84 protein-coding genes, 8 tRNA genes and 1 pseudogene are annotated in these 110,152 nt (G+C 44.8%); 43 read left to right on the top strand and 50 right to left on the bottom strand.

Features of this window, described 5'->3' with window-relative positions:
- Window positions 1-70: 70 nt before the first annotated feature.
- A complete protein-coding gene (locus AABW11_RS20180) occupies window positions 71-181 on the top strand; it encodes an addiction module protein (protein ID WP_445263787.1) in 111 nt (36 codons plus the stop codon).
- 319 nt (window positions 182-500) lie between these two features.
- On the opposite strand, the gene paaZ is transcribed toward AABW11_RS20180, so the two are convergent.
- Window positions 501-2,543: a phenylacetic acid degradation bifunctional protein PaaZ gene (gene paaZ, locus AABW11_RS15935; protein WP_340106119.1), complete on the bottom strand. Its 2,043-nt coding sequence runs from the start codon at window positions 2,541-2,543 to the stop codon at window positions 501-503.
- 212 nt (window positions 2,544-2,755) lie between these two features.
- On the opposite strand from paaZ, the gene AABW11_RS15930 reads away from it, so the two are divergent.
- The 8 genes from AABW11_RS15930 to AABW11_RS15895 all read left to right on the top strand — a co-directional run bounded on the left by AABW11_RS15930 (window position 2,756) and on the right by AABW11_RS15895 (window position 10,117).
- Window positions 2,756-3,370 carry a hypothetical protein gene (locus tag AABW11_RS15930; protein ID WP_340106118.1) on the top strand — a complete coding sequence of 205 codons (615 nt, stop codon included), beginning with the start codon at window positions 2,756-2,758 and terminating at the stop codon, window positions 3,368-3,370.
- A 109-nt stretch (window positions 3,371-3,479) separates the two neighbouring features.
- Window positions 3,480-4,808 (top strand): Y-family DNA polymerase, encoded by a 1,329-nt coding sequence (locus AABW11_RS15925; RefSeq protein ID WP_340106117.1) that lies wholly within the window; start codon window positions 3,480-3,482, stop codon window positions 4,806-4,808.
- 191 nt (window positions 4,809-4,999) lie between these two features.
- Window positions 5,000-5,266, top strand: a complete 267-nt coding sequence (locus AABW11_RS15920; RefSeq protein ID WP_340106116.1) for an HPr family phosphocarrier protein — start codon at window positions 5,000-5,002, stop codon at window positions 5,264-5,266.
- Window positions 5,263-7,014, top strand: a complete 1,752-nt coding sequence (ptsP, locus tag AABW11_RS15915; RefSeq protein ID WP_340106115.1) for a phosphoenolpyruvate--protein phosphotransferase — start codon at window positions 5,263-5,265, stop codon at window positions 7,012-7,014. Before AABW11_RS15920 ends, ptsP begins: the two co-directional genes overlap by 4 nt.
- Before the next feature lie 76 nt (window positions 7,015-7,090).
- Window positions 7,091-7,882 carry a biotin--[acetyl-CoA-carboxylase] ligase gene (locus tag AABW11_RS15910; RefSeq protein ID WP_340106114.1) on the top strand — a complete coding sequence of 264 codons (792 nt, stop codon included), beginning with the start codon at window positions 7,091-7,093 and terminating at the stop codon, window positions 7,880-7,882.
- Window positions 7,851-9,212 carry a tRNA lysidine(34) synthetase TilS gene (tilS, locus tag AABW11_RS15905; protein WP_340106113.1) on the top strand — a complete coding sequence of 454 codons (1,362 nt, stop codon included), beginning with the start codon at window positions 7,851-7,853 and terminating at the stop codon, window positions 9,210-9,212. The genes AABW11_RS15910 and tilS overlap by 32 nt, the downstream gene beginning before the upstream one ends.
- A complete protein-coding gene (gene hpt, locus AABW11_RS15900) occupies window positions 9,213-9,767 on the top strand; it encodes a hypoxanthine phosphoribosyltransferase (protein ID WP_340106112.1) in 555 nt (184 codons plus the stop codon).
- 261 nt (window positions 9,768-10,028) lie between these two features.
- A tRNA-Ser gene (locus AABW11_RS15895) sits at window positions 10,029-10,117 on the top strand.
- Between the two features lie 648 nt (window positions 10,118-10,765).
- On the opposite strand, the gene AABW11_RS15890 is transcribed toward AABW11_RS15895, so the two are convergent.
- Together AABW11_RS15890 and AABW11_RS15885 are read right to left on the bottom strand one after the other, a co-directional pair.
- Window positions 10,766-11,047, bottom strand: coding sequence for a nucleotidyltransferase family protein (locus AABW11_RS15890; protein WP_340106111.1), 282 nt, complete (start codon window positions 11,045-11,047; stop codon window positions 10,766-10,768).
- A 174-nt stretch (window positions 11,048-11,221) separates the two neighbouring features.
- Complete coding sequence (locus AABW11_RS15885; RefSeq protein WP_340106109.1) at window positions 11,222-11,845, bottom strand: ABC transporter ATP-binding protein; 624 nt, start codon at window positions 11,843-11,845, stop codon at window positions 11,222-11,224.
- 136 nt (window positions 11,846-11,981) lie between these two features.
- On the opposite strand from AABW11_RS15885, the gene AABW11_RS15880 reads away from it, so the two are divergent.
- Entirely contained in the window at window positions 11,982-13,790 is a 1,809-nt protein-coding gene (locus AABW11_RS15880; RefSeq protein ID WP_340106108.1) for a hypothetical protein, read from the top strand.
- A 12-nt stretch (window positions 13,791-13,802) separates the two neighbouring features.
- On the top strand, window positions 13,803-15,353 hold the full coding sequence (locus tag AABW11_RS15875) for an acyl-CoA carboxylase subunit beta (protein ID WP_340106107.1): 1,551 nt from the start codon (window positions 13,803-13,805) through the stop codon (window positions 15,351-15,353).
- 63 nt (window positions 15,354-15,416) lie between these two features.
- On the opposite strand, the gene AABW11_RS15870 is transcribed toward AABW11_RS15875, so the two are convergent.
- The 3 genes from AABW11_RS15870 to AABW11_RS15860 all read right to left on the bottom strand — a co-directional run bounded on the left by AABW11_RS15870 (window position 15,417) and on the right by AABW11_RS15860 (window position 17,938).
- Window positions 15,417-15,794: a hypothetical protein gene (locus AABW11_RS15870; RefSeq protein WP_340106106.1), complete on the bottom strand. Its 378-nt coding sequence runs from the start codon at window positions 15,792-15,794 to the stop codon at window positions 15,417-15,419.
- 107 nt (window positions 15,795-15,901) lie between these two features.
- A complete protein-coding gene (locus tag AABW11_RS15865) occupies window positions 15,902-16,345 on the bottom strand; it encodes a CBS domain-containing protein (RefSeq protein WP_340106105.1) in 444 nt (147 codons plus the stop codon).
- A gap of 384 nt (window positions 16,346-16,729) precedes the next feature.
- Complete coding sequence (locus AABW11_RS15860; RefSeq protein WP_340106104.1) at window positions 16,730-17,938, bottom strand: putative sugar nucleotidyl transferase; 1,209 nt, start codon at window positions 17,936-17,938, stop codon at window positions 16,730-16,732.
- 108 nt (window positions 17,939-18,046) lie between these two features.
- Here AABW11_RS15860 and glmS point away from each other — a divergent pair, with 108 nt between their 5' ends.
- From glmS to AABW11_RS15845, 3 genes are all read left to right on the top strand, one after another.
- Window positions 18,047-19,885: a glutamine--fructose-6-phosphate transaminase (isomerizing) gene (glmS, locus tag AABW11_RS15855; RefSeq protein WP_340106103.1), complete on the top strand. Its 1,839-nt coding sequence runs from the start codon at window positions 18,047-18,049 to the stop codon at window positions 19,883-19,885.
- Window positions 19,886-20,000: 115 nt separating this feature from the next.
- Complete coding sequence (locus AABW11_RS15850; RefSeq protein ID WP_340106102.1) at window positions 20,001-20,564, top strand: AraC family transcriptional regulator; 564 nt, start codon at window positions 20,001-20,003, stop codon at window positions 20,562-20,564.
- A gap of 132 nt (window positions 20,565-20,696) precedes the next feature.
- Window positions 20,697-23,183, top strand: a complete 2,487-nt coding sequence (locus tag AABW11_RS15845) for a heavy metal translocating P-type ATPase (RefSeq protein WP_340106101.1) — start codon at window positions 20,697-20,699, stop codon at window positions 23,181-23,183.
- A gap of 299 nt (window positions 23,184-23,482) precedes the next feature.
- Here the strand turns inward: AABW11_RS15845 and AABW11_RS15840 are convergent, their stop codons facing one another.
- Window positions 23,483-23,929, bottom strand: a complete 447-nt coding sequence (locus tag AABW11_RS15840; RefSeq protein ID WP_340106100.1) for a GNAT family N-acetyltransferase — start codon at window positions 23,927-23,929, stop codon at window positions 23,483-23,485.
- Window positions 23,930-24,018: 89 nt separating this feature from the next.
- Between AABW11_RS15840 and AABW11_RS15835 the strand changes: the two genes are divergently transcribed.
- Window positions 24,019-24,345, top strand: coding sequence for a phage holin family protein (locus AABW11_RS15835; RefSeq protein WP_340106099.1), 327 nt, complete (start codon window positions 24,019-24,021; stop codon window positions 24,343-24,345).
- 220 nt (window positions 24,346-24,565) lie between these two features.
- Here AABW11_RS15835 and AABW11_RS15830 read toward each other — a convergent pair.
- The 7 genes from AABW11_RS15830 to AABW11_RS15800 all read right to left on the bottom strand — a co-directional run bounded on the left by AABW11_RS15830 (window position 24,566) and on the right by AABW11_RS15800 (window position 26,636).
- Window positions 24,566-24,638 (bottom strand) — tRNA-Glu (locus AABW11_RS15830).
- Between the two features lie 179 nt (window positions 24,639-24,817).
- Window positions 24,818-24,891, bottom strand: a tRNA-His gene (locus AABW11_RS15825).
- Window positions 24,892-24,899: 8 nt separating this feature from the next.
- A tRNA-Glu gene (locus tag AABW11_RS15820) sits at window positions 24,900-24,972 on the bottom strand.
- Window positions 24,973-24,994: 22 nt separating this feature from the next.
- Window positions 24,995-25,065, bottom strand: a tRNA-Cys gene (locus AABW11_RS15815).
- A gap of 119 nt (window positions 25,066-25,184) precedes the next feature.
- A tRNA-Arg gene (locus tag AABW11_RS15810) sits at window positions 25,185-25,258 on the bottom strand.
- Window positions 25,259-25,487: 229 nt separating this feature from the next.
- Window positions 25,488-25,561: transfer RNA gene (locus AABW11_RS15805), tRNA-Pro, on the bottom strand.
- A gap of 115 nt (window positions 25,562-25,676) precedes the next feature.
- Complete coding sequence (locus AABW11_RS15800; protein WP_340106098.1) at window positions 25,677-26,636, bottom strand: glycosyltransferase; 960 nt, start codon at window positions 26,634-26,636, stop codon at window positions 25,677-25,679.
- 68 nt (window positions 26,637-26,704) lie between these two features.
- Here AABW11_RS15800 and AABW11_RS15795 point away from each other — a divergent pair, with 68 nt between their 5' ends.
- Window positions 26,705-27,820 (top strand): hypothetical protein, encoded by a 1,116-nt coding sequence (locus tag AABW11_RS15795; RefSeq protein ID WP_340106097.1) that lies wholly within the window; start codon window positions 26,705-26,707, stop codon window positions 27,818-27,820.
- 123 nt (window positions 27,821-27,943) lie between these two features.
- Here the strand turns inward: AABW11_RS15795 and AABW11_RS15790 are convergent, their stop codons facing one another.
- The 3 genes from AABW11_RS15790 to rpsT all read right to left on the bottom strand — a co-directional run bounded on the left by AABW11_RS15790 (window position 27,944) and on the right by rpsT (window position 32,488).
- Complete coding sequence (locus AABW11_RS15790) at window positions 27,944-30,541, bottom strand: ATP-dependent Clp protease ATP-binding subunit (RefSeq protein WP_340106096.1); 2,598 nt, start codon at window positions 30,539-30,541, stop codon at window positions 27,944-27,946.
- A gap of 163 nt (window positions 30,542-30,704) precedes the next feature.
- Entirely contained in the window at window positions 30,705-32,225 is a 1,521-nt protein-coding gene (gene gpmI / locus AABW11_RS15785; RefSeq protein ID WP_340106095.1) for a 2,3-bisphosphoglycerate-independent phosphoglycerate mutase, read from the bottom strand.
- 11 nt (window positions 32,226-32,236) lie between these two features.
- The gene (rpsT, locus tag AABW11_RS15780) at window positions 32,237-32,488 is read right to left on the bottom strand and encodes a 30S ribosomal protein S20 (RefSeq protein WP_340106094.1); all 252 of its coding nucleotides are present in this window, start codon (window positions 32,486-32,488) and stop codon (window positions 32,237-32,239) included.
- Window positions 32,489-32,615: 127 nt separating this feature from the next.
- Between rpsT and cmk the strand changes: the two genes are divergently transcribed.
- Both cmk and rpsA read left to right on the top strand, forming a co-directional pair.
- The gene (cmk, locus tag AABW11_RS15775) at window positions 32,616-33,281 is read left to right on the top strand and encodes a (d)CMP kinase (protein WP_340106093.1); all 666 of its coding nucleotides are present in this window, start codon (window positions 32,616-32,618) and stop codon (window positions 33,279-33,281) included.
- Between the two features lie 51 nt (window positions 33,282-33,332).
- Window positions 33,333-35,297: a 30S ribosomal protein S1 gene (gene rpsA, locus AABW11_RS15770; RefSeq protein ID WP_340106092.1), complete on the top strand. Its 1,965-nt coding sequence runs from the start codon at window positions 33,333-33,335 to the stop codon at window positions 35,295-35,297.
- Window positions 35,298-35,446: 149 nt separating this feature from the next.
- On the opposite strand, the gene AABW11_RS15765 is transcribed toward rpsA, so the two are convergent.
- Complete coding sequence (locus tag AABW11_RS15765; protein ID WP_340106091.1) at window positions 35,447-35,695, bottom strand: hypothetical protein; 249 nt, start codon at window positions 35,693-35,695, stop codon at window positions 35,447-35,449.
- A 248-nt stretch (window positions 35,696-35,943) separates the two neighbouring features.
- Here AABW11_RS15765 and AABW11_RS15760 point away from each other — a divergent pair, with 248 nt between their 5' ends.
- Complete coding sequence (locus tag AABW11_RS15760; RefSeq protein WP_340106090.1) at window positions 35,944-37,290, top strand: replication-associated recombination protein A; 1,347 nt, start codon at window positions 35,944-35,946, stop codon at window positions 37,288-37,290.
- A 326-nt stretch (window positions 37,291-37,616) separates the two neighbouring features.
- Window positions 37,617-38,159 (top strand): NADPH-dependent FMN reductase, encoded by a 543-nt coding sequence (locus AABW11_RS15755; RefSeq protein WP_340106089.1) that lies wholly within the window; start codon window positions 37,617-37,619, stop codon window positions 38,157-38,159.
- Between the two features lie 131 nt (window positions 38,160-38,290).
- Here the strand turns inward: AABW11_RS15755 and AABW11_RS15750 are convergent, their stop codons facing one another.
- From AABW11_RS15750 to AABW11_RS15705, 10 genes are all read right to left on the bottom strand, one after another.
- A complete protein-coding gene (locus AABW11_RS15750) occupies window positions 38,291-38,989 on the bottom strand; it encodes a response regulator transcription factor (RefSeq protein ID WP_340106088.1) in 699 nt (232 codons plus the stop codon).
- Window positions 38,979-40,703: a sensor histidine kinase gene (locus AABW11_RS15745; RefSeq protein ID WP_340106087.1), complete on the bottom strand. Its 1,725-nt coding sequence runs from the start codon at window positions 40,701-40,703 to the stop codon at window positions 38,979-38,981. The genes AABW11_RS15750 and AABW11_RS15745 overlap by 11 nt, the downstream gene beginning before the upstream one ends.
- Before the next feature lie 245 nt (window positions 40,704-40,948).
- Window positions 40,949-42,967 carry a M1 family metallopeptidase gene (locus tag AABW11_RS15740; RefSeq protein ID WP_340106086.1) on the bottom strand — a complete coding sequence of 673 codons (2,019 nt, stop codon included), beginning with the start codon at window positions 42,965-42,967 and terminating at the stop codon, window positions 40,949-40,951.
- 321 nt (window positions 42,968-43,288) lie between these two features.
- Window positions 43,289-43,663, bottom strand: a complete 375-nt coding sequence (locus AABW11_RS15735; protein WP_340106085.1) for a response regulator — start codon at window positions 43,661-43,663, stop codon at window positions 43,289-43,291.
- Between the two features lie 80 nt (window positions 43,664-43,743).
- Entirely contained in the window at window positions 43,744-44,391 is a 648-nt protein-coding gene (locus tag AABW11_RS15730; RefSeq protein ID WP_340106084.1) for a hypothetical protein, read from the bottom strand.
- Window positions 44,372-44,995: a YceI family protein gene (locus AABW11_RS15725; RefSeq protein WP_340106083.1), complete on the bottom strand. Its 624-nt coding sequence runs from the start codon at window positions 44,993-44,995 to the stop codon at window positions 44,372-44,374. The genes AABW11_RS15730 and AABW11_RS15725 overlap by 20 nt, the downstream gene beginning before the upstream one ends.
- A gap of 123 nt (window positions 44,996-45,118) precedes the next feature.
- On the bottom strand, window positions 45,119-45,724 hold the full coding sequence (locus AABW11_RS15720) for a YceI family protein (RefSeq protein ID WP_340106082.1): 606 nt from the start codon (window positions 45,722-45,724) through the stop codon (window positions 45,119-45,121).
- A gap of 97 nt (window positions 45,725-45,821) precedes the next feature.
- The gene (locus AABW11_RS15715) at window positions 45,822-47,123 is read right to left on the bottom strand and encodes a hypothetical protein (RefSeq protein WP_340106081.1); all 1,302 of its coding nucleotides are present in this window, start codon (window positions 47,121-47,123) and stop codon (window positions 45,822-45,824) included.
- 217 nt (window positions 47,124-47,340) lie between these two features.
- Window positions 47,341-47,994 (bottom strand): response regulator transcription factor, encoded by a 654-nt coding sequence (locus AABW11_RS15710; protein ID WP_340106080.1) that lies wholly within the window; start codon window positions 47,992-47,994, stop codon window positions 47,341-47,343.
- Between the two features lie 3 nt (window positions 47,995-47,997).
- On the bottom strand, window positions 47,998-49,413 hold the full coding sequence (locus AABW11_RS15705) for a sensor histidine kinase (protein ID WP_340106079.1): 1,416 nt from the start codon (window positions 49,411-49,413) through the stop codon (window positions 47,998-48,000).
- A gap of 161 nt (window positions 49,414-49,574) precedes the next feature.
- Between AABW11_RS15705 and argB the strand changes: the two genes are divergently transcribed.
- The 4 genes from argB (at window position 49,575) to AABW11_RS15685 (ending at window position 53,379) form a co-directional block, all read left to right on the top strand.
- A complete protein-coding gene (gene argB, locus AABW11_RS15700; protein ID WP_340106078.1) occupies window positions 49,575-50,453 on the top strand; it encodes an acetylglutamate kinase in 879 nt (292 codons plus the stop codon).
- A gap of 4 nt (window positions 50,454-50,457) precedes the next feature.
- Window positions 50,458-51,537: an N-acetyl-gamma-glutamyl-phosphate reductase gene (argC, locus tag AABW11_RS15695; protein WP_340106077.1), complete on the top strand. Its 1,080-nt coding sequence runs from the start codon at window positions 50,458-50,460 to the stop codon at window positions 51,535-51,537.
- A gap of 46 nt (window positions 51,538-51,583) precedes the next feature.
- Window positions 51,584-52,789, top strand: a complete 1,206-nt coding sequence (gene argJ / locus AABW11_RS15690) for a bifunctional glutamate N-acetyltransferase/amino-acid acetyltransferase ArgJ (RefSeq protein ID WP_340106076.1) — start codon at window positions 51,584-51,586, stop codon at window positions 52,787-52,789.
- Between the two features lie 290 nt (window positions 52,790-53,079).
- Complete coding sequence (locus AABW11_RS15685) at window positions 53,080-53,379, top strand: hypothetical protein (protein ID WP_340106075.1); 300 nt, start codon at window positions 53,080-53,082, stop codon at window positions 53,377-53,379.
- A 63-nt stretch (window positions 53,380-53,442) separates the two neighbouring features.
- Here AABW11_RS15685 and AABW11_RS15680 read toward each other — a convergent pair whose 3' ends face one another.
- Window positions 53,443-54,666, bottom strand: coding sequence for an iron-containing alcohol dehydrogenase (locus AABW11_RS15680; protein WP_340106074.1), 1,224 nt, complete (start codon window positions 54,664-54,666; stop codon window positions 53,443-53,445).
- Between the two features lie 71 nt (window positions 54,667-54,737).
- On the opposite strand from AABW11_RS15680, the gene AABW11_RS15675 reads away from it, so the two are divergent.
- The 4 genes from AABW11_RS15675 to AABW11_RS15660 all read left to right on the top strand — a co-directional run bounded on the left by AABW11_RS15675 (window position 54,738) and on the right by AABW11_RS15660 (window position 58,288).
- Entirely contained in the window at window positions 54,738-55,928 is a 1,191-nt protein-coding gene (locus AABW11_RS15675) for a M20 metallopeptidase family protein (RefSeq protein WP_340106072.1), read from the top strand.
- Between the two features lie 137 nt (window positions 55,929-56,065).
- Window positions 56,066-56,251, top strand: a complete 186-nt coding sequence (locus tag AABW11_RS15670) for a hypothetical protein (protein ID WP_340106071.1) — start codon at window positions 56,066-56,068, stop codon at window positions 56,249-56,251.
- Window positions 56,252-56,804: 553 nt separating this feature from the next.
- Window positions 56,805-57,194 carry a WbuC family cupin fold metalloprotein gene (locus AABW11_RS15665; protein ID WP_340106070.1) on the top strand — a complete coding sequence of 130 codons (390 nt, stop codon included), beginning with the start codon at window positions 56,805-56,807 and terminating at the stop codon, window positions 57,192-57,194.
- A complete protein-coding gene (locus AABW11_RS15660) occupies window positions 57,191-58,288 on the top strand; it encodes an NAD(P)/FAD-dependent oxidoreductase (RefSeq protein WP_340106069.1) in 1,098 nt (365 codons plus the stop codon). The genes AABW11_RS15665 and AABW11_RS15660 overlap by 4 nt, the downstream gene beginning before the upstream one ends.
- A 337-nt stretch (window positions 58,289-58,625) precedes the next feature.
- Here AABW11_RS15660 and AABW11_RS15655 read toward each other — a convergent pair whose 3' ends face one another.
- The 4 genes from AABW11_RS15655 to AABW11_RS15640 all read right to left on the bottom strand — a co-directional run bounded on the left by AABW11_RS15655 (window position 58,626) and on the right by AABW11_RS15640 (window position 61,174).
- A complete protein-coding gene (locus tag AABW11_RS15655) occupies window positions 58,626-59,000 on the bottom strand; it encodes a type II toxin-antitoxin system death-on-curing family toxin (protein ID WP_340106068.1) in 375 nt (124 codons plus the stop codon).
- Between the two features lie 8 nt (window positions 59,001-59,008).
- A complete protein-coding gene (locus tag AABW11_RS15650) occupies window positions 59,009-59,230 on the bottom strand; it encodes an AbrB/MazE/SpoVT family DNA-binding domain-containing protein (protein WP_340106067.1) in 222 nt (73 codons plus the stop codon).
- 584 nt (window positions 59,231-59,814) lie between these two features.
- A complete protein-coding gene (locus tag AABW11_RS15645) occupies window positions 59,815-60,468 on the bottom strand; it encodes an NUDIX hydrolase (RefSeq protein ID WP_340106066.1) in 654 nt (217 codons plus the stop codon).
- Window positions 60,469-60,706: 238 nt separating this feature from the next.
- Window positions 60,707-61,174, bottom strand: coding sequence for a nucleoside deaminase (locus tag AABW11_RS15640; protein ID WP_340106065.1), 468 nt, complete (start codon window positions 61,172-61,174; stop codon window positions 60,707-60,709).
- Window positions 61,175-61,379: 205 nt separating this feature from the next.
- On the opposite strand from AABW11_RS15640, the gene AABW11_RS15635 reads away from it, so the two are divergent.
- Window positions 61,380-62,297, top strand: coding sequence for a PfkB family carbohydrate kinase (locus AABW11_RS15635; protein WP_340106064.1), 918 nt, complete (start codon window positions 61,380-61,382; stop codon window positions 62,295-62,297).
- 2 nt (window positions 62,298-62,299) lie between these two features.
- The gene (gene rdgB / locus AABW11_RS15630) at window positions 62,300-62,887 is read left to right on the top strand and encodes an RdgB/HAM1 family non-canonical purine NTP pyrophosphatase (RefSeq protein WP_340106062.1); all 588 of its coding nucleotides are present in this window, start codon (window positions 62,300-62,302) and stop codon (window positions 62,885-62,887) included.
- A 66-nt stretch (window positions 62,888-62,953) separates the two neighbouring features.
- Here the strand turns inward: rdgB and AABW11_RS15625 are convergent, their stop codons facing one another.
- Window positions 62,954-63,331: a GxxExxY protein gene (locus tag AABW11_RS15625; protein WP_340106061.1), complete on the bottom strand. Its 378-nt coding sequence runs from the start codon at window positions 63,329-63,331 to the stop codon at window positions 62,954-62,956.
- A gap of 211 nt (window positions 63,332-63,542) precedes the next feature.
- On the opposite strand from AABW11_RS15625, the gene AABW11_RS15620 reads away from it, so the two are divergent.
- A complete protein-coding gene (locus tag AABW11_RS15620) occupies window positions 63,543-65,084 on the top strand; it encodes a sodium:solute symporter (RefSeq protein ID WP_340106060.1) in 1,542 nt (513 codons plus the stop codon).
- Between the two features lie 890 nt (window positions 65,085-65,974).
- Here AABW11_RS15620 and AABW11_RS15615 read toward each other — a convergent pair.
- From AABW11_RS15615 to AABW11_RS15605, 3 genes and pseudogenes are all read right to left on the bottom strand, one after another.
- Complete coding sequence (locus AABW11_RS15615) at window positions 65,975-70,588, bottom strand: hypothetical protein (RefSeq protein ID WP_340106059.1); 4,614 nt, start codon at window positions 70,586-70,588, stop codon at window positions 65,975-65,977.
- A 40-nt stretch (window positions 70,589-70,628) separates the two neighbouring features.
- Entirely contained in the window at window positions 70,629-71,714 is a 1,086-nt protein-coding gene (locus AABW11_RS15610; protein WP_340106058.1) for a DUF2235 domain-containing protein, read from the bottom strand.
- Window positions 71,715-73,493: 1,779 nt separating this feature from the next.
- Window positions 73,494-73,805, bottom strand: a pseudogene (locus AABW11_RS15605) (DUF4112 domain-containing protein); the annotation flags it as partial.
- Window positions 73,806-74,404: 599 nt separating this feature from the next.
- On the opposite strand from AABW11_RS15605, the gene AABW11_RS15600 reads away from it, so the two are divergent.
- Window positions 74,405-75,631 (top strand): PAS domain-containing protein, encoded by a 1,227-nt coding sequence (locus AABW11_RS15600; RefSeq protein ID WP_340106057.1) that lies wholly within the window; start codon window positions 74,405-74,407, stop codon window positions 75,629-75,631.
- Complete coding sequence (locus AABW11_RS15595; protein ID WP_340106122.1) at window positions 75,628-76,701, top strand: sensor histidine kinase; 1,074 nt, start codon at window positions 75,628-75,630, stop codon at window positions 76,699-76,701. Before AABW11_RS15600 ends, AABW11_RS15595 begins: the two co-directional genes overlap by 4 nt.
- Here AABW11_RS15595 and yihA read toward each other — a convergent pair.
- Both yihA and purF read right to left on the bottom strand, forming a co-directional pair.
- Entirely contained in the window at window positions 76,690-77,301 is a 612-nt protein-coding gene (gene yihA / locus AABW11_RS15590; protein ID WP_340106056.1) for a ribosome biogenesis GTP-binding protein YihA/YsxC, read from the bottom strand. The genes AABW11_RS15595 and yihA overlap by 12 nt on opposite strands.
- A 423-nt stretch (window positions 77,302-77,724) precedes the next feature.
- Window positions 77,725-79,227 (bottom strand): amidophosphoribosyltransferase, encoded by a 1,503-nt coding sequence (gene purF, locus AABW11_RS15585; protein ID WP_340106055.1) that lies wholly within the window; start codon window positions 79,225-79,227, stop codon window positions 77,725-77,727.
- An 871-nt stretch (window positions 79,228-80,098) separates the two neighbouring features.
- Here purF and AABW11_RS15580 point away from each other — a divergent pair.
- The 3 genes from AABW11_RS15580 (at window position 80,099) to AABW11_RS15570 (ending at window position 81,207) form a co-directional block, all read left to right on the top strand.
- A complete protein-coding gene (locus AABW11_RS15580; protein WP_340106120.1) occupies window positions 80,099-80,560 on the top strand; it encodes a MauE/DoxX family redox-associated membrane protein in 462 nt (153 codons plus the stop codon).
- 54 nt (window positions 80,561-80,614) lie between these two features.
- Window positions 80,615-81,067 (top strand): cupin domain-containing protein, encoded by a 453-nt coding sequence (locus AABW11_RS15575; protein WP_340106054.1) that lies wholly within the window; start codon window positions 80,615-80,617, stop codon window positions 81,065-81,067.
- Between the two features lie 68 nt (window positions 81,068-81,135).
- Window positions 81,136-81,207 (top strand) — tRNA-Gly (locus AABW11_RS15570).
- Between the two features lie 1,369 nt (window positions 81,208-82,576).
- Here the strand turns inward: AABW11_RS15570 and AABW11_RS15565 are convergent.
- The 7 genes from AABW11_RS15565 to uvrA form a co-directional block, all read right to left on the bottom strand.
- On the bottom strand, window positions 82,577-83,689 hold the full coding sequence (locus AABW11_RS15565; protein WP_340106053.1) for a RuBisCO large subunit C-terminal-like domain-containing protein: 1,113 nt from the start codon (window positions 83,687-83,689) through the stop codon (window positions 82,577-82,579).
- Window positions 83,690-83,885: 196 nt separating this feature from the next.
- Window positions 83,886-85,160, bottom strand: a complete 1,275-nt coding sequence (locus tag AABW11_RS15560) for an adenylosuccinate synthase (RefSeq protein ID WP_340106052.1) — start codon at window positions 85,158-85,160, stop codon at window positions 83,886-83,888.
- A gap of 69 nt (window positions 85,161-85,229) precedes the next feature.
- A complete protein-coding gene (locus AABW11_RS15555; protein ID WP_340106051.1) occupies window positions 85,230-85,580 on the bottom strand; it encodes an STAS domain-containing protein in 351 nt (116 codons plus the stop codon).
- Between the two features lie 28 nt (window positions 85,581-85,608).
- Window positions 85,609-86,526 carry a protein translocase subunit SecF gene (gene secF / locus AABW11_RS15550; RefSeq protein ID WP_340106050.1) on the bottom strand — a complete coding sequence of 306 codons (918 nt, stop codon included), beginning with the start codon at window positions 86,524-86,526 and terminating at the stop codon, window positions 85,609-85,611.
- 50 nt (window positions 86,527-86,576) lie between these two features.
- The gene (secD, locus tag AABW11_RS15545; protein ID WP_340106049.1) at window positions 86,577-88,418 is read right to left on the bottom strand and encodes a protein translocase subunit SecD; all 1,842 of its coding nucleotides are present in this window, start codon (window positions 88,416-88,418) and stop codon (window positions 86,577-86,579) included.
- Window positions 88,419-88,507: 89 nt separating this feature from the next.
- Window positions 88,508-89,062, bottom strand: coding sequence for a hypothetical protein (locus AABW11_RS15540; RefSeq protein WP_340106048.1), 555 nt, complete (start codon window positions 89,060-89,062; stop codon window positions 88,508-88,510).
- Window positions 89,063-89,122: 60 nt separating this feature from the next.
- Complete coding sequence (uvrA, locus tag AABW11_RS15535; protein WP_340106047.1) at window positions 89,123-91,963, bottom strand: excinuclease ABC subunit UvrA; 2,841 nt, start codon at window positions 91,961-91,963, stop codon at window positions 89,123-89,125.
- 755 nt (window positions 91,964-92,718) lie between these two features.
- Here uvrA and AABW11_RS15530 point away from each other — a divergent pair.
- From AABW11_RS15530 to AABW11_RS15510, 5 genes are all read left to right on the top strand, one after another.
- Complete coding sequence (locus AABW11_RS15530; protein ID WP_445263786.1) at window positions 92,719-94,065, top strand: 3-deoxy-7-phosphoheptulonate synthase class II; 1,347 nt, start codon at window positions 92,719-92,721, stop codon at window positions 94,063-94,065.
- A gap of 367 nt (window positions 94,066-94,432) precedes the next feature.
- A complete protein-coding gene (locus tag AABW11_RS15525; RefSeq protein WP_340106045.1) occupies window positions 94,433-94,861 on the top strand; it encodes an Hsp20/alpha crystallin family protein in 429 nt (142 codons plus the stop codon).
- A gap of 224 nt (window positions 94,862-95,085) precedes the next feature.
- Entirely contained in the window at window positions 95,086-96,567 is a 1,482-nt protein-coding gene (locus tag AABW11_RS15520; protein WP_340106044.1) for a Do family serine endopeptidase, read from the top strand.
- 136 nt (window positions 96,568-96,703) lie between these two features.
- Window positions 96,704-97,687 carry a DnaJ C-terminal domain-containing protein gene (locus tag AABW11_RS15515; protein ID WP_445263785.1) on the top strand — a complete coding sequence of 328 codons (984 nt, stop codon included), beginning with the start codon at window positions 96,704-96,706 and terminating at the stop codon, window positions 97,685-97,687.
- 158 nt (window positions 97,688-97,845) lie between these two features.
- Window positions 97,846-98,649 (top strand): S1/P1 nuclease, encoded by an 804-nt coding sequence (locus AABW11_RS15510; protein WP_340106043.1) that lies wholly within the window; start codon window positions 97,846-97,848, stop codon window positions 98,647-98,649.
- 547 nt (window positions 98,650-99,196) lie between these two features.
- Here the strand turns inward: AABW11_RS15510 and AABW11_RS15505 are convergent.
- Window positions 99,197-99,724, bottom strand: a complete 528-nt coding sequence (locus AABW11_RS15505) for a macro domain-containing protein (protein ID WP_340106042.1) — start codon at window positions 99,722-99,724, stop codon at window positions 99,197-99,199.
- Between the two features lie 432 nt (window positions 99,725-100,156).
- Here AABW11_RS15505 and AABW11_RS15500 point away from each other — a divergent pair, with 432 nt between their 5' ends.
- Both AABW11_RS15500 and clpB read left to right on the top strand, forming a co-directional pair.
- A complete protein-coding gene (locus AABW11_RS15500) occupies window positions 100,157-100,627 on the top strand; it encodes a hypothetical protein (RefSeq protein WP_340106041.1) in 471 nt (156 codons plus the stop codon).
- Between the two features lie 1,020 nt (window positions 100,628-101,647).
- Window positions 101,648-104,284 carry an ATP-dependent chaperone ClpB gene (gene clpB, locus AABW11_RS15495; RefSeq protein WP_340106040.1) on the top strand — a complete coding sequence of 879 codons (2,637 nt, stop codon included), beginning with the start codon at window positions 101,648-101,650 and terminating at the stop codon, window positions 104,282-104,284.
- 571 nt (window positions 104,285-104,855) lie between these two features.
- Here the strand turns inward: clpB and AABW11_RS15490 are convergent.
- The 3 genes from AABW11_RS15490 to AABW11_RS15480 all read right to left on the bottom strand — a co-directional run bounded on the left by AABW11_RS15490 (window position 104,856) and on the right by AABW11_RS15480 (window position 109,779).
- Window positions 104,856-107,621 carry a TonB-dependent receptor gene (locus tag AABW11_RS15490; RefSeq protein WP_340106039.1) on the bottom strand — a complete coding sequence of 922 codons (2,766 nt, stop codon included), beginning with the start codon at window positions 107,619-107,621 and terminating at the stop codon, window positions 104,856-104,858.
- 409 nt (window positions 107,622-108,030) lie between these two features.
- Complete coding sequence (locus tag AABW11_RS15485) at window positions 108,031-108,522, bottom strand: hypothetical protein (RefSeq protein ID WP_340106038.1); 492 nt, start codon at window positions 108,520-108,522, stop codon at window positions 108,031-108,033.
- 150 nt (window positions 108,523-108,672) lie between these two features.
- Complete coding sequence (locus tag AABW11_RS15480) at window positions 108,673-109,779, bottom strand: aminopeptidase (RefSeq protein ID WP_340106037.1); 1,107 nt, start codon at window positions 109,777-109,779, stop codon at window positions 108,673-108,675.
- Window positions 109,780-110,152 lie beyond the last annotated feature (373 nt).

The raw sequence follows: 110,152 nt of genomic DNA, 5'->3' as shown, positions 1-110,152 counted from the left end.
ATCAGGATAAAATCCAACCCGCCTTGTAGCAACTACAATGGCTCTATGCGGAAGTTGAGCTAATGACCAAATAGAAGAGCTTGAAAAACGACTGGCCAAATATGAAAGTGGCCACATGGAGTTTTCTAGCTGGGACAGAGTGAAAAAAAATATTCGAAAGAAAACCAATAATGCGGTATGAATACAGTCTTTCAAGAGAGGCCGAAGCTGATATTCTGAAATCTTATGTCTGGTACGAAAGCCAACAGTAGGATTTAGGAGAGGATTTTGTGACCCAACTTTCAAGCTAAAGCTGCGATTTTGAAAAATCCTTTAGCCAATGAGGTTTGTTATGGGAATCAAGTAAGAGGCTATGTCACTAAGCGATTTCCATATTTAATATTGTACGTCGTAAAAGAGCACAGCATTGATGCGATTGCTGTTTTTAACACGTTACAGAACCCGGATCAGTTGCAAAAGAGAATATGAGGATTTTTTTGTTCTTACTTGGCTCTGGCGAGTTACTCCTCATCAATATCAAGTGACTCCCGTCTTTTTACAAGCGTAAGAATTCTGTACTCGGCAACCAGTAAATCCTCCTGGTTCGTTACCTCAACATCCCACCAAACCATTCCATACGGGAATTTGTCTGATGTTCTTTTCTGACGCGCTGTTTTACGAGCGGCGATGAGTTTTGCCTGGATAGTATCGCCTGGAGCGACCGGGGCGATAAACCGCAGATCTTCCAGGCCGTAATTGAGCAAAACGGGGCCGGGAGATGGATGCACGAATAGACCCGCCGCGGCAGAAAGCACAAAATAGCCGTGGGCAATTCGTTTTTCGAAGAGCGAATCCTTTGCTGCAATCTCATCAAAATGAGCATAAAAGTGATCACCACTGATGCCGCCGAAGTTTACGATATCTGCCTCGGTCACCGTTCGCCTGTGTGTGGTAAGCGCCTCGCCAATTTTCACATCTTCGAAATGCTTTTTGAAAGGATGGATATCAGCTTCAGTCGTCTCGGCACCTTTAATATGCTGATTTACAATATTCATGATGGTGGTGGGTGATCCCTGAAGTGCCACACGCTGCATATTGTGCAATACCGATCGCGCTCCGCCCAGTTCTTCCCCGCCACCAGCGTGCCCCGGGCCACCGTGTACCATGTGCGGCATGGGCGATCCGTGACCGGTCGATTCCTTTGCCGAATTACGGTTAATCACCATGAACCTGCCATGATACGGCGCACACCCCAGTGTAATCTCACGGGCCACATCATCATCATTCGTGAAAAGCGACCCTACCAGCGAGCCATCCGATTTATTGGCGATGTCAATCGCTTCGTCCATGTTGCTATAGGGCATGATGGTTGTCATCGGACCAAACGCCTCTACTTTATGGGGCGTATCTGATTCCAGCGGCTTATGGCAGAGCAAAACCCGGGCATTTGTAAATGCATCTCTTTTTCCATCACTATTGCCGTTAAATACTGTTTTACTATACTTTTCAAGCTCAGTGAGCTGTTCTGAAAACCGTTCGTTCTGCTGGGAGCTTGCAAGCGGCCCCATTCGAGTGTTTTCATCAGCCGGATCGCCAATCGTGGTTTTATCAAGCCGTTTTTTAAGGGCTTCAATCACGTCATCCACAAGATCATTGTGAACAATTGTCCGGCGGATGGCCGTGCATTTCTGGCCGGTTTTTACCGTCATTTCGCTGGCTACTTCCTTGATAAATAGGTGGAACTCATCCATATCGGGAGATACATCCGGACCTAAAATTGAACAGTTCAGAGAGTCAGCCTCGAGGTTAAATGGAATGCTTTTGTCAATGATATTGGGATGAGCCTTCAGCTTCTTGCCTGTTGTTGCCGACCCGGTGAAGGAGACGCTGTCCTGGCTCATCAGATGATCGAGCAGATCGCCTGGTTTGTCGGCCGCTATAAACTGAATGGATCCCTCCGGCAAAATGTCCGATTCAATCATCGCCTTGAAAACAGCGTGCGCAAGGTAAGAGCCAATAGGTGATGGTTTTACGATACACGGTACACCCGCAATAATACACGGCGCGAGTTTTTCGAGCATTCCCCACACCGGGAAATTAAAAGCGTTGATATGAATACCGACACCGCGTTTAGGCACGCAAATATGCTGCCCCACAAACGTGCCGCCGCGCGACAATCGCTGAACGCCGCCCTCTACATGAAACGGCAGATCAGAGAGCTCCTGGCGTGATTTACTCGAAAGAGTAAACATGGTTCCGATGCCGCCCTCGATATCGATCCAGGAATCCTGGCGGGTAGCTCCCGTTTGAGTGGAAAGTTTATAAAACTCTTCTTTACGCTCAATCAGGTACTTGGCAAGAAACTTAATCTTAAATGCCCGCTGATGGATCGTCATCTCGCGAAGTGCCGGTCCGCCCACGGTTCGGGCGTACTCACACAGCGCCTTGTAGTCGAGATCGGCTTCAATGAGTGTGGCGACCGTTGCACCATCGACGGCACTTTTTAGGTCTGTTTCGTTTCCCTTGGTGATCCAGTTGCCTTGTGCGTAGGAAGTTACGTTCATGATGCGATTGTGTATGGTAGATTGAATGAGTTTGGAGGAATATATAAATAAACCTCCAAGGTTTTTACCCCGAAGGAATCGTTCTGCGAAAAACCTTCGAGGTTTCGGTGCTTTTTTGAAGACGTGTAAGGAAAATGGAGTTTTTGGATCATATTCAAAACACTCCGAGAGTTGCGACCCCTTGGAGGGTATCTAAAAAATTAGGAATGCTAATGGCGCAAAATAGAATACCACTCGAAACCGGTCAGATGTACCATATCTGGACGCACGCAAACGGCTGCGAAAACCTGTTCCTTGAAAATCAGAACTACACATACTTCTTAGAAAAATACAGCTACCATATTGAACCGGTAGCCGAAACGTATGCGTACTGCCTGATGCCGAACCATCTGCATGTGATGGTAAGGGTTAAAAGGGAGAATGAAATACGCAAATCATTCAAAGGCAAAGACCTGACAGGTTTTGAAAACCTGTCAGGTCTCGTTTCGAAGCAATTTAGTAATCTTTTCAACGCCTATGCGAAAGCTTACAATAAGCTTTATGATCGCAGAGGATCACTTTTCGAAAGGCCGTTCAACCGCAAACTCATCAACTCTGACAATTACTTTGGCACCCTCATCGCATATATCCACAACAACCCGGTTCATCATGGATTTGCTTCTCAGCCCGGAGAGTGGCCGTACAGCTCCTGGCATGCGTACTTGCAGCAGAAGATTACGAAAGTTAGGAGAGAAGAGGGGCTGTGTTGGTTTGGTGGCCGGGATAAATTTTTGAGGGTTCATCGGGAGATCGTTATGGAAAAGGCTATTGCATTGTTTGAGCGATAAGCCTTATCAATCCTCCAAGGGTTTCGAACCCTTGGAATTTAAAAGGGATCAAAACCCACTCATAAAATATATGTATGATATATGTGTAATAATTTGATATCATACACGCATGGACCCGGAAAAATATTCAGATTACGATCTCGAGCAGGATGTGCACCGCATCACGCTCTACAGCACGGTAGCCAAGGAGCATCAGCATGTGAGCATGAAGAGGCGGCTATACCTGCACCTGGATATGAACTGTTTTTACGCACAGGTGGAGCAACGGGCCTACAATCTTTATGGACTTCCGCTGGCGATGGGCGGCTGGCGAAAACCCAATGGCATTGCACGGGGCATTGTGGCAACGGCTAGTTACGAAGCGCGCGCTCTCGGCATCAAAACGGCGATGAGCGCGTTTGAGGCCTCCCAGATTTGCCCCTACCTGGTGTTCATGCAGATCGACTACGATAAGTACAAGGGAATCAGCCGGCAGCTCCGGGAAATTATGGACCACTTCTCGCCGGATGTGGAGAAATATTCGATGGATGAGTATTTCATGGATATCACGTTTCTGAGGAAAAAGGGGAGAGGGGAGATCCTGTCGTTTGTAAAGCGGCTGAAGAAAGCAATTTATGAACACCTGGGATTGGTCTGCTCCGTGGGAGTAGCTACTAGCAAAACCTGGTCGAAGCTCGCATCAGACCTGAGAAAACCGGATGGCGAACTGCTGATTATGAGTTCCGATGACGCAGCCCAGTATCTTTACCCGCTTCCCGTGGACGAGGTGTGGGGAATCGGCCGCCGGCGCTATGAACATCTTAAGAAATATGGAATACTGACGATTGCTGATGCGGTGAAACAGGGAAAAGTGCCGTTTCAAAAGCTGTTTGGCGAAATGCAGGGGCAGCTGTTCTGGGAAACCGTGACCGGACGCGACCGCGCCAAAGTGCTGCAGAATGACGATCACGTGCCCGATGAAGTCAGCTACATGCACACGTTCTCCGACTGGACGGATGATCCCGATGCGGTAAAAGGCGAAATCGTAAAAGCGGTGCGTAAGGTGTGCTACCGCATGCGCGGCTACCGGCGCAAAGCCCGGCGCTGGGGATGTCACATCCGTTTCCAGGAGGCACACTGGGAGGGACGCTCATTTGCGTTCAACACGCCCGGCTTTACCAATCTCGATGATTATGTGCTGCAGAGCTGCCTTGATGAGGCGATGTATATTGTGAAAAGTGCGTTAAAAAAAGGGATCAAAATCCGGGGTGTTGGTATGCATACTATTGAGATGCAGCAGACGGAGCAGCTCGAAATCTTTTTCCAGGAAAAGGAACAGGTTCGACATCTCTACCGGGCTACCGACTGCCTCAACAACTGTTATGGTCCCGATACCGTCTGTAAAGCAGCGGTTCACGAAAGCGTGAAGGGAAACACTCATTTTGTAAACCGGAGCTGATTCAACTCATTAAGCGGCAATGAAATAGACTATTAAAGAAAAAACAGATCAATAAAAGTTAAAGATGTTCTATTCCATGATTAATTAGTTATTTTAGGCCAGTAAATGAATTGACGGACCGCGGCTGAGAGAGATAATGTTCATTTGGAAACAAATAAAAGATAATTGAAATTAAACAGTAGAAGCATCGGATGAGAAAGAAAAAAGTAACGGTACTGAATGAGTCGGGCCTGCATGCGCGGCCGTCATCAGTATTGGTGAAAACCGCTTCAGGGTTTAAATCTGACCTGCAGATCGAAATGTACGGATATCGTATCAATGGAAAGAGTATTCTTGGCTTAATGACGCTTGCTGCAGAACAAGGGTCGGAAATGGAGCTGATCGTGGAAGGCCCGGATGAAGATGAAGCGATTGAAGCACTGATAAAACTATTTGAAAATAAGTTCAAACAGGAATGAGCACCACCACAGAACAAGACCTGAAGGACAGAACGTTGTTGGGTACACCGGGAGCGGGAGGGCGCGGTGTGGGTCGTCCGGTTATCATCAATACGGAAAAAAAGATAGTAAAGCCTGAAAAGGTCAATGAAGATAGAATTGATGATGAAGTAGAGCTAATTGAAAAAGCGCTGGACGAGCTCGTTAAAGAATTTGAAGGGCTGAAAAAGATTAATAATGAGGAAGACGTTGCGGACGTAATGGAAAGCCAGGTTCAGCTTTTGCGTGATCCAGAACTTAAAAAATCGATACTTGGGAAAATTCAGGATCAGAAATTTAAGGCTGTTTACGCCATTTTTTCCTCATTCAATGAATACATTCAGCTCCTGGAAAATACGGAAGCAAACTGGCTGAAAGACCGAACAATTGATGTTGTATCCATCAGAGATCAATTGATTGATACGGTCCGCAATAAGCAGCCTGATTATATTCATGCAGATAACGGCGTTATTTTTGCTGAAGAACTTTCTCCCACTGAAATGATAAAGCTCAGCCGGTTTAATCTCGCCGGAATAGTGACAGAAAAAGGAGGGCTGACATCACATGTTGTTATTCTTGCCCATTCTCTTGGCATACCCTGCGTGATTGGCGTTGATTGGAAACGAATGCGTCCTGAAGATTTCGAATTTGTCATGATTGATGGCGATGTAGGATCGGTTCTTTTCGAGCCCACTGACCGGCTGAAGGAGGAGGTGGAATTATACAAACAGGAAAAGCTCAGAAAAGAAGGAATTGCTCTTCAATGGGCGTCTGAACCCGATGAAACCGAATGTGGCTGTTCGTTTACAATTCGTGGAAATGTTGAGTTTATAAGTGAATTACCCCGGATTAAAACACATGGAGCACGTGGTATTGGGTTGCTGCGGACCGAAACAATCTTGTTTGAGTCAGGCGGTTTCGACGTGCAAACGCAAATCGATTTCTACCGCCAGGTTGCAGAAGCATCAGGGGAAGATCCGGTCATCATTCGGCTTTTTGATGCCGGCGGTGATAAGCTGCCGGAAAATCATGAGGTAGAACATAACCCGTTCCTCGGGTGGAGAGGTATACGGATGCTTCTCGATAAACCAGATCTCCTTCGTCAGCAGTATGAGGCTATCCTTCGTGTGTCTGCAGAATACAGAGGGAAGATAAAAATTCTTGTGCCGATGATATCTCACATGCAGCAAATTGAGAAGGCAAAAGATATCCTGGAAGACGTGAAAGACGAGCTACGGGATTCTGGCGTTGAATTTGATTCGGATATTCCGTTTGGAATCATGATTGAGGTTCCCGGAATTGCAATGATGGCGAAAGAAGCGGCCGAAGAGGTCGACTTTTTTAGCATTGGCACAAACGACCTCACACAATACATGCTGGCTGTGGACAGGGGAAACGGTAAAATTTCGTCTCTATATCAGCCGTCACATCCGTCAATCTGGCGAATGATTCAGTTTGTGGTAAACGCCTCTAAGGAAGCCGGAATACCCATTTCGGTTTGTGGGGAAATGGCTTCTAACCCGTTGTACGCAGCTTGCTTTCTGGGGATGGGCATCAGCGATTTAAGTATGACCACGAACTCCATTCCGGCCGTAAAAGAGATGTTGTGCACCCATTCGCTTGCTGAATTTAAAGAGAAATCAACGCAGGTGTTGAATGCTCGAACGTTTTCGGATGTGAATTTGATTTTTAGTGAGTGGCAGAAAAAGCTTGAGCTGCATCATACGTAACGATACGTTTGCGACTCAAATAATCGATAACATTTTTTAAGACCAGATATCAAATCAAATATCCAAACCAGCTATAATGGAATCCTTCAATTGTAATCTCTACAGGTCGAACCTGAATACGAGCTGGCTTGGAGCCGATTTGATCTATAAGGAGTCAGTTGAATCAACAAACAGCCTGTTAAAATCTGCGGATGAAGATGAGTTCGAGCATGGGACCGTCTGTGTTGCAGATCATCAAACTCAGGGCAGAGGGCAGTATCAGCGTGCGTGGAAGTCTGAGAAAGGCAAAAACTTAACGTTTACAATTGCTTTCAAGCCCGGTTCGGGAGATCGCCTGCCGCTGCTGACACTCTGTTGCGCACTTGGAGTGGCTCGTGCTATAGACCGGGCAGGTATTGAACAGTGTAAAATAAAGTGGCCGAATGATCTGTTGATTGATGACAAAAAGGTCGCCGGGATATTAACAGAATCAGTGTTCTTAGGTCGCAGCCCGGAGCGTGTCCTTGTTGGGATTGGCCTGAACGTAAATCAAAAAAAATTCGGGGATGCTGTTGCGGTGGAGGCAACATCCATGGCACTTGAAAAAGGCACCCCTGTTTTACGAGAGAATACACTTTGTGCAATATTGAGTGAAATCGAACATCTCTACACCCGATGGCATCACCGGGATACAGAACTTTGTAAGGATGTGAATGAGCGACTCGACGGGTTTGGCCAGTGGGTAAACGTTACGATTAATGATGAGGCTCAGGACAAAAAGTACAAATTTCTGGGGATGAACGATAAAGGGGAGTGTGTGATGTTGAATGAAGGATTGAATGTGCATACCTTCTCCTATGAACAGATTCGAGTCTTTCCAGATCGTTAAGGCATTTCGCCAAGCGCTCTCAACAGTTGAGCAACACGACTCTTCCATGTTTATTTGTGGCGTAAGTGGCGGCGTAGACTCTATGGTGCTTCTCTACCTGCTCCACCGGTTTGATGTAAACTGTACAGTGGCTCACTGTAACTACCAGCTCCGGGGTGAAGAATCAGATAAAGATATGGAGCTTGTAGAAGAGATATCTGCCATGTGGGGGTTCGACTGCATCACGGCCCGGTTTGATCCGGTTAAAGTAGAGGAATCAAATACTCAGCTTTGGGCACGAGATCTTCGCTACACTATGTTTCGTGATCTGAAACATGAACTGGATGCCGGGTTTATTATAACAGCTCACCATAGGGATGACCAGGTTGAAACAATATTACAGAAAATTCTGCGCGGAGCCGCTCCCGGGGCATGGAGCGGAATGAGCATCGTGGATGATGAACTTTTCCGGCCGCTTCTCGACGTGACCAAAAAAGAGATTCTTGAGTTTGCTAAAGCTCAGCACGTCCCGTTTCGCAAAGACAGGACCAATCAAACATCTGCCTACGCCAGAAACCTTATTCGAAATGAAGTTTCTCCGCGACTGGATAAATTGATTCCGGGCTGGAAAACAAATCTTCTGCGAATTCCGGAAAAAGCGAATCAATTCAGTTTAATGGCAGAGGCTCTGCTCCGCCAGGTTGAACAGGAGCCGATGAAAATTGATCGTGACGCTTTGCTCGCTCTCCCTAAAGATCTATGGCCGCCTATAATTCACCGCTTTATCGAAAAAAATGCACAAAATGTAAAAATTTCAGTCGGTGAGCTCCATCAAACAAATGCGTTGGATAACTTGCAAACAGGCGGATTTCTACAATTTGGAGAAAAGCTCAGGCTCGTTCGAAATCGGGATGAGTTTTGCCTGGTTATAGATGAAGAAGAGCATATGCCACATACGATCACCATCAGGGCGGAAGATTTACCGTTAATATCCCGGGAGAATTCCATTCAAATAAAGCTACTTCCGTGGAAAGGCGAAATTAAACCGAATTGTTTGCAGCTTGATGCCGCCCTGTTAGACTGGCCACTCACACTCAGGCCATGGCGTGATGGTGACCGGATTCAGCCTCTCGGGATGGATGGCCATAAACAAGTGGCTGATCTGCTCACCGATAAAAAAATTTCAACGGTTCAAAAAAACCATACCTATTTGATAGAATCTTTTGATGGAATAATTTGTGCCGTTATATTTCCGCACCTCACATCACGGCGACAGATTGGGGTGATATCAGAGCAGTTTAAGTGCACAAAAGCTACAAATCAGATACTACTAATCGATACCGACGTTTAAATGGATCAATATCTTCCCGAAAAAGTAAATATAAACGGCGAACAATTTCGGATCTATCTAACCCAGGAAGAGATCCAGCAGCGGTTAAAAGCACTGGGAGACCAAATCAGCCTGGACTATAAAGATAAAAAGCCCATTTTTATAGGAGTGCTAAACGGAGCTTTTGTCTTTCTGTCTGATTTGATGCGATATGTAACCATACCCTGCGAGGTCGATTTTCTGAAACTAAGCAGCTACGGTGACGAAAAGGTATCGTCAGGAAACGTTACAGATCTCAAAAATATCGATGCCAACATTAAAGGTCGCCACGTCATTTTAGTGGAAGATATCGTGGATACCGGGCTATCAATGAACTACCTCTTTAAAAAGCTGAAGCAGTTTGGCCCCGCCTCACTCTCAGCTGCCACGCTGCTTCATAAGACAGAAGCCACACATCACGAGGTTGAGCTGAAATACGTAGGCTTTAAAATTGCCAACCTCTTTGTTCTTGGCTACGGACTCGATTATGCCCAGGAAGGCCGAAACCTGGGTCAGATCTATATTCTTGAAGAGTAATGGTGTATTGTCATCGGATGAGTTTTTCTAAAAGCCGGGACATATCAGATCAACATTTGAATTTTGACTGACTCATCCGATGACTCACTTCAGAGAGATTACTATTGATACCACATTAGTTTATGTATTATCTGCTATTGACAATCAAAAATGCCGAATCCATTCATTCTGAAACTTTATCAAAATCAGGGTTGCAAAGGCATCTAAAAGCTTCCTATATTTGATGCTCTTCAAATCAGGCACAACCTGTTTTGACCACACGGAGAGATGGCTGAGTGGTCGAAAGCGCTCCCCTGCTAAGGGAGTATACCCTCAACGGGGTATCGAGGGTTCGAATCCCTCTCTCTCCGCAACAAAATTGACTTGAAAAGCACCGTTCATAAATTGGATGGTGCTTTTTTTTTGTCTTAGGCATAGTAAATTTTAGTTCATTTGAGTATACCCTCTACGGGTATCGAAGGGTTCCCCCGAAGGGATTCTTTTGGAAGAATCCCTCTCTCTCTCTCTCCGCATTAAGATTGATTTAAAAGGCACTGTTCAGTAAGTGGGCATTGCCTTTTTTTTATTGGCATTACGGAGAGGGAATTTACATCCTGTGGATGTAAACCCCGAAAGGGTATTGATGGGTTCCATCGCAGGCCCCATAAGGGATTACTTGGGAAGATTCTTTCGGAAAAATACCCTCTCCCCGCATTACTATTTTTTTCCTGAGTTCGACATTAGGACACCCTAAAGATCTACTACATCGAATGGAAATGTCTTTCCATATAACAGGTTCCTTATGGGCTTCTGTACTTATTACAAGTATGTGATGATCTCATCACAAGCATTTGTAAGAGAACAGTATTTGGACATAGCACAACAGGCTGTAAGCCTGAAACAACTCAGACTAGGGCAGCGCCCGGGGTATCGAATGCGCGTAATCAAGGCAGGCTAAAGGCCTGCAACAGGCAGATTTTTTAAATGCTTGAATGATTATACATCAGGCTTTCTCTTGCTCATAACACGGGTTCTTCATCTCTCAGGATGTCATCCTTTAATGCAGATTTGATGGCTTTATATTCAACCAGATCAACCTTCATTCCCAATTCGTCTTGCAGTTCCTGTTGAATTCCGATGAACTCAAGCAAGCTTATCTTTCTATCGATTTTGACGAGGAGATCAAGATCATTTACCACAGATTCACCTCTTGCAGATGACCCGAAAATACCAGCTTTTTTGATGCTGTATTTTTTAAGGATTGGTCTGATTTTCTTTTTTATATCTTCGAGCTTCTTCATATGTATGATCTGTAGTTATAAAATCCAATATAATAAGAGTTAATTTAAATTAGATTAGATTTTGTACTGCGCTCTGGCGACTGCCCTTTTTTATGAAGTCTCCTACGAAGGATAAGGGAGTAAATCCAATCTGGCCTGTAAATTTAAATCGGTAAGGCAAATGCTTTTAAATAATTACTTTTTGGCTCCCGCTACCGGAAGAATATGATCGCACAGATCCAGCTCCCGGGGTTGGTTTGATGCCAAAAGAACAAGGCCGCTATTCTCTGCACAAGAGCGTATCATCTGTTCTACAATCCTATGTCCCGGCTCATCGAGGTTTGTACCGGGTTCGTCAAGGCAAAGAATAGCCGGACGATGAACGGCGGCTACGGCAAGTTTCACGCGTTGTTGCTGGCCTGATGAGAGATCACCGAAGGGCGAGTCGGCAAATTCGGTGAGATCAAACCGCTGAACTAATTCAGGTATCGCTTCGCATTCCTGCGATGACCTGAGGTCACGGATAAACGCCAGGTTTTCAGATGTGGTAAGTTCTTCGTAAAGATTCACGTACGGAGCCGAATAACCGAGCATGGAAGGTATTGTGCCGGTTGAGTACTCGTCTCCGTTAACACTCCATGTAACAGTGCCGGATGTCGGGCGCGTCAGTCCTGTTACGCACCGCATCAGCGTTGATTTTCCTGATCCGTTCGGACCCGCAATTCCGATAACACCTCCTCTAAATTGAAAAGAGAGGCCTTTAAAAACAGGTTCGGAAGCATACGATTTTGCAAGCTTGTCAACTTTAAGTGTAACCATGTGCGAAAGATAATGATCGGTTCACTAAACAATAATGATTAGATTAGTAAATTTTTTGGAGCTGAATGAAATATCGGACATTCGTTTCGTTGAAAGATATTGAACCCATATATTCCTCAAAAATCAGATTGCAGGTATGGAGCAACTTATAAGAAACGTCACAACGTCAATTACGGATCAGCTGTCCGGAAACAGATCATTTTACACCCCTGACGACCTTCGGGAATACGATATTCCCGAGTTTTTAATCCAGAGGGTAGAAGTTGAAATCTACAGAAATCTAAATGAATCAATTGTGCCGCCGCATTCTGAATGGGCGGACATGTCTGCCAAAGAAGTTGAGGATGCATGGGAGCAATTTATTGATGCAATTGTTGCTGAAGTCAGAATGCCGGCGGCTTTTGCCTCTACTGTTTTTGAAACTGCGATTGCTGATGTCATGGAAATGATTCTGCAGCCTCGGAAAGCAATACCGGAGATTCTGTTTGGGCCCAAAAAAAAGCTATCAATCGAGGAGCTGGAAAAACGTCTATCGTTTATTTCGGTAAATTCGCATCTCGCTCAGGCCATCCATAAATACATGAAACGAAAAGGCTTAGCTGAGATTGAAATTGGAACGGCTCGGCGTGTGGTAATGAAGGTTGATGAACGCATCACCGCAAATTATAACTCTCTGAACTGGGCACAGCTTCTTCAGCCTCTGTTCATTTTAGCAGGGCCAAAAATTGATACGGAACTGTTTCGCATCTTTTTCAGAGATCGCAATATGGACCGCATCTCCCGACGGTTCGACCTGCTCAGCGGATCACTCAATAAAATTGAATTTATAGAAATACTGAGTTCTCCGGATCTCCTGAACGAGGAGGGGTATGAAGAAGATCAGGTCTCACTGTTTGATGTGCAATCAACAGAATCCAGTGCCAAGGAGGAAGACACGTCTGACTCGGGTATGCCAGACGCTGAGAAAATTAAGAAAGACGCTTCAGTAAGTGGATTTCAGGGTTTTGATGAAGAATCTGATTCCGTCAAACCTAAGGACGTTCAATCATCGTCGCGAGAGAACAAAAGTGAAACGAGTGAAATTGGAAAACAACATATCGCATCAAGAACTTCAGCAAAAGAGTCAGAGGAGAGTAACGACGATGATGATTCTATTCTGGGTACGTTTCAAAATCAGCACCGATCTGCAGAATTATCTGAAGAAAGTGAGATTTACGCTGCAAGCGCTGGTGCAGAAAAATCTGCTTTTGACGAAGACAGGGATGACAGCGACGTAAAAGACAGTGATGAAGATACTCCACTTTACGTTCGGTTTGATGACGATGAGGAAAGTACAGTGGATCAGATTGATTCAGAAGAGTATGAAGAGCGTTTTGCCGATCAGTTTGTTTCCGGGGAGGATTCAAAAGACGATGCTGACGTTTCCACTGGTGTGTTGAAAAAAGAGGATTCACATCATGAATCAGCTAAAGATGACTCTTTTGATGAAGCAGGCGAGGAATCTAAGACCAATAATTTGTCTGCTGAAGAATCTTCTGAAGCGGACGAAGAGAGCCCAATCTGGCAATCATTTCTTGGAGATGACGACAACATAGAAGAGGAAGATATTCCTGAATATTCAGAGTTTGCGGATTTGCAGGATGAAGACGATGAAGACGCTCCGCTCATTGATCTCACGGTGCGGGAGAATGATATGGATTCGACAGACCAGTTGGTCGGTTGGTTGAAGGATGATGAAAAACGGTTTACATCCCACATTTTTAGTGGGTCAGAAAAGGCGTACGAGGAAGCTCTTATCGACCTGAATAAACTTGAAAACTGGAATCAGGCCAGCCGCTTTATCGAAAAAGAGATTTTTGCAAGGAATCTCGTAGATATGTATGATGAAGAGGCTGTTGATTTCACCGACAGGCTGCAGGCCTATTTTGACGAATATAAATCTTAAAAAAGACATCAAATGAGTAAACAGGACAAAATTGACCGGCTTCAAAAAATGCGTGAAAACGCTAAAGTTGGCGGTGGTAAAGCCCGGATTGAAAAACAACACGATAAAGGAAAACTAACGGCTCGCGAACGCATCGACATACTTCTTGACAGCGGCTCGTTCCAGGAAATCGACGCGTTTGTTCAGCACCGCAGCAATGCGTTTGGCCTTGATAAAAAGCACATTCTGGGCGATGGTGTTGTAACCGGTTCCGGAAAAATTGAAGGACGGCCTGTTTACGTGTTCAGCCAGGATTTTACAGTATTTGGCGGATCGTTGTCAGAAACCCATGCCGAAAAAATTTGCAAGGTGATGGATCTGTCTCTCAAAAATGGAGTGCCCATTATAGGCCTGAACGACTCCGGCGGCGCTCGTATCCAGGAGGGCGTGAGTTCACTCGGTGGATATGCAGAAGTCTTCTGGCGTAATTCAATGGCATCCGGCGTTGTACCGCAAATTTCAGCTGTTATGGGCCCTTGTGCCGGTGGTGCAGTGTATAGTCCCGCACTGACAGACTTCGTGTTTATGGTCCGAGATACAAGTTACATGTTTGTGACCGGTCCGAACGTGGTAAAAACGGTGACTCATGAAGAAGTAACATCAGAAGATTTAGGAGGTGCTTCTGCCCATGGAACTAAATCAGGCGTGGCACATTTTGCGTCCGATAACGACGCCGTTTGCCTGCACGATATTCGGAGCCTAATGAGCTACCTTCCTCAAAACTGCGAAGAAAAAGCCCCCCGTCAGACCGCCGCCAAACCAGACAAAGCGAAAGCGGAAAAGCTCGATGATATCGTTCCGGATAATCCCAATAAACCGTATGATATCAAAGATGTGATTGACGGTGTGATGGATAAAGAGTCTTTTTATGAGGTACACGAACATTACGCAGACAATATTGTGGTAGGGTTTGCCCGTCTTGATGGGCGGTCGGTTGGAATTGTGGCCAATCAGCCGCTTTCGCTCGCAGGTGTTCTCGATATTGACGCTTCTGTAAAGGGAGCCCGGTTTGTCCGTTTTTGTGATGCATTCAACATTCCACTTGTTGTGTTTGAAGATGTACCGGGCTTTCTGCCGGGTACCGATCAGGAGTGGGGCGGTATTATCAAACATGGTGCAAAACTTCTTTATGCGTTTTGTGAGGCAACCGTGCCTAAAATGACAGTCATCACCAGAAAAGCGTATGGTGGAGCGTATGATGTGATGAACAGCAAGCATATACGCGCGGATTATAACGTGGCTTGGCCGTCAGCTGAAATTGCGGTGATGGGTACAAAAGGAGCAGTGGAAATTATTTTCCGTAAAGAAATAGCCAAAGCAGATAACCCAGAAGAAAAACAGAAAGAACTTGAAGATCAGTATAGCGAAGAGTTTGCTCATCCTTATAAAGCAGCTGCCAGAGGATTTATTGATGATGTGATTTTACCTCATGAAACTCGTGATAAACTGATTCATGCGTTTGAACTCTGCCAGAATAAAGTAGATTCAGTGCCGAAAAAAAAGCACGACAATCTGCCTCTGTAATAAAAAAGCCGGCACAAAAATGTAAGTGCCGGCTATATTGAATGTATGTCGTTAATTCCTGTCTCAGGCGTTTTCTTCAGTTGTTGACCCTGCAATGTAAAATGCAGCTCCTGCAAGTGCAAGATCCTTAAGCAAGGATGTCATTGACATCTGCATAGCCTGCGGGTTATCTGCACCTATTGTTCCTGGAAGATGTATGGACAAGACAAAAATGATGAGCATGATTCCAAGCAGCGTACCAGCCAGTCTCACTTTTTTACCAATAACAAAGCTGACGGCAGCTGCAATTAATGCGACTCCTGTGAAATAGACCCAAAAAACGCCGCCTGGCAAAGGAACCATTCCCGCCATACTACCAGCATTCATAAAGTGAAAAAGCCCGAAAACGGCAAAAGGAAGGGCATAAAGATAATGACCAATATTACGTAGTGTGCTTTGCATAACTTTCTCCTGTAGAGTTAATTGTTGATGTATCCTCCGTGTAAATAAAGAAAATTTAACATCAAACTAAAGGCTAAACCTGTATCAAATCACTACAGCCCATAATTTTAAGCCGGATAACCGCCGCCGGTTGCGATGTAATTTCGAAGGGTATCAATCTCGCTCTTCTGACTTTCTATGACAGCTTTCACCACGTCACCAATAGAGATAACACCCACCACGGATTTATTATCCAAGACAGGTAGGTGGCGGATTTTTTTGTTTGTCATCAGCTGCATGCAGAGGTTTATATTATCTGTGGGTTCAACACAAATTACCTTATCAATCATAATTTGTGAAACGGGCGTATCTTTGGATGTACGTCCTTTCAAAATTATTTTGTTTCGGTAATCTCGCTCAGATATGATGCCTACCAGAGAGTCATTTTTCATCACAAGTAAAGCACCTATCTTAAGTTCGGCCATTTTTGAAATGGCTTCAAGTACGGATTCTTCAGGCTTAACTGAATAGATTTCAGTTCCTTTTTTATCTAAAATGTCTTTTACTTTCATAATCCCTCAGGTTTTAATGTGTTATTAAAATGACGGGAATACTTCATAAGTCTTGCGAAATACAAGTATAGAACTAAAACGACAAAGCTTAGAATAATCCCACTACACTGTAATAAACAAAAAATGTAGTGATATGCAATCAAAGTCCGGGAAAATTAATAAGTCGCTGTCTCACTTATTAATATCATAAAATGGCTGTAGTATCAGAAGGTAGGTCATTGTTCAATGTCAGTCTGTTAGTTGGCCGGGAAAACGGGCCATATTATCTACAAGAGTATCTCAGTGTGGCGATAACGATGAGATTTGACAAAAATACGGTTTAGTAAAGTTCTGCTGTAGTCAGTGAAATAGTTCTGCCAAAATTCATTCGAAATCGCTTACCATTTAGGTGGCAGAGTTGAAAATGGAGTACATTAGTTCTCTATAGGCAGAAGTAAGTTTAACATTGCGGCGCTGCATTATTTTTTCCATGGCGTCCACAGCTTTCTCAAAATGGTAAGGTACGATGTCCTTTCCGCTTACCCAGCTAAATGATGGAATATATTTAGGCGGATATCCATCAGAAAACAGGTTACAACACACTCCGCATAGAGTACCGGTGTTCAGCATGGCATTGATACCGGTTTTCGAGTGATCCCCCATAATTGTGCCGATAAACTGCTGACCTGTATCCACTTCCTCGCCGGATTCCCAGTCTCTGAACCGAACGGTGCTGTAATTATTTTTCAGGTTAGACGTGTTTGTGTCGGCACCCAGGTTGCACCACTGGCCAAATACAGAATTTCCCGCATAGCCATCATGGGCTTTGTTGCTGTAAGAGTGAAACACCACGTTCGACACTTCTCCGCCAACCTTACAGACCGGACCGATAGTTGTATCCTTATAAATTTTCGCCCCCATTTTTACAACGGACTTTTCGCAGATTGCAGCTGTTCCCCGCACGACTGCATTGGCCATAACGCGCGCTCCTTTTCCAATATAGATCGGTCCGTCTTCTGCGTAAAGAATTGCACCAGGCTCTATAATCGCCTCATCATCAATGTAAATCGGGAAGTTGTCAACTAAAACAGAGTGCTTGTAATCGCCGGTATCAACTGCTTTTTTATTTTTGATGCGATCCAGGTCACTTTTAATTTCTTCACCGTTAAATTGGAAAATCTGCCAGATATTATCCAGAATCTTAAATGAATCAGAGTAAATCGATTCATTCAAATCAGATGTATTTATTCCATCTGAAAGCCAGGTGTTATGTAGTTCTGACGACAAGTGGGCCGCGATTAGAATATTGTTGTCAGTTAACATTGAATTTGCCGATAATTGCTGTATACGATTAACCAGATTTTTATCCGGGAACACCCTCGGGTTAATCCAGTAACAGCTATCGTTTAACTCAAGGGCCGATGGTGAAGGGAAAAGATCTTTAAGATGATCTCGTTGTAATCCGGTGGCATGAGCATCGATGTTAAATGCCCGAAACCATTTTTCACTTAGTGTTAATATTCCCACCCGAAGATCGTATATTGGGCGGGTTAGAGTAAGAGGATGAAAATTCTTGAGAGACTTATCCTCGAAAAACGTGATGATTTTAGCCATATCTATAGAAAGAAATAATTTTATATCGATAGTCAGATCTCTAACTTATGTAAAAATCATCGAAGACGATAAGAATTACGATAAGTTAATCTAATAGACAGGTATTGTATGTGTGGAATTGTGGGTTACGTAGGGGAAAAGAATGCGGGAGATATTCTTGTTAAAGGACTAAAACGCCTGGAATACAGAGGGTATGATTCGGCAGGCGTCGCGCTCATGAACGGAGAGATGCAGGTTCACAAGGGCAAAGGGAAAGTGGTGAATCTCGAAAATATGCTCAAAAAGAATAATGCGCTTGGTAAAATCGGTATCGGCCACACCCGTTGGGCTACTCATGGTGAGCCAAATGACGTGAATTCTCATCCGCACCTGAGTGAATCAGGGAATATTGCCGTGGTACACAACGGAATTATCGAAAATTACACATCACTCAGAAAAAAACTAATAGAGCGCGGCCGTACTTTTAAAAGTGAAACAGATACAGAGATTATTGCACAGCTTCTGGAAGAAATTTATTCAACATCTGAAGTGGACTTTGAGCAGGCCATTCGGCTGGCATTGAAACAGATTGTGGGTACCTACGGCCTCGCTATTGCAAATATGAGCGAGCCGGATAAACTATACGTTGCCCGAAAAGGATCTCCTCTTCTTCTGGGCATTGGTGACGGTGAGATGTTTATTGCCTCGGATGCGTCCCCAATTGTTGAATATACGAATAAGGTCATATTCCTGGATGACGGTGAAATGGCCGTGGTTACCAAGGATAGTTATGAGGTAAAAACGATCGACGATGTCCATCTCACAAAAGAGATCCACGAGTTGGCGATGGGGCTGGAAGAGATTGAAAAAGCCGGCTACCCGCATTTTATGCTCAAAGAGATTTTCGAACAGCCACGATCGATTGCAGACTGCATGAGAGGGCGGATCAATCCCGGGGAAGGAACAATTCAGCTTGGCGGTCTCGTTGACGTAATGGACGACCTGGTAAACGCAAAGCGAATTGTGATTGCTGCTTGCGGTACCAGCTGGCACTCCGGCTTAGTGGGAGAATATCTTTTTGAATACCTGGCTAAAACACCGGTTGAGGTGGAATATGCATCAGAATTTCGCTACAGAGATCCATTAGTTGGCAAAGGAGATGTACTGTTAGTGATTTCCCAGAGCGGAGAGACGGCCGATACACTCGCGGCTCTCCGTGAAGCAAGAGATAAGGGGGCAAAGGTGCTCGGTATCTGTAACGTTGTGGGATCAACAATTTCACGCGAAACTGATGCCGGGGTGTTTACACACGCAGGTCCCGAGATAGGGGTCGCATCTACAAAAGCATTTACGGCACAGGTAGTTGTGCTTACCATGATGGCAATTCGGATCGGGCAGGATAAAGGCGTGATATCTGCAGAGCGGGCTAAAGAGCTGATCAGTGAGCTGGATAAAATACCTTCCAAAGTTGAGAAAATTTTGAACGATAGCAATGAGGTCATCAAAGAGATGGCCAAGCTCTTTACATACGCTCCTAACTTCCTCTACCTGGGCCGGACGTACAACTTCCCGGTTGCCCTTGAGGGAGCGCTGAAACTCAAAGAGATCTCCTATATTCATGCCGAAGGTTATCCGGCGGCAGAGATGAAGCATGGTCCAATAGCGCTCATTGATGAGATGATGCCCGTTGTTGTGATTGCGGCCACGGATCACACGAATGATAAAATGGTGTCCAACATTGAAGAGGTAAAAGCCAGAAAAGGCCGCATCATATCAATTATGAATGATGACAATGGCGATGTGAAAGATCTTTCGGAATTTTCGATACAGATTCCTTCAACGGAAGACTGTTTCTCGCCGCTGTTAACCGTTATTCCGCTGCAGTTGCTTTCTTACTACATTGCCGTAAATCGTAAATGTAACGTTGACCAGCCACGAAATCTGGCTAAAAGTGTGACGGTGGAATAATAAGCTTCTGTGCCGACGGCTAATGATGAGTTGTCTGGCAAAATTTGGAGATTGAGCCTTCCTTATCAGAAGAAACTGTAGAGAACTCTGTTATTTCCTATCTTGTTGCGAGAGTATGGAAAAAGTAATAAAAAATATGGTATGTCCGCGGTGTGTTGAATCAGTAACCGCCGTGGCAACCGGGCTAAAGCTCCCGGTTAGCAGTGTAGAAATCGGTACTATCGACTTTGAAAGAGATCTGACAACGGATGAATTACAGCAGCTCTCGGATAAGCTTGATGAAAAAGGCTTTGAGCTTGTTACGAATCGAGCCGGGGAAATTGTCTCACGGATTCAGACCACATTGATTGCGTATATTGAGCATATCGAGAAAAATCGTGATCCCGTTAAAGTTTCAGTATACCTTTCTAAAAAACTTCCCTTCAATTATTCTTATCTCAGCCAACTCTTTTCAAAAGAGAAAGGTGAAACAATTGAACATTATCTCATCAAACTAAAGATAGAGCGTGTAAAAGAGCTTTTAGGCTACGATAAATTCACCTTAAGTGAGATAGCCTGGAAACTGAACTATAGCAGCGTTCAGTATCTGTCAAATCAATTTAAATCTGTAACCGGCCTGACAGTTACTGATTATTTAAAACGTGCCGATCGAAAGCGTTTGTCATTGGATGATCTCTGATCCAAAAATTCTACACATCTGAAATATCCGTTTATAACGCTGGTCAGGCGATCAAGTCTTAATTTCCTTGGTACAAGTGGTGAGATTAAAGTAAACACGCACCTCTTATATCAAAAAAAAATAAACAAATTGATGAAGAAAAAAACCTACTACGTGAAGGGAATGATGTGCGCGGGTTGCTCCAATACTGTTGAAAAAGTGTTAAATGGAGTTGAAGGAGTGGAAGAAGCATCTGTGAATCTTGCTGCGGAAAATGCAACTGTGATTTTTGATGAAGACAAAACGGGACGGGACGAGTTAGCTGCAGCAGTAAAAGATGCTGGATATGAATTGATTCTTCCTGAGCCTGAAAATCAAACTGTACTCCAAATCTCCGGTATGCACTGCGCGGGATGTGTTAACAGTGTTGAAAAAGCGCTCTCCAATGTAGATGGCGTTCAGTCGGTCACTGTAAGCCTGCCTGTTGAAAAAGCTTACGTAACATGGCAGTCGAAAAGTGGGTCGCTTCAGGATCTATTTGATGCAGTGGAGTCAGCTGGATACAGCGCAAAAAAGCAAAATATTGAGCGAAAAAATAAACTTGAGGAGAAGCGGGAAAGAGAGGAGGAAAACTTTAAAGATGCTCGCCGCAAAATGATGATTAGTTGGGCGATTACGCTACCACTAATGCTCTGGATGTTTGTTGATATGGTGCTTGGATACACACTTGTAAACCATGCAATCATGGAGTTTGTAATGACATTAGGGGCGGGCGTTGTGATATTTTATCCCGGAATGCAGACCCTGAGTGGAGCGTGGAAATCTGCGAAGAATCTTACGCCTAATATGGATGTGCTCATAGCGCTTGGGACCCTTGCTTCACTCTTAACAGGTGTGATGTCACTTACATACCACCTTGGGTTAACAAATGTGATGATTTACAGTTTTTCAGGGATTGCTGCAATGATAATGGCTTTTCACCTGACCGGACGCTATATAGAAACGAAGGCCAGAGGGCGGGCCTCAGACGCTATCACAAAACTTCTGACTCTTGAGGCTGAGTTTGCCAATGTTGTTCGGAATGGGAAAGAGATAAAAGTTGAGGTATCTGAACTGTCAGAAGGGGATACCGTCATAGTACGACCCGGCGAAAAAATCCCCGCCGATGGTGATATCATTGATGGAACCTGTTCTGTAAATGAATCAATGGTTACCGGAGAGCCACTGCCGGCTGTAAAAGAGAAAGGAGATGAGGTGATCGGCGGAACAATAAATACAGAAGGATCGGTGCGCATAAAGGTGAAAAGAGTAGGCGAAGACTCATTTTTGAACCAGGTTGTTCGCCTGGTTGAAGAAGCCCAGGGATCAAAAATTCCAATTCAGAATGTGGCTGATCGTGTAACGGCCGTTTTTGTGCCCGTTATATTAGGGCTGGCTCTTTTGACATTTATTAGCTGGTGGGCATTTCCATCATTTTTTGAGCCGGTACTTCTGTTTGGCGATCAGTTTTTACCGTGGGTCATAACGGACCTGCCCGTGGTAAGCCAGGCATTTTTTGCGTCGCTTGCTGTGCTTGTAATCGCCTGCCCGTGTGCACTTGGCCTGGCAACTCCAACTGCTTTAATGGTGGGAACCGGCCTTGGTGCAGAGAACGGTATCCTGATTCGAAAAGGTGAAGCCATTCAGCGCCTTCAGGATGTGACAATGTTTGTTTTCGATAAAACCGGCACCTTAACAAAAGGAGAACCTGAAGTAACGGACGTGACACATTTTAGTGATTCATCAGAAGAATTATTGCCACTTGCAGCTGCTGTTGAATCCCGATCTGAGCATCCCCTCGGAAAGGCAATTGCTAAATATGCTGGAGACGATGCTGAATTACCGGCTCTCAGGGATTTCCAGTCCTATACAGGAATGGGTGTCAAAGGCAATGTAAATGGGAAAACTGTTGCCGCTGGAAATATAGCGTTGATGGACGAGTTGAATATTGAACGACATGCTAATGTAAAAAAAGCCGCTGATACGTTGATGAATCAAGGCAAGACAGTTATATACATTGTTGTGGATAACATGTTGATATCTATAATCGGGCTTCGAGACACTATCAAGGAAGATTCGCGCTCTACTGTTCAATCAATACATCAATTAGGTTATAAAAGTATGATGGTTACCGGAGACCAACAGAAAGCAGCTGAAGCGATCGCCAAAGAGATTGGAATCGATTCAGTAAGGGCAGAGATGAAGCCAGATGGTAAAGTATCGGTTATAAAAGAAATGCAGCGAAACGGGAATGTAGTAGCAATGGTAGGTGATGGGATCAACGATGCACCGGCTCTTTCTCAGGCTGATGTAGGTATCGCCCTTGGTTCAGGTACTGACATTGCGATAGAGGCGGGGTCTATCATATTGATAAAGGGTGATTTAGATGCTGTCCTAAAAGCTGTAAATTTAAGCCGTTTAACTATGAAGAAAATACGGCAAAATCTATTTTGGGCCTTTTTTTACAATGTTCTCATGATACCGGCAGCAATCATTGGTTGGATGCATCCGGTGCTTGCAGAAATTGCAATGGCAATGAGCTCTTTGAATGTTGTGGGAAATTCTAAACGGCTTGAAAAGGGTCAGCTGGATCAAGAATAACATTATAATATTTTAATGTTTAATGTAACAAATTGGGGTAAAGGCACTCTTGTTAATAGAAGGCGGTCAGCTGCCGGACATTAACACATAACATGGTAAATTTAATTTGTGGATAACTTGATCTTAACCTGATCTTTTTATACATATAAGCCATTAAATTTATCTAACCAAATAGCTGCTTTTAAATCAAATGAAAAACTGGAAATCTCTATTATTTAAAATTGCTCTTCTCGTCGTGATTGCCATCGTTGCAACAACAGGTTAATCAATACACGACAGGATATATAAAGAAATATGCTTTAGGAAGTAAGAATCATTTGCAGGTGGGGAATATCATCCACAATGTAAATATCTGATACTGTCCGAAACCTTATATCCTCATAGAATTTTTCAAGGTGGGCCTGTGCTTCAATTCTCACAGCTTGAACTCCGGCCTTCTCTACTATTTCAATTCCCTTTCTTACAAGTGTCTTGCCAAGACCTTGGCCGCGGTGGGTGTGTTTTATCGCTATTCTGCCCAAAGAACACTCTTCAAACTTACTGCCAGCGGGTACGATTCTAAGATACCCTATCAAAATCTCATCACTGTTAAAAAGCAATAGATGTTCGGATACATCATCAAGTCCGTCGATATCGTTGTAAATGCATTCTTGTTCGATGATAAATATCTCTTGGCGCAACTTTAATACATCGTGGAGATGGCGCGGGGTGAAATCGTCAAATGAGCTATAATATGTCCATTTCATTGTCAGATAACTTTTTTGTTAGGGATTCGCAGATAACTTTTTTGTTAGGGATTCGTAGGAATAACAAACTGCAATCTAATCACGGCTCGATGATAAAAACTTTATTGATAAACAGCATTGTAATATTTGCTGGTTCCTATTTGCTAAATGGTGTGACCCTCAAAAATTACTGGACAGCCTTAGGTGTTGCAATTGTGCTGGCTATTTTGAACCTATTTATCCGTCCCTTCATAGTTTTGCTTACGCTTCCACTCACAATTCTTACGCTTGGACTTTTTACGCTGGTAATAAATGCCTGGATTTTAATGCTTGCAGATAAGCTTGTTGATGGATTTACTATAAAAGGGTTTTGGTGGGCGGTGCTGTTCAGTCTGTTTATTTCTATTCTGAATAGTTTGCTCTTCGTAATTTTTTGAGAAGTATGTCAGATACAACATATATACCAAAACATTAGTCAATAAAATCGAATTGAATAATGCTTGTAGTCATAGCGTTGCTATAACGACCTTGATATAAATGCACATTGCCTGAACTGCGGGTGAAAGATAACGGGTGATAGATAAGAAGTAACAGCCTATTCCCCGTTATCAGAAAAAATAGGTATCAGCAAATAGGGTGATTTTTTTGGGAAAAGAGTACCGCGTACGGGATTTGAACCCGTGTTACCGCCGTGAAAGGGCGGCGTCCTAAACCCCTAGACGAACGCGGCATTGAATTGGTATAATCGTAAAATCTGTGATGAAATAAATTCGTCGTAAAACGATTTAATCTAATCAAAAAAGAGGGAGACCAATGGGGTTCTGCCAAAGGCATCCCGATTGGGGGGAACCCGACGGCCTCAGGAGGCCGCAGTTTAGAAATTTGGTCTTCAATAAGTCAAAAAAAGAGGGAGCCCAATGGGGTTCGAACCCACGGCCTCCAGGGCCACAACCTGGCGCTCTAACCGACTGAGCTATGGGCTCCATCTGAGTACCGCGTACGGGATTTGAACCCGTGTTACCGCCGTGAAAGGGCGGCGTCCTAAACCCCTAGACGAACGCGGCAGGGTAAAACAATAAATCTGTGAGGCGACAGGCGGATTTGAACCGCCGTACGAGGTTTTGCAGACCTCTGCCTAACCACTCGGCCATGTCGCCAGTTTTAATAAATCTTACGCCGGACAGGAATCGAACTTCAGAAGCAATACTTTCATAAGTTAAAAAAAACCTGTCAACAATAAGAAATCAAGAAACGTGTAACTTCAATTACGGCTTTGTACGCCCGACAGGAATCGAACCTGTAACCTACTGCTTAGAAGGCAGTTGCTCTATCCAGTTGAGCTACGGGCGCTCAATCAATTCTTGATTCTGTAACAGGAATCTTGAATTGCAATTCGAAACAGCACCCGTAAACATCCAAAATCAAGATCATTATTTTAAAGTACAATGCTTGAATGTCTTCAAATACCATCAAACAATAAAGCATCACAAGAGTGATGCCTTATAACGAATGATACTTTTCTAAGAATGTTTTAATAAACAAATATAAAACACTCAGGCACTAATTCAACAAAATTAAGTCGGGGAGACAGGATTTGAACCTGCGACCCTTCGCTCCCAAAGCGAATGCGCTACCGGCCTGCGCCACTCCCCGTGTTGGAAAAATATTTTTTTTCAACAGAATCCAAAGATAAAATATTTAAATTCTGAATGCAATCTATTCCGTAAAAAAATTTATATACGTAATTATATGCATCTTAAAAATGAGTCTACTTTTGGAACCTGATGAGCTCTCTCAAAAACCCAAGGCCATACGCTGTAAGTTGAATCATACCGGCAAGTGAGGAATAGAGACCAACCACCAAACTGTTTTCTTGCCTGAATGCATCCACTGCCAGTATCATTAAAAAAAATCCATATAGGTACAACACGCTTTCACCAAATGGAAGGCCTAAAACACTACCTGCTACTGAATAGATCAGGCCAAGAGCAAACATAAGCGGAAACAGGTGAACGGCCTTCAGCTCTTCCGGGTGAAATCGCCAGATATTGACCCTGGCACGACCAAAAAAGAATAGTTGTTTATAAAATTGAATAAAGTTTGTCCTTCGTTTGTGATAGACATACGCATCATCTATATAATAAGTCTTGAATCCTTTTTTCTGAATACGGATACTGAACTCCAGGTCTTCTCCCATTCTTGTAATTAAATAACCACCTGTAGCCAAATAAACGTCTCGTGAAATGCCCATATTAAAACTTCGGGGATGATATGTTCCAATATGACGCTTATTCCCCCGCGTGCCACCGGTAGTAAAGAGTGAGGTCATTGAATAGTTTATAGCTTTTTGAATGGGTGTAAAGCTCTCATGTGCACGATCAGGCCCACCCCAGCAATCTATTTTCTTGAATTTATTTATTTGTTCATTAACCGCTTCAAAGTAGTGGGCAGGAATCAGACAATCTGAATCAAATACCACTAAATAATCACCCTTCGCACGTTCAAACCCAAAGTTTCTCGAAAATCCCTGCCCTGTATTCTCTTTTTGGTAATAGTGAATATCTAATATGCCCTTAAATTGATCGACAATATGCCCGCATGTGTCGGTTGACCCATCCTCAATTATGAGTACTTCGAAACTTTTATAAGAAACATCTGTTAAACTTTTGAGGAGTTCATTGATTTCTTCCGGGCGGTTGTAAACCGGTACAATAACCGAATAGCGCATAAGGTGATTTTAATCACAAATTTTCGTTCTTTAAGGCGTCGCAATATAAAATAAATTTATTCTACTTAATGAAGCTTACTTTAACACTTATCCTGATAGTTTCTGTTTTTTCTCAGCTGAGCGCTCAATCTGTAACGGCTGAATATTATACTGGCTATGAGACCGTGAATACCTCTCAATTTCCACTGCAAGAGGGCTTTTTGACAGAATCGGGAAGCTCTTATCAGTTTGGGACTGATAAGCGGGTAACGATTTCATCACCTGTTGGTTTAGCTGTTTCCGATGATTTATCAATGATCGGTTGCCTTGAAAGCATTAACGGGCTTGAGGCAAATATATATAATTACAAGGGAAAAGAACTGCTTACTACAGAGTTAGAATTTGTGAGCCCAACAGATGAAACAATTGGCCTAACTTTGTTAGATAATGGTGATTTTATCGTGAGGGATAATGTAGCGAACTTCTCATTCTTTGATGCCAAAGGTGACCGGGCATACACCTACTCTAATAGTTCACAAGCAAGCAGGGGTGAGCAAACATCGGAAATTGCGGTGAGTGAAGACGGCGTTATCAAAGTGGCTTACAATCCGGTGATTAGATATCAAAACAGTCTCGGTTCACGGATATCAATTGTGACCGGAGATGGAGAGGCTGACCAAATATTTATTTCGCAGAACCGTGTCATTTTAAGTTTAGCCGTATCCCGTAAGGATCACACCGTTTCAGTTGTGACTGAGGGTGGAAACGGATCCCGAAAAATTCATTGGTTTGACAGGTTTGGAAATTTACTTTATGAGATGGAGTCCGAGTTAGATGTTGCCGGTTTTAATGTGACTAAGGATGGAAAATTCATTACTGTTTTTTCAGGTAACAGAGTGCAGGTTTATCAACGGGATTCAGCCGAGCGTTTGGGCAGTGCCTCATCAAGATCAACCATTTTACAGGCAGCTTATTTTCCGGAGAGTAATCTTATTGTAGCTTTAGGAGGGCAGGAAGTGAATCAACAGATTTCCAATCCTGAAATCACCGCAGTAGATCTTCAACGGAGGCAAATTGAACGTGTACAACTTAGCGAGTCGATTATGTTTCGTCAGAGATCTCATATAAGTATAGAAAACGTTCAATCTAATACTTATAGAATTATCGGAATAAATCGTCCGATAAAGGTTACAGCTCAATTTTAAGCACAAGATACTAAGTTTGGTATGCGAGAGGGTCTATTTCTGGAAATAAAAAAGCCTCAATCCATATTACGGAATTGAGGCTTTTCAAATTTTAAGGCAATCTTTAATGGAATATAAAAGCGTTTAAGCTTTTGTTTGCTCTTCTTTCGATTCAGATTCGGTTTCTTCTTCATCTTTTTGAGATGAATCAGATGATTTTTTTGAATCTTTTTCCGCGTCAGTCCAATCAAACTCCAATCCGTCTCTGGACTTATTCATTTTGATTTTTATGAGGGAGCCTTCACCGTGCTCCACACCCAGAATCTCTTCTGCAAGCGGATCTTCAACGTACTTTTGAAGTGCACGTTTCAGTGGACGAGCTCCGTACTTCTGATCAAATCCCTGATCGGTGATAAATTCCTTAGCACCTTTAGTAAGTTCAAGGTCGAACCCGAGTTCTTTGATTCTCTTAAAGAGATCTTCTGACAGGATATCGATGATCTTGTGGATGTCTTCTCGCTCGAGTGGTTTGAACGTAAGCACGTCATCAATTCTGTTAAGGAATTCAGGGTTAAACACTTTCTTCAGTGCATCCTGAATGGTCGATTTCATTTGAGCATAGTCAAAAGCATCATCAGATGATGAGAAACCAATTCCTTTACCCATATTTCGAATATCACGTGCACCAATGTTCGATGTCATGATAATGATTGTATTTCTGAAGTCAACTTTTCTGCCGAGGCTATCTGTTAAAATACCGTCGTCCAGAACCTGGAGCAGAATGTTGAATACATCCGGGTGAGCTTTCTCAATCTCATCCAGTAGTACCACACTGTATGGCTTACGCCGTACTTTCTCGGTAAGAATTCCGCCTTCTTCATAACCGACATATCCCGGAGGAGCTCCAACTAGCCGTGAGACGCTGAATTTTTCCATATACTCACTCATGTCGATCCGAATGAGGGCTTCTTCCTTATCAAACAGATATTTTGCAAGGACTTTAGCCATTTCGGTTTTACCGACACCAGTTGGTCCAAGGAAAATAAACGAACCAATGGGTCGTGCTGGATCTTTGAGGCCTGCACGCGTCCGTTTGATAGCTTTAGTAAGTTTGTTTATGGCTTCTTCCTGGCCAATAACCTGGGAGCCCAATTCCTCCTGCATTTTCAGGAGTTTCTGACCTTCTTTCTGGCTGATTTTATTTACAGGCACACCGCTCATCATAGCCACTACGGAGGCTACATCATCTTCTTCAACATTGTATACAATGTCTTCTGATTCCTTCTCCCATTTTTTCTGCTCCTCTTCGAGCTGTTCAATGAGCCGTTTTTCGGTATCCCTTAAACGAGCTGCTTCTTCAAAACGCTGCTTCTTCACCATAGCATTTTTTTCCTTGCTGGTGGTTTCAATCTCTTCTTCGAGATCCAGAATATGTTGCGGAACTGTTATGTTTGACAGGTGAACGCGTGCACCCACTTCATCGAGCGCATCGATAGCCTTGTCGGGCAAGAAGTGATCGGTTACGTAGCGATCTGTGAGCTTCACACATGCGTCCAGTGCTTCTGAAGTGTAATTTACACTGTGGTGCTTCTCGTATTTGCCTTTGATTTGGTTTAGAATCTCGAGTGTCTCTTCAACAGACGTCGGATCTACCATAATCTTCTGAAACCGTCGCTCGAGGGCGCCATCTTTCTCAATGTACTGGCGATACTCATTTAATGTAGTTGCGCCAATAGCCTGGACTTCTCCGCGTGCAAGAGCAGGTTTGAGCATGTTGGAGGCATCAAGAGAGCCACTGGCCCCACCTGCGCCTACAATCGTATGAAGCTCATCTATAAACAGGATTACGTTTTCTGTTTTTTCAAGCTCTGTCATAACCGCCTTCATTCTTTCCTCAAACTGGCCCCGGTATTTTGTACCGGCAACGAGTGAGGCGAGATCGAGAGCAATCACACGCTTATTGTAAAGAACGCGTGATACTTTCTTCTCTATAATCCGGGAAGCTAGTCCTTCAGCGATTGCTGTTTTACCCACACCGGGTTCCCCGATAAGCACGGGATTGTTTTTCTTCCGTCGGCTCAATACCTGGGCGACTCGTTCTATTTCTTTTTCCCGACCAATAATTGGATCGAGTTTTCCATCTTCGGCGAGCTGCGTGAGGTCGCGGCCGAAGTTATCAAGTACTGGTGTTTTTGATTTTTCCATTTTCTTCTCGCGTGAACTTCCTGATGATTGTGATCCTTTCGGCGAGGAGGGGACACTTGCGCTTGTTGATCTTGCGCCGCCCTGATCGATATCCCTGGCGTTTCCTGAGATAATCATATCAAGTTCCTCGCGAACAGCATCATATGAAACACTGAATTGCTGCAGTATCTGGGCAGCAATATTCTCTTCATCTCTGAGGAGCGACAACAATAGATGTTCGGTACCAATTGTATCGCTTTTATAAAGCTTAGCCTCGAGATAGGTAATCCGTAGAACTTTCTCCGCCTGTTTTGTAAGCGGTATGTTCCCCACGGTTACCGTGCCGCCGGTTCCTCTGACGGTATCTTCAACTGTCTTTTTGAGTTTGAATAGGTCGCAGTCGAGATTTTTTAGTATGCGAATAGCCACACCGTCTCCTAACCGAACAATGCCTAAAATGAGATGTTCTGTACCTATATAATCGTGACCGAGTCGCAGCGCTTCTTCGCGGCTGAATTGTATAACGTCTCGGACTTTACTTGAAAAATTACCCTCCATATCGGGACCTGCTGATTTTACGTATTTACGTATTTAATTTCTATGTAGCGTAACGAGCGAAGAATACTATTAGTTCATGCTCTTTTCGAAAGTAGTATAGCATGGTTGCAAATGCAAACAAATGACATGCTCATAACTATTCTTAATATACGGAGATTAAATGCTAAAAAAGAGGAGTGCCGGTCATCTCGTCCGGAGCATCTAACCCCATTAACTTTAATAGGGTAGGAGACACATCAGCGAGAATTCCGTTGTTTATCTTTTTGACTGATGAATTACTGATAACAATAACGGGTACATTTGCAGTTGTGTGTGCAGTGTGCGCGGAACCGTCCGGCTGTTTCATACAGTCAGCATTACCGTGATCTGCAATTATAACGATATTGTAGTCGTGATCTTTTGCGGCTTCAACAACTTTTTTTAATTGTTTGTCCACGAACTCTATTGCCTGGATGGTGGCGTCCATATCACCGGTGTGGCCAACCATGTCCGGATTGGCAAAATTCACAACTGCCAGCTGGTGTTTCTCTGTGTTGATGTTATCAATGAGTGTGTCTGCTACTTCCTCCGCACTCATTTCTGGCTGAAGATCGTATGTTGCCACTTTCGGGCTGGGGATCATGACTCGGTCTTCACCCTCATTTGCTGTTTCCTCGCCTCCATTAAAAAAATAAGTTACATGAGGGTATTTTTCAGTTTCAGCAATACGAAGCTGTTGTAATCCTGAAGCGGAAACAAATTCCCCAAGAGTATTCTTCAGGCGCAGGGGAGGATATGCTACATGCACATGCTCATCAAATGTTTCGTCGTACGACGTAAATGTGACATAATGCAAATGATTCAGGCCGGATTGAACGGGAACATCATCAAGATTTAATAAGGACTTCGTGATTTGCCGCGCCCGGTCACCCCGAATATTGAAAAATACGACAACATCATTCTCCTGAATCCGGCTGCTGTCGTCTGAGAGGATATGAGGTTCTATAAATTCATCAGTCACCCCGTCCTCATAACTTTTATCGAAGACGTCATCGCTGCTATCGGCCGCCTCACCTTTGCCATTAATCAAAAGCTGCAAAGCTTTCTCGGTGCGTTCCCACCGGTTATCACGATCCATGGCGAAGTAACGGCCTATGATGGAGGAAATTTCGCCGACACCGAGGGAATCTATTTTGTTTTGAAGCTCCCTGCAATACTCTTTTCCGCCGTGGGGAGATGTATCCCTGCCGTCAGTAAAAGCATGAATGTAGGCGTTGTCGACACCTTTTTTTTTCGCCATCTCCAGGAGTGCGTAGAGATGCGAATTATAGCTGTGAACACCACCATCGGACAAAAGTCCCATAAAGTGAATGCGTCCGTTTTCTCTTGCTTTCTCAAACGCGTCGGCCAAAACGCTGTTTTCAAAAAACTCTTTTTCTTCGATCGACTTATTTATGCGCGTCAATTCCTGCCAAACAATCCGCCCTGCTCCAATATTTAAATGGCCTACTTCTGAGTTACCGAACTGCCCGTCCGGCAGTCCTACATCTTTACCGCTTGCCGAAAGCTTTGCGTTTGGATAATTTTTGAGAAGTGAATCAAAGAAAGGTTTACTTGCTTTATCAACTGCACTGACATCGGGATTATCTGCAATACCGAGGCCATCAAGAATGATAAGCAGTGATCGTTCAGTGGAATGTGACAATAGATCGGATCTTAAAGGTTGTTAACGTACTGAGTCAATTTAGACTTTTGTCGGGCTGCAGTATTCTTATGAAGAATTCCCTTTGTTGTAAGTCTGTCAATAAAGCTTACAGCATTTTTGAGGTTCTCTTGTGCTTCCTCTTTGTTCTCAGATTCGTAAACTTTGTTAACAAGTTTCCTCATCTTGGTCTTTCGTCCCTTGTTATGCTGCTGTCGCTTTTTACTTTGGCGCAGTCTTTTAATTGCTGATTTATGTTGTGGCATAGTATTTTCTATAGATTACGTTGAATAACTCGTTATATTTAGAGCTTTGGAAATTAACGTTTCTAAAATTAAGGTACAAGAATGGATTGAATCTTTGAGTCAAAAAATTTAACTTAATGAGGCTATAATGATTATAGTAATCGACGGACCCGCCGGGTCTGGTAAAAGTTCCACCGCAAAAGCCCTATCTAATCAATTAAATATACATTTTTTAGATTCAGGTGCTCTTTACCGCGCTGTTACCTATTACTGGATTCTGAAAGGAAAACCCGATCAAGAAAAATTCTTTGATTTATTGCCCGCTTTGGATCTCAATGTTGATTTAACCAACAACAGTTTTACCGTATGGTTGAATGGCAATGATGTTTCCGATGATATCCGCTCATCAGCTGTCGCGAACCATGTAAGTGATATTGCATCGCTTCCGAGAGTGCGGAAAAAGGTGAATCAGTTCATGCGTGAACTTGTAGAACAAAACACCTTCATTGCAGATGGGCGAGACCTTGGCACTGCTGTTTTTCCGGATGCAGACCTTAAGTTTTATATGGATGCATCCATTGAAGAGCGCGCAGACAGGCGATATCAGGAAATGGAAGCCTCAGGGCATGCTGTTACACGCGAGCGTGTAATCCAAAACCTGAAAGAGAGAGATCACAAAGATAAAACTCGAGATGCGGATCCGCTGAAAAAAGCTGATGATGCAATCGTAATTGATACCACGGGTAAAACATTTGAAGAACAAGTTGCTGAAATGGCAGCCATTATTAATAATAAATTACACATAAACTCTTAACTCTAATCCTCCCGCTAATTATCGGGATGGCAATTTTAACTGGAAACCTGAATGTCAGAAGAACAAAAAGAAAACACGCAAAACGAAGAAATTGAAGAAACAACAACCGCTGAAGAGCAAGTTGATGTTGAAACAGAAGTAGCTGAAGCAGAGGCTCCTGAAGAAAAAGAAGCGTCAGAAGACGTAAAGGACGAAGAAAGTAAAGAAACACCTGAAGAAGCATTTGAACTGCCGAATTACTCAGGAGACGTTGAAGGAGAAACCTACACATTTGACCAGCTGCAGGCGGAGTCAGAAGACTATACCGATGAAGAGTTCCACGAACTCGCCGGCATGTACGAAGGAACTCTTAGTGAAATTGAAGAGAAAGAAATTGTTACGGGCATCGTCGTTTCAGTTGACGATAAGTATGTAATTGTTGACATCGGGTTTAAGTCTGAAGGAATTGTTCCTGTCAATGAATTTAGTAACAAGGTTTTAGATAATCTTCAGCCGGGTGACGAAGTTGAAGTATTTCTTGACAGAGTTGAAGACCGCGAAGGCCAGCTTATCCTTTCCCGCCGAAAAGCAGACATCCTGCAGGCATGGGAGAATCTTGAAGAGGCTTATGAGACCGGAGAGGTTATTGAAGGTCATATTAAGCGACGAATTAAAGGCGGTATGGTTGTAGATGTCTTTGGCATCGACGCATTCCTGCCCGGTTCGCAAATTGATGTTCGTCCTGTTCGTGATTTCGACGCTTATGTCGATCGAACGATGGAATTTCAGGTTGTGAAACTGAACATGCAGGCCGAGAACGTTGTGATCTCTCACAGAGCTCTTATTGAGTCTGACCTTGAAGAACAGCGTGAAGAAATTCTTGAAACAATTGAAGCCGGACAGGTTCTGGAAGGAATTGTCAAAAATATCACCGACTTCGGTGTCTTTATTGACCTTGGTGGTGTTGACGGCCTCCTCCATATCACGGACCTCTCATGGGGACGTGTGGATCATCCGGAAGAGATTGTTAAGCTCGACCAGAAGATGAACGTTGCAGTAATCGACTTTGATGAGGACTCTAAACGAGTATCACTGGGTCTGAAGCAATTGCAGCCACATCCATGGAACGACATCGATATCAAATATCCTGACAACATGAGGGTTCAGGGCCGAGTAGTCTCAATTGCAGATTACGGAGCTTTTATTGAGCTTGAGAAAGGTGTTGAAGGATTGATTCACATCAGTGAGATGTCGTGGACTCAGCATATTAAGCATCCGTCACAACTTGTTCAGAAGGATGATATCATTGAATGTGTAGTTCTAAACATCAACGAAGAAGAGAAGAAAATTTCTCTTGGTGTCAAGCAACTCGAGCAGGATCCATGGGAAGACCTCCTGGAGCGATACCCTGTTGGGTCGAAGCACAAAGGAGAAGTTCGAAATCTTACCAACTTCGGCGTGTTTGTTGAACTCGAACCCGGAATTGACGGCCTTGTTCACGTATCTGACCTGAGCTGGACGGAAAATATAGAGCATCCGAATGAGGCAGTTGATAAAGGCCAGGAACTTGAAGTCGTGATTCTTGCTGTTGACTTTGATAACCGGCGAATTACTCTCGGGCATAAACAAGTGGAAGATAATCCATGGGAAAAATATGCGGAAGAGTATGGGCTTGGAACAAAGGCAGAAGGAACCGTAAGCAAGATTACCGACAAAGGTCTCTTTGTTGAATTACCGCTCGGTGCCGAAGCATTCTTACCTGCTTCTAAACTGGAAGGCGACATAGAAGATCATAAAGAAGCCTTCAGCGAAGGCGATACAGTTAGCGGTTTTGTTGTTAAGTTTGATGAATCAAGCAAAACAATTGAACTGAATCAGCTCGAAAGTGAGTCTAAGAAAGAGGCTTCCAAAGCGAAGAAAAAGGCTCCTAAGAAGCCTGAAAATATTGAAACCGGAACCCCAACGCTGGGTGAAGTTTCAGGACTAGCTGAGAAACTGGCTGGAAAGAAAAAAGAAGAAGAGGAAAACGAAGACTAATAATTTAGTCCTTTTGTTTAGAGACAAAAAAATTAGGCTGCCGAATTAAATTCGGCAGCCTTTTTTATGTCTTTTAGTGTTGATGCAGTAACTGTAGAGGATTGGAAAAAGCGTAAAAAAAACTTACAACTGAATGAAAATATAACAGTCTATTTAACGTAGAAATAAATGAGATTCTTAGACATGTCAGCACTGCTGCGCACATTGCTTCCCGTTTCTCTGTTATATGTGTAGATTACATTGCGAAGTGATGTAAGTTCTTTTTCGTCGGAAAATTTAACCTGGATCGCATCGCCACCCGGCTCTAACTCCGAAATGGCTTCCTTCAACGGTCGGTACTTAGATTTACTTTTTCTTGATACTTTTATGTCTGACCTGTCGACAAATCTGATTTTCATTATTTATCCTAAAGCTTTTGTTTTGTAACGTAGTTTTATGTACTGATTAGAAGCATGAACTAACATGCGAAAACTTTCTGTAAACATCATTTATTTACATTCGATAATATGATGATTAAAGAATTTTAATAAAATCAATACATCTCCATAGAGAATATATCATAAAATTGGTAACACTTTAAATTATGTATTTCTCATACAGGGTTTGAAAAGCATTCTTATATATACACTATACCCAATTTTAATAAATGGATCTATTTAAAGACGACGATGGCGATACACTTAAGGGTTCCAATATAAATCAGCCGCTGGCAACGCGAATGCGGCCTGAAAACCTCGATGAGTTTGTGGGGCAGGAAGACTTGGTGGGGGAGGGTAAGATGATTCGGCGAATGATTGAAAGCGGAATGATAGGGTCTCTCATATTCTATGGCCCGCCAAGTTCCGGAAAAACGACACTTGCACATGTTATTTCTAAAGAAATTGATGCTCGGTTTGAGATCATAAATGCAGTGCTAGACGGTATTAAAGAGCTGCGCCGTGTTGTTTCAAAAGCAGATCATGAACGAAAAGCGACGGGCAAACGCACTATTCTGTTTGTGGACGAGATTCATCGCTGGAATAAAGCCCAGCAGGATGCACTGCTTCCACACCTTGAATCAGGTGTCATCATTCTAGTAGGGGCTACTACTGAAAACCCGTTCTATTCGCTGGTAAATCCATTGTTATCGAGGTGCCAGCTTTTTGAACTCAAACCGCTTACAAAACCGGACATTGTAACTATGATTGACCGTTCGTTGAGCGATGAGGAGAAAGGGCTGGGCTATTTAGATCTTGATCTGACTCAAGAGGCAAAGGAACATTTTGCAGAGTATGCCGGTGGTGACGTACGAAATGCACTGAATGCTATTGAAATGGCTGCGCTCACAACTCCTAAAAATCAAGACGGTTCAGTTGTAATTGACATTAATATTGCACGGGAGTCGATTCAGAAACGGAATGTAAGGTATGATAAGACCGGCGATGAGCACTACCATTACGCATCTGCTTTAATCAAGTCTATGCGGGGGTCAGACGTTGATGCATCTCTTTACTGGATGAATGCGATGCTTGAAGCAGGAGAAGATCCGAATTTCATATTCAGGCGATTTTTGATATTTGCTTCCGAAGATGTGGGCATGGCCGACCCTTATGCGATTACTGTTGTTAATTCGACTCATGAATCTTTTTTGAAAACCGGGATGCCCGAAGGGCTTTATTTCCTGTCTCATTGCGCAATCTTTTTGGCGCTTTCAGTGAAAAGTAATTCTGCTAAAGCAATTTTTGAGGTAAATAAAACCATTCGGAATAAAGGTGCCGGTCAGGTACCGCCACATCTGCGAGATAAAACAGCTAATAAAAAAAGCTCTGTTTACCTGGGGACAGAAAATGCATCAGAAAATTACAAATACCCCCACCAGTATGAAAATCACTGGGTAGAGCAACAGTATTTGCCGGACGAGTTAAAAGATCAAAAATGGTATGAGCCGGGCGAGTCAGGCAGGGAAGCAAAGCTTTGGCAGAGATTAAGGAATATCAGGGGAGAGAAGCTTTAAAAGTCTCACCCGAAACTATCCGTTTCGGGTGAGATTGTTGGAGCTATTTCTCGATGTCTACCATAACACGAGTATCGCTTTCGGTTAAAAATTTAATATGAATGGCGGTAAATACAAAATAAATTATGTCATTTTATTATAATTAAATTATTTATATCAATATAATGGAAAACCGCTTTTTTTATCAGTCCAGGATAATTGATTATATATTTGGCTGAACGGAACCTTGGCAATTGCAAAAACTTTGTGCGAGGTGTGAACGTTACAACCTCACAAAAGGTTTAACATTAAACTAAATTGAATAAAATCTAATCAGTTAACCAACAATGAATACAATCCACATATTGTCATCAACAGATAGACCCGGCTCTAATGCTTTAAAAGTGTCAGGCTACGTGAAAGAATTTATGGATGACAAAGCCAACGTTGAATTATTCTCACTTAAAGACTTCCCATATGCTGATGTTGTAGGGGGAAAATACGGAGAGGATATTGAAAGCGTAAAAACGTTTAATAAAGCCTTTTTGGACGCGGACGGATTTTTATTTGTTGTTCCTGAGTACAATGGAGGATTTCCCGGCGTTTTGAAATTGTTTATCGACTATCTTCCCTTTCCTGAAGCGATGGATAATATGCCCGTTTCCTTTATCGGCGAGGCTGCAGGATCATTCGGTGCACTGCGCCCAGTTGAACATTTGCAGCAAATATTATCCTACAGAAAAGCCCTTATTTTTTCCGAGCGTATGTTTATTAAAGGTGTCGACAAAAACTTTGATCGTGCGGAAGGATTGAAATCAGATATGCTTCAGGGGTTGCTGGAGGATCAGCTTAACGGATTTGTTGAGTTTGTTGAGAAGGTATCAGCCTGATATTGAGTCACGCTTCACGCTATTCGAGGTGAAATAGTAAGAGTCACTTACCGGCCGGCTTTGATGTCAATATTCCACAAATGATATTAAAGCCGGTGTATGGTAAGGTTAGTATTATCACTCTATGAATATCAGTTTATTTTGAGCATATAACCCACACCATGCAGTGTGACAAGGTAGTGAGGATCGTCTGGGTGCTCTTCAATTTTGGCACGGAGTTTTGAAATATGCACATCCACGGTGCGTGTATTTGTGCTGTATTCGTATCGCCATACCTGTTCAAGAAGTTCATCACGTGATACAGGCTGATTTGCTCGTTCCACCAGGTATTGAATCATTTCCACTTCGCGGGTAGACAGTGGATGTATGACACCATTCGGTTTAATAACTTCTGATTCTTTTAGATCAATTTTAACATTTCCAAGTTTTAGCACCTCAAGCGGGCCTGATTTGGAATAGGAGCTTGCTCGGCGGAGCCTCGCCTGTATCCTGGCGAGCAACTCCTTCACACCAAACGGTTTTGTTATATAATCGTCGGCTCCGATATTAAGCCCGGCTACTTTATCAACTTCCTGATCCCGGGCCGTCAGCATAATGATTGGAAAGGTATACTTCATTGCACGTATCTTTTTACAGATTTCGTAGCCGCTCATACCGGGCAGCATAAGGTCAAGAAGCATTAAATCGGGTTTTATTTGTTTTGTTTTTTCGATTGCGGCTTCGCCGTCGGATACCACACTCACGTTATATCCTTCACTTTCAAGTGTATCCTGAAGGGTGAATACCAAACTTGGCTCATCCTCTACAATCAAAATCTTTTTATTGGACATATGGGCCAACTTTCTCCTTAGTTATAGAATCATTTGCGGTAGCAGGTGCAGATTGGTCGATATCTGCAACTGACGTCATTAGTGTCGGAAATTTTACAATGAATGTAGAACCTTTTCCATATTCGCTTTTAACATCAATAGTTCCTCCATTCATTTCTATCATATTTTTAACAATAGACAGACCGAGGCCGTGTCCTTTTGTTTTTGCAGTCAAGCTGTCCTCGACCCTGTAAAATTTGTCGAAGATGTAGCGAAGTGAATTTTTTGGAATTCCGGTTCCCTTATCGGAAACCGAAATAGCTACAAAGCTACCTTTTTTCTCGACCTTTACTGAAATTTCCTTAGTGTCTCTGCTGTACTTCATAGCATTTTCAACAAGGTTGTTGAGTGTTGTCTCAACATGGTCGGCATCTACCATTATCATAGGAAGATCCTTATCATGTGTGAATGTAAAGGTGAAACCCTGGTCTTCGATATAGCCACGGTTAGCCTCAACAAATTCTGCCGTTAATTCCTGCAAAAAATGAGGCGCTTGTTCGGTTGAGAGCTGACCAGAGTCTACTTTTGCAGCATCGAGTAGTTTTTCAATCATCCGTTTTAACCGTACGGACTCATTATAAATATGGTCACCGTAACTTTTCAAACGCTTGCCTTCGGTGACACGCCCGTCCGACAGGTTTTCTCCCGCAGCCTGCATAACAGCCAGCGGCGTTTTAAGCTCATGAGTTATATTAGCAAGAAATCCAGCCTGCCTTTCGGCAAGTTCCCGTTCGCGCTTAGCAATAATAAAGATGAAAATAAGGGCGCCAAACAGTACAAAAACAGAGACACCCAGCACGATGAGGTTTCTTGCCAGGGATGCATCAGAAGCCGCTATGGTTGGGGATTCAAGAATAGTTGCATGCAAGTTCCAGTCGTCCAGTGAGTCAGAAAATCGCTGACGTATATCAATAGGATATTGATCACGGTCATATGTATAAGACGTATCGCTGCTTAACAGGATATCGTCCTGGATCCAGTCTCTGAGCCATACAACTATGCCTGACTCTTCGGCACTACCAAAACTCTTATTCATCTCGTTAGCAATAAAATCGTTTAGCAGATAATCTTTATCGATCAGTAGATTAAGATGGCCAATCACAGAATTATCAGTCAAATCCACCAGGGCAATAGTTAATGAGCGGTGGGAATCGAACGTGGTTCTGGTATTGAACCTGTAATCATCAACAATGGCGCGGGCGCGGGATTTTGAAATTCCAAATCCATCACATACAAGATTCGGAACGTCACTTACGGCTTCAAACCTGTTTTGAGGTGCATCAAACCTATAAACGGGAAGATTAGGATCAACACAGCCGTCGTTATTTTTATGGATAAAATGAATGCTGCTGTAAAGCGGATCTTTAGTCACTTTCTGAAGAATTTCAAGGAACGGCTCTGGCAAATTCTGATTGTTTTGCCAACCGGATTCAACTGTATTCATATCCATTTTTCTCAAGTCCCAAACAGATCCATAAAAGTGATACTGAATCGTATTTGCAAACTCTTCAATCTGGAGTTTTTTTACATCCGTAGCTGACTCAATTGATGAGTTTCTTAGCTCGTAAAGAGAGTAAACATTCAATAATGTGAGGGCAACCACCGCTATTATAGCGACACCGAAAAAAACAATTCGAAGTGTGTTCGCTTTTTTTAGCTTTTGTAAGAGCTTCATAGGGGCGATTAAATTTAGCAGTATAAACCTGTAAGCGTGTTTGAAATATGCGACATACTAAAGCGGACTCTCTTTGACAACCGGCTAAAATCCAGCAAGTTCGCTTTAGTAATTATTTTATAAATGATCTAAAAAATTCGCATGAGTTAAAAGCTTTCCAACAATCTTATATAGAATTTTACAACAGGCTTCTACCTGAGACTATTTTTCCTGAACCTAAATTTGATTAAAGTGATCCGACGATGTTATTCGTTTGATTCTGTGCTATTCCAGGTATTGTTTCGCCTGTTTACATCCGGAAAGAATACGTTTGGATCAACTTCCGCCTTGATGACCGGGGAATCGGTTTCAATGGAGAAATCAATAGTCCGTTGTCCATCAAGCCAATCCTGAACGTCGAGTTTAGTATCGAGAACTGAACCATTATCTAATGTTAGTTTCAAAAGAACCGGCATGGGTACATTTCCAAGATCTTCAATAATAACGGTTGTTACCCCATTTTCAGTATAAACGTCTGCAATGGACTGATCCAGAGTCCAGGTTTCGTAATACCAGCTTCTCCAGAACCAGGAAAGGTCCTGGCCGGATACGTCATCGATGGTGTTAAAGAAATCCCATGGATATGGATGTTTATATTCCCAGCGGTGTATAAATTCCTTGTGAGCCTCTTCAAACAACTCGTCCCCTAATACACCTCGCAGTGCGGTTAATACAGATGCAGGTTTCGGGTAAGATGCTACACCGTAAGCTGGCCCGGGGTAATGATAGTCGCTCCATCGCATCATTTCGCCTTCCCAGTCGGTACCGGCAATTTGTAAATACTGACTGAAAAGATTGTTGCGGCTGAACCGGGTTGCACTGAACCGGTCAACATTGGCTTGCTGAGTATGAAATGTCGTATGGCCTTCATCAATCCAGGCATACCGCCGCTCGTTTGTACTGACCATCATAGGAACCCACATGTGGGCAATTTCATGCACTGTAACACCATAAAGGCTCACGGCTCCTGCACCGTTATAATCGCCGATGACCGTCATCATGGGAAATTCCATTCCGCCGCCGATAATTCCTGCACCTTCCACCGAGGTCATATGAGGCCAGGGGTAAGGTATGCCAATGTAATCAGATAAATATGTAACGGAGTGCTGGCCGTAATCAGTCTGTTCATTCCAAAAAATGGCGGTATCCCGATAAAAAGAGTTGATGCGGGTGTAGTCTGTTTGGCCGTCACCATCCAGGTCGCCCACAGCTGCCCGTGCGCCATCCCACCTGGATTCAAGCGTGGCACTGAATGCCACATCCGTTACGCGATCCGCACTGAAACGCCAGGTTAAAGTACCTGAATCTGACCGGGCTGTGGCATTGTCAAGTTCATCAAAATTTGCTATAACAACTACGCTATCGCTCGCGCCGGCTTGATTATACCGTTCAAGAGTTTGTGGGCTCAGCGTTTCTTCAGGATTTAGAAATTCGCCTGTGCCCATTACAATCCATTCGCGCGGAGCGGTTACCGATAGCTCATAATCAGAGAATTTGTGGTAAAACTCTGCATTGCCAAGAAAAGAGTCGTCCATCCAGCCATAAACGTCATCATAAACGGCCACCTGTGGATACCAGTAAGAGATCATGTAGAGATTATCCCTGCTCCGCCCCATGCGCCCCGATGCCCCTTGTTGAGGGATTTCAAAACTCCACTCAAATTCAAGGTTTACAGAGCTGCCTGTGCCGATTGGGCTTTCAGGGAAAAGGTATAGCCTGGTACCATTTATCAAGTAGCCGCTCGCTCCGGTTGTCCAGCGGGCCTGCATCGTTGTTTCGGAAATTTCATTTCCATTTATGGCAATGCGTTGAATATCTTTTCCACCCGTAATTTCTGTAGACTCTTTTTTGGGAGTCCCCTCTTTATGGAGGTTCTGAGCGAGTTCTACCACAACCGCATTCAGATTGTCCGGAGAATTGTTTGTATAGGTGATGTCTGCCTCACCATGAATCATGTTATTGAGTGTATCTAGTTCGGCATGAAGCTGGTAGCTTCCTTCGTTTTGCCAATATTGTTCACCCGGGTGTCCCGTAGAGGTGCGCGTTCCGTTTTCCACCGCCTGGCTATAAGCATTGGGAATGTCGAGAGGATAGGGTAAAGGGCGATCAATATTGTCAACAGGTGTATCCTGAGGTTCAACAGGTTCCGCTGCTTGCTGGGGTGTTGAACAGGAAGAGATTAGAAATAGGAGCGAAATGACAGAAGCGAATCTAAAAAAATTCATAAAAAAGTAATAAAATATAGTGGTTGAATAAGATGGAGAATTTAAATCGTACCAGTTTTTATTGAAGTATGGCAGGGGCTTACTTCCGGGGAAATATAATGCAGTGTTTTGTTAAATGCCGACGTTAAGGTGACTTCGAAATCCTCGCGTATATCGAAACTAATTCGATTTCCCCGTTAGCTGGTGGACCAGCCCTGAACTATGAAAAAGTCCCTGGTTATGCAAAGGCCACTTTAAATAAAAATAGACTCAGGACTTTCTGCCTTGAAATGCAACAAAACAGCTTATGCAAATCCTTTTGGTTTCTATTGATTGCCAGAATCAGGCAAGGCCTATTTCAGCAAGTGTTTCTTTGAGATCTTCAAACTCAACAGGTTTAATCAGGTAGTAGGAATTGGAGGTAGCCATCGCCTTTTCGCGATGTTCTGCATCGGAATTACCGGTAATAAAGATGACCGGAACGTCAGAAAATTCGCGAATTTTTTTCATCGCTTCAATTCCGTTCATATCGCCTTCAAGTGCAATATCCATCAGAATGAGATCCGGGCTGATATTTTTGGTCATATCGACTGCGGTTTTACCATAGACCAGCTCTCCGTGCGTCTCAAATCCCATCTTTTCCATAAAGCTTTCGTAGAGCAAGTTTAGTATTAAATCATCTTCGACAATTAAAACAGTCTTTGTATCTGTACTCATAATTTTTTTTGAGTTTACCGTGCCTAAGCCGACAAGGTAAGATATCTTATGGAAATTGGTTTAAAACTAAAAAATTTTTTTCAAACATGATGCTCTTTGTCAGCAGGAGCCTTTATTTTTACTTGTCTGTAGCCGGCTTTTTTTCCTGATGCATCGTGTTCCGGTATGTATGACATGGGAACCTCGATTGAAATATCACTGCTGCCATCAGAATCATCGTTGTGTTCAGTTAAATCCTGGATAAACTGACCCACTTTAAGCCAGATGAAGGGCTGATTAGACTGACTCACGACATAATACGTCTTCATTTCCCCATCTTCTACAGTGTGCGTACTGTCTGATGAGAGAGATAAATCGTAATGCTCTGCATATTTACTGATACACTGAACTGTAAGAGGCGGCAGATGATCCTGAACCTGATCCTGATTATGTTTTTCCTGCGTCATGTTTTCCAAAAAAGCCGGCCAGTAAACAGTAGCGGCAAGCTGATTTTCCGCAAGATTAGGGAAGAGCTGAATTTGTGGCTTAGTTTCAGAGTATTTTGTCAGCATTTGAATTCGGGAAATGATACGGCCAATTTGAATGATACCGAGTCGGTATTTTTCAGGGGATTGATCGATGGAAGGGAGTACCCTGAGTTCCAATACTTTTCCTGATTTTTTTACATCCCAATAAGCTTTAGGAAGTATTCTATCAGAGATGTCTAATTTATTCCTGATCTTTTCCATTTTGAGGGAGTTCTATGTTGTTCAGCGTGGCAATGAGATCAAAATGGACAGTGAGTTCATCGTTCACCCTTACAAGCCCCAGAAGTGCACTCGGAGGTTCTACATTGTAATTTGTCATCTTCAGGTCGGTTTGACCCGTGGCTTTTATTTTACCATCCTCAATGACTTCAGCTATCAGGGGGAATGTAATTTTGTTCGTATGCCCGGCAACGGTAAGGGCGCCATTAACTGTTAATGTGTAAGTGTCAGTTGCTTTGTTATACGTCATTGATTCTGTACTCTTATATTCAAAACTGATGAATGGGTGCTGTTCTGAAAGCAATGTTTCATACAGATCCCGATTCATTCTTCGCTTACCACAGTCGAATCCTTCAACGGCTATATCAACCTCAACCTGGACGGTTGTATCCTGTGTGGGTGGATAAACATCAGTATTGTATCGGGCAGCCCTGCACTGAAATTTATTTACATTCGAACTTCCTTCAATCCATAACCGGCTTTTTTCATTGTTAACAGTTATATCCTGGGCAAAAGCAGTTCCATATATCAGTCCGATAAAAAATAGAAGGAGAGGGATATGAATGCGGAGATTGTGCAATGACAAATAAGGTTAAATTGAGCAGGACAATAAAGATATATATGGAAAAAGATTACCCGGAAACCCGCAGCCACATAAAATTGGTAACTGCTCTCGGGAGTCCGGGCGATCACGCCTCATTAAACGCGCTTACATTGAAAATGTTAGTGAATAAATAATATCTATTTCGTCACGAGCGCGAATGGTTCCAAAAAGTGCTGTTGGAGGATCTATATTAAAATCGGTCATCATCAGAGGCTGCGTACCGGAAAAGGTGACGCTGCCATTTTCGAATAGGGCGTCCACTGTCATTGTTGTTTGGTGATCCACGCCGGCGGCGTTTACCACACCTGTAGCATTTATCGTGGCGTTGTTCCCATCTACGCTTATAGAGTCAACAGTTAGAAGATTAAACGTAATATTTGGATGGTCTTTCTCTTTAAGATATTTATGCATATTGCTGGTTAACTTGCCGGAGCCGGACTCTATGTCTTCCACCGGAATAGTAAGTTCGAGAGTTTCAAAATGGTCCACCGACAGAGATGACAGGTCGCTCATGTCGAACTCATTCATTACAAAATTGGCATTAATAGTTTTAACCTCTGCATCCCAATCGCGAATATTGGAAGTGCCGTCAATCATCATATCGTGACCCTCTTGAAGGGTTAGTTGTACAGTTGAATTTTGAGCATCAGAGATTTGTACGAACGTTAAAAGCAGTGAAAGAAGTATGGAAATTGATATTATGCGTTTCATTTAGTCAGTGATTAAATGTGAATAAAGTTGAGTTGAAAGATGCGGCTCCGTATCAGGGAGCCGCACATATTTAAGTGTTCAATTCGGTCTTGTAAATTTAGAAACTTACAACGGCTTCAAGCATTACACCATCAAATGTTGCTCCGTCAAATGGACCGCCATCGAATCCTTCCCCGTCGTAAGACTGAGTTACATATTCCAACTTGGCAAGAACATTGTTTGTGAGGAACCAGCCGCCACCGATGTTGAATCGTGTGATTTCGATATCACCGTTGGACTGTTCACCGTCTACCAGGTTATACCGGGCTCCTAGATAAATGTCTTCACTTGCACCAAATCTGTAGAGAACTTCGCCTGCCAGTTGTGTAAAGTTTCGGGAATCTGGCTCAGTAAAACCGGTGTCAACTGATCCAGTTTGTTTTCCGGTTACACTTTCAATGAGGCCGAAAAATTCAAGCCCGTTAAATTTTACAAATGGGTTAATCATGATGGATGTCATTTCACCAACACCTGGATCTTGACCGCGTCCAGGCGTGAAACTTGGTGCGTAACGTCCTGCCCGGAAATTACCAGGAGTAATTACGTTGTAATATCGGGTGCCGGCTCTGTCTCCTGAGTAAAGATAAATCGAAGGTGACTGAGATACGTTAAGTATGGAACCGGTTAATCTGAAGCGAAAATCGTCGTTGATTTGCTTGTCATAACCAAGTTTTCCGTATACAGTTGCGTGTGTTTTGAATGCACCGGCTTCAGTACTCTGGTTCAATTTACCGTTACTGAGTCCAAACATTCCAAAGATTGGTCCGCTGTAGTAGTATATCTCACCTGCAACTTCAGTGGTGAAAGAGTCCATAATGTAGTTTCCTACAAACGGATTGTGGATCGCTGCACCGTTATCGGTCCGTCTGAAGTGGGCATCACCGTAGTTTAGTTCCATATGTCCCACTTTAAAGCGAAGATTATCCATAAGACCGGCTGCAAAATCTTCAGCTATGAAGTCGAGACGGTCAATTTGAATATACCCGCCTTTTACCCAGGCTTCCGGATGGTGCTGAGAAGAGAGGTATGTGCGCAAGTGCATTCTTAACCCTCTGTCCAGTTGCACGTCGAAGTCGAGGTTGGATGTTGCGAGGTTAAAGTTATTTTCGAGTTCAGGAAGGCTTCCTGCATCGTTATCGTGTGAAATGCCTTGAAACTGCAGTGTGTTGGATCCACCAATTCGGACCTTCAATCCATCAAACTCCATGTCTGTGGTAAAAGGTGCCTCAAATTGGTTAAGCCCTGTTTTGTCAGGAGCTACAAAATATTGCAGATCCCTGTCTTGCTGGGCATAGGCCCCTGCCGTAACAAAAAGAAAGGCAAAAATTGTTACTATGGTTTTCGTCAATAGTGTTTTCATGTCTGTATGTGTTAGGTTGAAAAAATTCGTGCACGCGTTGTTTGCTTTGTGCATGAATAAGATCAAATTAATTACATCGATGCTGTGAACGTGAAAACCTGAACATTGACTCGGGGGTAACCCTACGCCATTGTAGGGAAATGTACTACAACGGGATGAAAGGCAGGGTGAAAATGCAAAAAAAGGCGGTGGAAGTGAGCCTGTGAACCTATTTATTTTAGATAGTTTCGCCCTCAACCCACTGAACTGCCCGCCTCATAAGCTCATTGGCCGTTTTTAAATGCATCTTCTCTTTGATGCGGGCTCTATAGGTGTCAATCGTTTTTACGGAAACGTGAAGGCGCTGGGCAATCTCTTTGGTAGACTCTCCCTTTCCGGTCAGTTCGAAAACTTCCAGCTCCCTGTCACTCAAAATTTCAAGCGGATTATCCCCGGCCGACTGACCGGATGCGATTTTCATAATAAGCTGCGATCCTATTTTATCACTTAAATAAATCCCACCGTTCATCACCTGGCGAACTGCACTCACAAGCACATCTCCTGCTTCCAGCTTCATTACATAGCCTTTAGCACCTGCCCGTATAGCTCGCTCAGCATACAACTCCTCGTCGTGGCGAGATACCACAAGGATCTTTAAATCAGGCATTTGGGCCAGTAAATTTTTGACCAGCTCAATACCGTTCATCCCGGGAAGTGAAATATCTACAACACAGGCATCTGGCTTAATAGATGGGATTTCACTGAGTGCTTCTTCAGCTGACTCCGACTGGCCGCAAACGGTAAACTCTACACTGTTATCCAGTGTCATGGCCATTCCTTTCCTCATCAGCGGATGGTCGTCAACAATAAAGATTTTCTTTTTTGCAGGCATAGTTTATTTAGATTTGTGATTTATTACAGGAATTGTACAGGTGATAATAGCTCCTTTTTCGGGAACATCACTAATTTCAAGATTTCCTCCAATCAAACGGGCCCGGAATTGCATGATGCGAACGCCAAGTCCTCCTTCAGCATCCCAGTTTTTTGAAAATCCAGTTCCGTTATCAACAACACGAAGACGGATGTGTTTTTCTGTAGATGCCAGGTGCACTGACACCTTCGTCGCCGCACCATGTTTCACAGCATTGCTGACACCCTCCTGTGCTATTCTATAGAGGTGGATAGCCTGTGTGGCATCATCAAAATCGAGTTTGCCCAGCACTTCGAGCGAAAATTGGATATCGAAAAGCTTTTCGGCATTCTGTTTGAGGCGTTCCAGCGCTGCTTCAAGGCCCTTTTCCTCAAACTCAACAGGAACAAGTCCGCGAGCCAGTGTACGGGCGTGTTCATCTGCTTCTTTAATGAGAGAGTTAATCTCATCGGCTTCTTCTGCCAGGTGGTTATCCTGATTCCTGAGCTGTTGCGAGAGGTTCTTCGTGATGAGTCCTATGCCCGTCAGCATCTGTCCCAGACCATCATGCAGATCCTGCCCAATTCTCTGGCGTTCGTGCTCACTGATCCGAAGCACCTCCTGTTCGAGCCGACGCTGCTCCGAAATATCGCGAACAATGCCGGTGAATATATGCTGGTTTGGAAGTTTAACTTCGCTCACGGCAAGGTACATGGGGAATGTGGACCCGTCTTTCCGGCGACCTGTTACTTCTCGGCCGATGCCAATAATTTTTCGCTCACCGGTTTTAAGGTAGTGATCCATATAATCATCATGCTCAGCTTTATAGGGTTCGGGCATCAGCACTTTTACATTTTCTCCAATTACCTCTTTCGAGGAATATCCAAAAAGCTTTTCGGCTGTTTTGTTAAAGGTTTTAATCGTTCCGCGGGTATCAATTGTGATGATGGCGTCAACTGTAGTTTCAAGAATACTACGGGCACGGGCTTCACTTTCACGAAGTTGCTGCTCGGTTATTTGTTGCTGAACTTTTTCTTGGGCCATTTTTTCGGCAAACGCCAGCCTAACATGCAGCCGCTTTTCATCATAAATGGATTCAATGATGCATTGATCAGCCCCAGCATCAATGACGTTATCGAGTTGATGTGGTTTATCTGGGTCTACAACCGTTACCACTGCTATTTGTTTGCCGACTGGCTGCAGCCTCAATTCGCGGCAAAACGAAAGTGTTTCATCCGAAATTGAAGAGAGGAAGATGAGTGAGAACTCGGAAAAGTCTATGTCCCCGGGGATCTCCTCGGTGCTATCCATGACAGTTACCATGTGTTTACGCTTATTCAGCGTTTCAACAAGGATGTCGCGAATGGAATTCTGTTCACCAATCAAGAGGGTCTGTAACATAGAACAAATTAAAACTTTTGCGATGAGACGTTGTCGTCAGGTTTCGAAACGGAAAATACAGCCATCGACGAATGGAACCAAATCCTGCAAATCATCACTAACGAATGGTCTGGCAATCTCTTATTTTAAATTAACTTATAAATATTAATAACTCAGATTACGTGTCAGCATCAAAAACAAAACTTCTGCAGCTACTGCAGGCGGACAATCATCTAGATCAGTTTAAAGGAAAAGTTGTTGTCATTAAATATGGTGGCAACGCGATGACAGATAAACAGGCTCAGAGCCGGGTTTTGAGCCAGGTAGCTGCGTTAAAGGCAGCGGGTGTTTTTCCTGTAGTTGTACACGGCGGCGGCCCGTTCATCAAATCGCTGTTCGAAACCTCGGGTATTACTTCAGAATTTGTTGATGGACATCGCATCACGCTGAAAGATTCAATGGAGGTTGTGGAGCAGGCATTGTCGGGGAAAGTAAACGGTATGCTGGTAAGCGAATTAAATAAGCTGGAAGCAGATGCAGTAGGCCTTTCCGGAAAAGATGCAGGGATGGTTCGCGCCTTGAAACGGATGCATCAGGCCAGGACGGAAACAGGCACTGAAGAAGTTGACCTCGGTTTTGTGGGAGATGTAGACATGATTAACCCCGATTTGCCAAATCTGCTTATCGACAATGGATACCTGCCCGTGATTTCCCCCGTATCAACAGGCGCAGATGGTGAAGATTATAACATTAATGCTGATATGTTTGCCGGACACATGGCAGGTGCCCTTAATGCAGCTGCGTTTGTTGCAATTACAAATGTGGATGGTTTGATGGAAGATCCGTCGACACCGGAAAGCAAAATAGAATCGATTACGGCTGATGAAGCCAAAGCGCTTTTCGGTTCTGTGATACAAGGCGGGATGATTCCAAAAGTAGAAGCGTGCCTGATTGCGCTTGAAAAAGGCGTGCCGGCCGCGCATATTATCAGCGGATCGACCGAAAATTCCATACTCAGTCAGCTGCTGACAAACCAAAATGTAGGAACTCTCATAAACTGAACGCATGACACAAGGAAGTACAAAAAAAGACATCGAACGCAGGAAAAAGTCAAAATTTAAAGTTGGCGTCATAGGAGCGACCGGCTACACTGGTGTAGAACTCCTGCGGCTTTTGATTCTGCATCCGGATGTTCATCTCGAAGTGATTACATCGGAGTCTAAAGCGGGGAAAAAGATTTCCGAGCTTCATCCGTCACTGGATGGGATCGCTGACATAGAGCTTCAAAAGATTGATACCATCAAAAATCATGAGCTCGACCTTGTGTTTTTGGCGTTGCCGCATCGCGTCTCAATGGATTTTGTGAAGGAGCATGGCCTCGATGGGTTCAGAATCGTAGATTTGTCAGGTGATTTCAGGTTGAATTCTGCGTCGCTTTACGAAAAGTGGTACGAAAAAGAGCATGTCTGCCCCAGCTACCTTGACCAGTCGGTGTATGGATTGCCCGAACTGAATCGTGACGCCATTCGTAATGCGAATCTTGTTGCTAATCCCGGTTGCTATCCCACATCAACAATATTGGCACTCCTGCCACTGATTCAGCAACAAATGGTGGACGTTGACTCTATTATTGTAGATTCTAAGTCGGGTGTGACGGGAGCGGGAGCCTCGCCCAAAACGTTTACTCATTTTCCCAACCAATTTGGCAATTTCTTTGCATACGGATTGAAGAGTCACCGTCATACGCCAGAGATTGAAACAATTCTTGGAACCGTATCATACGACCAGCTGACAGTGCAGTTTACGCCGCACCTGTTGCCAATCGATCGCGGAATTTTAACTACAACTTATTCAACCCCGCGTAAAGCTCTCAATGAAGATCTTGTTAGGGATGCCTATCTCAACTATTATGAGAAGGAGCATTTCGTTCGGGTGGTGGACCAGCCGCCGAGCGTCAAAAATGTAAGGGGATCAAATTTTTGTGATCTGTATGCAACGTATGATGAGCGCACAAACCGGGTCATTACTATTTCAGCCATCGATAATTTGGTGAAAGGAGCGGCCGGTCAGGCAATTCAGAATATGAACCTGATGTTTGGGCTTCTTGAAAACACAGGCCTGAAATATCCGCCGCTCAATCCATAAAAACCATCTCCCAAATTCATAATAACCTCTACTATATTATAAGACTATGCTTCAAAATTTAACTGATGTTCGTGGTATCAAAGCGTGGGGAGCCCATATGGGGATCAAATCGAAACGGCGCGACCTGGCCCTGATCGTCTCAGACAGGCCCGCAACTGCGGCCGCTGTGTTCACTCAAAACCTGGTGTGTGCCGAGCCGATCAAGTTGAGCAGGAAGCACATTAAAGATGGCGTGATCCAGGCGATTGTAATCAACTCAGGCAACGCCAACGCCTGCACCGGTAAAAAAGGGTGGGAAGGAGCCGTGGCGATGGCCGAAACTACCGCAAAGGAGCTTGGCATTCCTGTTGAACATGTATTGGTTGCATCTACCGGGTTGATTGGTGAGCCGTTTCCCACCGAGAAAGTGTTGAAAGGAATTAAAGAAAGCGCGGCGAAACTATCGGACCGGCAGGTGGCTGGATCTCTGGCCGCCAACGCTATTCTCACCACCGATACGTTTGCAAAGGAGGGATTCGATTCGTTTGAGATTGATGGAATAAAGATAAATATGGCCGGCATTGCCAAAGGATCCGGAATGATCCACCCCAACATGGCGACGATGCTTGGGTTTATAGTGTCAGATATTGCCATCAGCCGTGAGCTGCTGGATGAGGCGCTTCGGGAAGCGGTGAACAAGACATTTAATATGATTACCGTCGATGGCGATACATCTACGAACGATATGGTGTCGATTATGTGTAATGGCATGGCGGAAAATGAGGAGATCACCACGAAAGATGAAGGGTATCACAAGTTCCTGGAACACCTGATTAAGCTGTGCAAGCACCTGGCGATGATGATTGTATCAGACGGTGAGGGATCTACCAAGCTGGTTGAATACCGGGTTGAGGGAGCCAAAACCGAGGAGGGAGCGCGGCAGATTGTGCGGACCATTTCAGACTCGAACCTGGTGAAAACAGCAATTTTTGGCACCGATCCAAACTGGGGACGGATTTTTGCGGCGGCTGGACGTGCAGGTGTGCAATTCGATCCTGATAAAGTAGATCTATACTTTGGTTCGGGCCGGGCCGTTCAAATTCTGGACAAAGGTCAGCCCACCGATCACAGCCGCGAAGAGGTTAAAAAAGAGATGAAGACTTCCACCATTACGGTCACACTTGTACTGAATGAAGGAGATGCAGAAGCAATTGGCTGGGGCTCAGATCTTTCGTATGAGTACGTGCGTATTAATGCAGAATATACAACGTAGAAGGCTCTCCGAAAAGGGTGTCATCCCGTACTTGATGAGGGATCTCCAATCGTTGACAAAGACTGGAGATACCGGATCGGGGGTCCGGTATGACTGTTTGATTTAAAGTTCTTTATTGAACACCCTTTTGGACAGCCTCAGCTGCGGAAATCAATGGATGCCAATTTATAAATCTTAGGTTATCGATTAATATCAAAGATTTATCTTACTGTTGATCAATTGCAAGTGTCATGATAATCGAAGCAGGAGCTTCGATTTACAATTTATATGGAATCCATTTAAGACGAGAAATGAGTGAAGTAACCCAATGTCCGCTATGCAAGCGGGAATGCCCGGATCGGTTGATGCAGCGGCATCATATAGAAACCCGGCGGGAGAGTGATGAAACGATAGAGATCTGCAGGGAATGCCACAGAACTATTCACGGACTTTTCAGCAATACGATGCTTCGTGACCCAAAACTTAATCTAAATTCCATTGAGGGATTACTCAGCAATGAGCGGTTCTACAAAGCTATTAAGTTTATCAGGAAGCTTCAACCAGGCGACAGAATGAGAATGCGCGATTCAAAAAAGAAACGGTATAATTGAACAGCGGTGCAGCAGATTTGATTGGGCCCACCGCTGCTTCGATAATTACAGATGATAGAGATGTTATGCCATTTCGGCTTCAGGCGTCTGCTGCTCAGTCATCTCAAAGATTTCGATAATATTATCGCGGGTCAAAGGGCCGGCTGCCGCAAGTTCGTCTTTTCCGCCGCCGTAAGTTTTAATGGCGTAATCGGCCACATCTCCAAATACATCTGAAGAGATTCCCTGATCAGATAATCTTTCATACAGATGATTCTGCTTTAGCCACCCTTCGAAGTGCGTGATGAACGACATCGCATTCTCCTTTTGATCCCCATCCGAAATACCAAACAGACGTTTCGCAAGCAGCGCCATCCGGTCGATTGCTCGCTCGTGCTTATGTAACCATCTGAAGTAAGCAGGATAGAGAATCGCAAGGCCTCGCCCATGGGCAAGTTCATGATTTTCTCCACTCAATGCATGTTCCAAATTATGCAGCGTAAACGGGGCTGAATTGCGCCCGGCAATCTGCATACCATTCAAAGCCATGGTGGATGCCCAAAGCATCTGGCCGCGCAGATGTTCATTTTCGGGATCAAGCTCCAGTTTTGGCAGCGTGTCTAAAACGGTTTCCATTACGCCCTCGCTGTAGCGGTCGGCCAGATCGGAATCGTTTCCGCCGAGGAGATAATTTTCAAAAACATGGCTCAAAATGTCTGATGCACCATCCCGGGTAGTGGTCTTCGGCAGCGAGGTGTGGTAAGCCGGATTCAGCCATGATGCGGCTGGTTTCATAAACGGATAGCTGACAGGGGATTTGCCTTTCACCTCAGGATTGGAGATCACCGCGTGGGCTGTTACTTCAGATGCGGTTGCGGCTGTGGTGGGAATCGCACAGACGGGCAGAGCTCCTGTCATTTGGCGATACTTCGGCCCGCCCACGGTGTAGGGCCAGATGTCGTCAAGATCATCATGAATGAGGGCTGCAATTGCTTTGGATGCATCCATCACCGAGCCGCCGCCAAGAGCTATCATAAAATCTACGTTTTCATTCTTGCCGGTTTCGGCTGCCTTGTTAATGGTTTGTGCGTGAGGATTTGCTTCAATTCCCTCAAAAAGAATATGGTTGATACCGTTATCATCTAAATGCTGCTGAATCTCCTGAAGATATCCCATTTTTTTAACGCTTCCGCCGCCGATTACTATCATTGCTTTACTGCCGTACGAGCTAAGCTGTTCAAAGTAATCACCTGCTTTCTCTTTACCGTAAAAAATTCTCGTTGGAATATGCAGTTCAAAAGGATTCATAAATGGCTATATTTGGTTTAATTTATTTGTTTCATTAATACCAACAGATCATTTCAAACACTCGTTCTTTTATGGCAGATTTGACCCGCACCATTCAACAAAAAGCAGAATTCCATTTTGACTATATGGTGCAGACCCGCCGGTATCTGCATAAGAATCCTGAGATCAGTTTTAAGGAGCACGACACTACCGACTATATCCTGCACGAGCTGAAAAAACTTGGTATAGACACGTATCGTCCGCTCGACACCGGATGTGTTGGCATAATTGAAGGCGGAAAAAAGTCAGATCGAGTCATTGCGCTTCGTGCTGATATTGATGCACTCTCCATGGAAGAAGAGGGAGAAGCTAAGGCTGAATTTGTATCAGAACGAGAGGGTGCCGCGCACTGTTGCGGCCATGATGCCCACACGGCAAATCTGTTGGGAACGGCCCAGATCCTGAGCGAAATGCAGGATGAGATTGAAGGCAAGATACTCCTGATTTTTCAGCCGGCCGAAGAGACGCTGCCAGGCGGCGGACGCCTGCTCACCGAGTCTGGTTTTTTGCAGGAAAAGGGCGTGCAGTCTATTTATGGGCTACATACCAATCCGGATTATGCTCCGGGTCAGATTGCCGTAAAATCCGGACCGCTGATGGCGCGACCTGATGAGTTTGAGATCACGATAAAGGGTGTGGGCGGACACGCGGCAACGCCACATCTGACGGTTGATCCTATCGTACTGATGGGGCAGGTGATTTCACAGTTCCAAACCATCGTAAGTCGGTCGATTGACCCGACAGAGCCAGCCGTGGTGACGATAGGGCGGGTTCGCGGTGGAACGACATACAACGTGATTCCGGCGAAAGCGGAGATGATTGGTACGGTTCGAACATTTTCGGAAAAGAACGCCTATCTGGTACGGGACCGCATGGAGCAAATACTTAAAGGTATTACTGAACCGGCCGGCGGCGGATATGAGTTTGCGTTCAATGAAGGCTACCCTGCCGTAATTAACGATGAAGAGCTGACTCAAAAACTGATGTCGGCGGCAAGGTCTGTCTTGGGGAGTGATGGCGTGATCGAGCTCAAAAAACCGATTATGGCGGGCGAAGATTTTGCGTTCTATCAGCAGGAATTTCCCGGTGCTTTCTTTTTTCTTGGCAGCGGAAGCGAAGAGGCCGACTCCAAATGGAGCTGGCACCATCCACGCTATAATGTTGATGAGAAATGCATGCTCACGGGTTCGGCGTTGATGGCGGGGCTGGTTATGGGGGAGTGATGAGTTTTTATTTTTAAGTGTTTAGTGATGATGTGATTTCAGTTTTACGGTCTTAATTGGTAAATCATATTTTATAAAATTAGATTACAAAAACGGATCTTATTGAACTTAAGTAGTATCTGATCAAATGAAGTACCATGAGTGAGAAAAAAACAATCCGGGATATTTATCAACTCATTGATAAAACCCAAATGCAGACAAGGAAACCGCATCCATTAACTGTAATGGAGAAAAAGGCCCTTCAGAAAGCGGGTAGGGATATTGAAAATGGCGATGTTATGTCAGAAGAAGAGGCGAGTAGTGATATAGAAAATTGGCTATGATAGTTGCCTGATCTTAAAGAAATTGGGTTGTATCGTAAGTTTGTGGGTTGATGGCAAAATATGTAAACAATCGCTCAGAACATGCTCAAAATTTTCCAAAATTATAGGAATTGCTTTTACAGATCCTTCTCTTCGCCATCAACTACAATGGCTCGATCAGGATGACGCGCTCATTGGTTAGCACCTGGGCGGCGTGGACTCATTCGTCGCATTCATTATCGCCTTGGCGTCAAGCCGCCCGATACCCCAGTCGAATCATTGTCATTCTGAATAAAACGGTAGTTTTCCGTTTTGTGAAGAATATGCAATAGCAACATGTTTTGTTCTATCAAATGACTTGTTTAATCTTCTGAATGACTCCTGGCTTAAAGAGACTTTGCATAGGATTAAGACATGTACCCATAAACTTACGGTAGAACCACAATTTGATTGGTAAAATCCAACACTCGATGACTAAAACAGCTTTTCAAAATCCTTCCGGCGATTTATTTCATCTTTCTGAAGATCAGATCAAAAAAGGTCTTGATGCTTCCGCAAAAGTGATCGAAAACGCATGATTTTACCCATTCACCGGCAGCAGGCGGCAGACGTACAGCGGCTGATCAATTTCCTGCAGCCCGGAACGTATGTCCGTCCGCATAAACACCCGATGCCGCACGCAACCGAGTCGATAATTCTGCTGCAGGGCGCCATCCGTTTTTTCACGTTTGATGGAGCCGGAGACGTCATTACCGATCAGACTTTAACTTCGAGTAGTATCCCCGATGTGATTGACATTGAGCCGGGCACCTGGCATTCGTTCCTCGTGTTGGAATCCGACACGATCATCTTCGAGTGCAAGAAAGGACCGTATAACGCTGAAACGGATAAGAAATTTGCTGCGTGGGCACCTGATGAGAATGAAGAGAATGTGGCAAATTTTATTGAGAATTTGGCCAGATGAACTCACCGCAAACACATTCATACTGGGAAACAACCGAGTGGCTTCAGCCGCCTGATCTGCTGATTGTGGGTGGGGGAATAGTCGGTGCGTCCACCGCTCTCTTTTATAAGGAAAAATATCCGGATTGCAGTGTTGTTATAGTCGACAGAGGCATGATGCCTGAAGGTGCCAGCACCCGAAACGCCGGATTTGCATGCATCGGGTCGATATCGGAACACCTGGCCGATATGAAAACTGCCGGTGAGGATGTGGTGTTTGGCCGAATTAAGCGTCGATGGAACGGACTTAATTTGCTGAAGGAGACAATGGGGCAGGAGTCGATCGGTTACGAACATACGGGCGGTTATGAGATTTTTACAGATGAAAAGATTTTTGAGGAGTGCAGAGAGCGGATCCCGGAGATCAATCGTCAGCTCCAAGAGCGGATCGGTATTGGAAATGTCTATAAAGCGACTGAGTTTGAAGGATCCCCGGCCATCTTTAACAGGGTGGAAGGTGCGATCAACAGCGGGCGGCTGATGAGGCAGCTGCACAGGCGTATTGCTAAACTTTACGTGGAAACCCGCTGGAACTGTAGAATTGATTCAGTTGAAAATGGGGTGGTGACACTTGAAAATGACACACAGATTCAACCTGTAAAAATAGTACTTGCCACAAATGGATTCACGAAAAACCTGGTTAATCTGCCCATAAATCCGGCGCGGGGATACGTGTTTGTCACACAAAACATTGAAGACCTAAAATGGCGCGGAACGTTCCATTATGATGAGGGCTATATCTATTTTAGAGACGTTGAAAATCGATTGCTGATTGGCGGCGCACGAAACGTGGCAAAAGATGACGAGGAGACTGATGAATTTGGCGTGAATCAAGTCATCAAAAATCATTTAATTCGTTTTGTAAATAAAACGCTAAAACTTCCCGCCGACTGGGAAATTGAACAGGAGTGGAGCGGCATTATGGGAATGACCGAAAATAAAGAGCCGATCATCAAACAGATCAGCCCAAACACATGGGTTGCTGCAGGACTGAGCGGCATGGGCATTGCCATTGGCATGGAGGTGGCGAAGGGAGTTGTGGAGAGGATTGGTTGACGAACCTCATCCGCTGATTTCCCGTCATCGGATGAGTCGATAAGGTCTTGATCATCAACCTGACCGCCATAGATGCCGCACCTGCGGCACACCTACCGGATCTGTCAGCGTTGAAACAATAGGATTCGTGTGCAGGGAAAGACATAGCATGTCTGGCTCTTGCTTTTTTAGTGATCAAAAGCGAAACAGGCCAGGAGAAAGTTCTGCGTGATGAGGTTGAACAGACATGACATGTCTTTTGGTAAAACACTCCGACACTGACAGAAACCGTAAAAGGCACGGAATGTTAGTCAGATTTTGATAATCATCTATAGATCAGAAGCCAGTTTGATGTAACTCATCTTTTGTCAGAATGTGTTTCCAGGTATTTTGAAAGCTCATCTTTAGTAACTTTTCCGTTGGCAAGATCCATTACGACTGCGAAGAGGCTTTTCTTATCCGCCACAACACGATACCCGTTCACAAATAAAAATGTATACATGGCGATTAAAGCCGTTCGTTTATTCCCATCGAAAAACGGATGATTTTGACAGATATGAAAACCATAGGCTGCTGACATATGGAAAATATCTCTGTGAACATAATCTCCGCCAAAACTTGCCTCCGGCTGTGCAAGTGCCGACTCAAGAAGCGATTCGTCACGAACTCCCTCCTTTCCTCCATACTGTTTGAGCTGATCTTTGTGAAAGGCAAGGACAATATCTTTTTTCAAAAACCGGATCACTTCGCCAGGGCTTTCAGCACATCTTTATAGTCTTTATTAATCTCATTATATGCCTCAGCCCAATTCTCAAACTCAGGATCAATAGGGCGAATTTCAAGGTTGGATCCTTTTCGTTCAATAGTAACTTTATCACCTGTTTTTAGATGAAGTTCGTCAACCAATTGCTTCGGAAGTATCACTCCTAAACTATTTCCAACTTTTCTTATTTTGCCTTCCATGAGATCTGAATTAAGTTTTATGTTATAATAATGTTATTACATTTCCACTTGATTTACAACGTATAACTAAGCGATTAATATCTGAACGAATTATCTGGTAGAGCCACTCATCCGATGACTTCCCGTCATCGGATGAGTTGTTAAAGACCAGATCATTCAACCTGTCAGCGTCCGGAGGTCCTGACAGCGTTGATGGTCGTGGTTTGGAGCCGTGCACCGACGCTGACAGAAGTCCGCAAAAAGCGCGGAAATGCTGTCAGGTCTTGGATATCAACCTGGCCGCCGAAGGTGACGCCCCCAGCGATACACCTACCGGATCTGTCAGCGTTGAATTGTGGTAAGTGCTGGAGCTTCCATTGCTGTATTGAATAGCACAGGAAGAGACATTGCATGTCTGTTTCTTGGTTTTTAACGATCAGAATCAAAACTTCATCAAGAGAAAGTTCTGTGTGATGGGATTGAAGAGACATGCTATGTCTTTGGGGAATCGATCCGACGCTGACAGAAGTCCGCAGAAGGCACGGAATTGCTGTCAGGTCTCTCCCTAACGATTCACCGGATGAAGCGAATTCATCCGGTGAAGCCTAATCCTCTAAAAATTCCCGGTAAAGCTCCAGCAACTCGCTCATCATCATGGCGGTGGCTCCCCAGAGAGGTACGCGATGAAAATTCCAGTAGGGCACCCAATAAGTGGACTGCGCAAGTTCCCACTTTTCACGTTTAAGGTAGTTCTGGCTCAGAAGGACATCCAGTTTCACCGTAATGATCTCCGCCACTTCGGCTTCATGTCGCCTCATATCCGGTTCTTCTTCAAGAACACCCACTACCGGGGTTATTCGATTGTGCGTTCTGTAAAGGTAAAACGGGCTGAGGGTGCCTGCCACCTCAATTTTAGATTCGGAAATTCCAATCTCTTCACGGGTTTCGCGCAGGGCAGTCTCGATGATGGTCTCTCCTGAATCGGACCGGCCACCGGGAAAGCTGATCTGTCCTGCATGACGAATAGTGTCTGTACGAAGGGTTAAAATGACGCTGGGATCTCCGGAGTCATCCGGGAAGATAGGCACCAGTACTCCGCTCGGGTGACCCGAGCTGTCGATAGAGTCCTGCGGGATCTCAGGACTGTCACCGGCGGGTTCAGGCAGCATCCGATTGTGAGCATTTTTCCCGGGCAGAGAATCTTGCAGTCTTTTTTTTAACCAGTTCTGGAAGGTTTCTGTGGTGGAACCAGGCGTCATGTAATGGTTTATTTGAGTTCGTTAGTTTCTAGCACAACCTGTTTCAGTTTACAAACATTCTTTAATATTGAATGGTATGCAGGCAGGGAATGATCTGGCAGAGGCAGAGCCACGATCTATTGATTTTAATCTTATGCCGGGCCTTTAAGCTTTTGATTATTTTAAAATGTCCCTTTTTGATAGGTGGACATTATTATCTTTTTCGAACAAAGGGGGTGAGGAAATAAACCTCTTACGATTAATATTTAATTTTATCGGGTTTCTTTTTCCATTCCTCAAAAAGATCGACCGCTGCATTTCGGCCGATGTTTTCCATAGGGATTGTACGTTCCTCCACCGGCAAGGGTATTTCATGATAGATAAACGAATCATCGAACCCCGCATCTGCTGCATCCTCCCGGTTAGCTGCATAATAAACATGATTTGGCCGGGCCCAGTAGATCGCGCCAAGGCACATGGGGCAGGGCTCGCATGATGTGTAGATGTCGCACCCGGTGAGCTGAAAGGTGCCAAGATGTTCACACGCATTGCGGATGGCAACGACTTCGGCGTGGGCGGTCGGATCATTTAATGTGGTAACACGATTGCTGCCTTCCCCAATAATAGTATTGTTTTTCACAATAACGCATCCAAAAGGCCCGCCTTGGTTTGCATCCATCCCTTCGTGCGCAATTTCGATGGCACGGTACATAAAGTCTTTGTTCATGAGTTGTAGTCATTTAGAAGAATAAATTAGCAGAGATAAAGTATCTGATGTAGATAGAAATACCAACTCCCGGAACGATCTTGATCACTTTGGAACAAATTCATCGCCTGAAATATAGAGATGCATTGCGCATAGATGGAGGATAATTCCTATTTTATGCCGCTGGATAAAAATAGAAATCAACGAAATTACTTAAGAAAACACCATGTCACTATTAGTTGTAGGATCGGTTGCATACGATGGAATTGAAACACCTTTCGGGAAAACGGATCGGATCCTGGGAGGTTCAGCTACATACATCTCGCTGGCTTCCTCCTATTTTACGGACAAGATCAACCTTGTAGGTGTTGTTGGTAAAGATTTTGCAGATGAAGATATCAACCTGTTCAAAAGTAAGAATGTGGATCTGGAAGGCCTTCAGGTTGATGACAGCGGCAATACGTTTTTCTGGAAGGGAAAATATCATCACGACCTGAACATGCGCGATACGCTCGACACACAGCTTAACGTATTTGAACGGTTTGACCCGGTGATACCAGATGCCTACAAAGATGCACGGTTTGTGGCCCTTGGCAACATCGAGCCAAGCTTGCAGGAGAAAGTTCTGCATCAGGTTAATAAACCTGATCTTGTGGTGATGGATACGATGAATTTCTGGATTGAGGGGACACCTGATGCGCTTAAGAAAACGTTGAAAGGAGTCGACCTCCTGGTGATTAACGATTCCGAAGCGCGCGAACTGGCTAACGAACCCAATCTGATTATTGCGGCCAACAAAGTGCGTGATATGGGGCCGGACTCACTCATCATTAAAAAGGGTGAACATGGCGCACTTCTGTTTACAGGTGACGAAATTTTTTCAGCACCCGCATACCCTGTGATTGATATTTTTGATCCCACTGGTGCTGGTGATACTTTCATGGGCGGTCTGCTTGGATGGCTGGCCTATACAAATGACCTTGCTCCTGAAAATATGAGGCGCGCAGTGATTATGGGATCGGTAATGGCCAGTTTTTGCGTGGAAAAATTTGGTCCCGAGCGGCTCAAAAATCTGACCGAAGAGGCTATTTATAGCCGCTACAAGGAATTTAGGCGTCTGAGTGTAATCCCGGACATTGACTAACTATGAAGACCCCCGATATACTTTTCCTGGCTTCTGGTAATACTCATAAAATTTCTGAACTAAATGAGGTACTTCAGCCTCTCGATATCGACCTTAAATCCACACTGGATATAAGCGATCCCGGAGATGTTGAAGAAGATCAGCCCGATCTACAGGGTAATGCACTGAAAAAAGCGAAACACTGGTATCGTGAAACCGGATTGCCGTCTCTTGCCGATGATACCGGCCTTGAGGTGGATGCACTTGATGGTAGCCCCGGTGTTTATTCTGCCCGATATGCAGGTGAGAATGCCTCATATGAAGAGAACACACAAAAACTTCTCAAAGAATTACAAGGAGAATCAGACCGAAGCGCGCAGTTTCGTACGGTGATTGCTTTTATTGATCAGTCGGGTGAGGAACATCTTTTCGAAGGCGTGTGTCGCGGGGCAATCACTACAGAAAAAAGGGGAGAGAAAGGATTCGGGTACGACCCGGTATTTGTTCCGGAAGAATATAATCGAACATTTGCTGAACTCAGCAGCGAGGAGAAAAACAGCATTAGCCATCGGGGAATAGCCATTCAAAAGTTCTTACGGTATTTAAAATAGCTTCGTGAGATTTTCACCGCAGAGTTGCGAAGGCGCTGGGAAAAGTGGGTCACATTCTCGTAAAGATCAGAGTTTGTTGACCGTTCGCTTAATTCCATATTTCATTCCGGTGGATTTAAAATTCAGAAGGTAACCCAGTTTACAGCCAGTTAATTTCAGATAAGTAAGAAGCTGTGCCTTGTGGATATCAAGTAGCGTGTCAACTGTTTTTACCTCAACAATTACTTTTTTATTCGCCAGCAGATCAATCCTGTATCCACATTCAAGTTTTATTCCTTTATACCGAAGTGGCAGATCTACTTCTTCCAAAACTGTAATACCACGGTTTCCCAATTCGTGTGCAAGACATTTCTGGTATGCGGACTCAAGCAGTCCCGGGGCGATATATGAATATATTTCAAATGAAGAGTCTACCACAATGGTGCCTATTTCATTTTCAGTCATAGTGACAATTTTAGTTATCATTTAATGGTATGATCCAAAATAGGTACACACCTTACACATTTAATTTCTCAGCGCCTTTGCGCCTCTGCGGTGAAAAAAGAGATGTTTCTATAAGCCCACTTGAAAATAGGAACCGATTCCTATTCGCGATTACTTTGAATCGATCCCCAAATTCGTTTTCTTTTACCGTTTCGGAAACTGATTGTGAGCTATGGGTTTTACACTACTGGACGGCATCATCATTGTTATTTACCTGGTGGCTGTTGCTGTTTTTGGTATATGGTCGGCCGGGTCCCAAAATTCCACGACCGACTATTTCCTCGGCGGCCGCGATATGCCGTGGTGGGCTATACTTTTTTCGGTTGTCGCTACAGAAACGAGCACCCTTACATTTATTAGCATTCCTGCCGTCGCTTACGGAGGGAATCTCACGTTTCTTCAGCTCACCTTTGGATACATCATCGGACGGATTATCGTCGCTATCTGGTTCCTGCCCGCCTACGTTCAGGGCGAGCTTACAACCGCCTACCAGTTTCTTGAGAAACGATTTGGAACCGGCATGCGTAAAGCGGCAAGCTCAACATTTATAATCACCCGTCTGCTCGCAGATGGTGTTCGTCTGTTCGCCACGGCTATTCCTCTCGCAATCATATTCCGTTTCGCCGGTGTATTTGAAGCCTGGGGCGATGGCGCCGTCTACGTGCTGGCCATTTCCGTGATAGCGGTTATCACTCTTATTTATACGTTTTTTGGAGGCATAAAGGCGGTTATTTGGATGGATGTGGTTCAAATGTTTGTATACATCGGCGGTGCCTTGTTCGCGCTGTTTTTGATGTTGGGCAAAATGCCGATCGGTCTGGCCGAAGGCTTTTCTATCCTGGATGATGCCGGCAAATTTCAGCTATTCAACTGGGGAAGCGATCTGACCTGGGGACAGTTCATTGCCGATCCTTATGTGTTCTGGGTTGCCATTTTTGGCGGGGCCATATTTTCGATCGCTTCTCATGGCACCGATCAGCTGATCGTACAGCGACTGTTATCGGTGGGCAACATCAAATCAAGCCAGAAAGCGCTAATATGGAGCGGTATAGTGGCAAGCCTTCAGTTCGGGCTGTTCCTGTTTATCGGTCTGATGCTCTACGTGTTTTATGAAGGGGCTGCAATTACAGAACTTGACCTCAGAACAACTGATGAGATTTTCGCGATGTTTATTGTAGATCATATGCCGGTGGGCGTTGCTGGTCTGATTGTCGCCTCTCTGTTTGCAGCAGCCATGAGCAGCCTTAGCTCCTCACTGAATGCACTGGCCTCATCCACCACATACGATATTTTGAAACCGCTCTTTGGTTCTGCCTGGGATGATGCCAAAGAACTCTGGGTGTCGCGGCTTGTAACTATTGGCTGGGGCGTGATGCTCACCGGCTCCGCATTCCTGTTTACCTGGCTGCAGCTGAGCGGCGACGAGCAGCCCGCAATCGTTGAACTCGGCCTGGGAATAGCCTCCTACACCTATGGTGGATTACTGGGCATTTTCATGCTTGGCAAACTGTTTGACAAGCCCGGCAAAGCCGATGCAATGATCGGATTTTTTACCGGCCTCATTTCCCTTCTTTTCATGGTGGAAGGTGCCCTACAGGAATTCCTCCCGGGTGACGGCCTTACCATCGCCTGGCCGCTTTATACGCTGGTTGGCGGTCTAATAGTAATCGCGGTGGCAAATTTGTCTTACTATTTTCGGAAAGCTATTGCCTGATGAGCTTATAATCACCTGTGGTTTGATTGAAAATCTGTCAAAGTTAATCACTTAAGCGAGGAAGGTACAGCGCTGAGCTTCCATAAATGGGCGTCACCCTGGGCTCGATACGGGATCTCTTATCCTGGTATGGGCAGGAAATACTATATCGTTGTGAATATGATGGTATTGAGTATGACGTTTTAATTAAACGCTCATTTTGGAGACCCTCTACTCATGGACCTGTATTTTAGAATTGCACTCACATTACAAGGTAAAAAATCACTTTAATCAGACAGGATATTTTGCAGGGGACATATCTTATTGCAAACATGATATAGACCAATTAAAACAACCACTGCTTCAGCAGCGGATACAGGTAATCAACGAATATACTCAGCATCACTATGAAGGCGATGGCAACCAGAAGGGGTTTTATCTCTTTTTTAATATTCATAATATAGAATCTTGTGGGGTCGATTAGCAGTTAAACGAGCATGACGGAAGCGGGCTGGATATTGAACCCAGCTAGTGTAGAATGCCATCTTCACCCTGTACGATCCTAAATTCAGTAAACCCTTACACTTTTTTTTAATTCTTATCGAACCGTTGGTGCACTAATTTATGGGGTTTTAGTTGATACCTTGTGGCCTCTGCGCCAAGGTTGTTCATTGTTTCTGTCATTTTTAAAGCTAACTGTCTTTCTGATCCACCCCATATCCTCTCTATCGAATCCTGGCGAGACTTGATAGGGAGTGAAGCTTCGAAACAAGGTTCATACATTAAAAAATTAGTTGAAGCTATTTTCAAATTATATTTCCGATCAGCATCTCGAAGAGCAGTAATTTCAATCAATCTATCCGTCAGGAAACTGATCCACAAACTCACAAATCACCAATTCATAAATCAAGCTATTTATCCATGTTTTTAAGATCAGGCGACCCGGTTACGCCGCCCAGTTTTGAAAGCAGATTAAATATGGCCCCGGCCCCAACGCCAATTGTGCCCAGGAATGCGATTGTATTTCCTAAAAATTCACGCTGTGACCAGAACAGGAACAGCGCCACAACAATTAATGCAATAACGAGAGGAGCGCGGATCATCTCCCAGGTGCTGGGGATGCCGTCATGCTCCCATCCCAGGAGCTGATCTTCAGAAACGGTACTTTCTACAAAATCGGAAAAACTGGAGTTATCGAGCCTCAGTTCGGGGCTCCGCCTGATCAGCCCGCGTGCAAAGAGGCGGGAGATGGCTTGGTGTGATTTCGGGTTGACCACAGCTCCTCTTGAAAGCTGTGCGGCCACGAGCTGCTCTCCGTGGGAAAGGATGGACCATCTGGCCTTGTAGTGAGCTTCGGATCCCTCTCGCACAAGGTCGGTGACCTCCTCCTCGGTGAGCGTGTGCCAGTCTGGCCGGTATGTTAACTGTTCGCCGATTTCCTGCAATCGCTGATGATGACCGCACTCCTTAACGAGTGTCTGACAGACGTTTTTAATCCTTTTTTTATCCCTGTACACGACACGTCGGGCTTCCATTTCCGAATCGATTAAAAACCAGATTGACATATTTTTTAGAAACTGAATGGGGGAAAGCGTTGCTACTGCCCGGTTCTCATCCGGAAGAGGTTTCTTCGTTTCGGGGTCCCTGACTATTTGATCGATCTGCTCAATTATATTTCCTGCACTTTCCTCAGCTTTATCAAGCCACCCACACTGCTTCGAGGTGGGCTTTCTTTCTTTTTTAATTGAGCGATCGAGAGTCTTAATATTCTCAAGTGTTTTCTCCAATCGTTTTTTAATGGCACCTGTCGTGGTTATCTGTTTTTGGGTTAATGTACAGTTTGGTGAGGCGAGGTATTGAAGCTCATCCCTCAGCCACTCTGTTTTTAATGCCAGTTCTGCAAGTGATTCATTAAAGTTTGTCGGGTTTTCTGCCTGATGATCCTTTCTGAGATACCGGCGTAAACTATTCAACAACAGGTCCAGGTCATCGTTTATTTTTTGAATGATCCTAATCTGTAAAAAGGTTTCAAAAGGTTTTTCAGAGACGTAATCCGAGAGGATCAATTTTGAGAAACGGCCGAGAACCCGGTCCCATCGATGCTTAATCTCCTCCTTTTTTTCCTTTGAAATATTAGCAGTAAGGAATGAGTCATCCAGTTCCCGGCTGGTAAGTATCAGAAGGGGAGGAGCTTTTCTTTGTGCCATGTACTTTTCGAGACATTCAAGCAGGTAAAGGTTGCGCTCTTTTTCATCTATCCTATGGTCGAAATGATCGAGGCACAGAACCTTTGTATCACCAGGGAGGGGTTTGTTCAGGAGGTATTTGATGTCTGCATCTTTGTCAATGTCTTCAATAAAATCGATATAGTGGATCTCAGGGCTGCGGTTAAAAATGGGCTGCCTCGAAATGGAGCGGGTGCCAACAAAGATTGTAGATTTCCAGGAGTCACCAGGTTTGGGTAACAGATCTTCGAGCGTGAGGGGATCAGAATGTTCGAGGTGGACAAAAAATAGCCGGCGGCTTACCCGGTATACAATCAGGCCCAAAACGCCAAGGAGTGTTAGGAGAATAGCGAATCGCCATGGATGCAGCCAGCTACCGGGGACGGGAAGCAGAGAGGTAATGAGTTCCCGGCTATTGCCCATGAGTTGCAGCTGATGGGTTTCATGATCAGAGATCCAGCGACGATCGGCCTGCTGTGAGGAAAGCTGACGCATCCTGATGGAAGCCTCTGTCAGGAATGGAATTTGATGCCCAAGCAGCCCGTGCATAGAATCATGGAGATCTCCTTCAGAGTTGTCTTGGGCTTCCGAGTGGTCACGATTGTGTTCATGTTCCGTCGTGTGAATCTGTTCTTCCTGTTTCTTGGTTCTGAAGATGAGATTTTCATAAACTAAATCGTATGTATCGTGGATCGTTAATGCTGGTGTTTGGGTCACAAGATCCCACCCATCTTCCAATCTCCAGGTATCCTGCATCAGCTCATTTACCTTTGCCTGCCTGTTTTGGAGAAATTCGGCAAGCTCCAGCTGATGATATTTCACAAGATGTTCGCTGTGATCGTGAAACGTGAACCGGTAGGTGATGTAGCCGGGGAGCAGTCCGAGCACCAGCAGGGCGGAGACCATGGCGGCGGTGTAGAGACCTCTAGTTGACAGGTCCCTTGTCCATCGGTTAATATAATCTTGAAACTGTGGTTGTCTCAGCCAGATCAGGATTACAGCAAGGGACAAAACGATTGTCAGGAGTTCGTAGCCGGTTGGGGCGATAAGTACGGAGTATAAAGCTATATCGTATCCGAGCGGTAACAAAAAGAATCCAGTTAATAAAGTTGTTTTGAGGCCGGGCAGGAACGTACTCAATACAATAAATAGAAAAGAGGCGATAAAAAGTGTCCATCCAATCACAATTTTATTGCTGTTGGAAACAGATGAAATTCCATGTGATAGAATCACAAGTCCCAGGCTAAGATATACAACGGGAATGATCAGTGTCGTAAAGTGGATATGAAGGTGCTCCTCTGTGAGTGCTTGTGCTATAAAAAACACTATAAATGGAAAGGAGTAAATGGTGAAGATCGTGTACTTGCCGGGATTTTCAAGATCGGGCCACATCCAGTCCATCCGCGATTTTGGCAGCCGTTCGATGAAGAAAATCAATAACAGGATCATAAAGACCCATAGTCCAAAAAGAGTGCCGCCTTCAAACCAGGCCTCAAACCGGACGGTATCTATCAGCGCGAGATCCTTAAATAGAACCAAATAGAGAGGGCGTCCATTTAGCGGCCGTATAGCCATCAGCTTATTTTGCCCTTCGTAGCTCATCTCAAGTTCCGTGCAGGATCTTGCCGCAAGAATGGACCGCAGCAGGTCTACGTTGCCGGTTTCTTCCGCAAAGTTTTCGTCCAGGATACGTTCGGGACGGCTATGAAAGAGCGTTTGGGCATCCGCATCAAAAATGGCAAACCCAACACCCGCCGGAAGAACCGGAGTGGTGAGAGAGGCCAGTTTTGTGGTCATAGCGGCAACGCCCTTTTTAATTTCGTTTTCACTGTTTTTATAGTTCCATGGAATTGAAATAGCTGCAAGATTTTCACCAGTGTTCCAGGAGCGGATGGATTCAATATAATAGGGGAGGCTCCCTGGATTCGAGACGTCCATCTTGCTGCAGGTGGGAGAACCCGGGACCGTATGGAACGTCTGATCCCACCCGCGGTTTTCATGGATCGCCTTGAAATAGTCCCGCTGGCTAACATTAATCCGTGGTGTGTTGTTGCCACGGGGAGTCCATTTTGCTAATTGATCCCCGTCTGAATCGGACCAAAACACCATCTGGTAAAAAGGATAGGTGCCGGATTCATCAAAAGAGATGTTATCTTTCATCAAGTAAAGAGAGTCTTTATCAATATCTTTTTTAATATCATAAATGGTCAATCCAGCATCTGAAAGATCGTTATTCAGGGCGGCGGTTTTCTTTTCAAGCTCTTCAATGGCAAACATCAGCTCACGGTCAATATTCAAGGCCATTTGGTCCGCTGTTTCTTTTAACTGGGTTGTGACATCCTCTTTCAGGGGGGCAAAGTGAACCATATCAGCCAGCCACAACCCGGCCAGACCGGTTCCGAAAATCAACGCTAACACCAGGTAAAAAAGATTCCCCACTTTGAGACGCTCTTTCGGCCCCATGGTAAAAATTCTCACAAATGGCACAATCAGAAATCCACCGATGACCAGGAAACCCAGGAACAGGGCCATATTTGGATCCAGGGAAAGGCTCTGCTGGCTATAGTCGGTGGTCTGAACCAATCCGCCAAGGATCCATTTTGTGTAGCCAGTGTCTGAAACACTGTCTTGCCGAATGTCGCTGATATGAATGCGAATCGGCAGCAGGTAAAACCGGTACTCCTGTCCCGCAATGGATGTCTGAATAATATCACTCTTCCCGATTCCGCCTGCTTCAGGGTCTTTATTGATCTGCAGGGTATCCAGCGCGGCCAGCTCATGGATCCGGACACCGGTACGGTTTGTTTCCCAGATGAAGATGCCTCCCTTCTCATCGGCGAGAAAAATCGTCTCCATGTATTCCGAGGATAGTGTTGGCCGGAGTGATTCAAGACTGTATGCGGCGCGTAAGGTGTCCTTTTTTGTCGATTTATGAACATGCCAAAGTTCGAGGGAATCCGTCGCAACATTTGTTTTAAAAGCTGTTCTGCCGCTGGTAAGATTATTGATCTCCTGACTTAGCGAATTATTTTTTGAGACAATATTGAGATGCGGTATCAGGTTAGCTTTTTTGATTAAAACTGAATCTTCCTCACCGGCAAGATTTTTAACGACGCGCCGCAAGTTATTTATCCGCCCTTCCACTCCCTGACCTATACGAGACAGTTCGCGCAGATTCCGGTTGTCCAGACTCTCTGCATTGGATACTGTGCGGAGGTAGATGGCGCCCCCGATCAGGAGCACCAGGATGATCATTATGCTGGCGGTTTTGGTAATTTTTTTGCTAGTTGATCCACCCATATCTCATTGATTTTTTACATTCTTAAGTGCTTTTCATTAATTAAACTATCTTCGCCCGTTCATCGCCTTCCTCTTTCAAGTACTTCGCCAGTCCGGGCGGGCGATATGAGGGGTCTTTATCCCACCGGTCAAGTGCACTTTGATGAATCTTCTGTGTTGGATCATTACCTTGCACCGTTGTCCCTTCTTTCCTGATTCTCTGTTCAGATTGACCAATAACCCGGTTGTGAGATTTTAAAACCCGATATATCCCTTTTCTTGAGTTGTATATTTTTCCGTCATTCAAAGGTTGAAGCGGGTGGTGTGTTTTAACAGAATGATCAAAAGCCAGTCCGGCATCCTCAGCCTTATGAATCATCCAATCCAGTGAAATATCGGCAAGCGAACGATCGGGATACCCGCCGCCCACATTACTGTGTACTCCCGAGAACCACATCTGCTCCATAGATTGACCTTCTTTGGGTTTATACTGCCATAAAGTTGGCTTAAACGGAGATCGCAGTTCATCTATCGCAAGTGCATGGCAGGCATTTTTTACAGACCCGCTCAGTTCTGTATCATGAAACTGATGTTTCCGTTTGGTAAGATTTCGCAGCCCCGATAGCGGAATGCCGAGTGAACCAACCGTATCCCACACGCCGATGAAGTGGATGGGCGTTTCCTTGTCTCCGTTTACTGAGTATTTATGCCTGAACTCTGTCGGGCCTTGTGCATTCGGGCTTTCAGCGGACCTGTACATAAGCGTGGCGTCTATGTATCGATCAACATACTCCCGTTTTAGAATGCCGCATTTTCGGATCATCCCGCCGATGCTTCTGGCTGTAAAGGCTCCTCGGCTGAACCCAAACAGAAAGAGCTGGTCTTCCGGTTCGTAATTAGCGACAAGAAATCGGTAGGCATCAAAAATATTGTCATCTACGCCGCTGCCGAAAGCACCACCCGTAAACCGGTCCAGAGAGTTTCCCGTGCCTACTCCCTGGCTATAGTACACAATCTGCTGGAGATCATCTTTTCGTTTTGCTATCCGATAGGCGATACGGACAATGTTTGTGGGACAAGGTGTCCCGTTTGCGGATTGATCGGCACTGTTCCAGGTACCGTCACAACATAATATGAGTCGTTTCATCTTTTCTCCCCATTATTATTTTAAGTTGACTGTTCCTTTTTCCGCTTGAAAATTACCGGAGTCAGGGTTCTCTTTTTATTAACAGGATTCTTTCCTGCTTTAAATCACTTGTTCTATAATGGCCTCAGGTCTCTTTGATTAGGCCCGAAAAATTCTATGGAAAAATATAGTAATGATTATCTGGTAAGCGATTTCGAAAAATCGATTCTTCTAAAATTGAAACCTCTTATATGATAAGCTCATCAGATAGCTCATGCTTTCATTCTCGTTCTTGTTTTGATTCTGGAAAGCACTTATGAATTCGCAAGTTCTTCTATTGACGATTATAGTATAAATATTTCTAAAAATCATTTTTAAAGATATCTATTTATACATGGCTAATCTTATTATTAAATGATGAGGGTGGTTTTCGAAATCAATACAAGTTTTTAAAAAGCACTGTTTTAGGCTAAAATCGATGTTTTAATTTTAATATGCACGTGAATTATCCCCTGCCAATGTACATCCGGTTATGCGTGGTTTCGCGCCTGCGCGTAACAATAAGTCCCGGCAGGGACGGCAGCTCAGTAGCCCCATACCTGAAGGATCACTACGTGACAAGCGCCGTGGTTTTGTCCCAAAGGAATGCCGCTGGCGCCGGCGCGCAGTGTGGGGTTAGGTAGCGCAGATAACAGTGGCACCCCGAGGCGAGTGATTCCGCAAAATAAATGGATCCGTCGAAGGGGAACGAAAGATCTAATCCGTGTATTCCTCGGTATCTGAGTACGTACTTTTGAGATTAATAATTACCCGGTTCGCCACACACATCTCCATTCACGATATACATAGTGCTCTTGCATAGTAAACCTAATACTGTCACTTCTTAAATGATGTTGCCCCGGTTTTTTGGGCAAAATTAGCGGCTACCAGTGACAGGTTGTAAAACGTGCTGTTTTTGGGCTTTAATCTACGGTTACATCTTTATGAGCTCTTATTTTGTTTGTGTCAATGTGCATCCGGTTACGTGCCTGCACGTAACAAAAAAGCCCCGGCAAGGGCGAAAGCTTGGTAGCCTCGTACAAGCGCCGTGTTGTTTTGGCGCGCAGTGCGGGGTAAGAGAAAGCAGGCGTCGCAAGTCCCCGAGGCATTTGATTCTGCAGAAGAATTGAATTCAGTCGACGGGGTTATGAAAGATCTATTCAATGGATGCATCACGATCTGATGAGGTGCTTTTGAAATTTAAATTTACCCAGAACACCGCACACTACCCACCACTCGCAAAACGCATAGTACTTCCGGATCGGAAAACGCACCCTGTCACTTTTCAAATGATGTTGCCCTTTTTTTGGGCAAAATTAGGGGCTACTAATGACAGATTTATTCCTTGAATGAAATCCCCTCTTTGAGAGGGGAAATGGAATTAAAAACTGCGAAACGCAGATTTTCAAACCGAGGGGTGTGTTGGAAGGGGCAGGAGCCGGGATTTGGATACAGTATTCTTCAAGACACCAGAACACACCCCTCGTTATACTCATCCGGCGTCGCCGGTTCGTTTAAACTTTTCCCCTCTCGAGTGGGGATTTTTATCCTGCCACCTTCAAAATAGTGTTGTCAAGCTTTTTATAGCAAATTTGAGACTCAGGATAACAGATCAAAGGTGGGAAAGACCCGACGCGCAAAACACTTAATGTGAACAAGGAATTGAGTGGCGCCGCAGGAGTCATTTATGTTGGCGGCGTAGGACAGGATGATGCAAATTCCAGTTTTACACGCCAACCACCCAACCACCCAACCACCCAATCACCCAATCACCCAATAAACCACCCATCCAAGCAACAGAAACAACAGGGTAGCCAAAACGAATGTCAGCCATGGGAAAGTCTGCTCCGGTTCTTCGCCAAGTTCATCGTAGAGGTAAGTGCGCAGCAACTGATTACGTTTTACCATGCTGTCTGCACTTATTTTTTGCGCTTCGCGGTAAACGTATAGGGAGAGAATCAGATCGGCAAAATCACCGATTCCGGGAATGAGAACAATGAGCGGGCTTAGCCCAAAACGGAAGGTAGTAAACGTCACGCGTATGTTGCTGTTGGTCCAGTAGCTGAACCGGTCGAGGCGCTCAAGCGATCGGTGCTGATCTGCCGTTGATGGTGTTTTTTAGTCACGCCAGCATGGTGATAAATTGCGGAACAGATAGTACAAAACAGAGATAAAAACCTTTCAAGGTATTGTTATTCAGCAGGTTATTATTGATATGAAATGTTATTCATCCCGGGTCTGTTATTTAAATACATTGGACTCTTTAAAAACCACGTAACATCGCCAGCTTTTAATTGGAATTAACTACATTATCGGTTACAAAGATAAGAGTTTAAAATAACATATTGAGAGTTCGAGACAATAGTTAAATAAGATATGTCGTTAAATTTGCCGACAGAGAGGTATGAGAATTTACATTGAAGAGAAGACTACTCTGCTCGTTCAGTACTAATGCATTTAATTCTATTTTATACAATGAATTTTCAGCTATTTGCTGAATTATTGAGTCAACGTTACAATCAGCGAGTTGCTTCCTGTGACGGTTATTTCAATAATACAAACTCAAGTATACTAGAAACGGAGAATGTTAAAGTCGAACCACTTATACCATCAAGCCATACTCATCTTATGGTCCGTGAAGATCATTAAAGGGATGAGGGAGAACATCACTTATGAAAACACCATCAGATACCATTGGGGATATGGATCTAACCCCTGATGAATTTACACGAGATGAGTTGCAATCTCGCCTTCAACCCATTTTGGAACGAGCTTCAGTTATCTGTGACTCCAAAATGTCGCTTATCAACGTGTTGGACGAAACCGGTCCGCAAACCTTGGCTGCGTATGGCGACGACGATCAGCAACTGATATCATGTGTCAATAGAATTACGGACGCTGCTAAATATGAACGTGATATTTTGGTGATCAGTAAGCCGGATGATCATCCCGTGGTGACATCACAGCTATCAGAAGAGGAACGCCAGTTAATCAGATTTTATGCCGGAACACCTCTTAAAAGCGTCTCCGGAAAACCTGTTGGATATCTATGTGTGTCCGATTCTTCCTCCCATGATCTGTCGGACGATCAGCAGAAACAGCTTCAGGTTCTGGGTGATGGAGCAAGGGCGCTTCTTGAGCTTTATGATCAAACAAACCGGTTGAGCAAGAAAAACGAGAAGCTGAACTTATATTCTCTTCTTCTAAAAAACTCAGCGGATATTACATTTATTATCGAACATGATTCGGGTCGGATAATGGATGTAAATTCTGGGGTTGAGAAAGAGCTGGGATACCAGCCTGATGACCTGAAGGGTCGGCTTTTCACCGATATTATCAAGTCTAATCCATTTGAGGGACATAGTGTGGATGCTTGGATGTCATCAATGGAAAAAAACAGAGGACGATATGTAAAGCCGCTCCAATTGATCGATCACCAACAGAATGCTTCGTGGTTTCAATGTAATTTTACCACGGAAGACGGCAGATGGTTCGTGACGGCAAGTGATATCAGCGAGAAAAAGGAGGCGGAACAGGGGGTTGTTGAGCTTAAAGAAAAGTTTAAAAAAGTGGTGAAAGTCTCTACCGACCTGATCTATGAACTTGAATGGAATTCGGGTGACCTGGCGTGGGGCGATGAGCTGACGGCCGTGCTTGGATACCCCCATGAGGACCGGTTTGTAGATTATGACTGGTGGATAGATAAGATCCACCCGGAAGACCTTGACCGCGTCATTCATGATGTGGCCGAATCGGTAGATAGTGAGAGCGATAAGATGAAGCTTATTTATAGAATCCGGACCTACGAAGGCTCCTACAAATACGTGATGAATAATAATTACGTAGACCGTGATGAGGAAGGGAAACCCCAAACTATCATTGGAGCCATTGTTATATAAGTGAACTTGTAGAAACTGAAGAAAGGTCAGAACGTCATAGACAGCTTCTAAAAAAAGTTGCAGATAACGCATGGTCAGCCACCTGGATAAGGGACGATAGTGGAACATTCATGTTCGTAAATGAAGCATTTAAGAAGTTATATCAGCTCGGGGACCAACAAGTGACAGATTCAAAAGCAGACGACCTTTTTGATGAAGATACGGCGAGCGAAATGAAGGCCATGGATAAAGAAGTTCTTGAATCGGGCGATCGCGTTGAATTCGAGAAGGAGTTTAACGTTGTAGGTGAAAAAAAATACCTGAAATTTTCACTGTTCCCGATTTTTGATGCGCCGGGAGATGAGAAGCTCGTAGGCGGCGTGGCTTTTGATATTACGGGTGAAAAGGAGAGTCGTTCGTTACTTGAAGAATCAGTTAAAGAGAAAGAAACCTTGCTGATGGAAATTCATCACCGGGTAAAAAATAATCTTGCGGTTGTTTCCGGCATGATGCAGCTTCAGGCATTTAAAGAGAGAAATAAAAAGGTACAGGAAAAATTACTTGACAGTACCAGCCGCATAAAAACAATGGCAACCATACACGAACTTCTCTATAAGTCGTCTAGCTTTACCAACCTTAAGTTTGATGAGGATATCAAATCACTTATATCGAGTATTAAGGAAACTTACCAGTCATCGGTTGACCTTGGTATTTCCTACGATTTAGACTCGGTAGAACTCAATATCAACCAGGCTATTCCATGCTCACTGATTGTGAACGAAGTAGTGACTAACGTGCTCAAACACGCCTACGATGATGGAGATTCAGGGACTCTCCAAGTTACCTTAAATGATAAGGAGGGTGATATTGTCATGAAGATCCGGGATGATGGTAAGGGGCTCCCGGATGACTTTGAAGAACGTAAAGGAGAGGACTCGCTGGGAATGGTTCTGATTGATACACTGGCACAACAGCTTGATGCTGAGTATTACTATACGTCTATGGACCCCGGAGTAGAATTTAAGCTGACGTTCGAAAAAGGGGAGGCAAAAGGTACCGGCAGCTATGTGAACGAGAAGTCAGCCCGGTAGCTGTTCTTCCTTCGGGTTGATGAATTCTGTAATCAAGGAGCGTATTTCATCAATGCCCCGTCCGGTCTCCGCAGAGCAAGGGATGACTGGGACCTCAATATTCATATCTCGCATTACATTGATTACTCTCTGTTTTGATTGGCCCAGCTTGTTATTTGAAATCTTATCGGCCTTGGTCAGTAACACCGAAAAAGGAAGGCCGTTGGATGCCATCCAAAAGAAAAAATCTTCATCAAGCTGTGTGGGCGGATGGCGGGAATCTACAAGGTGTAACACAAGCTGCAGCGTGTCTCTGTTGAGCAGGTAATGTTGAATATCTTTGCCCCAGCGTTCGCGCTCTTTCTTGGGAACCTTGGCAAATCCAAATCCGGGAAGATCCACGATATAAAATGAATCATCGATACTGTAGTAATTCATCTGCTGCGTTTTCCCGGGCGTGTTACTCGTACGGGCAAGCCGTCTCTTATTGGTCACTTTATTGATCAGAGAGGACTTTCCGACGTTTGAACGACCGGCAAAACAGAACTCCGGTATCGTTGGCGGAGGGCAGGCGTCGAGATTGGGAGCTCCTGTGATAAATTTGGCTGATTTAAATGGCATGGAGATTTTTAATCTTGGTGAATTTCAAAATAAATGTACGATAATGAACGGATGTAGTGCTAATTTGTGGTATATGATTGGAAAATAGATTCATGTCTCTGGTAGCTCCTATTTTTCCCAAAAGCGGGGCAACACTATTTCAGAGATGATAGTATAAAAGTCCCCTCTTGCCCCGAGGGGATCCCTAACTACGGGAAGAGGTGAATCAGGGGTGTGTTCCTCGGAGCCTTGAAAAAATCTGCAATCACATTCTGGCTCCTGCCCCTTCATACACACCCCTCGGCTTGAAAACCTGCGTTCCGCAATTTTCAAATCCATTTCCCCTCTTCCCGCAGGGATCCCTTCTGGGCGAGAGGTGATTTTAAGGACGATACATGTTTGACGATCGGAATTAAAGCTAAACAACATAATTCAGCAATGACACTACACCAGCTCGTTCTCTTCCTTCCCTACGTTGAATTCGACGGGAACGGGGTAGTTGCCCGTAAAGCATGCCGTGCAGTAGTCCAGTCCTGATTCATTCGATTCCTTCACAGCCTCAACCAAACCATCGGCTGAGAGGTAGCGAACGCTGTCGACCCCAATTTCTTTGGCAATGGCCACGCTGTCGCGGTTGAATTTATTGGCAATGAGCTCCTCAGGATCGGGAAAATCCATGCCGTAAAAGCACGGATGCGTGATGGGTGGGGAGCTCACAAGAAAATGAATCTCTTTTGGCTTGGCTTCACGGATCATTTCAACAAGGTAGCGAGACGTTGTACCCCGCACGATGGAATCATCTACGATGATAACTGACCTGCCCTCAATAACACCTTTTACCGTATTGAATTTAGTCCTGACTTTCTGTTCGCGAGATTTTTGGCCAGGCGAAATAAATGTACGACCCACGTAGTGATTTCGGATCAGGCCAATGTCGTACTTGCAGTCATATCCTGCTTTTTGATTTTCATGCGCATATCCAATGGCGGCCGTATTGCTGGAATCGGGAACAGAAATGATGATAGGTTTTTTGTCGGAATCGGGGTACTTAATAACATCTTCCAGCGGATGTTCTTTCGCGAGATATTTCCCCAGGTTGCGCCGGATTTTATCAACATTCTCACCAAATATTTTACTATCTGGCCGGGAAAAGTAAACATATTCGAAAATACACTGACTGCTGGTGGTGCCTTCTTTTGCCTCCAGAAAATAGGATTTAGGCTGATGACTTTCCGTTGCTTCCCTGTCTATCACTACAACCTCGCCGGGTTCTACATCCCGGATAAACTCAGCACCAATAATGTCAAATGCACACGTTTCACTTGCCACGGTGTACGATCCGTCGATGGTTCCGAGTGCAAGCGGCCGGAATCCATTCGGGTCACGCACTGCAATAAGTTTGTCATCAGTGAGAATAACAAGGCAATAGGCGCCTTCAATTTGCCGGAGAGCGTCCAGGATTTGGTCAAGCTGGGTTGATTTATCGCTGTGCGAAATCAGGTGGAGGATCAGCTCCGTGTCTGATGTGCTTTGAAACAGAACGCCTTCTTCTCTGAACATCTCGCGCAGTTTTCGGGCGTTTGTAAGGTTGCCGTTATGGCCGATGGCAAGATTGCCGTTTTTATGATGCACGCGAAATGGCTGAATGTTCGCTGGATTCTTGGATGATCCGGATGTTGAATACCGGTTATGGCCAATCGCGTTTCGGCCTTTTAGTTCTTTTTTGAAGATTTTGTGGTCATCAAAAACAGAGAGTACAAGTCCAAAATTTTTGTGCATTGGCATCACCTGCCTGCCTTTGCGCTCATCAAAGTAAGAGGTGACAATTCCAGCGGATTCCTGGCCGCGATGCTGTAGCGCATGGAGTCCGTAGTAGGTGAGTAGTGCGGCATCGGAGTGGTTAAAGACGCCAAAAATTCCACAATAATCGTGTGGTTTATCTGTCATAAGGTATGTGATAGCAAATCTGTGAATTCAGTACCGATAAAGATAGGGATTCTTCAGCTAAATAAAAGAGATCAGGTAAACGAATCAAGTCGTATTAAAGTATCTCTTTACCGTCATCGCGGACCCAGATCCGCGAACTTCTAGGTAGTTCGGGTCGCCTGACCCGATACGGCACGTTATGCAAGTCTATTAACCAACCACAGTCATCGCGGACCACGATCCGCGATCTCCTGTCCTTGCACGGGAAAAGACTTGCCAAAGGCTTATTGTACAGCTTGTGCGTGAATAGGAGATACCGCATTGGAGTGCGGTATGACGCATTGATAAGCTTCGTAGCTTCACAGCCATTCAACGTCATCTCGGTCGCTGATTTGCGATCTCCTACGTAGTTCGGGTCGCCTGACCCGAGATGGCACGTTATGCAAGTCTATTAACCAACCGCAGTCATCGCGGACTACGATCCGCGATCTTCCTGTCCTTGCACGGGAAAAGACTTGCCAAAAGCTTATTGTACAGCTTGCGCGTGAATGGGAGATACCGCATCGGGGTACGGTATGACGCATTGATAAATATGCAGCTTCAAAGCCATGCACCGTCATCTCGGGCGCTTATTCGCGATCTCCTACGTAGTTTCGGGTCGCCTGACCCGAGATGGCACGTTATGCAAGTCTATCAACCAACCACAGTCATCGCGGACCACGATCCGCGATCTTCCGTTCTTGCACGTGAAAAGACTTGCCAAAGGCTTATTGTACAGCTTGTGCGTGATTGGGAGATAACGCATCGGAGTGCGGTATGACGCATTGAATAAAACCATATTAATAAACATACTACCAAAATATTTTGATGAACAGATCGTATATTGAAATCTATGAACGCGAAAAAAATTATATCCTACATTCAACCGCTGTTCCGGATCATATTGGGGCTGCTGCTATTGGTTGCCGGTTACCTGAAAATCCAGGATAACTCAGCACTATTCGAAACGGTGGCCTACATCACGTGGGTGCCCACGGTATTACAATCGTTTGTTATAGATACACTACCCTGGATCGAAGTTTTGGTCGGCGGTTTTCTGATAACTGGATTATTTAAGAAGTGGGTTATTCCGGCCGGAGCGCTTATTTACGCCGGATTTTTCGCATTTGCCATTTACGGGCTTGGGTCCGGAATGGAGGGCGACTGCGGATGCTTCGGGGATGTGGACGATTCAAATCTCCTGTCGATGGTGCTCGGCAGTACGTTTGGATGGTCGATGATTATCCGAAATGGAATTTTTGTTTCGATGGCCGGGTTTTTGTTCCTGAAACCAGGCCGGGAAACAGATCAGTAGTATTAGAAATCCAAATTTTTAAGAAAATTTTAGTCACGAATACATAATACATTCATGAACAGTAAGTCATTAGTAATAAAGGAGACTGACTATGCATGGTCTGGAGTGGAACGCAAGGATTATAAGACAGACGGGCAGAATTTTAAAGACATCCATCGCTATACACTTCTTGCAGATGAGCATCCGGCACTTAATGCCCAGACCCGCTATTTTGAGATGCAGCCGGGCGGGTATTCGTCGCTTGAGTATCATCGGCACCCGCACTCAGTTATTGTCATCCGGGGCCGTGGCCACGTTCTGCTGAACAATGAGATAAATGAAATCAGTGCGTTTGATGTGGTTTATATTTCACCTGAAACCATCCACCAGTTTCATGCAGATGAGGGTGAGCCACTCGGATTTATTTGTATTGTGGACAGGTATCGCGACAGGCCGGTTGTTCCCTCAGATGCTGAAATAAAGCGAGTCATAGATTCTGAAGAGGTACTTAATAAAATCAAAAAATAGTGTTGAAACTATCCTTAAAAAGGTTTTATCTTTAGAGTCTTGTCAGAAAAATAATTGACAAATCTACCGCGGGAATAGCTCAGTGGTAGAGCATCTCGTTGCCAACGAGAAGGTCGCCGGTTCGAATCCGGTTTCCCGCTCATCAAAACCTCCGCCTGATACGTCAGGCCGGAGGTTTTTTCATTTATGTCATTTCTTATATGTCTTTTTTCTTAGGATATCGTGAAAAATATAACTCATCAAATGAATAACGCAGTATAATTGCCACGAGGGCACCAAGGCGCTAAGGTACACGAAGATTAAGAGTATCGAATATGAAACAGAGGAATGTCGAATGATGAAGGAGTGAGGTGAGCCGTTTTTCGAGATGGATCTATGAATTTGGAGATGTCTCAACTTCGGCCCGCAAAAGCGCGTGCCTTCGTTCGACATGACAGGACGTCGAAGTACATAAAGGGCGGCGTATTAAACTCCTCGAATTGCGCTGTATTGTGCTACCCCGCCAGCGCGATTTATTCCTAAGCGGCGCGATACTTATTCTGGTTCAACTTGTGAGACGCATGCGCCGCCTCTTTACCCACGCGTAACGTGTCATCCTGCCTGCCCCGTTGGGGACCGAAGGGCCGTCTTTTGGCCCGAAGTGAAAGGATCTCCTTGCCATGGGAAGGAGTTTAGACAAGCCGTTTTTTGAGATGGATCTATGTATTTAGGGATGTCTCAACTACAGCACGCGAAATAACGGAGCCTGCGCTACCATTGACAGATTTCTTCCTTGAGTGAAATCCCCTCTTTGAGAGGGGAAATGGAATTGAAAACTGCGGAACGCAGATTTTAAAACCGAGGGGTGTGTTGAAAGGGTCAGGAGCCTAAATTTCGTTAGAGTATTCTTCGAGACTACGGTACACACCCCTTCATTACACTCATCCGGCGCTGCCGTTTCGCTTAAACTTTTCCCCTCTCGAGAGGGGATTTTGAATCTATCACCTTGTGAATAGTCTTGTCCTGTTTTTGGCAAGATGAGTTGCTCGACACGACATGGCGTCGGAGTACATGATGAGCGGCGTGTCCAACTCTTCAATTTGCACTGATTTGACCTATGCCGCCAGCGCGATTTATTCCCAGCGGCGCGACACTAATTCTGGTTCAGCTTATGAAACTTGGACGCCGCCTCGTTACCCAAAAGCAACGTGTCATCCTGCCTGCCCCGTTGGGGACCGTATGGCCGTCTTTTGGCCCGAAGTGGAAGGATCTCCTTGCCATAGGAAGGAGTTTAGACAAGCCGTTGTTTGGGATGGATCTATGAATTTGGAGATGTATCAACTTCGGCCCGCACAAGCGCGTGCCTTCGTTCGACATCACAGGGTGTTGCGTTTTAAAATGGGCGGCGTTTTCAACTCACAATTATGCAAGTTTAGTGTAACGCCGCCTGAATGATTATTTGCACGGCACGATTAAATGGCTGGTTCAACTTCTCAGACTTATGTGTCCCCTATGCGCAACATTGATGTCCTAACCCTCTATAACAGAATTTTGAAACTCCTGAACGGCTGTTTTCATCCCATCGGGATGCATATAGAGGCTACCTCCAATCAGAAAAATTGTATCATTGCCGTATTTTGTTTTCCATTCACCTACGGATTCCCGGTCAATGCCACCGCCCGGAGTGGGGAAAATGGGGCGGAAGGTGCCGAACTCAGACCTGCAGGCGTCATTAATGTCCAGGCACTCATCGAGTGAATAGGAAAATCGTCCACCGGTATTAGGATAAATCACAGCATCGGCTCCTAATGCACGCCACAGCTTTCCGAAATAGATATCGGCCGAAATGCCAGAATCTGCATTAATGGTATAGGACCCCGAAAACGCAGGGTGGGCCATGATGGGAAGATTAATGCCAGATTCAGCCAGCGACGCAAGTGCGGACAGCCCGGTAATCTGAGGGGAGATAAGCAGCCCATCGGCACCTAACGATCGTGCCAGCTTAGCTTGTGACAGCAGGTTTTCAATACGGGTTGTGATATTGGGAAAGTAGAGTGTGTTGCGGCCGGTTTCCTTATCAGATTTACGAATGGCCGCCACACATGCCTTCACACGATCTTCAAATGGTGCCATAGACTGATTTGCAAGACCGTGATCATCTTTGATGATATCAATTCCGCCAATGGCACAATCACCGGCAATTTCCGCAAGCTGCTCCTGTGATGCCCCCACAGGTTTGAGTGCAGTGCAACTCAGTGGGCGACCGGTGGCTCCAGCCAGCTTACGAATGCCGTCAATGCCGAATTGCGGACCGGGGAATAGTGGTGCAAGGGCACCCGGATTAAAATCAGTAATTTTCACACCAGGTTTGATGGAAACATTTCCAAACATGACGTTCAGAAACTGGAGGATGTCATTCCCGGCAACGTCGGTTTTGTACTCTATCGTGCAGCTCCATCGCGCGTCAGACTCTTGGCTGCATTCCGAAGGTGTGCCAATAAACTGCTGAAATTCCGGGGCTACGGCACCAAACGGAAGTTCAACTGTCTGTTCGAGAGCAACGTCAGATGCGGTCTGCTCTGCATCCGACACAGTTTCAGCTATGAATTCATAACGGATTGAAAAAGTGTCGGCACTGCTCATTTTCTTGTGTAATTTACCGGTAGTTTTGTGAAAATCCCTTCCTTTTTAAGGAGGGGTACAGGAACTCAAAATTCAAATCCATAATCATAATTAGAGAAAAGATGCGATCTAACCACCCCCAGCCCCTCCTTGAAAAGGAGGGGAGAGAATCAATGCTAATTTTTCAACCAAAAGATTAGCATTGATATTGCACTAACTATCGGACAATTGTTTGAGTTCGTCCGGGCCCCGTGGAAATAATACTGCAATAGCTTCCGGTATACTCTTCAATAAAAGAGATATAAGTTTTGGCGTTGTCCGGAAGTTCATCGTAAGTAGATGCTTCAAGACAGCTTGCTTTCCAACCCGGAAACGATTTGTAAACCGGTTCAACGTTCTCGAGAGCCCCGGTCTCTACCGGGTAGACGTCTGTCTTCTCTCCATTAACGAGGTAGTGAGTACAGACTTTGATTTCGTCGAAATCGTCAAGCACATCCATTTTTGTCAAAGCGAGCTGATCCATTCCATTCAGATCAACGGCATATTTCAGAGCTACGAGGTCGAGCCATCCACATCGGCGTGGCCGGCCTGTGGTGGCACCAAATTCAGCGCCATTTTTTCGAAGTTTTTTTCCTGTTTCATCATGAAGCTCGGTAGGGTAGGGGCCATTTCCCACACGGGTGGAATACGCTTTGGTAATACCAATGGCGTGATCAATTGCCGTTGGCGGTACGCCGCTACCTACGCAAGCTCCGCCTGCCGTGGGGGATGAAGAGGTGACGAAAGGATAGGTGCCATGGTCAACATCCAGCAGCGATCCCTGGGCGCCTTCAAGTAAAATATCTTTACCGTCGGCTAACGCTTTGTGAAGCAGTGTAGTTGTATTACAAATGTAGGGTGCAATTTGGGACGCAATCGGACGGAGATTGAAGAGAATATCATCGGCATCAATTTCAGGCTCATTGTGAACGTGCTTCAGCGCCTTGTTGATCTCATTTACGTTGGTTTGAACGAGTTCTGTGAGCCGGGCGTCATCAAGAAGATCTCCCATTCGGATGCCTACCCGCGCAACTTTACTCACATACGCCGGGCCAATTCCCCGGCCTGTTGTACCGATGGCATCGTCGCCGCGGCTTTTTTCGCGAACATTGTCGAGAATCTTGTGATAAGGAAGAATCACATGGGCTGAACTGCTGATGAAAAACCGGTCTTTCAGGGATGTTCCAATCTTCTCCACACCCTTGATCTCATCAACCAGTGCGGCCGGATCAACAACAACTCCGTTACCGATAATACAGACTGCATCACCGTTAAAAATACCGGAGGGAATGAGGTGGAGCACAACCTCTTTATCGTCGAATTTGATAGTATGTCCCGCATTCGCTCCTCCCTGGTAGCGTACAACGAAATCCGAATCTTTACTGAGAAGATCTACGATTTTTCCTTTTCCTTCGTCGCCCCACTGGGCACCAATGATAATATTTGTAGACATAGGCCAAAAAAAGGAGGTGCAGATACACCTCCTTATCATTTTAAGATAGTTGAAGTTTTATCTAAGCTGTTACTCCTCTGAATCGTCGAACGATTCCACCGCTTCTTCAAGGGTTTTGTAATGTTTGAACACGGTAATGAGCTTGGTTACGATAAGCAGGCTTTCAATTTTGTCGCCTGCATTACAGATCCGAAGATCTCCGCCGGATTTCCTTAGCGTTGTCAGGCCGCCAATAAGCATTCCCAGCCCGGATGAGTTCATGAACTTCACTTTAGAGAGGTCAACCACAATATTGTTTTTGCCTTCTTCGATCAGCTCATGCAGTTTTTCGTTCAAACTTACTGCATCGGGGCCTCCCATAACGTTGCCCTTAAACTCTATAACTACGCAGTTATATCTTTCTGATATATTAAAAGCCATGATTTTATCCTATTATAATTTCAGGTTGTTATGATTTCGGCTGGGAAGCACGTTTCTGTAACTCTACAACAATAGAGCTGGCAACAAACAGCGAACTGTAGGTACCGAGAATAACCCCAATTACAAGAGCGAATGCAAACCCTTTAAGTACTTCTCCGCCGAATATAAACAGCACGGTTACCACAAACAAGGTTGTAAGGGAAGTGATGACTGTACGGCTGAGGGTGTCATTCAAACTTTTGTTAATCATGTCTTTAAACTCCATTGTCTTATAGATCAGAGAGTTCTCCCGAATGCGGTCAAATACAACCACGGTATCGTTCAGGGAGTAACCCACAATGGTTAGGAAGGCCGCGATCAATGCCTGGTCGATGGTAACGTTGAAATTCACCAGCGGTTCAATGACGGTGAAAATTCCCAGGACGATCACTACATCGTGAATGAGTGCGGCAACGGCCCCGGCTGAAAAATACCATCCTTTAAACCTGATCAGGATGTAGATGAATACCACGGCAACGGCAAACAGTATGGAGTTGATGGCCGCCATTTTTAAATCTTCAGCAAAACGCGGACCCACAAGGTCGGTCTTGATGACGGTTACCGGGTTATCCGGGTAAAGCTCCTGGAGATTGCTGAGGATCAGGTTCTGGACGACGGTAATATCTCCTTCGGCATCAGTCCGCACGAGTATTTCGCTTGGTGATCCAAAGAGTTTCAGCTCCGGCGTTGCTCCCAGGGGTTCTGTGAGAGCCGATCGGATCTCCGTTACTTCTACATCATTTTCAAAGTCGAAAACAAATTCTTTCCCGCCTCTGAAATCAATGCCGTAGTTTAGTCCCATGGTGAGTACGGCGATAATTGAGCCGATAAAAAGGATGCCGGAAACCACATACATGATCTGTTGGCCTTTAATAAAATCGTACGTTGGTGATTCAAACCATTTCATAATAAATACCTGTGTTAATAGTGTTGAAAATTTTTGATGGGTGGTTCAGCTTATCCAAAGCTAACGGTGGATGTTTTTTCGCGAGTGAGGTAGTCTACAACTACGCGGGTAATCACAATTGCGCTAAAGAGGGACGATGCAATACCGGCCATCAGCGTAATAGCAAAACCCTTGATGGGCCCTACACCGAAGCTGAACAAAATCACAGCAACAAAGAATGTTGTAACGTTAGCATCCACAATAGCGCTCATCGCATTTGAATACCCGTTATCGATGGCTGCCCGGAGCGTTTTACCGGCACGCAGCTCTTCACGAATCCTGTCGAAAATGAGCACGTTAGCATCCACCGCCATACCGATGGTTAACACAATACCCGCAATTCCCGGAAGTGTTAAAGTGGCGTTGAACGCGGCCAGAATTCCCAGGATAAATATGATGTTGAGTATCAGTGCCAGGTCAGCAATTCCACCCCCGGCGTGATAGTAGGCGATCATGAAGATGGCCACGGCGACTAATCCAAATAAGACGGAATAAAAACCGGCCTGGATGGATTCTTCACCCAGAGAAGCTCCAACGGTACGTTCCTCGATAATGTCAAGAGGAGCGGGCAGTGCACCCGACAGAAGAATATTCACAAGATCTTCCGCTTCCTGGAGCCCGGAGAGGCCTGTAATAGACGATCGGCCGTTATTAATTTTCGTAATTACGTTGGGATATGAGTACACATATCCGTCGAGAACAATAGCAACCGGCCGACCAATATTAGCTCCCGTAATTCGCGCCCACCGGCGGGCACCTTCGGAATCCATCGTCATGGAAACCTGCGGCTCATTGGTGTTGGGATCGAATTCAACACTTGCTTCTGAAATCACATCACCGGTCATTTCGACCTGAGTTCGAACTGGAATGAGTTCAAACAGTTCGAGTCCGTTACTTGAAGCAAATGGCTGGGCGCCCCACATCAGTTCGGCATTTCTCGGGATCATGTTCTGGACTTCTTCACGGGCAATCAAGTCATTTACTCTTGCTGTATCAGGACCTGCTGCATACCCAAACACATACTGGTTTTGTGGCTGTGGATTTAATACTTCAAGCAGCGGGTTGCCGTCGGTCTGCTGCGTGGCAACGGTATCTTCTGCGGCTAATGTGTCGGCTTCCTGACTTGGATTGTTTTGAAAATAGTTTATAATCTGGCGCCTTGCGTTGTTCATGTCTTCCGCATTAGGTGTGAGGCGGAATTCAAGCCGTGCCGTTCCTCTCAACAGGTTACGAACACGCTCTTCGTCATCTACGCCGGGAAGTTCAACCACAAGCCGGCTGTTACCCTGCTGCAGGATGGAAGGTTCCGTTACGCCGTAGCGGTCAACCCGTGAACGCACAATTTCCATCGCCCGGTCAACTGCGCTGCCAACTTGTCCGCGAAGATAAGCTTCAACTTCCTCGTTTGTTGAACGGCGCGTAATATTTTCTGCATCAGACCGGTAGTAGCGACTGAGCATTGCATTGGGATCGCGGCTTTCAAACTCCGCGACAAATTCCGTGATGAAATCCGTACCCTGATTAACCGCTCGTTGCTGTGCGGTGTTAATGATATCACGAAGGGTCTCATCAGCGAAATCACCGGCCAGTTCAAGTACCAGCTGGGCAACACCAACTTCAAGCGTTACGTACATTCCGCCCTGAAGGTCGAGGCCAAGAGAGAGGGAATTTTCCTGAAGGCTTTGCAGTCGTTCTCTGTTCTCTTCTAAATACTGTATCTGTTCTGCTTCCGGCATATTGTTAATATGACGCTGTTCCAGGTTCCATTGAATGGTCGGGAACAGATAGTAAATGGTCATCGCGAGAAACACGACGATACATCCGATTTTAAATCCGTTGTTTTGCTTTTTCATAATGTAAATAAAGAAGGTTTATAGCTTTATAGAAATGTTGACGGGCATACGTCACCCGTAATTAGTAAAAAAGGGGGAGAAAAACGTATCTACGGCGCGTTTATGCTGATACCGCTGGAGGGAGGGGAGAAAAGTGAAAGTATGACGACGGGTGCCGACTGCAAGGCACTTCTCACGTTTGGTATTTTGGCAGTAACCGGCTCGGAAAGTGACGCGTGAAACGGTGTTATTTGCGTCAGCCACTTATGAACCGGGGCAAAAATCTTTGGGAGTACAGCATTAGCGTTATTCTGCTGATGCTTGTATGTGCTCCACTGACCAATGAGCCAGTTTGTTACCTGGTCGTGCTGCTGGTGTGATGTAAATGGAGCAATCTGGAAATTCTCCTCATGTTCAGAAATGAGTTTTGATGCATCCTGAACCAGCATCCAGAAGTTTCCGGCTTCTTTTGGAAGTTCCCGGATACGATCGCGCAGGTCATCACTTAAATCGTTACCGCCGGCAACAACTTTGTGATCGAGCCACTGCGTGAACGCATTTTTCTGTACATCGCCAAAGAATGGAACCGCAATGTGCGCGGCAAATCCTGCGATCAGAAGTGCTACAGTACAGCTTCGAAAGATATGTGATAGTCTACTTGTCATTAGTTCCGCAAAATAGGCAGATTGCCGTGTGCAGGCAAACAAATATTTCGGGAATTATATCTATTTTTCAACAAGCTTCCTTTCCCGTTCAAATTCCTGCTTAAGAAATCGCCCGGTATAGCTTTCTTCACTGGCTGCCACGTCTTCGGGAGTCCCCTCCGCAATAATTTGCCCGCCAGCGTTTCCGCCTTCAGGGCCGAGATCAATCACCCAGTCAGCCGCCTTTATCAGATCAAGATTGTGTTCAATGACGATCACCGTGTTTCCTTTTTCTACCAGTTTTTGGATCACATCAACCAGCATCCGCACGTCCTGGAAATGGAGACCGGTCGTGGGTTCATCCATAATGTAAACCGTGTCTCCGGTCCCTATTTTTGATAGTTCCCGCGACAGTTTAATCCGCTGAGCCTCACCGCCGCTCACCGTGGTGCTCGACTGACCCAGCGTGAGATACCCAAGTCCCACGGAGTTCAGGGTTGTCAGTTTTCGTTTGATGGCCGGAACTGAATCAAAAAACTCAGCCGCTTCACTTACGGGCATTTTCAGTACATCGGAGATATTTTTCCCTTTGTAATGAATTTCGAGCGTTTCGCGATTGTATCGTTTGCCGTTGCACTCTTCGCAATCCACATAGACATCCGGCAGGAAGTTCATCTCAATTTTTCGAACACCATCGCCCTTACATGTTTCGCAGCGACCGCCTTTCACATTAAATGAAAACCGTCCCTGGTCGTAGCCTCTTATTTTTGATTCAGGCAGTTCAGCAAACAGCGACCGGATGTGATCGAAGACTTTTGTATATGTGCCGGGATTGGACCGCGGCGTACGCCCGATAGGGCTTTGATCAATCGAGATTACCTTGTCTACAAGATCGAGCCCCTCAATATTTTGGTAGGGCAGAGGCACCGCTTTCGAATTATAAAATGTGGTCGATAAAATGGGAACCAGCGTTTGATTGATGAGCGAACTCTTTCCGCTTCCGCTCACGCCGGTAACACAAATAAATTTACCAAGAGGTACATCCAGGTCAACATCTTGCAGGTTATGGCCTGATGCTTCATGTAGCCGGATCGATTTTCCGGTTCCTTTGCGGCGTTTATCAGGATAGGGAATCGACTCTTCATCGTTCAAAAATTTTGTGGTCAGTGCCTCAGGGTCGAGTTCGTCGGGTGTGCCTTCAGTAACGATATATCCGCCCTCGGTTCCCGCGCCCGGGCCGAGATCCACCACGTAATCGGCATGTTCAATTGTTTCACGATCGTGCTCAACTACAATCACAGAGTTGCCAAGATCTCGCAGCGTTTCGAGAGATTTTATCAGTTTTATGTTATCGCGCTGATGCAGCCCAATGCTGGGTTCATCAAGTATGTAAAGCACGCCCACGAGCTGAGTTCCGATTTGAGTTGCCAGCCGAATGCGTTGTGCTTCTCCGCCGCTAAGAGTCTGGGCTTCGCGGTTCAGCGTGAGATAATCGAGGCCCACGTTCAGCAAGAAATCAATCCGGTCGATCACTTCCTTGAGTACCTGCTGACCAATTTTTCGCTGCCGTTCGGTCAGTGATAAATTACCAATGGTATGTCGCAGAGCACGAATATCCTGCTCAACCAGGTCCTGGATGGTATGCCCGTCAATTTTGTAAGAGAGGGCTTCTTTGTTCAGACGCCCGCCGCCGCACCTGCTGCACGTAACTTTCGACAGGTACGCTTTGGCTTTATCTCGCTGTTTGTTGGATTTGCTATCCTCATACTGATCATTAATAATCGACTTGATGCCGGCAAACTTATGTTTGTAGGTAACGTTACTGTTTTTAAAGTCGTAGCTGACATCAAACTTTTGATCACCGGCCCCATCAAACAAAATATCCATCGCTTCTTCAGGGAACTCCTTCAATGGCGTATCGAAGTCGAGATTCAGCGTGTCGAGCACGGCTTTAATCTGCTTAAACACAAATATATCGCGTGGCTTGCCGAAAAAGCGCAGCCCGCCGTCGTTAATTGATTCATCAGGGTTTGGAATGACGAGATGCCGGCTTACGTCATATTGATAACCAAGGCCGTTACATTTTTTGCATGCACCATAAGGTGAATTAAATGAAAAAAGATTCGGGGCAGGGTCTTCATATGATAGTCCGCTTTCCGGATCATAAAGATTCTTTGAAAAGACTTTATCGTAAATTTCACTATCTTTTTGAATACCGAGGACCAGGTTACCATCCGCCATTTCCAGCGCCATATGCACGCTTTCAGAAATACGCTTCTCGCTTTTCTGGCTGATCACAAACCGGTCGATCACTACTTCAATATTGTGCGTTTTATAGCGGTCGAGTTTTATTTCGCCCTCGAGGTCAATCAGTTCACCATCCACGCGCGCTTTCACGAATCCCTGCTTCTGCATCTGCTCAAACAGCTCGCGGTAATGGCCTTTTCGTCCACGTACAACAGGCGCAAGGCAGTAAGCTTTTGTTCCGGACTCAATATCCATGATAGCGGCCACAATCTGGTCGGAGGTCTGCTTCTCCATCTTGTTGCCCGATTTATACGAATACGGAATGGCAACCCGCGCGTACAGCAGTCTCAGGAAATCGTAAATTTCGGTGACAGTCCCTACGGTAGACCGCGGGTTGCGGTTAGTTGTCTTCTGGTCAATGGAGATCACCGGTGAAAGTCCGTCGATGAAGTCAACTTCGGGCCGCTCCATCATCCCCATAAACTGCCGGGCATAGGCGGAAAGCGACTCCAGGAACCGGCGCTGGCCTTCAGCATAAATCGTGTCGAATGCGAGAGATGATTTTCCTGATCCGGAAAGTCCGGTAAAAACAACCAGCTGTTCTCGGGGAATATTAATGTCGATATTTTTGAGATTGTGCTCGCGGGCACCGCGAATGACAATATTTGTATGCAAAATAGAATGGGGTTAAATGTAATTTACAGCCTTTAAAGATACGAAATTAGTAACGTAAACACAGGGCGGAAGAGTTCGGGAAATAGTTATGAGTTTTTAGTTTTGAGCTGTTGCCTTATTTGGTTCTACGGTAAACCCACTGGGTAACAATCATGGATAGTTCAATACGCAATGCTTATACAAATTCTTCTCAAAACGGAAATCCACCGTTTTGATTCCCCAAGTTAGGGACAGGCACAATGACATTAATCCTATTGGAATAGAAGGCGGCGTGATAGTGTGTTAGGAATGAGAATATATATCGTATTCACGCCGCCCATGCTCCAATCAATAAGCTGGTCATCCTGACATACGCCCCGTTTATTCCGGGGCAATAAGAAGGATCTGTAAAAGCACGATTTTTTAATTATGATGACATTTTTTGCATGGCTGAAGTGATCCTTTATAAGGATCTATGTTGATCGCTGTGGGTAAGTCAAAACTTTAATTTAATTTTTCGTGGTTACCGTTTGGTTACTAAATGCAGAAGCTCAGATTTTGGGAGTTTTTAAAATCAGAATCAATTTGTTTACATCACAGATCTGACAGAGTTTTGCTACTAAAACGGTTTTCGGTGACTGAGTGGATGAAAATTATACTTCTTACGGCATAGATTCGTATATTAAAGGCTATTTACAATTTATATCATACACCGATTCATGAGCACAGAGCCAAAAAACGTTAATCCCATCCCGGCACCACCGGCAGCATCAGAAATGGAGTGGCACCCACTATCATGGAATGAAAAGCCGATCAAGCAACTCCCCCCATATCCAAACACAGCTGAACTGCAGCGACGCTATCGCGAGTTGCAAAATCTTCCGCCGCTTATTACATCCTGGGAGATTGATAAGCTTAAAGAGAAGCTGGCTGATGTATCAAACGGGAACGGATTTCTACTTCAGGGCGGCGACTGTGCTGAGACCTTTGAGGGGTGTAAATCACCCAAGATTGTGAATCTGCTGAAGGTAATGCTACAGATGAGTTTTATTCTTGTTCATGAGATGGGCACGCCCGTTGTGCGTGTCGGCCGTATTGCCGGTCAGTTCGCAAAACCGCGGTCAAGTGATTATGAGGAGATTGACGGCGTGAAAATGCTGAATTACCGCGGAGATCTTATCAATAGTTACGAGCCCAACGCTGAGGCCCGAAAGCCTGACCCCGCCCGGATGATCGAAGCCTACAATAAATCGGGCTTGACGCTGAATTTCCTGCGTGCTTTAACGGATGAAGGATTCGCTGATCTGCAGCATCCCGAGCAGTGGGAGCTCGATTTCATGAAAAATAACGAGTATTACAAAGATTACGAGGCGATGGTGAACTCCATTCATAAGGCAATCCACTTTATGGAAACCATCACGCCAAACGTATTTACCACACTTCATAAAATTGATCTTTATACCTCGCACGAGGCACTTAATCTTTATTATGATTCAGCGCAAACGCGGCAGGTGCCCCGGAAGCCGGGCTGGTTTAACCTCAGCGGCCACATGGTGTGGCTGGGTAACAGGACCAAGCAGCTTGACGGCGGGCATGTTGAATATCTGAAGGGAATCGAAAACCCGATCGGTATAAAAGTAGGTCCTCCATTTGATCTCGATGATACGCTGCGGCTGATTGAAACCATCAACCCAACACATGAAGCCGGTAAAATTGTTCTGATTACGAGGATGGGTGTGGATCACGTCGATGAATATATGCCCGGTTTTATTAAGGCAATTAAAAAAGAAGGCCATCCTGTAGTATGGAGCTGCGATCCTATGCACGGAAATACGTTTTCAACCGAGAATAGCGTGAAGACACGTAGTTTTGATGACATCCTCGAGGAGATTCGTACTACGTTTGCCGTTCACCGGGCTGAAGGCAGCTATCTGGGTGGGGTTCACCTGGAGATGACCGGTGATAACGTCACCGAATGTGTGGGCGGAGCAAACGGTCTCAATGAAGAGGGCCTTGATACCAACTACGAAACATATTGCGATCCGCGATTGAATTACGAGCAAAGCCTGGAAATGGCATTTCTTGTTGCTAAAGAGTGGAACAAGAGCTACGGTAACAGTTAAAAAAACTCATCAAGTACCGGCACCGAATATTCAAAAAGAGCAGAATCATAACATGAATTCTGCTCTTTTTTTTGGATGATACTTTCAGATAGATAAAACTTTTCTGCACCCTGCACCCTGCACCCTGCACCCTGCACCCTGCACCCTGGAAAAGAAGCTGCTATGCCGGGTTTAGCCCGTCATTTTAACAGATAGCCTCAGTCAAAGCGTCTTTCGTATAATGACAAGCTGTTATGTTCGTTATTAACTCTGTAACTCCTTCATGAAGATATGTAGAATATGTCAGTTGCCTGTCATAAAATTGTACTGGCATGCTCATTGCAACGGTATAAAGTGAACATATAAAAACTCTAATGGAGAAAACGTTATGACACTTATTAAATATAGCAGACCTCGAAGAAATATCGCTGGACGACAGTTTTCAGATATTATGGATGATTTTTTCAACGAAGCGGTAGCAACAACAAACTCAAGTTTCACACCTGACATTAACATTTCGGAAACAGAAGATAAGTTGAGTATTGATGTTGATATTCCCGGAATGAAAAAGGAAGATATTCAGATTGGCATTGAAAATGGTGCCCTGACTATCAGTGGTGAACGTAAAAATAAAAGTGAGGAAGATGGACGCACGTTCCACAGAGTAGAAACTCACTACGGAACGTTTGAGCGTTCATTTCAGCTTCCCGAAAATGTTGATGAGGATTCAATAGAAGCCACATATTCTGATGGTGTTCTGCATATTGACATCAACAAAAAAGAAGAAAAACTGAAAAAGCAGATTGAAATTAAGTAATACAGAATGTTCTCTCACGAGAGCAGGTTAGTTAGTAGCCGGGGTCATATTGATCTATGGCCTCGGCATTTTTATTTGTTTGCCCTACACCGCTTACTGATATGTCGGGCAATTTTTTACTAATAATTCGATAGGAGCTGCACAATAATTTAGATCGAATTTCATTTAAAACTCTTGTGTTTAATAATGTATAGCTAAACCCGAAATTTAATAAAACTAAAACAATGGACCGATTCACAAAAAGTATTGTTGCTGCCGTGGCAATAATTACATTACTGCTTGGAATGGAGTTTGCATCGAATCAGGACTCAGGCCAGGCAACTGATTATACTGCTCCTACCCAAAACGAATCAGCTTCAACAAATGCTGAAGATATTCCTATTAATACATTAGCTGATTTCAATAACGCAATTGTAAATATTGCTGATAGGACAAATCCCACCGTTGTAACTATTACAACGGAACGAACAGTAAGGCAGCAGATGTCGCCGTTCGATTTCTTCTTTAGAAATCCGCAGGGCGGACAGCAAGAGCGACAGGTAAGCGGCCTTGGATCGGGTGTCATCGTTGATTCTGGTGAAGGATATATTATTACCAATAACCACGTGATAGAAAATGCGGATGAAATAACTGTTCGCCTTTATAATAGTGATGAGTATGATGCAGAAGTAGTTGGTGCTGACCCGGGCAGTGACGTAGCTGTATTGAAAGTTGATGTTGAGGATCTGCCTGCAATTCCGCTTGGTGATAGCGACGGTATTCGGGTTGGAGAAATGGTGCTTGCAATCGGAAGTCCACTGCAGGAAAATTTAGCACATACTGTATCCCAGGGTATCGTTAGTGCAAGCGGTCGGTCATTTGTTGGATTAAATCTCTATGAGAATTATATACAAACTGATGCGGCCATTAATCCGGGTAACTCAGGTGGTGCCCTCATCAACCTTGATGGAGAACTTATAGGAATTAATACTGCTATTGCCAGCCGTACCGGGGGCAGTATGGGTATTGGTTTTGCGATACCCATTAACATGGTAAGAAATGTAATGGAAGACCTGATTGAGGATGGCCGTGTAAGCCGCGGATATCTCGGTATTGAAATGGGCGGAGAAGTAGACAGAACAATGGCCCGCGCCCTTGATATGGAGTCTCCGCGTGGATTTATAATCGGAGACGTGGAGCAAGGTGGCCCGGCTGATGAGGCAGGCCTGAGATCTGGCGATGTGGTTGTTGAACTGAATGGTGACCCGGTCGAAGATTTCTATGATTTCCGGATCGCTATTGCGGGATCCAAACCCGGTACGGAAGTGGATCTGGGTATATATCGTGATGGTGAAGATATGACAATCGCGGTTGAGCTCGGTGAACGAAATCCGGAAGACATTGCCGGTGTTGATCCCCAGGTTGAAGATGAGCTTACAGAGCAGCTTGGATTTGAAGTGAGTAACCTGACGGATAATATACGGCAGCAGCTTGGCTTAGAAGAAGGAATAAACGGCGTGGTTGTAACAAGCATCCAGCAGCAGAGCCGGGCATACAGCCAGGGATTGCGCCAGGGTGATGTTATCATGCAGATTGGAAGCCAGGTTATTGAAAATGAAAATCAGTTCTACTCCCTCATGAATAATTACCTCGAATCCGGCGGAGATGCGCTCTTGATGAGAATTTACAGGCAGGGACGCAATATGTTCGTCGCAATTGAGTTTTAAACTGAGATTGTTTTGGTTGAGGTTAGAGGCTGGCATCCTGGTGGGTGTCAGTCTTTTTTTTTTGTCAATGTTTCTGTAAACCCGTATATGGCATCACTTTTGCACGCCTATCATCTAAAAGAATCAATCAGTTGTGATGGATTATAAAGATTACTACAAAATATTAGGCGTCGATAAGTCAGCCTCTCAGCAAGAAATAAAAAAGGCCTATCGAAAACTTGCGGCTAAATATCACCCCGATAAAAACCCGGACGATCCTTCAGCCGAAGATAAATTTAAAGAAGTGGGTGAAGCCTACGAAGTTCTTAAAGATCCTGAGAAACGTAAGCTGTATGATCAGGCAGGATCCGACTGGAAGCGATATCAAAGAGCTAATGAACAGGCCGGTGGTGGATTTGATTGGTCACAGTATGCGCAGCAGCAACAGCAGGGGGGCGGTCAGTATCGCACCCGCGTAAATATGGATGATATTTTCGGAGGCCAGGCCCAAGGGAGAGGGCGCGGATCTGCATCACCAGGTGGCGGAAGCCCGTTTTCAAGCTTTTTTGATACGCTGTTTGGCGGCGGATTTCAACAGCAGCAGCAAACATCAAGGAGGCAAACTGCAACGACAGGTGAAGATACAGCCGCAAACGTAACAATTCCCCTCAAAGATGTATTTACGGACACAACAAAGACGTTTCGTATCAATGGCGATCGCGTAAAAGTGAAAATTCCCGCCGGAATTGAGGACGGAAAGCGACTGAAGCTGAAAGGTCGTGGAAATAAATCAAAATTCGGCAGTTCGAGGGGCGATCTTTATTTAAAAGTTAATGTTGATGTTCCCCAGCATATTGAGCGGAGGGGAAAAGATATTTACCAGGATTTTGATATCGACCTATACACTGCTGTTCTGGGCGGAACGGTGGTTGTACCCACACTGAATGGAAAGCTGAAGCTCAATATTCCTGAAACGACCGATAATGGCAAACTCTTCAAGTTTTCCGGGCGAGGCCTTCCCAGTATGAATGGAAAAGGCAGCAATGGAAATTACTACGTCCGGTGCAATGTTAATCTCCCCGATAAACTATCGGCCAAAGAGAAGAAATTGTTTAAAGAGCTCGCCGAGCTGAACAAATAGTTGGTTTCGACAATGGGTTTAAAGACTTTAAACTGATAATCGCCGTTATATAAACCAACTGTTAATTCTTACCGCAGCAGTAGCATCTGAGATCAAAGTTTTGAATCTTATCAGCCCTAACAAAAACAAACTTCATTCGAATTTGACAAACTAACCCAATGAAACTATTCCTTTCCGCATTACTTGCGTCAGCATTTTTTCTTACTGCATCACATCCCGACACACATAATGATGAAACCAATAATCTTCGCTGGGGCCAAATCGGCCACTACGTCACCGGCCATATAGCAGAGAACCATATCACCGATAAAACGGCTGCCGAACTCGACCGGGTGATAGGAGATGAAACCCTCGCTGTTGCCGCTGTTTGGATGGACGATATCCGGTCTGATGACAACTATGACTACACGGGTTCCTGGCACTGGGTGACCATTCCGGATGGTATGACCTACGAGGAGACGGATAAAAATCCAGATGGTGATATTCTATGGGCGCTCGAAACACTTATTGCAGACTTGAAAAAGGGCGGGCTTTCACCTAAAGAAGAACATGATAAACTTAAAATGGTTGTTCACATGGTGGGCGATATTCATCAACCGCTTCATGTGGGAACCGGAGAAGATCGTGGTGGTAATGATGTTCGCGTTCAGTGGATGGGCGATAACAGTAACCTCCACCGAGTATGGGACAGCGAAATGATTGACTCGCGCCAGATGAGCTATACAGAAATCTCGTATAATATCGATGTTATAGACGAAGAGACCGTTAATGAGTGGCAGAGTGCAACCGTTCGCGACTGGGCCTATGAGTCAATGAAATACAGGGACGATGTGTATAATCTGCCGGATAACAATCGAATCGGTTACGAATACCGCTACGCCAACTACGACCTTGTTAAAGAACGTCTTGTGAAAGCGGGTGTTCGCCTTGCCGGGGTATTAAACGATATCTACGACAGTTAACTGGTATCATGTCAATTCACATTTGTAGAATAATGATCTGAGCATTTCCGCGATTTCTGCGGACTTCTGTAAGCGTCGGATCGATTTCCCAAAGACATGGGATGTCTATTCGACTCCAGCATGCATATTTTTCTCTTGGGCAGTTTCGATCCTGAACTTTGAATAGTGAGTGATAGACATACCATATCTCTCCCTGCACCACAAATTCTCATGCTCAAACTCTGTCAGAGCAGCCGGTTGGCGGACACTGTCCAGTAGGTGTACCGCTGTGGCAGCATCTTTAGCGGGGAGGTTGCTTACGACATTTCATATATGACTTAACAACCTGAGTTCGATTATTAATCTCATTGAATGTGGTCAAAAAGTCCCCTCCTTTCTCAAGGAGGGGATTTAGGGGTGGTTTTGCTTTGGCCATCCCTGGAATAACAGTATTTTTTGAGTCTAATTTGAGCTCGAAACCTAAAGCTACCACCCCCTGCCCCTCCTTACACAGGAGGGGAGTATTCTTGCCCCTATTTACAATCGAACTCAGGTTAACACTAAAGATTTACATTGACTCCAGCACATCTTTGTGGATGTCAAGCGCCTTCTGATCAAACAGTATAAAATGAACTGTTTTCACAGTTGAAAGTCCGTCTGCCTCTTCCTTGATAGTTTTAAATGCTATTTTTGCAGCAGCTTCAGTAGGATATCCGAATGCTCCAGTAGAAATAGCGGGAAAGGCGATTGTGTTTACACCATTCTCTTCTGCAAGTCGTAGCGCGTTTCTGTAACAATCTGTAAGCAATTTATCAGACGGCTTATCCTTTCCATAAACCGGCCCCAGACAGTGAATCACATAATCGTTTGGCAGATTTGGAGCTTCTGTGATGACAGCCTCCCCGGGTGATATTGGGGCCAGTGGCCGGGTCAGTTCTTTTAGCTCGGGATCGCCTTTTCTATGAATGGCACCGGCAACTCCTCCGCCAATTGTAAGTTCAGCATTAGCTGCATTAACAATGGCATCCGCATCAGCCTGATTTGCGATGTCACCCTTTTTAAGTATCAGCGTGATATTTGAGAATAATTTTTCCATAAGATTTATATTTGACGCACAAAATTGAAGGAAATTACTTCTTTTATTTAAAATAATGTCTGACAGGCAAGGGTGCAAAGCGCTTTTAAAACAAAGATAGACGCAATTTTATGTGTTCATTTGTCAGAAATTTTGAAAAATATTAAAACCAACATGAAAACCGCTTCCAAAAAATAATGATTGAAAAAGCGGTTTTTCAGGAAAAAATTTGAGGGCTATCAGGATCATCAATTTCATCTATATTATGACATTGTTAAGGATAAATTATTGGAAGTGCTTTCAATAAAAATATATGCATTTATGACAGGAATATGACAAGAAAGTAAAATTAATAATAGTCTTGATGTTTGCTATAAAATCATGGGTCATGGTAAGTTGTGGACGAACAAACAGTCACAACTGTTATCAATCAAAACAATATTACTCAGAACCATGAAGTCAATTTTAAAAAACATCACAACACTAATGATCGTGGTGATCTCCTTCACCTCGGCCGAATTTGTAAATGCAAATACAGTTACTGCGGATACACTCCGAACTACAGCTGTAGAACAAGCAGCTCAAGATGAGAAGATCAAAAAAGCCTTACTTTACGGGCTCGAGTCTGAAATAAACGGAGTTCTTGAATCTACGTTCTATAATACGATAGCATACAAGACACTGAATCCTGAATTCACATCCGAAGAGCTGATTGAAAAGATCACGCGAATTGCGCTCGATGAAAATAAAAACAGTCACGTTGTTCGGTATAAAGCTTTTCTGACTCTTTCTTATTTGAAAGACTACGACGAGTTTGCAAACAACAGCGAGCAACTCCGCAATTACGTTAAGGCAAACGATAAAAGGTCTGCTTTCCAGGTTATTGTTGATAACCTGCGTCAGCAGCAAGTAGCTGCAAATTGAGTGCAGTTAGTGAAGCAGTAACCCTGCTTCTCTATAAGTACTATCTAAAAAAAAAGGCGGTTCTCATTTGAGGATCGCCTTTTTTTTTGGTTTTAGGTTCTATAGGTGAGTTTGTGGGTTGAAAACAAAATCATTGAACAATCGCTCTGAACATGATAAAATAATAATTCAAAGAGTAGTCCATTGCTTTTGCAGATCCTTCTCTGCGCCATCAACTACAATGGCTCGATCAGGATGACACGCTCATGGGATAACAAGCGGGCGGCGTGGGCTCATTCGTAGCTTTTTAACTCGTTATTTTTTCACGCCGCCCTCCATTCCTGCCAAATGATGGTCATTCTGAATAAAACGGTGGTTTTCCGGTTTATGAAGAATCTGTAAAAGCCATACTCTTTATCTTTTCAGATGACACAAATGATTGGCTTTGCGTACTGATTGATAAATTATTAATGATGAGACTTTATGAGAAGTTATACATCGGATTTTTATATGTAATAATCCTATGTACAGTCTCAGTAGGCCAGATGAGTTATTCAGAGGGTTAAACCAGTTATTTGATAGAACAAAACATGTTGCTTTTACAAATTCGGCTTGGGTCCCTGGCGGCGTGACGACAAGACGATATTGAATAGAACGAATGCGCCCACGCCGCCCGTATGCTAAACAATGAGCCCGTCATCCTGCCTGCCCCCTGGGGGATCGAGCCATTGTAGTTGATGGCGAAGAGTCCCAAAGGGATGTTACAAAGGATCTGCAAAAGCAATGGCCTATAATTTTGGAAAATTCTGAACATGTTCTATGCGATTATTCACAAATTCTGTCATCAACCCACGAACTTTCCGGTAGAATCACCTCAGCTTATGGCATACCGGGCACCAATCATTGTTCACACTGACTAAATAGATTGCCATTCGGTCATGAGGCTTGACATCCGGTAATGTTCACTGCAAATCCGTCAGATTCAGGTGTCTGGTACGCTTTTAGCATCTATTGGAGTAAATATAACAAAGTATAGAGATTATGAACTTCAACAAATTCACTATAAAGGCTCAGGAAGCTGTTCAGGCCGGAATCGACCTGGCACAGAATAATAATAACCAGGCTGTGGAGCCGGCCCACATTTTAATGGCTCTGCTTGATGATGCAGAGAATGTTGTTAATTCTATTCTTAAGAAAATAGGGGTTGCTATTCCCGCACTCAGAGACGATCTGAAACGGCAGATAAAATCGTTTCCCGTGATTAAAGGCTCATCTGTTTCCGGCCAGTATTTATCTAATAATTCCAAGGCTGTGTTTGATGCTGCGCAAAACCGGGCAACCGATCTCGGAGATGAGTATATCAGTTCCGAGCACATTCTGCTTGGTATTGCCTCATCAAAAGGAGAAACAGGCGAGTATCTGAAAAAAAATGGGGTGACGGACGATAAAATATTAGACGTTTTGAAAAGCGTCCGTGGTTCTCAAACGGTAGATGATCCCAATGCGGAAAGCCGTTATGAGGCCCTGAAAAAGTATGCGAGGGATCTGAATGAACTTGCGGAAAAAAATAAGCTGGACCCGGTAATTGGCCGTGACCAGGAAATACGGCGTGTGATGCAGATCTTATCACGCCGCACAAAAAACAACCCGGTATTGATCGGTGAACCCGGCGTAGGTAAAACAGCGATTGCAGAGGGTCTCGCCCTTCGAATTGTTCGCGGTGATGTGCCCGAAGGCCTGAAAACCAAGCGGATTGTTGCCCTGGATATGGGCGCTTTGGTAGCAGGGACCAAGTTTCGCGGAGAGTTTGAGGAACGCCTCAAAGCGGTAGTGAAAGAGGTGATGGATTCCGAAGGTGAAATGATCTTGTTTATTGATGAGATCCACACGCTTGTGGGAGCCGGCGCTACGGAAGGATCGATGGATGCAGCCAACATTCTGAAGCCGTCACTTGCACGTGGTGAGCTCCACGCAATTGGTGCAACAACCCTCGCTGAGTACCGCAAGTATATTGAAAAAGATAAAGCGCTGGAGCGGCGCCTTCAGACCGTGTTTGTCGGGGAACCAAGTGTTGAAGATACCGTGTCTATATTGCGCGGACTTCAGGAACGCTATGAAGTGCATCATGGGGTTAGGATTACCGACTCAGCAATTGTTGCCGCATCAGAACTGTCTCACCGCTATATTTCCGATCGGTTTCTGCCAGATAAAGCTATTGACCTAATCGATGAAGCTGCAGCTCGATTACGGCTTGAAATCGATTCTATGCCGGAGGAACTGGACAGCATTGAACGGCAGATTCGTCAGCTCGAAATTGAGCGGGAAGCGCTGAAACGTGAAAAAGATGAGACAAAACTTAAAACCAACGAAAAAAATCTGGCCGATCTCGAAGAGCAGCGCAAATCCATGCGTGCACAGTGGGATATGGAAAAAGGCCTTATTCAGAAAAACCGCGAGCTGAAGCAGGCGATCGAGACCGCGCGTAATCAGGCCGACAAAGCTGAGCGCGAAGGAAATTACGAAAAAGTAGCGGAGCTGCGATACGGTACCATCACACAGCTGGAAAAAGATCTTGCAAAAACGAAGGAACAGCTGAATGACGTAAAAGAAGGACGGTCGTTGCTTAAAGAGCAGGTGGAAGCCGAGGAGATAGCCGATATTGTATCGCGCTGGACCGGTATTCCGGTCACGAAAATGCTTTCAAGCGAACGGCAAAAACTGCTAAAACTTGAGGATGAACTTCACAAACGGGTGATTGGTCAGAACCAGGCCATTGAGGCAGTGTCTGATGCAGTTCGCCGCTCTCGCGCCGGTCTGCAGGATGAACAGCGTCCCATTGGGTCGTTTATGTTTCTCGGATCGACCGGTGTAGGTAAAACTGAGCTCGCAAGGTCCCTTGCAGAATTTCTGTTTGATGATGAAGATGCGATGATCCGTATCGATATGAGTGAATATATGGAGAAGCACAGCGTGAGCCGGCTGGTGGGGTCGCCTCCCGGATATGTAGGCTATGAAGAGGGCGGCCAGCTGACGGAAGCCGTCCGCAGAAAACCTTACTCAGTGGTGCTGCTTGATGAGATCGAGAAGGCTCATGGTGATGTATTCAACATCTTGCTGCAGGTTCTGGATGATGGTCGTCTGACCGACAACAAAGGCGTGACGGTAGATTTCACCAACACCATTGTGATTATGACCAGTAACATCGGGTCGCACCTGATCTCCGAAGAGATTGAAAAATCTGAAGGCGAGATGGATGAGACAACCTACCTGGAGCTTCAGAATAAGCTGATGGATCAGCTTCGAAAAACTATCAGGCCTGAGTTTCTGAACAGGATTGATGATGTAGTCGTCTTTCATCCGCTGGATAGAACCCACATTCGCGAGATTGTAGATATTCAGCTCCGACGAATTGATTCAATGCTCGAAAGAAACAATGTGTCACTCCATGTGTCGGACACCGTGAAAGACTGGCTTGCTGTCAGAGGGTATGACCCTGTGTATGGTGCACGGCCACTGAAGCGGGTGATCCAAACCCAGATCGTAAACCAGCTTGCCAAACAGCTGATTGAACGTGAAGATGAGAGTGAGGCGATCACATACGAAGCTACGGTAAGCAAGGATGGAAACAGGCTCGAGTTTGCGGAAGTCTTTGACGATGTAGAGGCGTGGTCGGGGTAAAACGTTGTGGAATTGTTGAGTGTGAACTTCGTTCACGTTGAACTGTTGGATCCAATACAAAAGTTAAACCTCCAAGGTTTTAGAAACCTTGGAGGTTTATTTGAATGAAACCTGTAAACACCGACCGGATCTGACAGCGTTGGTTTTTGGGTTTTGTGACATGGAGCAATTTCCGTCCCCATAAACCCACCTCTGCCTCGTCGCTGCTCTGCCTTTGGCAGTCGCTTTGAAGGCTGTCTCCTCCCGAAAGGAGAGGTTTATACTACCCCTCCGCCGGAGGGGACAGGCAAGCAAACGATCGCAACGCGAGACTTTTGCTGGTCAGGGGTGGGTTTCGTGCCACGGAGCTATTCATGGGTCTCATCAACCCACCTCTGAACTCGCGCTAAACGCTTTGAGCTTTGTCTCCTCCCGATAGGAGAGGTATATTCATATACTTAGCTCCATAGTTCCTATCCCTTCAACTTTGCACTTTTGGAAATGGAAAATCTCATCCTTGAATACAGGGTAAATAAAAAAGCCCCGCCGAAATTCATCAGCGGGGCTTTTTATATTGTTAAATAGTCAGTGGTCAAATGTTTATGGACACCCTTGTGTAAAGGTAACGGCCTTCGAAACCAGAGGGAGAAAAGCTGGAGTATTGAAAGATACCGTTAAAGCTATTGGTTTGAAATGTTTTATCCGGGTAGACATCAAAAATATTATTACCGCCAAGGGCCAAGCGCACGCCATCGCTGATGTTGTAATTGAGCTCGAGGTCAGTGGTAAATACCGAGCCGTAAGTTTGATCTTCATCAGGTCCGCTTGAATCGATTGACGTAAATTCTCCATATCTTACACCGCGAAGCATAATTCCGAAAGGGCCTGTATTGTAATTGGCCATTACGTTGATGTTACTTTTAGGCTGTCCAACCTCATACCGGCCGATTTCAACGCGGCCGAACAGCGGGGTATCGGTAAGATCCTGGAGATTTTCAGGTGTATCTATCTCATTTTTGTTTGTGATCTCAGTTTCATTGAAGTTGGCACCGGCAGTAATCCGAAACTGTGAGTCATTCGCCAGATTTATGCCATAGCGGGCAATCAAATCAATTCCTTTGGTTTCCGAATTTACGGCATTGGTGAAGAATCGGCCACCTGTGGCGTTAATTCCTCTGTTCTGAAGGAAATTGGCAATGTCGGGTCCGGTAAAGTTTTCAGTAAAGACCACGCGGTCATCTATTTTGATGTTGTACACATCAGCGGTTAAGGAGAAATTGCCGCGTTCAAATGTAGCGCCGGCGCTTAAATTGACAGACATTTCCGCTTCCAGGTCTTCTGCTCCCAGGGCCCGGGCAGCAGGTGAGGTTACCGGAAAGGTACCTACTTCAAATGGTTCGCTGTCAATAAATACTGTTGCGATAGAGGAGAAGTAGGATTGGGCGAGTGAAGGTGCTCTAAATCCGGTACTGGCGGCACCACGTACAGCCAGGCCGTCAACAATTTCAAACCTTGTCGATACTTTTCCGGTGAGGGTATTGCCAAAATCGCTGTAGCTTTCAAACCGACCGGCAACGCCAAGCAGCCATCCTTCGGTAATATTTGTTTCAAGATCTGTATATGCGGCTACACTGAATCTCTTTTCATTCTGCTCATTCCTGGGCGAAAAGCCGGGAAATACCTGGGCTCCCGGAGCGCCGCCCGAGCCTCCATCTGCATATGATGCTGCCTCTCCGCTCATAAGGCGATAGAGCTCAAACCGGTACTCTGCACCCATTGCCATGCTGAGTGGCTCAGCCGTGCCAATATCCACAGCACGAACCAGGTCGAGATTTGTAGTAGACTGATCAAAAGCCAATGTCCCTGCATCGAATGTTGTAGGGCTGCCGATACCAATAGAGGTATTAACTGAATTGGTTACGCCAAAATTTAGTGAGTTGTGCCCGTAGGTGTGGCTCAGATCATAATTCCAGGAGTTTGTTCTTCCTTTGATCCCGGTACCGATTGATCCATCGTACACATCCGAGGTAATCTTTGGGAGAAATCCATCAGGGTAGTAGGCAGGCACGTTTCTCGAATCCAGAGCACGACGATAGAATCCACCGGATTCACCTTCCCTGAAACTAACGCCCCCGAATGCGTATACCTCTGCATTGTCACCAACTTCTATATGGCCATTGAAAAATCCGCTGACATCGAGCAGGTCACCCGACCCAAAACGATGGTTGTTGCGGTTAAATGTTTCTTCTCTGGGATCAGGCGATCCGTCATTCAGCGCAGGATAGTTTGGCCGCGGATCCAACCCGGAGCGGTTACTCCAGCCGTTGTCGCGATATTGTCCTGCAACATATAGCTGGCCGTTATTGGGAAGTTCGAAACCGTAACCCAAATGCAGATTTACCGTTTTTCGATCCAACCGCCACACGTCTTCCTGTCCGCGATAATACGGGGATTCCTGGAAACTTGCAGTTTCACCACCGGGGTGAAGTGCCTGGTTCGGGGCATATCCACGTTCTTCTTCACTTACATTCTGGCCGTATGAAAAGGATGCATCCAGGCCGGTTGTCTCTTTCAAAACAATATTTATAACGCCGGCAATGGCATCTGAACCGTATTGAGCAGCTGCACCATCACGAAGAACCTCGATGCGCTCAATCATATTAGCAGGAATTGCGTTGAGGTCAACACCGGTCGCCCCGCGGCCTACAGAACCATTTACGTGCAGAATGGCACTGGTATGACGTCGTTTCCCATTGATGAGAACCAGTGTCTGATCAGGTCCCAGTCCACGAAGCGTAGCCGGCCGAACATGGTCGGTACCGTCGGTGATGGACGATTCGGGGGCATTGAACGAAGGAACAAGTGACCGGATTATCTGTGTTGTCTGCGTGAATCCGGAAGCCTGAACTTCCTGGGCGGAAATAACATCTACCGGTACCGGCGATTCAGTGATGGTTCGACCCTGACGACGGGTCCCGAGCACGATAACTTCATCTGTTCCAACAATTGCATTCTGAAGGGTAACATCAATGGTCTGTGTTTGTCCGGCCTCAATGGTGATGTTTTGGCGTGTAGTCTGAAAACCTAAGAAACTAACCTGTAACGTATAAGAACCAGGAGATGCATTGAGCTCATATTCTCCGCTGGTATTGGTTGAGGTCCCGATCTGTGTTCCCTGCAGAATAACGTTGGCACCCGGCAGGGGGTTATCATCTGTATCAAAAACGGTTCCCTGAACCGTACCCTGATTTTGAGCAATGGCAAGGCCTGTAGATAGCGTTAAAATTAACAGAATACTTGCAAGCCACCTGGAAGTGAAGATACTTAGCATTTGAAATTGTTGTATCGAGTTTTTCATAAATGCGGAATTAGTTGTGATTATTTAAAATGTTTAATGCTACACTAACTATCGGAATGGAGATGTATCAAATTAATAGCCTTTAAACCATTTATCTGGCTAATATAGTTTCAATCTAAAATTTGACGATAAAATTGATGTCTTTATCTAACAGAAGTATAATATTTATGTAGGGTTTTTGAATTGCAGCCTGCTCTTTGGCTGGCTGGCGGATTGGTGCATGTTCAATCCACCCGTTAGCGAACTCCGAAGGGGCGCCGTTGGTAAAACCCAATTGACATATGAGTATTTCATAGCCCCCGAATATTCATTTTTTTGGAGGCCGACTGTTAGGCGGGAGTTGGAAAAATACAGAGTCTGAGAAAAGAACGGTTCTTTAAAGTCGTCGGAATTGGCTATTTATTCGAGATCATCTCTCCAGGGCATTCCGCAAGCCATCCTGATTTTTTTGATCAGTTTTTTCAGACCGCTGTTTATTATCAAGATCTGACGAATAGTTTATTTTAAACGATTCGTTTTCATCCATGTCATCATCAAACTGCTGAAGTTTATGTTCCGAAACGGCAAGTGTGAGCGAACTCTTAAATGTTTTTAGTTTTTCACGGTTCGCCCTGGAAATTTTTAATGTAATCCGATTACCCTTCACGGCCGGAAACTGATTAATAGCCTTCAGGCTTCTTAAATCGATAAAAAGCTTGTAGCTGAACCATCCTTTTTTAATGTCGACTGACTCTATATCAGAGAGTTGAAATGTTATCTGCCTGGCTTCAGACTTGAAATACTTGAGAATCTCGTCAATCGTCTGGTATTCAATTTCCAGTGTTCTGTTTTCGAATTTTACAAGCCCGGAAATGCTACCGAATCCGGCGTAGACGGATGTTTTCTTAAAAGGTAAAATCAAGGATGTCCCGGTTTAATTCTTTTTTATCATTCAAATCTCCACACTTTCGAGAGACAGCACTATAGTCGCAAACGTACAAGTATCTCTGATTTATAGAACAGAGCGAGATTAAATTTGCAAGAAAAAGTAACAGTCAGATCCCAAATGCTGCTACACTTCAAGCAATTCTTCAGGATTCAACCCCATTAAATCTTCTGTGGCAAACAAACGGCCATTGCGAATAAGCTCTCCATCCAGGTACACATTGGCCCCGATGCAGACCAGGTCCCAGTGGATGGCGCTTTCGTTTCCATTTGGGGCAATCTCGTAATCATTACCCAGCGTAAGATGGTTTGACCCTGTAATTTTCTCATCAAACAGAATATCATACATCGGCTCTTTAATGATAGGGTTTAACCCAAAGCTGAACTCACCGAATCGCCGCGCGCCTTCATCTGTATCCAGGATCTCTTCAAGGGCGTCATTATTCGAGGAATCAAAATCTTTAACCACGCCGTTTTCGACTACCAGCTTCACGAACTCAAACGGTTTGCCCTGGTACACAGATGGAGCGTAGGTGATGTGTCCGTTCACAGAATCGAGAATAGGAGAAGAAAAGAGCTCGCCATCCGGAATATTCCGCTTCCCGTAACATGGAATCCAGTCCTGGCCTTTTACGGAAAATTCGATGTCCGTGTCATCGCTTTTCAGCTGAATTTTGTCCGTTTCATAGAGTCGTTTTTCTAGCGGCAGCATCGCCTCCTTGAGCTTGTTGTAGTCAAACAGGCACGCGTCGTAATAAAACTGACGAAACCGTTCGGTCGACATTTTGGCGTTCATGGCAAACGCGGCAGATGGATACCGCAATACCGCCCAGTTGGTGTGGTTGACCCGCTGCTGAAAATGAACCGGGTTCACAAAAAACTCGGAGTATGCTTTATTTGCCTGTTTGCTGACGCTGGAATTCTCGAAGATATTTTCTGATGCGCGAATGCCAATAAAAGCATCCATCTTTTTCATCAGCGGCAGCTGATCTGCATCGGCCTGATTTTTCCAGTATTCTTCATCACCGGTTTCCAAAAGCATTCGGTTGGTTTCCGGATCTTCAATCTTAATGAACGGATGCCCGTTTATCTCTCTTACAAGCTTCGCGAGTGCACGGACAAGCCCGATTGCGTTTAACCCGATGCATTGTATCATAATATTCTGGCCTTCTTCAAGCTCCACGCTGTGAGTGAGAAGTTGTTTGGCAAGGTTAAGGTCGTTATCGCTGTACATGGATGAATTTATAAAATTTGAAGTTCATCTATGAAAGATATAAAAATTGTTGCGAAAGGTCTTGACGGATAATGATCGATCAATTAGCTGTATCGCTTAATACGTTCAGCAATTTAAGATGAGTTGAAGAAACTACTGCCTGCCCCCAGTATTTATACAGTTGAACCGTCACCATATAGGGCAGGCTTTATTTGGTCGTTGCTACCTATTATTTACTGCGTCCGATTCCACTGTAAATTCTTCCATAGCTTTGTCAGCAATCGGCTGCTCTGCAACCCACAGGTAGTTGCCGGGATCAAGAGTTACCGTAGAGAAGTTACCCCGTTATTTTAGGTGAATCCGATGCCTAATTGGTTGGGATCAAGCCCTTCGG

This window comes from Rhodohalobacter sp. 8-1, from assembly GCF_038150125.1.
GTDB lineage: Bacteria > Bacteroidota > Rhodothermia > Balneolales > Balneolaceae > SW132.
This window is presented reverse-complemented; position numbering and strand designations above follow the sequence as displayed.

Coding starts and splice junctions, on each gene's coding strand:
- paaZ (WP_340106119.1), bottom strand. CDS start 2,543: ATGAACGTAACTTCCTACGCACAAGGCAACTGGATCACCAAGGGAAAC.
- AABW11_RS15930 (WP_340106118.1), top strand. CDS start 2,756: ATGGCGCAAAATAGAATACCACTCGAAACCGGTCAGATGTACCATATC.
- AABW11_RS15925 (WP_340106117.1), top strand. CDS start 3,480: ATGGACCCGGAAAAATATTCAGATTACGATCTCGAGCAGGATGTGCAC.
- AABW11_RS15920 (WP_340106116.1), top strand. CDS start 5,000: ATGAGAAAGAAAAAAGTAACGGTACTGAATGAGTCGGGCCTGCATGCG.
- ptsP (WP_340106115.1), top strand. CDS start 5,263: ATGAGCACCACCACAGAACAAGACCTGAAGGACAGAACGTTGTTGGGT.
- AABW11_RS15910 (WP_340106114.1), top strand. CDS start 7,091: ATGGAATCCTTCAATTGTAATCTCTACAGGTCGAACCTGAATACGAGC.
- tilS (WP_340106113.1), top strand. CDS start 7,851: ATGAACAGATTCGAGTCTTTCCAGATCGTTAAGGCATTTCGCCAAGCG.
- hpt (WP_340106112.1), top strand. CDS start 9,213: ATGGATCAATATCTTCCCGAAAAAGTAAATATAAACGGCGAACAATTT.
- AABW11_RS15890 (WP_340106111.1), bottom strand. CDS start 11,047: ATGAAGAAGCTCGAAGATATAAAAAAGAAAATCAGACCAATCCTTAAA.
- AABW11_RS15885 (WP_340106109.1), bottom strand. CDS start 11,845: ATGGTTACACTTAAAGTTGACAAGCTTGCAAAATCGTATGCTTCCGAA.
- AABW11_RS15880 (WP_340106108.1), top strand. CDS start 11,982: ATGGAGCAACTTATAAGAAACGTCACAACGTCAATTACGGATCAGCTG.
- AABW11_RS15875 (WP_340106107.1), top strand. CDS start 13,803: ATGAGTAAACAGGACAAAATTGACCGGCTTCAAAAAATGCGTGAAAAC.
- AABW11_RS15870 (WP_340106106.1), bottom strand. CDS start 15,794: ATGCAAAGCACACTACGTAATATTGGTCATTATCTTTATGCCCTTCCT.
- AABW11_RS15865 (WP_340106105.1), bottom strand. CDS start 16,345: ATGAAAGTAAAAGACATTTTAGATAAAAAAGGAACTGAAATCTATTCA.
- AABW11_RS15860 (WP_340106104.1), bottom strand. CDS start 17,938: ATGGCTAAAATCATCACGTTTTTCGAGGATAAGTCTCTCAAGAATTTT.
- glmS (WP_340106103.1), top strand. CDS start 18,047: ATGTGTGGAATTGTGGGTTACGTAGGGGAAAAGAATGCGGGAGATATT.
- AABW11_RS15850 (WP_340106102.1), top strand. CDS start 20,001: ATGGAAAAAGTAATAAAAAATATGGTATGTCCGCGGTGTGTTGAATCA.
- AABW11_RS15845 (WP_340106101.1), top strand. CDS start 20,697: ATGAAGAAAAAAACCTACTACGTGAAGGGAATGATGTGCGCGGGTTGC.
- AABW11_RS15840 (WP_340106100.1), bottom strand. CDS start 23,929: ATGAAATGGACATATTATAGCTCATTTGACGATTTCACCCCGCGCCAT.
- AABW11_RS15835 (WP_340106099.1), top strand. CDS start 24,019: ATGATAAAAACTTTATTGATAAACAGCATTGTAATATTTGCTGGTTCC.
- AABW11_RS15800 (WP_340106098.1), bottom strand. CDS start 26,636: ATGCGCTATTCGGTTATTGTACCGGTTTACAACCGCCCGGAAGAAATC.
- AABW11_RS15795 (WP_340106097.1), top strand. CDS start 26,705: ATGAAGCTTACTTTAACACTTATCCTGATAGTTTCTGTTTTTTCTCAG.
- AABW11_RS15790 (WP_340106096.1), bottom strand. CDS start 30,541: ATGGAGGGTAATTTTTCAAGTAAAGTCCGAGACGTTATACAATTCAGC.
- rpsT (WP_340106094.1), bottom strand. CDS start 32,488: ATGCCACAACATAAATCAGCAATTAAAAGACTGCGCCAAAGTAAAAAG.
- cmk (WP_340106093.1), top strand. CDS start 32,616: ATGATTATAGTAATCGACGGACCCGCCGGGTCTGGTAAAAGTTCCACC.
- rpsA (WP_340106092.1), top strand. CDS start 33,333: ATGTCAGAAGAACAAAAAGAAAACACGCAAAACGAAGAAATTGAAGAA.
- AABW11_RS15765 (WP_340106091.1), bottom strand. CDS start 35,695: ATGAAAATCAGATTTGTCGACAGGTCAGACATAAAAGTATCAAGAAAA.
- AABW11_RS15760 (WP_340106090.1), top strand. CDS start 35,944: ATGGATCTATTTAAAGACGACGATGGCGATACACTTAAGGGTTCCAAT.
- AABW11_RS15755 (WP_340106089.1), top strand. CDS start 37,617: ATGAATACAATCCACATATTGTCATCAACAGATAGACCCGGCTCTAAT.
- AABW11_RS15750 (WP_340106088.1), bottom strand. CDS start 38,989: ATGTCCAATAAAAAGATTTTGATTGTAGAGGATGAGCCAAGTTTGGTA.
- AABW11_RS15745 (WP_340106087.1), bottom strand. CDS start 40,703: ATGAAGCTCTTACAAAAGCTAAAAAAAGCGAACACACTTCGAATTGTT.
- AABW11_RS15740 (WP_340106086.1), bottom strand. CDS start 42,967: ATGAATTTTTTTAGATTCGCTTCTGTCATTTCGCTCCTATTTCTAATC.
- AABW11_RS15735 (WP_340106085.1), bottom strand. CDS start 43,663: ATGAGTACAGATACAAAGACTGTTTTAATTGTCGAAGATGATTTAATA.
- AABW11_RS15730 (WP_340106084.1), bottom strand. CDS start 44,391: ATGGAAAAGATCAGGAATAAATTAGACATCTCTGATAGAATACTTCCT.
- AABW11_RS15720 (WP_340106082.1), bottom strand. CDS start 45,724: ATGAAACGCATAATATCAATTTCCATACTTCTTTCACTGCTTTTAACG.
- AABW11_RS15715 (WP_340106081.1), bottom strand. CDS start 47,123: ATGAAAACACTATTGACGAAAACCATAGTAACAATTTTTGCCTTTCTT.
- AABW11_RS15710 (WP_340106080.1), bottom strand. CDS start 47,994: ATGCCTGCAAAAAAGAAAATCTTTATTGTTGACGACCATCCGCTGATG.
- AABW11_RS15705 (WP_340106079.1), bottom strand. CDS start 49,413: ATGTTACAGACCCTCTTGATTGGTGAACAGAATTCCATTCGCGACATC.
- argC (WP_340106077.1), top strand. CDS start 50,458: ATGACACAAGGAAGTACAAAAAAAGACATCGAACGCAGGAAAAAGTCA.
- argJ (WP_340106076.1), top strand. CDS start 51,584: ATGCTTCAAAATTTAACTGATGTTCGTGGTATCAAAGCGTGGGGAGCC.
- AABW11_RS15685 (WP_340106075.1), top strand. CDS start 53,080: ATGAGTGAAGTAACCCAATGTCCGCTATGCAAGCGGGAATGCCCGGAT.
- AABW11_RS15680 (WP_340106074.1), bottom strand. CDS start 54,666: ATGAATCCTTTTGAACTGCATATTCCAACGAGAATTTTTTACGGTAAA.
- AABW11_RS15675 (WP_340106072.1), top strand. CDS start 54,738: ATGGCAGATTTGACCCGCACCATTCAACAAAAAGCAGAATTCCATTTT.
- AABW11_RS15670 (WP_340106071.1), top strand. CDS start 56,066: ATGAGTGAGAAAAAAACAATCCGGGATATTTATCAACTCATTGATAAA.
- AABW11_RS15665 (WP_340106070.1), top strand. CDS start 56,805: ATGATTTTACCCATTCACCGGCAGCAGGCGGCAGACGTACAGCGGCTG.
- AABW11_RS15660 (WP_340106069.1), top strand. CDS start 57,191: ATGAACTCACCGCAAACACATTCATACTGGGAAACAACCGAGTGGCTT.
- AABW11_RS15650 (WP_340106067.1), bottom strand. CDS start 59,230: ATGGAAGGCAAAATAAGAAAAGTTGGAAATAGTTTAGGAGTGATACTT.
- AABW11_RS15645 (WP_340106066.1), bottom strand. CDS start 60,468: ATGACGCCTGGTTCCACCACAGAAACCTTCCAGAACTGGTTAAAAAAA.
- AABW11_RS15640 (WP_340106065.1), bottom strand. CDS start 61,174: ATGAACAAAGACTTTATGTACCGTGCCATCGAAATTGCGCACGAAGGG.
- AABW11_RS15635 (WP_340106064.1), top strand. CDS start 61,380: ATGTCACTATTAGTTGTAGGATCGGTTGCATACGATGGAATTGAAACA.
- rdgB (WP_340106062.1), top strand. CDS start 62,300: ATGAAGACCCCCGATATACTTTTCCTGGCTTCTGGTAATACTCATAAA.
- AABW11_RS15625 (WP_340106061.1), bottom strand. CDS start 63,331: ATGACTGAAAATGAAATAGGCACCATTGTGGTAGACTCTTCATTTGAA.
- AABW11_RS15620 (WP_340106060.1), top strand. CDS start 63,543: ATGGGTTTTACACTACTGGACGGCATCATCATTGTTATTTACCTGGTG.
- AABW11_RS15615 (WP_340106059.1), bottom strand. CDS start 70,588: ATGGGTGGATCAACTAGCAAAAAAATTACCAAAACCGCCAGCATAATG.
- AABW11_RS15610 (WP_340106058.1), bottom strand. CDS start 71,714: ATGAAACGACTCATATTATGTTGTGACGGTACCTGGAACAGTGCCGAT.
- AABW11_RS15600 (WP_340106057.1), top strand. CDS start 74,405: ATGAAAACACCATCAGATACCATTGGGGATATGGATCTAACCCCTGAT.
- yihA (WP_340106056.1), bottom strand. CDS start 77,301: ATGCCATTTAAATCAGCCAAATTTATCACAGGAGCTCCCAATCTCGAC.
- purF (WP_340106055.1), bottom strand. CDS start 79,227: ATGACAGATAAACCACACGATTATTGTGGAATTTTTGGCGTCTTTAAC.
- AABW11_RS15580 (WP_340106120.1), top strand. CDS start 80,099: ATGAACGCGAAAAAAATTATATCCTACATTCAACCGCTGTTCCGGATC.
- AABW11_RS15575 (WP_340106054.1), top strand. CDS start 80,615: ATGAACAGTAAGTCATTAGTAATAAAGGAGACTGACTATGCATGGTCT.
- AABW11_RS15565 (WP_340106053.1), bottom strand. CDS start 83,689: ATGAGCAGTGCCGACACTTTTTCAATCCGTTATGAATTCATAGCTGAA.
- AABW11_RS15560 (WP_340106052.1), bottom strand. CDS start 85,160: ATGTCTACAAATATTATCATTGGTGCCCAGTGGGGCGACGAAGGAAAA.
- AABW11_RS15555 (WP_340106051.1), bottom strand. CDS start 85,580: ATGGCTTTTAATATATCAGAAAGATATAACTGCGTAGTTATAGAGTTT.
- secF (WP_340106050.1), bottom strand. CDS start 86,526: ATGAAATGGTTTGAATCACCAACGTACGATTTTATTAAAGGCCAACAG.
- secD (WP_340106049.1), bottom strand. CDS start 88,418: ATGAAAAAGCAAAACAACGGATTTAAAATCGGATGTATCGTCGTGTTT.
- AABW11_RS15540 (WP_340106048.1), bottom strand. CDS start 89,062: ATGACAAGTAGACTATCACATATCTTTCGAAGCTGTACTGTAGCACTT.
- AABW11_RS15530 (WP_445263786.1), top strand. CDS start 92,719: ATGGAGTGGCACCCACTATCATGGAATGAAAAGCCGATCAAGCAACTC.
- AABW11_RS15525 (WP_340106045.1), top strand. CDS start 94,433: ATGACACTTATTAAATATAGCAGACCTCGAAGAAATATCGCTGGACGA.
- AABW11_RS15520 (WP_340106044.1), top strand. CDS start 95,086: ATGGACCGATTCACAAAAAGTATTGTTGCTGCCGTGGCAATAATTACA.
- AABW11_RS15515 (WP_445263785.1), top strand. CDS start 96,704: ATGGATTATAAAGATTACTACAAAATATTAGGCGTCGATAAGTCAGCC.
- AABW11_RS15510 (WP_340106043.1), top strand. CDS start 97,846: ATGAAACTATTCCTTTCCGCATTACTTGCGTCAGCATTTTTTCTTACT.
- AABW11_RS15505 (WP_340106042.1), bottom strand. CDS start 99,724: ATGGAAAAATTATTCTCAAATATCACGCTGATACTTAAAAAGGGTGAC.
- AABW11_RS15500 (WP_340106041.1), top strand. CDS start 100,157: ATGAAGTCAATTTTAAAAAACATCACAACACTAATGATCGTGGTGATC.
- clpB (WP_340106040.1), top strand. CDS start 101,648: ATGAACTTCAACAAATTCACTATAAAGGCTCAGGAAGCTGTTCAGGCC.
- AABW11_RS15490 (WP_340106039.1), bottom strand. CDS start 107,621: ATGAAAAACTCGATACAACAATTTCAAATGCTAAGTATCTTCACTTCC.
- AABW11_RS15480 (WP_340106037.1), bottom strand. CDS start 109,779: ATGTACAGCGATAACGACCTTAACCTTGCCAAACAACTTCTCACTCAC.